A 115,343-nucleotide genomic window follows, 5' to 3' on the forward strand; every position below is an offset into this window, starting at 1 on the left:
CTACTGGTGCTCCAAATCCTGCCGCTCCTTCTAAAAATGCTCCAAATGAAAATCCAATTAAAATAACGAGTAGACGATGATCATTCGTAATCGATAATACCGATGCACGAATCACATCGAATTGACCTGTTTTCACAGAAATTTTATATAAAAATACCGACATAATGATAATCCAAGCAATCGGCCATAACCCGTACAAAAAACCGTACCCGGTTGCTGCCATTGCCATCGTGAAAGGCATTTTATAAGCGAATAACGCTACTAAAACTGTAAGTACAACTGTAATAAATCCTGCCACATACCCCTTCATGCGAAAAATCGCTAAAGCTAAGAAAAAAAAGATAATCGGAATAAGTGCGACTGCTGCTGAAATCCAAATATTACCGAACGGATCATAAACTTGTGTCCATGTGTTCATTGTTCTCTCCCCCTAAAGAATCCCCTTTTAAATAGAATAACCTCATCAATAGACTATCAGGTCATCATACCTTTAAGCCTAAAATAAAAAAACGTTTAAGAAAACGTTTTCAACAACTTTCATTTATACTGTACCATAACAATTTCCATTAAAAAAGATTTTTTTGAAAATTTTATCATTTAACAAAAAAATCTTACAAAATCGTCATGTTCCTGTAATGTTCATCGATAGAAAGCTTGCAAAAATTATTGCATAATAATAGTATAACAACGGACATTATTTATGAGGTGATATATATGAATGGAAACAAAATATTAGCTGCTTTATCGTACTTTAGTGTACTATTTGCCCCTATCTTATTCCCAATTATCGTTTGGATTGTGGGGGACGCTGAAACAAAGCCACATGCAAAACGTGCTCTATGGACACACATCATTCCAAGTATCGCTACATTTATCGGCGTAGTCATTTTAGGAATTATGGGCATGGGATCTGACCAAGCAGATATAACACTTGGAATTGGATCAATGATTGTCTTAGCTATTTGCGGAATCATCAGCTTATACTACTTCATCTGGAACATTGTAAAAGGAATTAAAGTACTGAAAGCTTAATTTTAAACAAACGTTTGTTTAAAAAAGGACCCTTGCAAATTGCAAGGGTCCTTTTCCCGATTCGTTCACTTTATCTTCTGCGTTTCTTCTTTTTTCTCATCATTTTCTTTCGGCGCGTATTCACTTTATCCGCTATAATGTGAAGCGTACTTGCCACAACAATTCCCATTAAGAACGTTACAATTTCAACCTCATGTTTCTTCGCACTTTCTATTAAATTACCATCCAGTGCGATTACATTTAATAGGAATAAAAATGGAGAAAAGACGATTAACATGTACGCAATACGAATCACATCACCAAGTATAATCGTATGCGTAAAGAAAGATCGATGTGGCATTACTTTCTTATAAGGATACCAAAATATACGTAAGAAACCCCATTTGTTATAAGCATTACTGTACGTATCTAAATCTGGTGTTAAAAATGAAGTACCTACTAAAAAACCAATTGCAAAAGTTAATAAAAAATCAAAATTTGTTAATCCATACGAAAAGAGCAAAAACAAAACAACCGGAAGGGATATTAAGTTTATTTTCGTATGCGTTCTTCCTGATGGCATAATGCACTTCCTCGCTTACGTTCGTCCTGTCACCTTATGACAGGTTTCACCTATTGACCTAATTTCTGATCGATAAATGCTGTGTCTATATCCGAACCAAACCATTCTGCCAACTTCACTCGTGCCTTATCTTTCACATCTTCATTGACGTATAACGACACCTGTATTAGTGCGGCCGTTAACGCCCCTAAATCATCCGTATAGCCAATTCCAGCAATGAAATCTGGAATCGCATCAATCGGTGCAATAAAATAAGCAAGTGCTCCAATTACAATAATTTTCACTCGTTTTGGAACATCGGGTCTTTGCAAAACGTAAAACAGTAATAAACTTGTATAAATGACCGACTGCCCTGCTTGCTTTGCAACACGTTTTACTTTCTTCCAAAACGCTTCAACTGAAAATTTTTGTTTCATGAAAAAGCCTCCCTATTTTTAAAAAGAAATAAGCTACAATATGTTATCAGTAAAAGTTCATGGAAATTACACAAAACCTATCAATGAACTTTCATTGTAACAAACAAACCGAAAAAGAACAAGTGTTCGTTAATTTTTACACGATTTCCTTCATATAATAGATTTCTAGATAACCCTTACCCATCTTCGTTTCTTATTTCTCAACAAAGAAAATTTTCACTTCTACTTAACATTCTGCTCTATCTTTGTTATATTTTCTAGTTGACGGACATATAAACGAATGTTAAAGTTTTCTCTGGTAGTGACAAATCTTATACAAAAAATGTAAAATGTTATAGTGTTTCTCAGAAATGAATTTTGTTGTATAATACAGAAATGACGTTATGCTTATGAGCAACAAAAGAAACCAAAAGGGTATGCATAGTTATAGTCGTATATGGGTGAATATAGAACCTTTAATTATGGCCAAGAAAACTATGTATTTTTTATTTTAGCATTTTTCGCTCCAAAATCGACCAAGCCTGATAGAGAAAGGGTGGAAATGAATGAAAGAAACCTTGAAATCACAATTTCAAAATGTGCGTTTCACTGTATTCGTAGCTTTAGCCTTATGGCTGAAAACTTACATTATTACACGCACAAGCTTTGATTTAAAACTTGAATCTTTCATGCAAGAATTCATTTTATTCCTTAGCCCATTAGCAGCATCATTACTGCTTGTTGGTCTTGCATTATTTGCAAAAGGGAAAAAACGTAACTATATAGCACTAGGAATTAATTTTATCTTAACAATCGTTCTTGTTGGTAACGTAATGTTCTACGGATTCTACAATGACTTCGTTACTTTACCAGTACTCGGACAAACATCTAACTTCGGAAGTTTAGGTTCTAGTGTGAAAGAATTATTTAACTACAAAATTATTCTTGCATTTGCAGACATTATCATATTCTTCGTTCTGTTGAAGAAAATGAAAAACTTTGCACCTACAGAGCGTGTAGCACGCCCGATGCGTTCTCTATACTTCGTATCAACAGTTGCTATTTTCTTCGCAAACTTAGGGCTTGCAGAAGCTGAACGTCCAGAACTATTAACACGTTCATTCGACCGCGTTATGCTTGTTAAAAACTTAGGATTATATGTACACCAAGTATACGATCTTGGCTTACAAGCGAAATCAAGTTCACAAAAAGCATTCGCTGACGGTAGTAAATTACAAGAAACAGAAAACTACGTGAAAACAACACAAAGTAAACCAGATCCAAATATGTTCGGTACTGCAAAAGGGAAAAACGTAATTGTTGTCTCTCTTGAGTCATTACAAACATTCTTAATTGGCGCAACAGTTAACGGACAAGAAGTTACACCATTCTTAAACCAATTTACGAAAGAAAGTTATTACTTTGATAACTTCTTCCATCAAACTGGGCAAGGTAAAACATCTGATGCTGAATTCCTAGTAGATACTTCTTTATATCCACTAGACCGCGGTGCTGTATTCTTCACACACGGTAACAATGAATATACAGCAACTCCAGAAATTTTACGTCAGCAAGGGTATCACACGTCGGTATTCCACGCAAACAACGCAACATTCTGGAACCGTAACATTATGTATCCAGCACTTGGTTATGATCGTTACTACAACGAGCTTGATTACAAGATTACGCCGGAAACAAAATTAAACTGGGGATTAAAAGATATCGAATACTTCGATCAATCTATTGATATGTTGAAAGAAGTGAAGCAACCATTCTATACTCGCTTCCTTACTTTAACGAACCATTACCCATTCACTTACGATGACAGTACAAAATTAATCGACGAATATAATTCTGGTGATGGCGTATTTGACCGTTACATGGTAACTGCTCGTTACTTAGACGAAGCAATGAAACACTTTATTGAGCGTCTAAAAGCAGAAGGTATTTACGACAACTCCGTAATCGTATTCTACGGTGACCACTACGGTATTTCTGAAAACCATAACCGTGCAATGGCACAGTTCTTAGGAAAAGAAGAAATCACTGCATTTGACCATATGAACTTACAAAAAACACCGATGTTTATTCACGTTCCAGGTCAAAAAGAAGGTAAAACAATTTCGAAACCAACTGGTGAAATTGATATTAAACCAACTATTCTAAACTTACTTGGTGTAGATTCTACGAATGACGTTCGATTCGGTCATGATGTATTCTCACCTGATAATAAAGGATTTGTTGTTCTTCGTGACGGTAGCTTCGTTACAGATAAATACATGTACACAAACAGTACATTCTACGACCGTGCTACTGGCGAAGTAGTACAATTACCGAAAGAAGAATCTCAACCACTAATTGATCGTGCCCAAAATGAATTGAACATGTCTGATAAAATCATTGAAGGTGACTTACTTCGCTTCTCTGAAAGTAATAAGATTAAAACTGGTGAAGTAAAAACAGCTATTAAAGAAGAAAAGAAGAGCGCTGAGTAATCTCAGCCTCTTTTTTTATTTTCTTCCATACAACTACTTATATTCATTAACTTTAAAATTACATAACCTTTACCAAATATTCACATAGTGTTAATGAAGAATCTCTATAATAAAATATGTAAACAAGGTTCTACATATTTCTTATCTCTCATCTTTCGTAAGATCCCTTAAAGAAATGTGTAAATCTTTTGTTTCTACTTTCTTATAATTGTCTTTCAACATGTTTTGTTTCCATACACAAAGCATTCAACGAGACAATGTCCCTATGAAAGATAGCTACCCTCCTTGTGCAGCATTCCATAAGAATGTTGCTTTTTTTTATTTAAAAGCAGGATTCTCATTTCTTATTTTCGAATTTGTATATACAAAATGCTGTAAAGTGAAACTTTAATCAGCCCTCACCAATCAGGCATTTACGGGCATATGTAGAGAATTACTTACATAAAAATTACTATAGTGATTCTTATCTCGCATGAATGAAAGTTTCACGTTACTTACGTACTTACGAAAGGATGGGACGGAAATTGGCATACGAAAAATTTGTACTTTGGAATGATGAAGTTATTGATACAACAAAACAACAAACGTACATAGAACTTGAAGAGAGAGGTTCGCAGTTCGGAGATGGTGTCTACGAGGTTATTCGCCTATATAAAGGAAACTTTCACTTATTAGATCCGCACATAACGAGATTATATCGATCCATGGAAGAAATAGAATTATCGCTCCCTTTCTCAAAAGCTGAACTCATCACTTTACTTTACAAATTAATTGAAAGAAACCATTTCCACGAAGATGGCACAATTTATTTGCAAGTATCTCGCGGTGTACAAGCTCGCACACATATATTTTCATATGACAACCCTCCGACGATTTATGCCTATATTACAAAAAAAGAAAGACCAGCGTTATGGATCGAATATGGTATACGCGCTATATCAGAACCCGATACTCGATGGCTACGCTGTGACATTAAATCATTAAATTTATTACCAAACGTACTAGCTGCTACGAAAGCTGAACGGAAAGGCTGTAAAGAGGCACTTCTCGTAAGGAATGGTATTGTAACGGAAGGAAGCCATTCCAACTTCTTTTTAATTAAAAACGGAACTCTTTACACACATCCAGCCAATCACCTTATTTTAAATGGCATTATTCGTCAATATGTCCTTTCTTTAGCGAATACTCTTCACATACCTGTACAGGAAGAACTTTTCAGCGTTCGTGACGTTTATCAAGCAGATGAATGCTTTTTCACAGGCACAACGATTGAAATTTTACCAATGACCCACCTTGATGGAACCGCAATTCAAGATGGGCAAGTTGGACCTATCACCAAAAAACTGCAAAAATCTTTTAATAAAATCTTGTTACAATCCAATATGTCATCTTCTTAAACACGAATAATTTCTGTCCTTTCATATTCAATATATGCATTTAAATGGAAATCAAGGTGTAATTTTATGCCTTGATTTTTTTCTTGTAATCTTTTTGTCATATTCAGATTCCTATATAAGTCTTGACAGTAATCGACATGCTCTTTAGAATTTTTAACAGTTGGTAAATATTTCTTCACTACATTACAGACAGAAAGGAATCGACAAATTATGAAAAAGTATCTTGCCGGTCTTGCGGCAGTGTCTGTAGCAGGAGGAGCAGCACCTACACTTGATAGTGTTCAAGCTGCACCTGAACAAAATACACAAAAAGCTGCTACAACTGTCCAAGCTTCTGCATCAAACAACTCATCTTATACGGTAAACGCGAGCGTATTACATGTTCGTGCGGGATCAAGCACTTCTCACGACATCATCTCACGCGTTTATAACGGTCAATCACTAAACGTGATTGGCGAAGAAAATGGTTGGTTCAAAATTAACATTAACGGAAAAACAGGCTTTGTTAGTGGCGAATTTGTATCAAAAAGTGGAGCAACAAACAACAATGTAAGCACAGGTGGAAACAATAAAGTTACTGCTGATGTATTACGTGTACGTACAGCTCCTAACACTTCTAGTTCTGTTTCTGGACGTGTATATGCAGGACAAACTTTAAACGTAATTGGACAAGAAAATGGTTGGGTGAAAATTAACCATAATGGACAAGTAGGTTATGTAAGTGGCGAATTCGTATCTGGCGTTTCTTCTAATGCGGGTTCTTCAAACAACAACACGAATAATAACAACCAAGAAGTAAAACCAGCAAGCGGAAACTATACAGTAAATGTATCTTCCCTTCGTGTTCGTACAGGTCCTAGTACTTCTCACACAACTGTAGGTTCTGTTACAAAAGGACAAGTAGTACAAGTTGTTGGCGAAGTTCAAGATTGGTTCAAAATCAATTACGCAGGACAAACTGCTTATATAAGCAAAGACTACGTAACAAAAGGCGGCTCTAACGAAAACGTTACAGAAGGCAACAAACAAGAGCAAAACAATAATAATGGAACTATTCAAACTGGCGGTTCTTACGTAGTTAACGCTACATCTTTACGTGTTCGTACAGGCCCTGCCGCTTACCATAGTGTAATTGGTGGCGTTTTAAACGGTACAACATTAAACGTAGTTGGATCTGAAAACGGTTGGTTTAAAGTAAATTACCAAGGAAAAACAGGCTTTGTTAGTAGCGAATTTGTAAAATTCGTTAAAGGTGGCACTACTACTCCTGAGCAACCAAAACAACCTGAACAACCTAACCAAGGTGCAATTGGCGACTACTACATTAATGCTTCTGCACTAAATGTACGTAGCGGCGAAGGTACAAATTATAGAATCATAGGCGCACTTCCACAAGGTCAGAAGGTTCAAGTAATCTCTGAAAACTCTGGATGGAGCAAAATTAACTACAACGGTCAAGCTGGTTATATCGGAACACGTTACCTATCTAAAACACCAGTTGGAGGCGCAGTAGATAATAAGCCTAACAATAACCAAAATAACAATCAAAACAATAACAACAATAATAATACAGGCAATAATAGTGGCGACAGTTCTTCCGTACTTGCATATGCAAAATCAATGCAAGGTGTACCATACGTTTGGGGCGGAACTTCTGCTAACGGCGTAGACTGCAGTGGCTACATCTACCACGTATTTAAGAAATTTGGTCATAACATTAGCCGTCAAAGTGTTGCAGGATATTGGAGTAGCCTACCACAAACTTCAAATCCACAACCAGGTGACTTAATTTATTTCCAAAACACTTATAAATCAGGTCCTTCTCACATGGGTATTTACCTTGGGGGCGGATCATTTATCCAAGCTGGAGATAAAGGTGTAGCAATCGCTTCATTAAGTAACTCTTATTGGAAGAGCCACTTCTTAGGATACACGAAAGCACCTTAATTAATAGTTTCCAAGCCTTCTAGTTTACTAGAAGGCTTTTTGCTATGAGTTCAACATATTACTCCCTTTCTCCTACCTTCTCTCTATAAAAATAATGTATCCATTCTTCCATTTCATACACTTTATTCTGCAAAAATAATCCATAACGTTATCATAATGTATATATTCTCATAAAAAACATAACCTATTTCATGTCCATTCATTTCATATGTGTTTTTTTGAAGAATTTTCTTTTTATTTAAACTTTTCGTTAGACGTTTGACCTCCGATGTCCATTATGATAAGTTACTTAAGATGTATATTCGCAAAAGTATAGACAACTGGTTTATACACTTTTTTACTATGAGGAAGGAGCATACACTGCATGAATCTTTTATGGGGAATTGGCGGCGTGATTGGAGTATTAGCAATTGCTTTCTTACTATCTTCCAACCGCAAAGCTGTTAATTGGCGCACAATTTTAATTGCGCTAGCATTACAAATGTCATTTTCATTTATCGTGTTACGATGGGATGCTGGTAAAGCAGGTTTAAAACACGCTGCTGATGGTGTTCAAGGATTAATTAATTTTTCTTACGAGGGAATTAGGTTCGTTGCTGGGGATTTAGTCAACGCAAAAGGCCCTTGGGGATTTATCTTCGTTATTCAAGCACTACTTCCAATCGTATTTATTAGTTCATTAGTAGCAATCTTATATCATTTCGGTATTATGCAGAAATTTGTTAGCGTCGTTGGTGGTGCATTAAGTAAACTTCTTGGCACTTCTAAAGCAGAAAGCTTAAACTCAGTAACGACTGTATTTTTAGGACAAACTGAAGCTCCAATTTTAATTAAACCTTACTTAGCACGCTTAACAAATAGTGAATTCTTCACTATTATGGTAAGCGGTATGACAGCTGTTGCTGGATCTGTTCTTGTCGGCTATGCAGCAATGGGTATTCCGTTAGAGCACTTATTAGCAGCTGCAATTATGGCAGCTCCATCAAGCTTATTAATTGCAAAATTAATCATGCCAGAGACAGAAAAAGTAGATAATAACGTTGAACTTTCTACAGAACGTGAAGATGCAAACGTTATCGATGCAGCTGCACGCGGTGCATCTGAAGGTATGCAACTTGTTATTAACGTAGCAGCAATGTTAATGGCTTTCATCGCATTAATCGCTTTATTAAATGGATTATTAGGATGGGTTGGTTCTTGGTTCGATATTAAACTTAGCCTTGATTTAATCTTCGGTTACTTATTATCACCATTTGCAATCTTAATCGGTGTTTCTCCAGGTGAAGCTGTACAAGCAGCAAGCTTTATCGGTCAAAAACTTGCAATTAACGAATTCGTTGCATACGCAAACTTAGGACCACACATGGCAGAGTTCTCTGCAAAAACAAATCTAATTTTAACATTCGCAATCTGTGGATTCGCAAACTTCTCTTCTATCGCAATTCAGTTAGGTGTAACAGGAACGCTAGCTCCTACTCGCCGTAAACAAATTGCACAATTAGGGATTAAAGCAGTTATCGCTGGTACACTAGCGAACTTCTTAAACGCAGCAGTTGCAGGTATGATGTTCCTATAAACTTATATAGAGTCTTCTCTTTCTCCAAGAGAAGACTTTTTTCATGCAATCCAAACGTCTTTTATGTATCTACTAATCACTTTATCCCAAATATAAGAACATTATGATACAATAATGTTTAGGTCTTTTTATTTTTCTGATGAAAATAGAAAGGCTACTTGTTGTTGCCCTTCAAAAGAATTTAACGAAATGGTCAATTTCTTAATAATTGTGCATACTACAAGTATCTATGGATGAAATAGCTTTAAGGAGGAAAGTTTTGTGAAAGATAAGTTCTATAAAATCCTCTCTATGTGGATTCTACAAATTGTATTTTATTTTACTACTGTACATATGACGAATTATGAGCATTCGCTCATTTTTACAATAATATACGTAATCGTAAATGTACTATTCTTATTTTTAGCTGACAAAACAGCATTTATTTTCTTCATACTAGGAACCATTATTTCCGTATTTTATTTGTTTTATGAAGCATGGCTTCATTTATGGAGTACATCAGATCAATGGCAATATATCATTACCCACTTCCTGATGGCAGCTAACTTCTTCATTGTATACATAACAACTCACCTATTGAAAAAAGTTATTCATGAAAATAAAACTTTAACTGAGCGTGTGAGAACGTTGGAACAATATATTGGAGAATCAAAATTACTAACAAGACAAGAATTCGAGAGACGCCAAGCTTTATTAACGACTGCAATGAATCGTCGTAATGAAACAGGCTTTATTGTTTACTTTGATTTCACTTCCTTTAGTAAATATACGAAGGAAAGTGTTATGGACCGTGTAGCTTCCTTATTAGTTGAAACGGTAAGGAATGATTTTGACCTTGCTGCTGAATATGATAATAATACACTAGTTATTTTATTACAAAACACAAATGAAGCTGGTGCTGACATTGTAATGAACCGCCTAAAGCCAAAAATGGAGCAATGGCTTGCAGCTGAAGCAATCCGAGATATAAAAATTTCACGCGAGCAAATTGGAAACAAAGGACAGACATTGTTATGATGACTCTCGTTATACTTCTTTTATTTCTTCTGTTTTGCGTACTCGTTTTTTGGATCAGTATCACATTTTCAATTAAATATGTACTTATTTTTACGGCCTTTCTATTCTCTGGCTTACTCGTTTACTACTCTTTCTTAACAATCGCGGGCTTAATCCATCGAAATAGTAAACGAAAAGATCGTACGCTAGAACATTATCCGAGCGTCGATATTTTCATACCTGCTCATAATGAAGGGGTCGTTATTAAAGATACTTTAGAGGCAATGGCGAAGATTGAATATCCAGGAAAGCTAACCATTTATTTATTAAATGATAACTCTCAAGATGAAACACCTGAAATCGGCGATGATTTCGAAAAAGCTTATGCCCACATTCGTCACATTCGTGTTCCGTCCGGTGAACCGAAGGGTAAATCACGCGTATTAAACTACGGCCTTAGTATTTCAGATGGTGAATACTTCTGTGTTTACGATGCAGATAACCAGCCTGAACCACACGCACTGCGAATGCTTGTAGAGCACGCTGAAACAACTGAAGATGCTGTTGGAGCTGTTGGACATGTTCGTACAGTAAACGAAAAAAGAAACTGGCTGACGCGAATGATTTCACTAGAATTTCAAATCTTCCAGCTCCTTATGCAATCTGGACGCTGGTTACTATTCCAAACGGGCTCACTGACAGGAACAAACATGCTTCTTCGTCGCTCCGCACTAGAAGAGCTTGGTGGCTATGACCCTTATGCAATTGCAGAAGATGCTGAATTAACATTACGAATTACACAAAAAGGTTATCTCTTACCAATCGTCCCAGAATCAGTTACTTGGGAACAAGAACCAGAGCATTTAAAAATCCTTATTAAACAACGTACACGTTGGCTCCAAGGGAATTTATACATTTTAGAAAAAATGTTCTCGTCATTAAGCTTCTTTAAAGGAAAACTGCTCGTTCATTCCTTACAACAAGTTCTAGTGTATGTTGTATTTTGGCTATTCCTAATCATTTCGAACGTTTGGTTTGTAATTGGGCTACTCGGGATATTCCAAATTCAATATAGCATTCCGCTACTATTTATGTGGTATGTCGCATATATTACATATGTTTCTCAATTATTTAGTGCCCAGAGTGTCGAACGAACCTTTACACCGACTAATATTTTTATTAGCGTTATTATGTACTTTACGTACGCACAGCTCTTTACGTACTTATTTATTCGTAGCTTAATCTTATACTTACGTGCAAAGAGTAAGAAACAAGTCATCGGCTGGGATAAGACAGTTCGATTCAAAAAAGATAAATAATAAAAATAAGCACAGAGCGCCGTATGCTCTGTGCTTATTTATTGCCGTATAAATTATATATCAGACAATACCCCTTAGCTGAAAGTAATTTCACGTCCATCCCCCAACGAACGATCGACCTTCATTTATATACGAAAAAGTGATTGCTATTTTTGTAGAACCAATTGCTTCTCTTGCTGTTCTTTGCGCGTTTCAGTCTTAGGTTCCGTGCTTTCTTGGACACTACGATGTGCCACACGTTTCAAACAAATATGCTTCCACTTTCTTTCGTAACGTTTCATTATTCTAGATGTCCCCCTTGAATGCGCTTTAAAACTATTTGAAATCGCTTACAGGAAATAATATAGCACATATACATAAAAGTGACAACACATTTCCGACATATTTTTGACAAAAATACGAATAGAATTCGTAAGGTATCGAATGTTGTCGAAACTTATCGTTTTTTCTTCATATAAAGGGCATACTACTTATATGATAAAGTATTTTATTTCCCTTACCCGTATTTCAAATTCCTTCTATATAAAGTGAAACTTTAATCAGCACTCACCAATCGGACTTTTACAGGCAGCCCAACAAATAGAGGGATTAAAAAAAGAGCTGATATAAAATCAGCTCTTTTCCTTCTATTATTAATGCCGCTTCATACGTCCTTCTTTTTGTAACTCTTTAAATAATGCTGCCATCATAAAGAAAATAACAAAGACGAATGGGAATGCTGCAATGATAGCTGCTGTTTGTAATGCTTCTAATCCGCCAATATATAATAAGGTTGAAGCTATCGCGGCTAGAACGATACCCCAAATCATTTTAATACGATTTGGTGGGTTTAAACTACCATGTGTCGTTAACATCCCTAAAACGAATGTTGCAGAGTCTGCAGATGTAATAAAGAATGTAGAAATAAGAAGAATCGCTAAAACAGATAAAGCTGATCCAAAGCTTCCCATTTGATCAAACATAGCGAATAATCCTACTTCTGTTCCCATCTCTTTAATTTTTTCAAAGACATGTGCATCACTAAACAGCTCCATGTGAATACCAGTCCCGCCGAAAACTGAGAACCAAAGTGCACCTATTACGGTCGGTACAAGTAACACACCGATAACAAACTCACGAATTGTACGACCTCGTGAAACACGAGCAATAAACGTACCTACGAACGGTGACCATGCAATCCACCATGCCCAATAGAAAATTGTCCATGACTGAATCCATTGATTTCCGCCTTCGTCTAAAGGACTTAATCGGAAACTCATGCTTGGCAATTCTTGAATATAAGAACCAATTGTTGAAGTGAAGTAATTCATAATAAAGTTTGTTGGACCTGCAAATAATACAATAATCATAAGTGCAAATGCCAAAATAATGTTCGCATTACTTAAATATTTAATTCCTTTATCAAGACCTGTTTGAGCAGATAACATGAAAAGAACTGTTACGATTGCAATAATAACCAACTGTGTCGTTAAGGAGTTCGGGATAGATGTTAAATAGCTAACACCACCTGCAATTTGTTTTGCGCCAAGACCTAATGATGTTGCAACACCAAACACAGTCGCGAAAACAGCTAACACATCAAACGAATGAGCAATACGTCCGTGTTCCCCGCCCTTAAATAACGAACCTACTGTTGCACTAATCGTACTCGCTTTTCCTTTTCTAAAGGTAAAATAAGCAATACATAACGCTACAAACGCATATAGTCCCCAAGGATGTAATCCCCAATGGAAAAATGAAAAACGCAGTGCAAGGCGTGCACTTTCCTCAGTTGCACCTTCTCCAAACGGAGGTGCGTATAAATGGTTTAATGGTTCGGCAACGCCCCAGAAAACTAAGCCGATACCCATACCAGCACTAAATAACATAGCAAACCATGTCATATAACTATAATCAGGTTCGTCATCATCTTTACCTAAGCGAATAGAACCGTATTTCGAAACAATTAAAAAGATAGATACACCTAAAATAATAGAAACGGAAATAATATAAAACCACCCAAACTTACTAACTAATGCAGTTTGAATTGCGGTTGTTACATTTCCTAAGCTACCTTTTCCAATAATAGATTCGGGAATAATCCCCCAAATTGTAAATGCAATACATAATGTTAATGAAACGATGAATGTTTTTGTCAGTTTCCTCATCAAATCCCCCTTCGTAGGTTTCGTTTTTGTAAATAACATAAATTCCGATATGTAAAATCGGATAGAAAACTATAATTTTGCGGTGATTTTCTTACTTTCACCTTCACCAATTAGAATTCTTATGGACAGCCTTACCTTTCGTATAACCTTTTCACTCTGCAAGAGCTACAAGATAGAAATACTGCTGTCAAATTGTGTGAGAAAAATGCGGATAGGAATGTATTTTCCTAAAAAAGGATGTGTTACATATGTAAAAAAGGGCAAATTTCTTCCTTGCAACCCTTTCGTTTTGTAACAATTATGCGGTTTTTTTGCTAGTATATAGCACGTGTTTATAGATTCACAAACAAAATGTTTATGTTTATATAACTATATTACCCATAAAACGGTAAAATACTCAAGGAATGTAATCGTTTAGTAAACATCATGTAACATTCCTGTAATATTTTTATTTACGGCGAAAAAAATATGTTGTATTAAATATTTTGAATATAACTAGAAACCTATGATTCATATAGAATGAAAAACGCTTTCCTATATTTTTTGTTATATTACAGGATGTTAACGACTTATTACGAATGGTTTGTAATTGTGTGTTTTCCCTAAATCCGAAAAAATCTGTTGCTATAATGAGGACACGAAAACAAACGCAATGGAGGCTATCATGAAAAAATTAATTGGAATAGCAACAGCAGCAGTTTTTGGTCTTGGGATTTTCACATCATCTGCTAATGCAGAAACTGTTGTAACAACAGACGTACTAAACGTACGCGAAAACCCTACTATGGAATCAAAAGTTGTCGGTAAATTACTAAACGGTAATAAAATAGATGTTCAAAATACAGAGAACGGATGGTCAAAAATTACTTTAGACGGTAAAGACGCATTCGTAAGTGCAGAGTTCACAAAAAGCATCTACTACGTAACAGCTAACGTATTAAACGTACGTGCTGAAGCGAACACAAACTCAGAAATTCTTGGAAAGTTGAAGAAAGACGATGTAATCGAAACAACGAACCAAGTACAAAATGAGTGGTTACAATTTGAATATAACGGGAAAACAGCTTACGTTCACGTTCCTTTCTTAACAGGTACAGCGCCTGTAATTGAGAAACAAGAAACGACTGTTCCTGCTAAAGCTGAAGCACCAGCTAAGGCTCAAGCACCTGCAGCACAAGCAAAACCAGCTGCTAAGCCTGCTGTGAAAGCTGCTGAAACTAGCGAACCATCTGGTGGTCGTGAGTTAACAGTTGTAGCTACAGCATATACAGCTCACCCGAGCGAAAACGGTGGCACATATGGCGGCCGTGTATTAACTGCAATGGGTCATGATTTAACTGCGAATCCAAACATGAAAATGATCGCTGTTGACCCGAAAGTAATCCCATTAGGATCTAAAGTATGGGTAGAAGGTTACGGAGAAGCTATCGCTGGAGATACTGGTGGTGCAATTAAAGGTAACCGTATCGATATCTTACTTGGATCAGATAGTGCTGCTCAAAAATGGGGACGCAAAACTGTTAAAGTGAAAATTTTAAAATAACCAATGACTGCTAAATTACAAGCCGGTTCTCTTTATTGAGAGCTGGCTTTTATTTATTTATAATACACATAAGGAGGCTATGCCCATGAATGTACAAGCAAAAGTAGACTGGATTGGTACGCCAAAGCCGTACATATATAAAGATGAAGTAACATATAACGCTACTTCTATTGATTTCTCACTCGCTGGCGATGATAACCGCTATAAGTTAATTGTGCTCAAGTCTAAAAACAATACACATTACAAAATTGTGCAATATGGAATAAAACCAGGTTCTCAAAAGCCATTTCCTATCGACATTCCATTTGAACAAAACATGTTACCAATTATAGAACAGATATTATATGATCCATATGTACAAGCGATATTAAAGAAAACGTACTCATAATTGTAAAAAAAAGATATCACCTCGCCGGATTTTTCGGCTAAGTGATATCCTTTTTATTTTCCCTTCGTGAACACAATTTAAGAAAAATATATCAACGATTTTCCGAATATATCTATCATAAATCGCAATATATCAACGATTTTTCAATTATATCTATCATAACTTACGATATATCAACGGTTTGACACGAAATATTGATTTAGCTACAAAATAAAGAGGCTGTTCAAATATTGAACAGCCTCTCTCATATTAACGAGTTGGACCAGATACATCTTCTGATTTCAACGTATTATTTGCACCAAGAGAATAATACAACATCTTTCCATTTCCATTCACAGTTACAATATGTTCGTTATTAAAACTTTTGAACTTCACAGATCCATCACCGTAACGAATATGATACTCTTCATATGTCGTTACTTTATATTTCGTATCACTTTGACGCTCTACATTACGAACTTCCATCGTTAATAAGTCTTCCGTAATTCCTTTTTTGTGTAAATACTGTATATAATCACGGTCTTCCTTATACGATTTCCCGCTCTTATCATAATTATTTTCAATTAAACTAAAATCATTTAATGAAATTGCACGTACGTTATCATAAATATGATTTCTTACAAATTCGCCCACTGCTGAATTTGATGTTTCTTTCGGGAATTTTAAGTAATACGTGCTTTGGTCTCCAATTTTAATACTTTCAGATTTCATCACACCAAAATCAGTAGTTTTCTCTAAATGTACTTCTACTGTTTCATCTGTGGATACAGGGCCAAGTTTATAACTTCCATAACTTAATTTTCCACGTTTTTTCCCGTTCACAAATACAGTTGCATCACTTTCATCAGAAGAAATGCTTACATACTTGCCTTCAAGCGATAAATCCACTTTCACTTTCTCGCTCTGCTCATCCGCTAAATCTACTTCTTTCTCTGTTTCTAATTCAGTAAGTTCTGTCTTCGCCGTTGCCTTTACAACATATGTACCTGGGAAGTATGGCCCCAACTCTTTCGAATTTTTATCACTAGAAAGTTCTGCTTCTTTTTTGTCATTCACATATATTTCTGCATTCTTTGCAGTTGTACTTACATTCACATAATAAGATTTCATGCTGAACTTATACTTTGGATATAAGAACCACTCTTTTCCCTCTTCTACTATTTCCCCGTCTTTAAATGCAGGTTTATCTTTTGTTAACTTTTGATCTACTGTCTCTTTCTGTAAATAAGACAACAATTGTTTGTTGTAAGAAGGATTCTCTTTTAAATAACGCATGTACGCTTTAATATCCTCTGTCTTAATCTTTAAACTTGAATCATTTGCTTTCACAAACTCATCAATTGCGTTAATATCTTTCTTTTGGAATGCTTCAATCATTACATTTACTTGCTTTTCTTTTGAAAACTTATATGCTCCAAATTTATATGCCCCAAATAATAAAATAACAATAATAGCAAAACCAATGATTAAAAATAAATTTTTCTTACTTTTCACTGGTTTTGTCTCGCTTTGTAATTCTGTATATGAAGCAGCAGTGTTATCAACGATTACTTCTACTTTACTCCCACACTCAGGACAAAAGTTCAAATGGTCTGCAACGTTCTTTTTACATGTTCCACAAAACTTCAACGTGCTCTCCTCCTATTTTTTAGCTAATTTCATTCCAGCAAATGCTGCTACATATGTCACAATCAAGCTAAACAAAGTTAAATATATAAATGAATTTTGCATAGATAATACCGTTCCACTTGTTCCAAATAAACCTGTTACAGTTCCTGAAACATTAATTTGGAACTTAGAAATCATATTCATTACAATCATCATAATTGTGTAAGAACCACTGCATACCGCTAATGTAATATATATATTGGCAGTCGGTAATTTAGCTAACTTTCTTCCCGCTCTAAACATAAAGAACAATGGAATAATAAGCAGTAATAAACCATAATGGAATACGTTATTCACTTTATCAAATTCTGCAAGGCTTTCCTCATTTGCTCCTTTTGAAATCAATATCTCTCTAAGCTCTACGCCATTTACAGAGACGCCTGATATAAATGAAAATGATAGTGTGCTCTCATATGCTTTTGATTTCTTACCAATTCCAGTAAATTCTTTACTAAGTGCTGGACTTGATACTTCTAACGGCGCAAAATGAGCCATACTCCATAATTGAGGTGTTAACTCTAATGCTAATAATGTACTTTCTGATTTTAAAGTTGTTATTTCTTTTAATGGTTCAATACCATCTTCCTTACTTACTAACGCCATAATACAAACCGCTACTGCTGTTACTAAAAGTCCTTTTATCATAGCTGAAACACCGTAATAAACAGACGCTCCATATGGCATTAACTCTTGAAATGCTGCTGCCATATTGTTTTTGCTTGTATGAGCAATAAATCCTAATAAAGTAAATAATGTCCCACATACAAAACCACTCAATAAACTCTTAATCGCTGAATAGCCAACCGTAATCTTACCTGCTTCTGAGAATGGAATTGCAAAAGATTGTGATGCTATAAAACTTATAATGAATAAAAAGACGCCATAAATAATACCAACTGTTGATGCCATAAAAATTTGATCTTTAATCGTTTTCGCAACATGCTGTTTCCCTAACCAAATTCCTGTACCAACGAAAATAATAAATGGAATGATTAGTAGTAATGTAAATGGAGTATGCCAAGATAAAGAAAATATCAATCCACTATCGTCGTTAGCTGTAAAACCAAGTAAATGATAACTTAACATCGTAGAAGTTGCACTCGAATAAAAATTCGGCAACATATCTAATTCTTTCGCAAATTTGCTAAACATCTCACTTATTATAGAAGCAAATAATAAACTACCAATCCAACCAGCAATTAACATGAGAATACTTGCAACAGCCCCACCAATAAAACCTTTTTGTAAAACGGCTTTATCTGCTTTAAATTCAACTTTAGGAGCACCATCCATTGTAGGCAATTTTACAGATTGTTCTTTTTTCTTCGCAACAAATAAAGAATACCCACACTTTTGACAATATAAATTTTTTTGAGCATTTTCATTGCCACAACCTTTGCAGTATTTTGCAGTATCTTTTTCTAATGTTATTGCATCTATAGCTCCTGCAATCTCCATACTACCTTCATTTGGACAATAATTTACTTCTTCACCATGTTGTTTTCCACATGTGCGACAATACATTTAATTCACTCCCCACTTTGCTTAATTCCACAAACTGGACAGTAAGTAGAGTTTTTATCGATATGCTCATTACATGAAATACAATTTACCGTTTCACCTTCATTTTCTACTGCTAACATTGGGTTAGGCTTTCCACACGAACCACAAAACTTATCATTTATTGATAAAGGTCCACCACATTCACATGTAGCTTTTTCACCTTGTTGTTTTTGCAATTCAACAATGCGTTTTCTTGCTTGATAAATAGCTACATCAAATTCTTGAACTGGAGCAATCATTTCTTTTAAGCTCGCTTCATTTACTCCATTTCCTCTTAATTGAACGTACACTTGCTGTCCAACCTCTAATAGAACCTCTGCTTTTTTCTGCATTTGCACTTGCATTCCCTTTTTCAATTGAGCAATTTCTTGTGCAACTTGCAACTTCATTTTCCCTTGTTCTATTCCTTCTTGTAACTTATTCATTCCACTACCTAACTTCGTCTGTAAATCTGACAAATCATTTCTCCTCCTATACGTATATATTCATATATGAAATTAACATTTTATATATTACCATGATTTTCAAGTTATGTAATCCAAATTTCATTTTTTCTGTTTTGAGCATTTTTTGTTTATAATGGTAAAGGAAAGAAATATGTGTACGGAGGAATATTATGCTGCAACACTCAATTACGAAAGATGAAATTATGATGATTGCGAATGAGTTCGTTCAAGGACTAGATCCACAGCAAACAGCTGATCAGGAACATGTCGCTACAGCTCGGCACCTATATCGTAGTGGTGTTGTCTACAACGTTGACTTTGATGGTTATACACTATCAGGAACTGTAGATGCGGAAGGCAACGTATATAGCGTTCATATTCCGATTCGTAACGTCGCTGAAAGTTATTGTGATTGCTTCGCACCAACACAATGTGAGCATATGCTTGCTGTATTACTATCTGCAGCGTCTAGTTTCGGGCAAGTAGGAGATGTATTAACTTTATTTAAAAATAATACGAAACCTTCCCTTCCTCCTATTCGAACTGCAAGACAAGTATTGCAATCATCAGCTTTTGAAGAAACGGATTATAAAAGTTGGCAATCGTATTTTGAAAAAGAATATGAATCATTTAAAAAAGAACAAGCTCGGCTTACTTATAAACAAATGTATTTTCTTATGAGTATCTTTACAGATTTCTATACGAAACTTGAGCGGAAAGCTCCGCGTGTCATTGCGATACATGAATTATTCAGGTTACACGCAGCACTTTACTGCTTTCAAAAGTTATTAGAAGAAATTCAGGCATTCGACGCAAACAAAACGTATTCTTATCACCAACCTGTTAATGTCATTCGCCTATTTGTAGACAAAGTGGAATCCATCGTTCGGGACTTACAATCAGAAGCGATTCCTTCAGAGTCTGAAATAATTTTACAAGAAACAGCTCGTCTCGTTCATGAAGTATTCTTCTCTACCGACGCTTATACGCAAGAGCGATTTTTCATTTATCGTCACATATGGAGTGAACTTTTAAACAATAAAGAGAAAATACAAGAAGAAGAAAAACGAATCGATACGAAAATCAATCCACTATCCAAAGCGTTAGCGTCTTCCCATCTTCTCTTTTTGAATGACGAAGATCTACTAGCGATGGACTTACTAAAAAAACAGCCTGCTTCTGTTGTGAGTCTATACTTCTATTGGTTAGAAGAACTATTAAGTGCCATGCAGTGGGATCGTGCAAAAAATTGGCTTTCCTTTACGTATAAACAAGTAAAGAAAACGATCCAAGATCACGAAAATACGATTTTCATAAAAGATGTCGTTCGGCTATTTGTAATCATGTATGAAACATATGCAACACATACAAATGAACAAGCTGGTTTCGAAATGATCTTACAAGAACTATTACCGTATAGTTTCACAAACTATGAACAGTACGTACTCGCGAAAAAACAGTATCGCACATGGGCAGAACTTCATCTCCTATATGGATTTGAAGCAATTGAACTGTTGAAAGAGCCACTGAAAGATATTGAAAAAGAAGCGCCAGAAGCGGCACTCCCTCTTTACCATCTTGCTGCTGTAGAGGCGATTGAAGAACGAAATCGTAAATCATATAAACGCGCAGTTCGTTACTTAAAGAAATTACGTACATTATATAAACGATTAAAACGCACCGATGAATGGGATGCTTTCATTATTCACATTGCCAATCTCCATTCACGTCTGCGTGCACTACAAGAGGAATTACGGAAAGGAAAATTAATCGATGATCAATCAAACTGAAGTAACAATTAGGCTCCAGCATGTTAGTCAAGGTTGGTTCCTTTGGGGAGAAGATGACAGCGGTACTCCATTATCCGTAACAAGTTGGAAACGAAATGCATTCACATGGCACTCCACTTCTTTCTACGGTACGTTTCTAAAAGAAGCAACCTTCGAAGGAAAACAAGGTGTGCTGCTTACAAATGCACAAGCCTTTGAATACATTGCAAACAAACCGATGAATTCATTTGCACATATGCAAATAAACGGACCTATTACAGCACTTACGAAAGATGCAAATGAATTATGGGATGCCTTTACGAGTGGTAGCTTCGTACCAAATATGAATCATTGGTCCAAACAACCATCTTGGAAAGTTCAAAATACACCAATTGAAGATGACACATTAGCATCTCTTTTCTCAGCAGCAGTTAATGAAAGCATATTACAAGATAATCGCTCAAATGACGGCTGGGAAGATGCTAAAAGACTATATGAACATTACGACTTTACGAAAAGACAATTAGAAACAGCACTACATGAAGAAGATTGGCTTCGAAAAATTGGTTATATTGAAGATGATCTTCCGTTTACAATCGGATTAAGACTACAAGAACCACAAGAAGAATTTGAAATGTGGAAGCTTGAAACAATTGTGACACCAAAGCGCGGGGCGCATCGCATATATGTATATGAAAACATCGATTCCTTACCGAAAAGATGGCACGATTACGAGGAACGGATTACAGAAACACAAGAAGGTTTTAGTAAGCTCATACCGTGGTTAAAAGAAGGAGATACGTTCCGAAATGAGCTCTTTGAAACCGAAGCGTGGAACTTCTTAACAGAAGCAAGCAATGAATTACTTGCAGCCGGCATTACAATTTTACTACCATCATGGTGGCAAAATTTAAAAGCAACAAAACCGAAATTACGTGTCCAGTTGAAGCAAAATACAGCACAAACACAATCGTTCTTCGGTATGAATACGCTCGTTAATTTTGACTGGCGCATTTCGACGAACGGCATTGATTTATCGGAAAGCGAATTTTTCGAACTCGTTGAACAAAACAAACGCCTATTTAATATAAACGGTCAATGGATGCGACTAGATCCAGCCTTTATCGAAGAAGTAAGGAAACTCATGAACCGTGCCGATAAATATGGACTAGAGATGAAAGATGTCCTGCAGCAACATTTATCAAATACGGCTGAAACAGAAATTGTAGAAGATAATAGCCCGTTTACTGATATTGAAATCGAACTAGATGGATATTATGAAGAACTCTTCCAGAAGCTGCTTCATATTGGAGATATTCCAAAAGTAGATGTCCCTACTTCACTAAACGCAACACTTCGTCCGTATCAACAACACGGTATTGAATGGTTATTATATTTACGAAAGCTTGGATTTGGAGCATTGCTAGCTGACGATATGGGACTCGGGAAAAGTATTCAAACAATCTCTTACTTACTATATATAAAAGAAAACAATCTCAAAACAGGCCCTGCATTAATCGTAGCACCGACATCTGTTCTTGGAAATTGGCAAAAAGAATTTGAGCGTTTCGCACCGAATTTACGTGTTCAATTACATTACGGAAGTAATAGAGATAAGGGCAATTTATTTGAAGATTTCCTTCAATCGGCAGATGTTGTATTAACATCTTATGCATTGGCTCAGCTCGATGAGGAAGAACTGACTTCATTATGCTGGGATGCTGTTATTTTGGATGAAGCACAAAATATTAAGAACCCGCATACGAAACAGTCGAAAGCAGTACGAAACTTGCAAGCAAATCACAAAATCGCTTTAACTGGTACACCGATGGAAAATCGCCTCGCTGAACTTTGGTCCATTTTCGACTTTATTAATCATGGATATCTCGGAAGCTTAGGGCAATTCCAGCGCCGCTTCGTCACACCGATTGAAAAAGATCGTGATGAAGGAAAAATCCAGCAAGTTCAACGGTTTATCTCACCATTTTTACTGCGCCGAACGAAGAAAGATCAAACAGTCGCATTAAATTTACCAGATAAACAAGAACAAAAAGCTTACTGTCCTCTTACTGGTGAACAAGCTTCCTTATATGAACAACTTGTTCAAGATACACTGCAAAATGTCGAAGGATTAAGCGGAATTGAAAGACGCGGTTTTATATTACTTATGCTGAACAAGCTAAAACAAATTTGTAATCATCCTGCTCTTTATTTAAAAGAAGAAGAGCCACAAAATGTCGTTGAACGCTCCATGAAAACAAAAATATTAATGGAGCTCATCGAAAATATAAAAGATCAAAATGAAAGTTGCCTCATCTTCACTCAATACATCGGCATGGGGAACATGCTAAAACGTGTGCTAGAAGAAAAATTCGGCCAGCGTGTCCTCTTCTTAAACGGTAGTGTACCGAAAAAAGATCGTGACAAGATGATTGAGGAGTTCCAAAACGGAACGTATGACATTTTCATCTTATCCTTAAAAGCTGGCGGAACAGGATTAAACTTAACCGCTGCCAACCATGTCATTCACTACGATCGTTGGTGGAATCCAGCTGTGGAAAATCAAGCAACAGACCGCGCATATCGTATCGGTCAAAAACGATTTGTGCATGTTCACAAACTCATCACAACAGGAACGTTAGAAGAAAAAATTGATGAAATGCTAGAAAGAAAACAATCTCTAAACAATGCGGTCATCACAAGCGATAGTTGGATGACTGAACTATCAACAGACGAACTAAAAGAATTACTTGGTGTATAAAGTGAAACTTTAATCAGTGGGGGTTTTGTTCATCCCCACTGATTATTAGTTGAACCAATCGGGCTTTTACGGGCAGTTGATCACCTCCCTAACTTCTTTGCTTTCGCTGAATTTTGAGGTGGGGGTCTTACTGCCCGTTAATGCGGGATAGAGTGAAACTTTAATCAGGCCAGTTACGGGAAATTTTACTACCCGCAAAAAAAGAGCTAATCTGAAGTGACCCCTAAAAGTTAGACACGGTTATTTCATTAGGCAGCTTGATAAAAGTGAGTCCGGTATTGTACCGGGCTCATTTTTAATTTTGCCTTAATCCGTTTCGTATTATAATAATCTATATATTTTTCTAATTCTATTTTAAAGTGCTCTACATTTTCAAATTCTTTTATGTAGAGGAACTCCGACTTCATAATCCCAAAGAAATTTTCTATTACTGCGTTGTCGTAACAGTTTCCTTTTCGAGACATACTCTGGACGATAGCTCTTGATTCAAGTGTCCGGACGTACTGTCTCATTTGATAATGCCATCCTTGATCCGAATGCATCAGTAGCTGGTGGGTTTCGGGTAAACGTTCCAATGCTTTCTCTAACATGTCTGAAACAAGCGAATACGTCGGTCTAGAACCAATTGTATAGGTAATAATTTCACCATTATACAAATCTAATACAGGTGATACATACAGTTTTTCTCCAAACAATTTAAACTCTGTGATGTCTGTTACCCACTTTTGATTCGGTGCATCTGTATGAAAATTACGCTCTAAAATATTAGGTGCAATTCTACCGACTTTTCCTTTATAGGATTTATATTTCTTCATACGCACAACACACTTTAACCCAAGCTCTTTCATAATGCGCTGAACCTTCTTGTGGTTCACTTTCTGGCCACGATTCGTTAATTCATCACGAATGCGACGGTAACCATAACGACCTTCATTTTCCTCATAAATCGCTTTAATCTCAGCTTTCAAATCGGCATCTACATCTGGACGATTCATTTTCTTTACTAAATCATAATACGTGCTTCGAGGAATAGTAGCTAGCTCCACGAGTGCTTTGACCGAATATTTATGCCTTAATTCATAGACTACTTGCGCTTTGTCTTGTTTTGTGATTTTTCCTTGTTTTGAACTAAGGCATTTAACTTTTTTAAGTACTCATTTTCCATCTCAAGCTGTTTAATGCGTGCTTCAAGTGCTTCGACTGACCCTTCAGCTAAAGGTTGTTTTAATTGTTTATTTGAATCTTTTTTCATGGATGGACGCCCCTTTTTCTTAGATTGAAGGGCATCAATTCCTTGTGTTTCGAGCTGTTTTTTCCAAACAGAAATCGTTGAAGGGGCAGGAATATTAAAGATAGCTGCCGTCTCAAATAAGGACATACCGTTTTCAATCATAAAGTTTAGTACGTCTAGTTTAAATTGTTGTGTGTAATTTGTACATCGTTTTAGAAAAGCTTCCAGACCATTCTGTTTATATTGGTTTACCCAATTCAAAATGATTGTGTCACTTATACCGAGCGATCTACCCAGTTCTCGATAACTTTCATTTCCGTTCAAATAACGTAGAACGATTTGTATTTTTTCATCAGCTGTAAATTTAGCCATAGAAAAACTGCACCTCCAATTGTTAGACTGTGTCTAACAATTGGGGTGCAGTTCAATCTCGAAATGAGATTAGCTCTTTTTTCTATTCCAAAACCAATTACTTATTATAATCCCGGTTAATCCGCCGCACGTATCAAGCAATGAATCTTGCCACATTGGTGTACGGTCCCCCGTATACCATTGATGGATTTCATCAAATGTTGCATAACCTGCAACGAAAAGAAGGGCATATATAAAACATCTTTTCCTCGAATGACCTGATCGATGAAAAGCGTAATAAATCAATGAACCTAGCATAAAGAACACCATAAAATGAGCACCTTTACGAAGGAAAAACTCAATAAATCCGCCTACACCTTTATTCGCAATACTAACAGGGGTTCCTCCACCATAATCGATAGATACCCATGAAAAATGCTCTTTCACAAATTCAACATTTACATATTGTTCAATATCTGAACGCATATCCTGCTTTTTATATGGTTGTGCCGAAGAATAGAAAATCAGCCCCATCCATAGTAATACAGGAATCCAAAATAACCATTTACGATTCATTATCCAGAATTCTCCTCTCTTAATCTTTTAAGGGTACCAAAAAAAAGAAAAAATTTCACGCCAAAACATGACATTTGTACCCTATTTATAAAGTGAAAGGAGGTGATACACATGGCAATTGAAACAATCGTAATGGATTTAACTTTACGTCTTGTCTTAAACAACGGATTAGATAAGAACGGCAAAACAGTTTTCAAGAGCAAACAATTTAAACGTGTTAAAACAAATGCGAGCTTAGATCAAGTACACAACGTAGCTCATGCTCTCGCTTCCTTACAAGCATCACCACTTCACGCTGTACAACTTGTTAGCACATCAGATCTTTCTAAACTATAAAGTAAAACTCGGATCAGTGGGGATTTTATTCATCCCCGCTGATTATTAGCCGCAATTTAACCAGCAGACCCGAGTCCCGTAAATAGCGGGATAAATACAAAGGAGGGAATAACACATGCAAGTACTAGAGTTAATTTTCGCGAAAGAAGATGGAAAAACAGTCGTTTTTTCTATCGATACGCCCATCACACCAATCGATGCACAAGTCGTAAATCAAGTAATGGATACAATCCTTGCCTCATCTGTATTTTCATCCATTGATGAAAATACAAGAAAAAAGGGAGCTCGCCTTGTAGAAAAAAATGTATCTGAAGTTCCAATTACTCTATAAAATGAAAAAGACGAATCTGCATCATTTTGCAGATTCGTCTTTTTTCTTCGGCATTTCAATCGGAATAAAAATCTTTGAAAAACCGACGCATACGTACTTATAATGTTCTTCACCTATATCAAACTCAGTCGTATATGTTGAGAAGAATATATAATCATTTCGCTTCGTATAATGATCAATTAATAACCCAACTTGTGGCTCAACATACTTTTTCGCTAACTTTTTACCGGCCGATGCCAAGTCGCCAAGGAGACCCTCTTCATTCTCTTTTTGAACTTCATCTAGCTTCTTACTCACATCATTACGCTTCATAAACTGCTTCGCTGCCCATTCTGTATATTCTCCTTTACTCGGATTGCTGTTTGCTAAATATACTAGGAGAATGACAACTAAAGCCATAATAATATACTTTTTCTTCATACTATATCACCGCCTACTCTTTTCTATTTTCATATATATGTACAAGCGATGCAAATTAGAAAGACTATCACCTATTGATTGTAAACGAATAGCCAAAATTTACAATACAAAACAAAATATTAACACTTAATTTACTTATTCCGTATATAATTATATTCGAAATATTAATTTCATAAGGGAGGACTTAAAATCATGAATGATGAAAATAACATTATTATTTCTAGTTCTACTATGATGCTTGTTCCATACAATCACCCTTATTATCGTACAAAACTTATCGACAGTAGCGGAGATGATCTTCGTTCCTGCCAAACCGCATTACAACTCATCAAACAATCTTGCTTAACCCATATTCACTCTACTTATCAAGGCAGGCGTAATGCAGTCCAAACAAATTTTAGATTTAAACAAAACGTTCCAATTCCAATTAATCATCGGGAATACATTTGTACTTTTCCAACAGAATCTCCTTCATCTCCAAACTGTATATGGCTATTTTATAACCACATACACGATATAGAATTTTGCCAAAAGATTAAAAAGACTAAAATACACTTTTCAAATGGCACCACTACAACAATATCTATCAGTCCACATAAATTGCAGCAACAATTATTAAAAGCTGGATACATACTATCTCGTATGAACATGCAAGATTCACTACAATTTAAAAACCCCTTGTTACATTTACTATATTAAACTAACAAGTAGAATGGAAAGCAACATCTCTTGCCTTCCATTCTTATATTAATATTTATCCTTTTACACTATCTCGCATTTTCTCGAGTGCTTGCCGATACATCCATCTTACTTGATAATATGTCATTTCCATCTCTAACGCGATTTCTCCCATCGTCTTCCCTACAAAAAAACGTTCAAAAACAATATACTTCTCCTTCTCATCTAATACACTCATAAATTCCTTCACTCTCATTTCAACGTCTTCATAATGAAAGATATCCTCATACTCTCCTACACATACACATCTCTCCTGCACTGTGAACTCTTTCTTCAATCTCTCTAATATATAACCTCGCACCGTTACAACTGCATATGCAGGGAAACACCCCTTCTCCGCATCAAATCTTTCATATGCATGCCAAAGACCGATTAAACCACATTGATAATACTCTTCATAATCTTTACGAATACCTAATTTCTTTATTTGATTTACAATCATCCCTTCATACAAAACAACTGCCTCTTTAAAAGTCGCTGGCTTCACACAGTACCCGTTTCTAAAAGGTATACCTTTCTAGTATTCCGCGGTACCTTCACAATATAAAAATAAAGAAAAGATTTCACTGTGAGTAATTTCAAATACTACCGATGGAATTTGAAATTACACTATGTAGTATTTGAAATTTTGTTGGTGGTATTTGAAATAGGGATAAAAATAAAAAAGGTGACTCCCTTGAAGAGTCACCTTTTTCTAAAAGAATAAATTATGCACCAAATTTTGGAGCTAGACCACTTAAACTACTAAATCCAACTGAAAGAATAAAGAAAATAACAATTAAAATCGTTGCTTGTTTTTTACTTAATCCAGCCGTAATATGTAATCCTAATCCCATTACAACTAATGCCCAAATATTGAAAACTTCGAATGATGAAGCAGCACCATGAGCAACTGTACCTGGCTCAAATAAAGTTGCTAAACTTGTATAAGAAGTTTCAATATCTCCACCAATAATCATTCTAATAATAAAGTTCACAATTGCACCTAAAATTGAAATCGTATATGTGTAGACATAAATAGATAATAATTTCATGTATGAAGTATCATTACTCATAAACATCATAATCACTTTATAAATAGCTGCCGCAATGAAGAACCAAATCGCAGTACCAAATAGCCCACCAACAATACCTGCTCCTATTCCGAAGTAACCAACAACTTTAGCCGCTTCGGCATCAGGCACCTCACCCATTACATCAGGATGATTTACTACTTGATACATGCCAATCCCTGCAATTACAGCTGTTAATATAATGAAAAGGAAAAATGCCCCCCATACTGGACTTTTCGTCTTCATTCTCTCAAATTGCTCACCTGGAGAAGTAATCATTCCTAATAATGATGGCTTCTTCGCACCTACATCTTGCGTATTAATATTCGCTTCCATTATAACGCCTCCTTCTATTTATATAACCCGTTCTAACGGGCGGTTCACTTCCTCATGTAAGAGGCTACGAACCGCCCACTAGAACGGTAATGTGTAGTTCTACTACACTATTAATTATTCATAACGCAATGCTTCAATTGGATCTAATTTCGCAGCTTTGTTCGCTGGAATTAATCCGAAAATAATACCAAGTGTCATCGAGAACAGTACGCCTCCAACGACAACTTCCCATGAAACGAGTGGTGGCCATTTTGCGAATGTAGAAACGATATATGCTCCGCCATACCCGAGACCAATTCCGATTAAACCACCTAGAAGTGTTAACATAACTGCTTCAATTAAAAACTGTAATAAAATTTTACTACGCGTTGCTCCAAGTGCTTTACGTACACCAATTTCACGCGTACGCTCCGTTACAGATACAAGCATGATGTTCATAACACCAATTCCACCAACGACTAATGAAATACCAGCGATACCACCGATAATCATTGTCATAATACCGGTCATCTTCGAAATACCTTCTTGAATTTCTTTTAAATTCATAACTTCATATTTACCAGTTGCATCAGTCGGTTTACGACTATTTAAAACATCTGCAGCTTTTTTACCTGCTTTTTCTAGATTATCTACATTTTTTGCTTGAACAGAAATATTTTGAATTTCATCTTTCCCATACAGTGTCGGCCATAATGAAATTGGAACTAGTGCTTCTGATGGTCCCATTCCCATAAACTCATTATCTGATTTGTAGACACCGATAATTTGCATCGGTTGACCTTTCATTTCAATAATTTTACCGACTGGATTGGTATCCTTAAACACCTTTTCTTCCATTTGTTTACTAATCATAACAACGTTATTACCTTGATCCACATCTGATTCTTGTAAAGAACGTCCCTTTAACAACTTTACTTTATTTACTGCAAAGTACTCACTATCTAATCCAGTAATACTCACCATTTCTTTTTTATCTTCAATATCAAGTGGTTCCATGGTTGAATTTGTTGTTACCACATGTGCGATTTCTGGAATTTTTTTAATTTCAAAAATGTCTTCTTCAGTTATCTTCGGTGCTTCTACCATTCCCATACCGAAAGGATCGTTTATATCTGCACTATAATGAATCGGAACCGTTTGATTACCTGCCCCAACAAACTGCGATTTCAATGCAGCTTCCCCGCCTTGCCCAATTGCAACGACAGTAATAATCGAACCTACCCCGATAATAATACCGAGCATCGTAAGAGCTGAACGTAGTTTATGAGCTAAAATAGAAGATAGGGCAATTTTTATACTATCTAGTAAACTCATACCGCACACCTTCTATCTTCTGTAACTTTCCCGTCTCGCAGTACAATGCGGCGGGAAGAATACGCTGCTACTTCCTCTTCATGCGTAACCATAACAATCGTCGTGCCTTCTGCATTAAGCTTCGTGAAAATATCCATAACTTGCTCACCAGACTTCGTATCAAGTGCACCAGTCGGTTCATCGGCCATAATGAACGTTGGGTTATTCGCAATCGCTCTTGCAATCGCTACACGCTGCTTCTGTCCACCTGATAACTCATTTGGTAAATGATGCACGCGATCCGCCAATCCAACTTTACCTAGCGCCTCCAAAGCACGCTTGCGACGCTCCGCTTTCTTCACGCCACCATATACGAGCGGAAGCTCAACATTTTCCACTGCGGAAAGACGAGGTAGTAAATTAAAATGTTGGAATACAAAGCCAATATATTCATTACGAATTAAAGCAAGCTTTGACTCGTCTGCTGTTAAGATATTCACGTCATTCAGCATATATTCGCCTTCTGTTGGACGATCTAAGCAACCAATAATATTCATAAGCGTCGACTTACCAGAACCAGACGGTCCCATAATCGAAACGAACTCACCACTCTGAATCGTTAAACTAATACCATGCAAAATCGGCACCGCCAATTTTCCTTGATAATACGTTTTAGCAATATTATTTAACGTAATCATTTCTCTTTCACTTCCATTCCGTCATACACATCGTCGGAAGGATTTTTAACCACCTTTTGCCCCACTGTTACGCCTTCTACAACCTCTGTCCAGTCTCCATCAGTAGAACCTTTTTTCACATTTTGTTTACGAAGCTTCCCTTTATCCTCAACATAAACAAATGCATCATCGCCTTTTTCTACAATGCTCTTACTTGGAACAGCAATCATCGTCTTATTCTCTAAGTTTACTTGCAGAGAAACGTGATAACCTGGAGATAAACCATCTTGACTATCAAGGCTAGCTTTATATGTATATTGGGACATATTTTGAGTTGCTTCACCCATGCCGCCAGCTTGCGCCATCTCTGCACTCGTAGGGAACTCACTTACCTCTGTAATCTTACCTGTCCACTTCTTCTTATTATTTGCTTTCGCCGTTACAGTGAATGTTTGATCCTTTTGAATTTGTGACTTCTGAAGCTCAGTTAACGTACCTTGAACTTGGAATGGATCTTTAGAAGCTACTTGTAAAAACGATTTTCCTTGACCACCTAACGCTTGAGATGAACTTTGTGCCGCATCTTTATCTAACTTTTGAACAACACCAGCGAAATTACTATAGATCGTAAGCTCTTTCTGCTTCTTACTTAACTCTTCTTTCTGCAACTTTCCTTTTTCTTTCTCAAGGTCAGTTGTCTTTTGAGCTATCTCTAATTCGTTTACTTGCTCGTCCATCGGATCTGTTACTTCTTTCCCAGCTCCGCTATCTTTTGCCTTCTTAATTTCTTTCTTGAGCGAATCAATCTTCTTCTTTCCTTGATCATAACGCATATCCGCCATCTTCTGATCAAGCTCAGCTTGCTTCATTTGAAGGTTAATCTCTTCATTGTCATAAGAGAATAACTTCGTACCTTTTTCTACCTCTTGCCCTTCTTTTACCTCAATATCTTTCACTTTTCCTTTGGTCGGATCTGCATAGAAGCTTTCAATATTACCAGGCTTCACCTGACCAGAAATTAATTTTGTATTATTCAGCTTACGCTCTGTCACTTTCTCAAAACTTACAGCATCAGACGTTGTTGATGCACCCTTCTTCTTACCTTGCATAACAAAAATATTAATTGCCGCTACAATAACAATTAGTGCAATAACCCCAATAATAATCCATTTCTTCTTCTTGTTTGGAGTACGAACCGTATTTGGTAACATATTCTCTCTCCCTTTATAAATTAATAGTTTAATAAATACCATAATTGTATAAAACTTTCTGAAAATAAATTGTATATTATTACAATCTTTTTACAAAGTTTTACACATCCATTTATATTGTAACAAAAATTCCAATGATTAGAAATATGACATTATATCTTTTAAGATAGATTTAAGGAAAGATTATATTATATAGAAAAAGCCATCCAAAATAATAATTGGATAGCTTTTCAAACAAAATATTACGCTACTTTAGGATCTTTTCTCTCATGTCCACGTTGAACAATAAATAAGAAGATTGTTGATAAAACCGCACCTGTTAATAGTAAGATGAAACAACCATCCCAGCCAGAACGATCAACAATAACACCAATTGCTGCGTTAGCTACAAGACTTCCGCCTACATAACCGAATAGACCACACATACCAACTGTCGTACCTACTGCAAATTTCGGTACTAATTCCATCGCACTTAAACCGATTAAGAACTGTGGTACATAAATTAAACAACCGATAATAGAAACTGCAATACTTACAACAAGTACGCTAGTTGCTTGCCAATATATAAACGTACCAATAACAACTCCAACCATACTAATAATACATAATGGCATACGTTTTCCTTTAAATAATTTATCACTTAAAAAACCAACGATTAATGAACTTGGAATTGCCATACCTTCAAAGATTGCATATGCCGCATGTGCTTCTGCTTTTGAAAATCCTTTAACTGTCGTTAAATAAAGTGGAACCCAGTTAATAACGCCGAAACGAATTAAATAAACAAAAGCATTCGCAATACATAAGAACCATACAAATTTATTTTTCACTACATACTTCATTAAAATTTCTTTTGGTGACATCTTGTTAGCATTATCTGCTTTTTCAAGATTTTCATAGTCATTACGATACTCATCAATTGGAGGAAGACCTTCAGATTCTGGTGTATCCTTCGCATTAATCCAAACAAGAACTGAAATTACCATTGCGATAATTGCAGGGAAAATAAACACGCCGCCTTGCCAATGGTTTTCACCAAAAATACCTACACCAATTCCGACAAGTGGTGGCACAAGCATTCCACCAACGTTATGTGAAATATTCCAAAGACCTGTTTTCGTACCGCGTTCTTTCTTCGAGAACCATTTCGTCATAACAATACTACAAGGCGGTGCTCCCATACCTTGTACAATACCGTTAACAACAAGTAATGTAACAATCATCCCAAATGATGATGCAAAGCCGAAACAAATATTTACAAGCCCTGATAAGAATAAACCGACTGCGATAAAGCGCTGGGCGAAAGCTTTATCTGATAAATTACCCATAAAGAACTTACTAAATCCATAAACAATTGCCATTACTGAACCTAGTAGACCAATTTCAGCTGTACTAAAACCATATTCTTGTACTAAATACGTACTTGATAACGTAAAGTTACTACGAACTAAATAATAAGCAGCATATCCAACTGAAATCCCGATTAACACACGAATACGTAGTAATCGATATACACGGTCGATCATATCCGCTGGCAATCTTTCAATTGCAGGTGCTGGCTTGAGCCATTTAAACATATATTTTCGTCTCCTTTTCTCACTTCAGAGAGAGACGCTGTCTATTCCATATCTCGATTATTCCGCTATTTGATATATTTTGGTTCGTCCTTCTAACCGGCTGTCCTTCTATTTCTTTCTCATTCTTCGCAAACATCGTTGGTACGCCAAACGACACTTTTTCTAAAATGTGACCCGCTTCTTCTGATAAACAATAATCAATAAATAAATCCGCAATAATACCACTCGGTGCACGTTTTAGTTTCGAAATCGCATTAACGGATAACCCTGTTTGCTCAGGTTCGTTACTTAAAATCGGAAAGCCTTGTTTTTGAAGCATTCTCTGATCTCCCATAAAGTTGATGCCTATCATATATTCACCACTCGCAACAAGTTCTGCTGGGATGTAACCATTCACTGTTACTTCTCCAACTTGTTCTGCCAGATTCTTCACATATTCCTTCGCTTCCTCTTCACCTAACGTATCAATAAGTGATTGGAAAAACGTATATGCTGTACCTGAAACATTTGGATCGGGCATGACAATCTTTCCTTTATATACTGGATTCAATAAATCTTTCCATCTTAACGGATACGAGAGACCGAGCGGCGCTATTTCCTCATTCCACCGCTCTTTATTAATCGCAATTGCCAGCTTCTCCACTTCATAACCGTACCAATAACCATCTTTATCTTTAACAGTTTTTGAAATACGATTTGCATGTTGGCTTATCACAGGAATAGAAAGATTTTTTTGCTTCATCATTTGATGCGCATCTACTGTACCGCCAATAATAATATCCGCCTTCGGATTTCCAGCTTCTTCTTCCACTCTACGAAGAAGTTCTTCTGTTGAAAGACGAATAAATTCATACGTACATCCGCGCGGTTTACAAAATGATGAAAGTAACGCTTCACCAACTTCCTCACGAGCCGCTACATACGCAACAATATGACGATCATCCAAAATAGGGAGACCATTTTTACTATATTTAATAGAGGTTGTATCTCGAGAGCAACTAGACATCGCTCCTCCAATTACTAGCAAAAAGAAGAAAAAGGCTATCTTTCTCATGACGCATTCTCCTTTACGAATAACTCTGCTAGAGAGCCTTTCATATACATGACATTACCGTTATTATCACCGAGATATTGCACCACAAAGTACGATGGATACAAAGAAATCGTAAGAATATCTTCACGATCATTCTTTACACGCTTACCTGTTTTATAAGCTGTAATATAAGCAATCGGTTCATTCTGCGATTGTAATAACTTCTGAATTTCTCCGTAATCTGTAATTTGCTTTGCGTATCGAATAGAATCAAGTATGTGCGTAAGATTGATAGTACGTACCACATCACCTTGACGTACTACGACATCCTTTGCTGAAGCAAAGAAATCACTAATACGCTCTGGTGTGTAATACAGGCTTAATAAATACGTTTGAAGTGCTGAAATCATCGGATCCATGCCATTCTTTCCGTATACATTTTCCCCATACTGGAACAAGTCACCTACTGCAAAAGTACGCTTATGTCCATTCAAGTACGTTACTTCTCCAGTAAATACTTGTTCTTTGCTCTTAACGTCACCTGGCTCTATTCGAATTCGGTCAAAGAATGAAACAATCGTATGCAAACGAACTTCATCCGTTACAACAATTTCTCCCCACTTTTCATGTCTTACTTTCACTTCAATTGGAAGAGATTCATTCACCCTTTGTAAAACGGCTTGTTTATCATTTACAATGTTGATTCGATTATATATTTGCTTCTCCATAACATAAAACAAAACAAGAGAAACAATCATACAAATGACAAACATAAGAATTTGAAATGATAGCCTTTTCATTTCTGCCTACCTCCAAGATAAAAAAACGTTGTTTCGAAAATACCGCATAATTGTTTCATAAATGTATCATTTAACCGCTTTCAAGTTTTTTATGTCTTCCATCCTTCTCGGAAGCAAAAATGTAATGAATATTGTAGTACCTATTTCTTCACTACTCTCAATCCGCATGCTTCCGCCCTGCTTATTCATAATCTCCTGACAAATATACAAACCATAACCATTCCCGTAACTAGACGGAAGTGCCTTTCCTTTCGGAGACTCATTCCACTCTGCAAGCACCACTTCATCTATACCGATCCCATCATCATGAACAAAAACCTTCGCCTCATACTCATTCACAATTACATTCATACGAATGTGCGAGGCATCACTATACTTAATTGCATTATCAAGCACATTTAAGAAAATTTGCTTCGTCTTATCAAAATCCGCAACAACATGTACATCCGTTAACTCATTTATCACTTCAATTTCAAACTGATTTAGGCGAGGTTTCACAATTGAAACTGCTTCTTCTGCCAATTCCTTTATGTTCACAACTGTAGGAGACACTTCAAACGTACTCTTCCCATATTTCGAAGACTTGAGTAGTTCCTCTACAAGTGATAATAAACGCTCACTTTCCACAGATACATAACGAAGACTTTCCTGTACATCTTCTTTCGATTGTAACTTCGGAATTAAATCAACATAACCGATAATTGCCGTTAGCGGTGTTTTTAGCTCATGCGTAATGCGGTCTAGGAAATCTTTCTGCTTCTCTTTCTCCTCCTGCAATTGCTTAATATGCAGCTCAATTCCATCGGCCATCGCGTTAAAAGATGCTGAAAGCTGAGCGATTTCCACGTACTCATTTAACTCAATCTTACTCTTATAATCACCATTCGCAAGCCGCTGTGCCATTTGTCTCAACTGATCAATTGGTTTATGAAGAGACTTCGCCAAACGAATCGCAAAGAAAATACCCGCAGCTACTAAACAAAGGGACGCCATTAAGAATGTCCAGCTCACATTTGTTAAAACTTCCTTCTCACCCGTTAACTCATTTATAAAACGAATACTTCCAATGACATCGTTTCCATAATATACTGGGCTTGAAAACAAAAGAATGGGAGCGGGATCCGCCTCCTCAAAAACATAAGACTTCTTCCCCTTCAAAGAACTCTCAATGTCGATGTTACGGTGAAGCAATGCTCCTTTTTGTGTATCTGCAACAACATCGCCATTCTTCCCGATCATCTGTACACGGACATCCATACGCTTCGCTAAATACGACGCAATTAAAAGTGAATTCGGACCAAGCGTATCCACTTCTGCTTCCTTCTCTAAATAATTCATCGTATAAATTTGTGCTTCTACACTTAATTTTTCTAAAGAATCTGCTGCGTTATGATACATATTCTTTTCTAACGTAATATAAACAACTGCATATAAAAGAACAAAAATCGGAATTAACAGCCCAACTATTCCAAACACCATATTTCGCTTTAAAGACATACCATCACCACTTAACAATCCAGTTTATAGCCAACGCCATAAATTGTCTTAATATATTCTCCGCTCGTCCCAAGCTTCTTTCGAAGTCTCTGCACCATAATATCAACTGCTCTTGTATTTCCGATATACTCAAATCCCCATACTTTCTCAAGCAACTCATCCCTCATAAACACACGCTGCGGATTTGAAACAAACAACTGACATAAATTAAACTCTCGGTACGTTAACTGAATCTCTTGTCCACTCACATGTACCTTTCTTTCCTTAGGACAAATCACTATCTCTCCAGCCTCAATTACTTCATGACTTACAGCGGTCTCCATCTTCTTTACACGCCGCGCCATATTCTTAACCCGAAGAATAAGCTCCGCATAATTAAACGGCTTCGTCACATAATCATCAGCACCAAGCTGCAATCCAAGCAACTTATCATTCATCTGACTCTTTGCCGTTAACATAAGCACCGGAATATCCCTATCCCTCTCACGAAACAAACGAAGCAACTCATACCCATCCGTATCCGGAAGCATAACATCCAAAATCAATACATCCGGTCCTTCATTCCATCGCTCTAAAGCTTCTCTCCCATCAGCCGCTGCTAATACTTCATAACCTTCCATCTCCAACTGCATCCGAATCAAATTACGAATACTCGATTCATCATCAACCACAAGTATTTTCATCATTCTCCTCCTTCCACCATGTATTATAGTACAGTTTAGTATAGCAAAAATCGTACAAAAAAAGAGAGGGTATTGTCGAACATATTTTGTCGACGATACCCTCTCTTTCACTTATTATATTTATTTAGCATATCCATTCGGTTGCTTTTGATGCCAATTCCAAGCATGTTCAATGATTGTCTTAACATTTACATACTTAGGATCCCATCCTAGCTTCTCTTTCGCTTTCTTAGAAGAAGCAACTAAACGTGCTGGATCGCCCGCACGGCGCGGTGCTACCTCAGCAGGAATTTCATGATTTGTAACTTCTCGAACTGCATCAACGATTTCTTTTACACTGAAACCATTACCATTTCCTAAGTTATAGAAATCACTCTCTCCGCCGTTCTGCAAGTCTTTAAGCCCTAAGAAATGAGCCGCTACTAAATCTTCAACATGAATATAATCACGGATACAAGTACCGTCTGGTGTATTATAATCATCACCAAACATCATAATCTTCTCACGTTGACCTAAAGCCACTTGCAGCACAAGAGGAATTAAATGTGTTTCTGGACGGTGATCTTCCCCAATAATACCATTTGGAGTTGCACCAGCCACGTTAAAGTATCTGAAAATCTTATAACGTAAATTAGAAGCTTGGCTATACCAATGAAGCATCTTCTCGATTGCTAACTTCGTCTCTCCGTACGTATTCGTAGGATTTGTCATCGTTTCCTCAGTAATAAGATCCACATCTACCTCACCATACGTTGCCGCAGTAGAAGAGAAAATGAACTTATCTACCTTAAACTCATCCATTACCTCTAATAAACAAAGTGCACCATACACATTGTTATTATAATATTGAAGGGGCTTTTCCATACTAACTCCAACTAAAGAATCAGCTGCAAAGTGCATAACCGCCTCAATATTTTCTTGTTTAAAAACATCCCTTAAAAATGATTTATCACGAAGGTCGCCATTATAAAACTTCGCGCCTTCCGTAATTGCATCTTCATGACCAGTTTGTAAGTTATCTACTACTACTACAGATAAACCTTCGTCTACTAATTTTTTCACAGCGTGAGAACCGATGTACCCGGCTCCGCCGCAGATTAGGATTGAGTTCATTGTTTTCCTCCTACTATTTTCAAATCTCTTAATTATAAAAGGACAAGGTATACGAGAACTCGTACACCTTTTATCTCTCCTTCATTACTTAGCTACAAAATAATCAGTTACATATTTCGCCCAAACGTCATGTCCTTTTGCACTTGGGAAACCAAATTCTTCTTGTAAGTATGGTAGGATAGCCTTTGTTGTCGCATCAGGCCATGCTCCCCAATGATCAATATATGTATAATTATTTTGCGTTGCAAATTGTTTTAATGCTTCAATCGATTTCGGATAATTTTTCGCACCATACACTGGATTTGATGGTTGAATCATAATCGTAGCGCCTTTTGCACTAGTAGAAAGTGCTTGAACAAACTTCTGTGTATTCACAACAGAGTTCCCATTACCAGTTTTACCGTTATCAGTAATGAATGGTGGTTCAAATAAAATCACATCTGGATTGTCTTTCGCAATCTCTTTATCACGCTTATTCGCGATTAACTCTTCTGTGCTTTCACCCTTATATTCCTTTACCGTCACATTCCATAAACCTTTACCGTAAGCTGTTTCTAAATTAGTTGTTAACTTAGCTGCCCAAGCATCTTTTGCAGATGAAGAAGCTTCATCACCAACAATAACAAGGTTTACTGGCTTTTTATCCTCAGCAGCTTTCTTTAACTTCTCTTTCACTGCATCTGGCAAGTTCTTCACGTATGCCTCATTAAAAGATGACTTAGCATCTTGTTTTTTCTCTTCTTTTTTCTCTTCTTTTTTCTCTTCTTTTTTCTCTTCTTTTTTCGCTCCGCTATCTTTCACTTCAGCCTTTGTTTTCGTTACTTCACTCGTCTGTCCCGTTGCATTCGCAATCTTCTTATTCCAGTACAATTTACCGCTCACAATCGAAGCAATAAACAATACAAAAACAACAAGAACAAGTAATGCTTTCTTATTCATCGATTCACCTCATCTATTAATCTCACAATATATAATACTAATATAAATCTATGCAAAAATAAACCCAACTCCTTCCAAAGGAGTTGGGTTATTACATATTACTTAGTCAATTCAAGATGCGCTCTTAACTTATTCGTTAAATCTTGTTTCGCTGCATCTGGAACATAGTAGTACCAAATACCATCAGCGGCTTTGTGGCCATCACCTGAAATTTGGATTTCTTCACTATTCTGCATGCAGTCTTTATAATTCTTTTGAATATCAAACATTTGATCTTGCGTTAAACTTGTTTTAACGTTTTTCTCAATTGCTTTTAATACATCACCGTAATTTGCTAGAGAAGACACACTTGCACCTTTTTTAATTACAGCTTGAATAACTTGACGTTGGCGCATTTGACGGCCAAAGTCACCACGTGGGTCAAGCTTTCTCATCCTAGAATAATGTAATGCCTTACTACCATCTAGATGAATATTTCCTTTTTCAAAATGAATTCCTTCATATGTAAAATCTAAATCATTATTTACATCCACGCCACCAACAGCATCTACAATATCTTTAAATCCATCCATATTTACTTCAATATAATGATCAACTGGTACATTCAGAAAATTCTCTACTGTTTTTACAGACATATCAATTCCGCCAAAAGCATAAGCATGATTAATTTTATCCTTTGTACCTTTTCCAACTATTTCTGTATAAGAATCACGTGGGATACTAACAATTTTCATAGATTTCGTCGTAGGATTTAATGTAAATAGCATTAATGAATCTGACCTTCCTTGGTCTTCACCACGTTGGTCTACTCCCATCATTAAAATAGATATTGGTTTTTGATCTGAAATATCTACCTTCTTTTCTCGTTTTTCAGATTTCTCACGATCTAATGGTTTATGGACAGCATCTAAGGTATTAGAAACATTAGAATAAACAGTATAAGCATATACTCCACCACCGACAATAAGAACTCCAATAATACCCAGAACCCAGAATAAAATTTTCTTTTTCATTTTTTAACCTTCTTTCGAAAATCGAAATCTTTTCTCAAAAAACATAGTTACAATTATAACCTAAATAAATTCAAAATATCTATAGTCATCATAAATAATCAAATTCTTTTATGCAATCAATTGCAAGAATTCAAATTTTTATATACACTTCGTACAAAATATCTAATTTAATTTTTCATTTAATAAAACATATTTTTAACCAACCATTTGCAATTAGTTCATTATACTCTTATGCTTGCTAAACTTCTTAGTTCATATAGATTATTAAAATTGTAATAAGAAATTTGTTTACTGCTTATATTCATACAATTACGTGTATCAAATATAATAGCCTTTCTTGCGTTATCAATAATGACTTGTTCATCTACTTGTTTAAACTCATTATGGTCTGTTAGTACTAAAATACATTCTGCATTTTTCACAGCATTCTCTAGACTATATAAGTTAAAATGGACCTGATCTTCATGAACATGAGGATCATGTACAGCAACTTCATAACCCTGTTCTTTAAGTAAATCTACAATTGTCATAGCTGGACTTTCTCTGACATCATCGATATTACCTTTATATGTAATTCCTAAAACTGCAACTTTTGCATTTTTATCTGGAATAATTTTTGCTAATTGCTCTACAACAAATACAGGCATAGAATTATTTATAAAGCGCGCATTAGAAATTAATTGAGACTCTTCGGGTGCCTTTTCAATAATAAAATACGGATCCACTGCTAAACAATGTCCTCCAACCCCTGGTCCTGGAAGATGTAAATTTACTCGAGGATGATGGTTAGCTAATTTAATAACTTCTAAAGCATTTACGCCAAGTTTTTCAGAGATTTTTGCTAATTCATTTGCTAATGCAATATTTACATCACGGAATGTGTTTTCCATAAGCTTAGACATTTCTGCTGTTACAGCAGTAGTTTCAAGGATTTCCCCTTTTACAAAACAACCGTACACTTCGGCTGCTTTTTGCGTAGATTTTTTATTAATCCCACCAACTATTCTTGTATTCTCTACTAATTCAATTAAAATACGTCCAGGTAACACACGTTCCGGACAATGTGCAAGGTAAATTTCTTCTCCTACTTTCCATCCCTGTTCCTCAATAATTGGAGCCACTGTATCATCAATAGTTCTTGGCGGAATCGTAGATTCTACAATTACAATACTTTCCTTCTGTAAGAATGGTAAAATAGACTTAGTAGCTTCTACGACATAGTCTAAATTTGCAGTATGATCAGCATTGTGTGGTGTAGGAACAGCAATAATAAAAACATCAGCTTTGGTTGGTTCTACACTAGCTCTCAATTTCCCCTTTTCTACTACCTCTTTAACTAATTCTCCTAATCCAACCTCTTCAATATGAACTTTACCTTGATTAATCATTTCAATTGCAACAGGGTTTACATCTACCCCTATAACATCATATCCCGCTTTTGCAAAAATAGCTGAAGTTGGTAAACCAATATAACCTAAACCTACCACACAAACTTTCTTATTCATTTTCACCAATCCTTATCTTTTTATTATTTAGCTCATATATCAAAATTATAATAAATATAAATTCATACAAACTTATACTTACTAGAATATTTCATATAAAAATACTATACTTTATTATTCTTTCAGTTAATCAAATCCTATTATTACGTATTAATGATGATTAATTCTTTAATAATAAAGACTCATTGCACTACCTATAATTTTTTCATTGGGAATATAACTCTTCTATTGAAGATAGCATTTTTTCAATTGTAAAGGTTTCTTCAAATGTCCTATGACTATTTTTAGATAGCTTGTCATATAATATAGGATCCTTTATAATTTCTAATATTTTTTGTGTTCCCTCTTCAGCATTATCTTTATCAAAAAGATAACCATTATAATCATCAAGCACTATTTCATTATTACCTACAACATCCGTCGCGATAATAGGTTTTTTATATGATAACGCCTCTATTAATGAGTAAGGCATACCTTCATATAAGGAGGTAGATAGGAATATATCAAAGCGATTTAATTCTATATCTGGATTCGAATGAAATCCTTTTAATTTAATAAATTTATCTAAATTATTTTTTTGAACATAATCGAAAACTGCTTTAAAATACTCTCCGTCCCCAATGTACACAAACTCAACGTTTTGATTTTCCCTAATCACCTGTTCAGCTATACGAATAAATAACCATGGGTTTTTTTGATAATCCATTCTCGCAATCGTTCCTATTATCAATTTCTCTTCACAATCTTTTAAAGGAAATTTACTATCTATAGCGGGAAATGAAATACCATTATATACTACCATTGACTTATTTAATGAAATGACTTTATGCTCCAAGGCAAATGTTTCTTCACCTTTTGAAACATGAAGAACTTTTGTTGTTAAGAAGCCTAATAATTTTTCGATATTTTTATATACAAATTTTTTCTTTGGGGATAAATTTGGGTTTTGAAATACATATGCATGTGGTGTATAGTATACCCTTTTTATCCCACATATTTTTGCCGCTATCCTGCCTATTGCACCTGCTTTAGAGCTATGACAATGAACAATTTGTGGCCTAATTTCTCTTAGTATTTTTATAATTGATTTTGTAGCTCTTATGTCATTCTTAATTGATAATTCCCTTACCATTTCTGTGACTTCATAAAAATAAAGCCCTTTTTTCATAAGCTTATTTTTTGCCGATAGAAATACATCATCTACCCGCTTAGTACCATGTACAACATGTACCTCATATTCATCTAAATCTAGATTGGAGAGTACGTCCACTAAATGTCTCCTAACTCCTCCACCTAACGCCTCACATATAAAAACAACCTTTTTCATTGCTCATGACCCCTTTTATCATTAGTTAGAAGATCTACTTAGTAAAGACTTAATACCAATAATTAGTTTATTAGGAGCTATTAGCAAGATAAAAGATTTTACTAATCCCATATAACTTTCTAAAACTAGGGGGTTAAAATATTTTTTTTGAATTTTAATTCTGCTATATAACTGTCTCTTTCGCCTACTTAATGAGATACTATTAGGATTAATTTCTTTACAAATGAGAACTTCATCTAAATTTGAAACCTCATACTTATTCATTATCCTAAAGAAAAATTCGTAATCTTCTGCTGCCGGAAAATCCGTATGATATACACCAATATCCTCAATAATCACTGTTCTAAACATAACAGATGGGTGTGGGAAACAACTATTAATATGCATCTTCTTTTTTATTTCTTCTGTTGAAAGCGGCACACGCTCTATAAACACTTCTTTACCATCCATATCTGTATGCCTTACGTTCGATCCTATCAACATATAATTTGGATTATCTAACATATATTGTTTCTGTTTATAAAATCGATTAGGTTCAATTGTATCTCCTGCATCTATCCGGGCAACAAATGTATAGCCATTATCACAAATATACTTTAATCCTAAATTTAAGACATGCTCAATTCCTTTATTGACTTCGGATTTTATAAAAATAATATGGTGAATTCCCATAGTCTCAGGAACATTGATTGGTTCCTTACTACCGTCATCAACAACTACTACATCTACCTTCTCTTTTGTTTCCTTTAATAAAGATTCTAAGGTTTCATTTAAACCAACTTGATCGTTATATACAGGAATTAATAATGCTATTTCTGGCATACACTCGCTCCAATCCACATACTAAAAACATAAAAAAGGATTTAAGAATTTAATTGGTACAGATTCTTAAATCCTTCTTAATATAAAGGTATTCTTATATCCTTAATTTAGTAAACTCCTGAGTTCATTAATCTACTCAATATTAGTATTTAGCTTATTATTTTTTAATATACCTATATTACTCGCTGCTACGATTCCCCCCATAAATATAAGCCAATAACTTAATGTAAAATCATAGGGTCTTTGGTAAATTGATAATAAATAAATTATAGTGAAAATCCATACATTACTATTTTTTAAATTAAACGCATAACCAATAAAATATAAAGTATGGAGAATAAATAATAATAAACCATTTATCACCACGAAAGTTTTCCAAGATAACGCTTCTGAACCATATGCATTTGCTTTATAAAGATATTCTTTCTCTTTAATTCCTAATAACAAGTTTCCATCTTGCTTAAATTCTTTATATATTTGCTCAAAACCAGCATTCCCTCTATTGTTTCCCTCTATTTCCTTATTACCCAAATCTAGCCTATACAAAATTTTAGTATATACATAACTATCTTTAGGAACCGTATTCATTAATATTATTAAAATACCCAATATTACCCATATATATTTATACTTTTTTATTGATACATACACTAGTAATATTATATAAAAAGCAAAAGAAAACGATAGTATACCAGCAATAAAAATTATCTTTTCATAACTTCTCCGCAAAGAAAATCCCTTTGAGGCTAGAATTAAACCACTAACCGTTCCAACAACACCTGGTTCATCAAACATCCCACAAATCCTATCAATACTCCCCCCCCATGGAAAGAAGTATCTTTGATCTGCACCATTAAAGAAATGGTAGATAGAAAGATTATAATAGTTTCTATAAAATGGTTTTGTCCATGATGTACTAGATAATTGTGACCACTGTATATCAAACCCTATAAATAAGAAAATAGCTATAACTATAGCCGGAATAAGTGATATAGCAACAATTTTAATAAATTTATCATAAATCTTTAAACGATCTTCTTGTTTTATTAATACTAAAGGAATTAAGGAAGCTGAATATAAGCATAAATTACGTACTATATTCTCATCCTTAAAACTAAACAAAGTAATTAATATTAAGGCAAAAAAAGCACTTAATATACCTGTCTTATTAATTTTAAAATCTGATATAAATGCCCAAAATAAAAACATTGAAATATGGATTCCCGCAAAAAGAGGAATCATGGCATTATTCCAAGTAAAAAAAGGATGCAACCACAAAAATCCAAAAATCGCTGCAATATATATATATATTTTATAAAAGAGTAAATCTATTCTTCCTCTTTGCATTTACTTATATCATCCTATCCTAAATTCTGTTAAATATCTTAATCACTAAAATACACATCAATATATCACAATTAAACAGAACTGGTAATATTATTTACAAAATCCTATTTTAATAAATTTAAATATTTTGTAGAATTTAAATTATAACTATAAAATTTCTTTAATTGATCATAATTAAATTCTAACGGATTTAAACTAATTTCTACTAATCTATCAGCAATTTCTTCCTTCTCATTATCTACATTATCAAATAATTCATTTAGGTTGTTCCCAATATTTAAAATCCGTTTGTTAGCATAGAGGTAATCAATAATTTTACTTGGAATTTGACTTGTACTTTTATTATTTAAATTAATTAACAAATCCATTCCCCTCATAATATTAAGAATCTCACTTCTACTTTTAAAATCATTAATTTTAATAGGAAGTTTTTCTTTATCCAATCCTTCCATATTTAAAAATTCTTCTAAAGCTGTCACATTCCCAAAATAGTGAAATTCTATTTGTCTATTCCTCTTACTAGCTAAAGATAACGCATGAATAAACTCCACCGGACTGCGTATACCTCTATAAAAAGATCCTGCATACATTATATTGAATTTATCTTTATCTACCTCATAATTACTTTCCCCTTGCTCCTCCTCAAATAGTTGGGGAATAACATGAATTTGCGATTTATTTACTCCTAAACTAGTATAGCAATCTATCGCACTTTCCGTTGGAATAACGATAGAATCTACATTATTAAGTATCCTTGATTCCAGAAATCTATCATATTTTCTTATTTCCCGATCCGGATTATAAGAGAATGGATCACCATAATCAGCTATCCATTTTAAATGGGGAGCATCTTTTTTTAATAAATGTCCTGTAATGTGGGTAGACACCGGCAATCCCACAGTTACCATGGCCATACTATTACTATGTAACTTATTTTTTTTCACATAACGGTAAGCATTAATTGCCCATTCAATTGTTCTATCTGGCCAAATAAGTACATCATATAATTTTTTTAATCCTTTAGTAAGAAGGTTACTATGAGAATTGTTTAATATATTTCTGTTAACATCCCATCTATTTTTTTCTTTGTGAAGTAAAATACCTGGTTTAACTTGATGCAAGGTAATATTATTTAAGTTTTTATTACCTATTTCTTGGTACATAGCGTTTTTGGGGAGCACTAAATCCACATGATACCCATCCTTTATCAAGGAGGAAACTATCCCTTTCACATGAAAGGCCCGAGCTACATTTTCCGGATAATACCAGTAACTGATTACTACTACCCTTTTCATTTTCTATCCAGCCACCTTCTAAGTTTATATAATTACATCTCTTTCGTATGCACTACTCACTAAAAACTTATAGATTTTTCTCATCAAATAGAATACACCTTACTTTCCATTTATAATATTCTTGTATAAATTTAATTCTTTTTCACCATTTTTATCCCAGTCAAAATTATTTAGCCAATCATTAGGGAGGTTTATACTGTATTTATTTTTAAAAATAGATAAAATTTTTTCAGCCAATTTTTCTTCGAAATATTGATCATCTTTTATAATACAAGTTTTATCAATAATTACTTCCGGAATTCCACCATTACTACTTCCAATTACAGGTATACCGCACGCTTGTGCTTCTAATAAAACTGACCCCAATCCTTCCTGACGACTAGGTAAAATTAATACATCCATTACACTAAGATAGTCAACTACCTCTTGAGGTGCTACCTTTCCAGCAAACAAAAATTTAGCATCAATTTCATTAAATTTTCTTTCCATCTCTTGCTTTAAATCTCCGTCGCCTATAATGAGAAAAGTAAATTCATCTTCAGTAATTTTATTGAGTTCTTTATATATTTGAGGAATTTTATCGACCCTTTTCACTTCAACTAAATTACCAATATAACCCACTGAATACCCTTCAAGGCCATACTTAGCTCTTAATTCACTCTTCTTTTTTGAACACACTGGATAAAATTTTTCTCTATCGATACCATTATATACAATTGAAAAATTATTCCCACAATAGCCAAGATCTCTAGCTTCTTTTTGTAAATACTCACTCACAAAAATATTTTCATCCGCATATTCTAGGTTTCGAACAATTACTTTTTTTAAATTCGCACTTTGTTTAGGCATAGTATGAATATCACTACCATGCAATGTCAATGCATATGGAATCCCCAAAAAGCGCTTAATATAGTAAGCTAAACTTCCTTGAGTATGCCCCCAATGAGCACTTACCATATCAAACTCTTGTATTTTTACCTTATTTCTTAAAATCACCTCTAAATAAACTAAAAAGTCTATTCCTAACTTTTCTAAAACCTTTTTCGTAATCGTATTCTTCAAAAAGAGTTTTCTATATTTTATATCTTCATATATAAAATACTCACCCTCTTTTTGATAAATTTTTTTCTTCAATAATTTTTTCAATAATTTCAATACTATTCCATCATAAAAATTTATACAATATTTTTCACTATCAACCTTATTATCGTTCAACTTAATTCTCTTATGAGTTGCATTGAATAATCCGGTTTTATTTTGAGGATCCATATTAACTAAATATAAAATCTTCATAGGTTTCTCCCTTTTAATTTTAATTCTATATACATAATATACCGACAAAAAAAGAATGAGGAATCTTCTCCTCATTCTTTTTTTATACTTTTTTAAAATAAATTCTATTGATGAAAATGGTTATAAAATATGTAGCTGTTGTCGCTATAGCTGCGCCTAACGCTCCAAATTTATAAATTAATATGAAATTAAGGATTATATTAAAGCCAAAAGAAATGCAACTCACTTTAAAGTTCAAATCAACTCGCCCTATACTAAGTAATGTGATTCCTTTAGGTGAATAAATACTCCAAAAGAACAATCCTATTACAAGTACTTGAAAATAAGGTACTGAATTCACATACTCTTTTCCAAATATCATTGGCATTATTAACGGTATTATGAAGAATGTTGATGTACATAATAACGCCGTTATCATCAACATTCTACTCTCAAATTTTTTCAACATCTTTTTTATTTGAACCCTATTATCTGTCTGCTCAGATATATACGGTATCATTAGTTGATTTAGCGTATTAGGAATAATCATCATAGAAGTGATTATAAGCTGCGCTATACCATAATAACCTACTTCTTTTGGATCCACATTCATGTAATTTAAAATAAGGACATTAAATGTGAGTATTAATTGACCTAATAAATTTGTAATAAACGAATAGCTACCTAATTTTAATGGCTTCGCGATTAATCCTTTGTCTATTCGCTTATATTTTATGGATTGCAACTCAGATTTAATGAAAGGTACAAATAATAATGTGGTTAATGATAATGCAATTACTAAAGTAATTATGTAGCCTGTCATTCCATAAATGTATGCTCCTAAAATACTTATTATTACTACAACAATTTTAGAGATACTTTGTACATTAGACATTAAATGAATTTTTTTCTGAGATTGTAAGTAAGCGACAAAATACGCACTTATAGAAAGGAACGGTATTTGAAAAGCATAAATTTTCATTAGATTATTTATTTTGATATCCGATGAAAAACCTCCGAATCCAGCTATAATGAAGGTTAATACAGTAATAAGTACCGAGAAAATTGCCGTTACCTTGAAACCATCTTCAAATAATCTCTGCTTTTGCTGTATACTAATTTTTTCAGAACACATTTTTAATATGGCAACATTCAATCCTAATCCAGCTATAATTGTTAAATTACTTAAAAAAGATTGCAATACCTTTAATCTTCCAATGTCTTCAACAGATAAAATTCTTGTTAAAAATATCTGCCCTCCGAATCCCGCTATTTGTAGCAAAAAATTCGCACTAAGAAGATGTACGAAGCCTTTCTCCATAGCTTTATTAGTTACTAATTTAATTTTTCCAAATAGGTTTTTGCTCCGCAATGCGATCGATTTCATTCTTCATTTCACCATCATTTACTTTCCAAGCTAAATTTAATAATTTGATTTTTTCAAAAGTTAACAAAATCTTGTTCAACCTTAGATTGTATAAAAGATTATTAATAAGCACCTTTACGTAATACGACCAATAAAACTGTTTTAAATAAGATAATAATATCTAATTTTAAAGATTGATTGTATACATAATATAATTCTATATCCACCCTTTCTGGGTATCCTACATCACTTCTACCACTCACTTGCCAATAACCTGTTAAACCAGGACTTACAGATAAAAACTCTGAAGTTTTAGAGCCGTATTCTTTTAATTCCTCCTGAATTACTGGTCTTGGACCAACTAAACTCATATCACCTTTAAGGACATTAATAAACTGTGGTAGTTCATCTAAACTTGTTCTTCGTAAAAAACGCCCTATATTTGTAATACGTGGATCTTCCTCTGGCTCAAGCTTATAGTTATTATCTACATATTTCTTATATAGAACTTCATTTTTTTCTAATTTCTCTTCTGCATTAACTACCATAGAACGGAATTTATAGATACCAAATACTTTACCATCTTTACCAATTCTGGATTGTCTAAAGAAAACTGGTCCTTTTGCATCCCCACGCATGTAAAGGATAGGAATTATAATAAAAAATGGAGAAAATACTATCAAACCAACAATAGCACCTATAATATCCAGTGTCCTTTTAAAAAATGCATGGAAAATTGATGTTTTTTTCACTACACTTATTTCTTTCTCCACAGATTTATGTATTAATCCTCTTTCTTCCAACCTTTTCACCTCACCTTTACACATGTATATTTTCTATTTTTATAAGTTCAGTCATATACTCCAATAATTCATCTTTTAATTCTTTATGTTGTAACGCCATCTCAATTGTCGTTTTAATAAACCCAAACTTCTCACCAACATCATAACGAGTTCCCTCAAAATCATAAGCAAATACACGCTGAATTTCATTTAAACGTTGAATCGCATCTGTTAATTGGATTTCTCCACCCGCACCTGTTTGTTGATTTTCAAGGAACATAAAGATTTCTGGCGTTAATACGTAACGTCCCATAATTGCTAAATTTGATGGTGCAGTTCCTTGAGCTGGCTTCTCCACAAATTGACGTACTTGATAACGGCGATCACTTTGTTCAATCGGATCGATAATACCGTAACGATGTGTTTCGTTTTCAGGCACTGTTTGTACACCAATAACTGACGACTGTGTACCTTCATATTGATCCATTAATTGACGTAAACATGGCGTTTCTGCTTGAACAATATCATCACCAAGTAATACTGCAAACGGCTCATTTCCAATAAACTTACGCGCACACCATACTGCGTGTCCTAGCCCTTTTGGTTCTTTCTGTCTTATGTAATGAATATTTATTTTTGAGGAAGCTTGTACTTTTTCAAGCATTTCATACTTCCCTTTTTCTAAAAGGCTTTGTTCTAATTCAAAAGAGTGATCGAAATGATCTTCAATGGCACGTTTTCCTTTTCCAGTAACAATAATAATGTCTTCAATTCCTGATTCAATTGCTTCTTCTATTATGTATTGAATTGTTGGTTTATCAACGATAGGTAACATTTCTTTCGGCATCGCCTTCGTTGCTGGTAAAAATCTTGTCCCAAGACCAGCAGCTGGGATAATTGCTTTTCTTACTTTTTTCAATTATACTCCCCCTATAAATCTATTTATTTGTATGTAACAATAACAAAAACCCTACCTATAGAGTCATTTTTATAACTCCATAGGTAGAGTTTCTATTAGAAATAAATTATGGGCATCTAACCCATCCTCACGCCATACTCCCGACGACAAGCGTCTAAGGTAGGCATGAAATAAAATTTCTACCCACAGCACGACCGAGTGCCCCCGTTGATAACGGTTAGGAGACATCACCAATTCTTTATTTAAAAAATACCGAACAATTTTTTACGACGAATTTGTTCTGGATCTTCTTTGTAAATTGCCTTCCCGCTAATTAATAAGTACGGATTTTCTTTCAAATCACTCATAACATTCATTCCGAATTCTTTCTCAATTAGTTCATAGCTTTCCACTAAATGAAATCCTCTCGATGTCGTGTTATGTGCATCTGAAGCAACCATATGTGTTAAATTATGTTCCACAAGCTGTAGTGAGAATTTTTTAATCTTTTTACCAAATTTCCCAAGCAAACTACCTGCTGTCACTTGTGTTAATGCACCTTTATTTACAAGGTTATATAACTTATCTGGCCGCTCGATTAACTCGGCATTACGTTCTGGATGAACAATAATTGGAATCATTCCCTTTACACGTAATTCGTATAATAATTGTTCGGCATAACGAGGTACGTGATTCGATGGAAATTCAATGAATATATATTTATTTGTTTCATTTAAAGTAACGATTTTATCAGCTTCATAGTCTTCTAATAAATCACCATATAACCTGACCTCTTGCCCAGGTAAAATGGTAAGTGGAATATTATGTTGTTGTAGTTCATCATTTAGTTGTTTTACGTGATGAATAATCGAGGTACGTTCATTTATGTATTTACCATTTTGATGGTGCGGCGTTGCGACAATTGTATGTATTCCTTCTGATACGGCTTGTTGTGCCATTGCTAAACTATCTTTTACTGTTTGTGCACCGTCATCAATGCCATGTAAAATGTGACAATGTAAATCAATCATTCTTTCAGCCTCCCTCTCTCCTATTAGTCTTTTTTCCCTTGAATATGAGACATCTCATATTCAAGGGAAAAAAGGAGATATGGTTGAAACATATCTCACTCTTTTAATTAGTTTGCGCCATAATAATAATATAAGCCTTGTTCACGTTCACGGTCATTTAAAACAACACCTAACAATTTACCTTTTGCAGACTCCAATAACCCTTTTGCTTTTACTGCTGTTTCTTTCTCTGTTGATTCACTACGAACAACAAGAATGGAAGCATCACATACATTTGCCATAATTTGTGCATCCGTTACAGCTAAAATAGGCGGCATATCAAAAATCACTAAGTCGTACATGCTGTATGCTTGTCCAAGAAGTTCTTTCATTGATTTTGAACCTAATAATTCTGCTGGATTTGGTGGGATTGGACCACATGCCAAAAAGTGTAGATTATCAACTAAAGTTGTTTGCACACATTTTTCTAAACGTTCACTATGTGTTAATACATTCGTTAACCCGAAAATATTATCTACCTGGAACATTTGATGCATCGCTGGTTTACGCATATCTGCATCAATTAATAATACTTTTTTTCCTTGTTGAGCAAAAACAACTGCCATATTCGCTGTTGTCGTTGTTTTTCCTTCGCTAGGGTTTGCAGAAGTGACCATTAATGAATGTAAATTCGTATCAATAGCTGCAAATTCAATATTCGTTCGAATATTACGATATTGTTCTGAAATCGGTGATTTCGGTTGTTGATGAGCAATTAATTGACGACGTTGACGATGATTCTTTTTCTTTTTAAATAAATTAAGAGCCAATTGTTTGTCCCCTCACTTTTCTTGATGATGGAGCGTGTGATTTCACGTTCATTGTTTCTTCATCCATACGAGCAACAATACCTAACACTGGTAATCCAAGTAAGCTCTCTACATCCTCTTCTTTTTTCACTGTGTTATCTAAGTATTCTAGTAAGAACGCAAGACCAACTGAAGCTATTAAACCAACAACGAAAGCAATTGCCACATTTAACATTGGACGCGGTTTAATTGGAGATAGATTTTCTGCAACTTCTGCTTTTGATAATACTGTTACGTTATCAACGCTCATAATTTTAGCAACTTCACCTTTAAACACTTCTGCAGTTGTATTAGCAATATCACGAGCTAGCTTGGGATCTTTATCTTGCGCCGTTACCGCCACTACTTGTGAGTCTTTCTCGTTAGCTACTTCAATTTTCTTATTTAGCTCTTGTACTGTAATATTTAGACCTAACTTTTCTTTCACTTGATCCAAAATAACAGGACTTTTAATAATAACCTTATATGTATTTGTTAATTGAATATTTGTTTGTACCTCATTGTACTGAATTGCTGCCCCTTCTTGCTTCTTCTGGTTAACAAGAATTTGCGTCGAAGATTGATAGATTGGTGTCATAAAGAAGAAGCTAATGATAGCACTTACTATAGCTACACCAAACGCAATTACGAGGATCATTGCTAAACGTTTTTTTAAGATATGAAATAATTCTTTTAGATTAATTGTTTCTTCCATAAGTTCCTCCAACTTTCTAAAATTTACACATAGGAAAAATTATAACATATAAATCTTACATTTTTTATTTTTAATAATTCAGTTCTATATTTGTTCACAAGAAACAAGTATAATCTTACAAAATAATCTTAAATATGACAACACATTCCAATGATTTTCCAAATTTTTTATTTTATCATGTTTTTTATGCTATGTAACTTGAGAAATAAATTTCAAAATGAGAAAAAAGCCAACAAGTATCTTATTGGCTTTTTTATTTCAGTAATAACCATACTGCTCTTTTTCTTCTCTTTTATCGTTTAAAACGACTCCAAGTATTTTGCCTGATGCTTTATCTAGTATTTGTTTCGCTTTTACGATTTTATCTTTTTCTGTCTTTTCACTTCGCACAACGAGTACGATTCCATCACATTTATTCGCAAGTATTTGTGCATCCGTAACCGCAAGGACAGGTGGTGTGTCGATTAATATAATATCAAACATGTTATATGCTTCTAGCAATGCCTCATCCATCGCCCGGCTCCCTAATAGTTCTGCTGGGTTTGGCGGGATTGGACCTGCTGCCATTAAGTATACGTTCTCTATATCTGTTTTTTGAATGCATTGCATAAGTTTTGCTTGTCCTGATAATAGGTTTGTTAACCCATTTGAACTATGAACGGCAAATAAGTTTTGTATCGTCGGCTTACGCAAGTCAGCTCCAATTAATAAAACTTTCTTTCCTTGTTGTCCGAAAACAACTGCTAAGTTTGCGATTGTTGTTGTTTTCCCATCACCTGGATCTGCTGAAGTAACAATAATAGAACGAACATGATTATCTACAGATGTGAACTCAATGTTTGTACGAATGTTACGGTATTGTTCTGTAATACGCGATTTAGGCTCTTTATGTGTAATTAATTGTCGTAATGGTTTTCTTTTCTTTCTCCCGAACATATTCATAATCTCCTTTTGTGAAATGCGACATTTCCCTTTTCTCTCTCTTATGCTCGATTTCATACGTCTAATTAATATTCTTGCTGATTTCCCCACATTTCATCATAATCAATAACATTCTACTTTGTCTTATTTAAGTACCTTAACAATATGACAATGCCCTTATTTCTTTATTCCCTTTATCACTTATCCTATTTTCTAGATAAATAATAAAGTAAGTATATGGTAATTACCATCTATTTACAAGTTATTTTCTGATTAGTTTGCAAATTATCGTTTCATCGTTATATAGCAGAAATTAAAAAATCCCTTGTCTTTTCACAAGGAGATTTTTTAATACTATCTATTCTTTTTTATCACCAATCGCAAATGTAATTTCTGCCTCACATGCAACTTCACCATCTACTGTTGCGATTGCTTTTCCTTTTCCAATCGGGCCGCGTACGCGTGTCATTTCTACTTCTAGGCGAAGCTGATCACCTGGGCGTACTTGTTTTTTGAAACGGCAATTGTCGATACCTGCAAAGAAAGCAAGTCTTCCGCGGTTTTCTTCTTTCTTTAATACTGCAACTGCTCCGACTTGTGCTAATGCTTCTACAATAAGTACACCAGGCATAACTGCATAGTCAGGGAAGTGTCCGTTAAAGAATTCTTCGTTTGCGGATACATTTTTAATCCCAACCGCTCTTTTTCCTTCATCTACTTCTAATATTTTATCAACAAGTAAAAATGGATAGCGGTGAGGAATGATTTCTTTAATTTGTTCTATATTTAGCATGTAACAATCGCCCCTTTTGTAATATTGGTCTTACCACTCGGACATATTGCTATTATCCCATTTTGTTTATTGTTTGTCATTACAAAGTAACATTTTATATTTAGCACAACTTCCTAAAAAAAAATGCACACACTCTATTCCATTAAAATAGTTGCACATTTTTGCAACTGACACGGAGGTGGAAAAGAGTGTATGCCCAAATTAGGGAAAGGCAATATGTATTGAAACATTATTTGCCTTAATGTCGTATTCGACTCATTATATTATAAACGTTTTCAATTAAGGAAATATTAAATTTAACCATATATATGAATATTTTACCTGTTTCCTTCATATTTCTCTATTTTCCTTCCATTTTCGCAAAAAAACAAAATAAAAAAATATAAAAACGAAAAAAAGAACTAAGGCATTAGCCTTAGTTCTTTCAAATTATCTCAAAGCACGCTTTGGTAATCTGTCGATATTCTCTAACATAATACCTGTACCAACCGCAACGCAGTGCATTGGGTTTTCAGCAATTAATACTGGTACTTTTAGCTCTTCTGCTAGAAGCATGTCGATACCGTGTAGTAAAGCTCCACCGCCTGTTAGAATAACACCGCGGTCGATGATATCTGCAGATAATTCTGGTGGTGTGCGCTCTAATACGCCTTTTGCAGCTTGTACAATAACAGCTGCATTTTCTTTTAATGCTTCTGTAATTTCTTCAGAGCATACTGTAATTGTACGTGGTAAGCCTGTTACCATGTCACGTCCGCGAATTTCAAGCTCTTCGCTACGTGCACCTGGGAATACTGTACCAACTTTAATTTTAATATCTTCTGAAGTACGTTCTCCGATTAATAGCTTATACTTACGTTTAATATAGTTTAAGATCTCCATATCAAACTTATCGCCAGCCATTTTGATAGAGGAAGAGGTAACAATATCACCCATAGATAGTACAGCGATATCTGTTGTACCTCCACCAATATCAACAACCATGTTACCGCTTGGTTGGAAGATTTCCATACCAGCACCAACTGCGGCTACTTTTGGTTCTTCTTCTAAAAATACTGTTTTACCACCTGAACGTTCAGCAGCTTCACGAATTGCTTTTTGTTCTACCGATGTAATATTTGTTGGACAACAAATTAAAATACGAGGTTTTGAAAAGAAGCTCTTTACGTCCAATTTGTTAATGAAATACTTTAACATTGCTTCTGTAATTTCGAAATCTGCGATTACACCATCTTTAAGTGGACGAATTGCTACAATATTACCCGGCGTACGTCCCACCATACTTCTCGCTTCTTCACCTACTGCTAATACTTTACCACTATTACGATCAATGGCCACAACAGATGGCTCATTTAATACAATACCCTTACCTTTAACATGAATTAATACGTTAGCCGTACCTAGGTCAATTCCGATATCTCGCGCAAACATTCCCGTTTTTTCCTCCTCGATATTCAAAATCAGGTTACACCCGAATTCTTTTCACCTAATTTCTGATTTTATCATAAATTTAACAGAAACGTAATATTCGCAAAAAGAATTCTTCTGAAAAATATTACCGAATGTGAACGGAATGTTTGCTACTGTAACATTATTGACGTACAGGCTTCTCTACATCTTCTTTTCTATACTTTTGTTTTGTTGCTTCTCCACCTCTTAAATGACGAATAGACTTATGATAATCAAGAATTTCTTTTACTTCATTTGCGAGCTCTGGATTAATCTCTGGTAGACGTTCTGTTAAATCTTTATGGACTGTACTCTTTGATACCCCAAATTCCTTTGCAATGACACGCACTGTCTTTCTTGTCTCCACGATATACTTACCAATCTTGATAGTTCTCTCTTTGATGTAATCGTGCACACCACTCGCCTCCCTAATTTGGATGTGAGAAGGGTGAAATGAGCCTCGCTGCATACGACTAAGAAGTAAGTGTGAGTGCTGTTTGTAAGCGTTAAACATTCTTGGATTTATAATGAAATGATTCACGATTTCTCACCTCAAACACTCTCTTTGCTTTGGTTTATACCATTGTATTGCCCGCACTACTGATATATGCTACATGTTCACTATTTTTGCGGACTAAGTTAAGAAAAATTACGTTTTTTTGTGAGAAATACGTTAAAACTGACTATTATGGCCAAAAAAAAATGACACCTTGTATAAAAGGCATCATTCTTCTCGTTCCAATTCCTCTTCTAACAACTGATGGTGGGGAACCTCTTTCTTACCGGCAATATAATAATATAAAGTGAATAAAACAAACAATAAAATAATAGCAGTCGACAGAACAAACAAAAATGACACAGTATCCCCTCCCTTTTGTAATATATATTCGAGAATCTCGTCATTTTTCCTTGTTATTGCAACTTTTTTCTCGAAATTGAGTATTTTTATATAAAGTGAAACTTTAATCAGTGGGTGCCATTTCCCACTGATTATTAGCTTTCACCAATCGGGCTTTTACGGGCAGTTGCCCCCCGACCTAACTTTTTAGCTTTCACTAAATTTTGAATTGGGGGTCTTACTGCCCGTTAATGCGGGATAAAAATAAAAAAATCAGCTCCCCTAGTGGGAACTGATTTTTTCACTTTATTATTCTTGTGAAGAAGAATCGTTAGATGATTCTGTAGAACCATTTGTTGATTTTTCTTCTTTCTTCGGTTCTTCTTTTTTGTCACTAGTTGAACCGCTTGTTGATTTCTCTTCTTTTTGAGACTTGTCTTCTGTTTTATTTTCTGGTTTCGTGCTCGTTGACTTCTCTTCTTTTTGAGATTTGTCATCAGCTTTTTTACCAGAAGCATTCGTAGCCTTTGCAGCACCTGCATCAGCTTTAATTTCTGTTACTGATTTATTTAAGTAACGTTCAGGGTTCACAGCCACATTGTCTTTACGTACTTCAAAGTGAACGTGAGAGCCTGCCTCTTTATTCATTGCACTTAGACCGGATGTTCCTAATACTTCACCTTGTGCAACTCTTGCACCTTTTTCTACTTTCACACTGCCTAAGCTTTGATAAGATACCGCTACACCATTTCCACTATCAACTGTTACAACATAACCAAGAAGTGAATCTTTTTCAGCTTTCGTTACTGTACCACTTAAAGCAGCGGCAACATTGAATTCTTTTCCATTCTTCGCAGCAATGTCAATTCCTTTGTTTGGGGAATATGTGTTGTTATAAAAGACAAGTGCTTTTTCTTGTTCCGCCTCAGTTGCTGCATCTTCATAGAATTTCTTTTGTACGACTACTTCCGCATTCGCGGCAGCTGGCATTTTCACTACTTCTGAAGATTTCGTTACTGGTACTGCTGGATCTTCCGATTGTGTATACGGTGTTGCTTGATCGTGGTTTGGAGTCTTCTTCGGATTAGCTCCTTGGAACCATAGCGCAACCATTAAGATTACCGCTGCACAAGCAATGTATAGTGCCGGAAACACCCATCTTTTTTGAAATAAATGTACTACCTTTTGCGACTTTTTATTATTTCTTCCTCGCATTCCATCATCACCTCAGCAATCATTTTGAACAATATTCACGTATCCTATACAACGCATAACTAATTACTTTTCGACAAAATTTGTAAAAATATGTATAAGAACTGTGAAATTTCCGAGGAAATGATAGAAAAAAGAAAAAACTGAGCGTTTCGGCTCAGTTTTTAGTCTAATTGTTTCTTTTTGTATACGATTAAACATACAACGAGCGATATAATAAGCCAAACTACAACATTTAATACATGCCCACTAATACTACTAAATCCCGCCCCACCTACTAAGCTGTTAAGTGCTTTTACAATATGAGATGTTGGAAGATACTCAATTAGTGTCTTAATTACTTTATTTTCAACCATCGGCTCAAATTGTACAGCTAAATACATCGTCATTAAAATAGGCATACCAATTAATGATGTTTGTGGTACAGAAGATGCAAGTAATCCAATCATTGTTCCAAGCACGATAAACAAAATAGTTCCACATAAGAATATCAATCCTACCAATGGAAGATTAATATTTAACTGATCTAAAATGAATAAATTTGCAATACAAATGACCATTGTCAGACCCGATGTTAATAAACTCTTTCCAAGAAGAACTTCAACAGAAGATGCTGGGGATAACATTAACACACGCAGTGTATGTTTTTCTTTTTCTTCTGCAATTACCATAGATTGAACAAATCCTGCGACAAATAGGAAGGCCATTATAGTAGTAGTGCCTAACATTTCCTTTCCCACTCCAAATCTGCTAAACAAAAATGAAAGTATAATTGGTAAAAATGCCATTAATAATACTTGTGAATTTGTCTTAAAATCTTGGACTTCTTTCCGAAAAATAGCTGAAAATCTTCTCATTGAAAATGTCATTATAATCCCCTCCCAGTAACTTCAATAAAGATATCGCCTAGCGTTGGTTCGTGTGAATGAATAGATAACAGTTCGCCCTTTTTCATCCATTCTGAAATACGTTTTGCGCCCAATTCATCTTTTTGCACTACTTCTTTTTGTTTATCTTTTAATACGACCTCTATTTGATCCTTAGCGTATTGCAAGCGCAGATTCTCTGGCGTATCAAGTGCTACAATTTCTCCGCCACAAAGGAAGGCAATACGGTTACAAAGCGTTTCTGCTTCATCCATGTTGTGAGTCGTTAAGAAAATCGTCGTTCCTTCTTCATTTAAGTCTTTTAAGATTTTATGAATGTTTTGTACGTTTACTGGATCGAGTGCAGATGTTGGTTCGTCTAAGAAGAGGATATCTGGTTTATGAAGGATTGCTCTTGCTAGTGTGACGCGTTGCTTCATTCCCTTTGATAGTTTCTTTACTGGTGTTTTTTTATCATCTAATAAATTTACTTGTGCTAGTACTTCATTGATTCGTTCTTTTTTACAATCGTATAAGTCACAAAATAATAGTAAGTTATCATAAATACTAAGTCTTTCATATAAGCCGCTGTTATCTGTTAAAATACCAATTCGTTTGTAATCGATGCTACTTGGTCCTGTAATATCTTTCCCTAATACTCTTACCGTTCCAACACTATGGAGCAATTGAGAAGTTAAAATTTTTACCGTTGTCGTCTTACCAGATCCACTCGGTCCGAGGAATCCGAAAATCTCTCCTTGCTTCACCTCAATATTTACATTTCGAAGTGCTGTTTTTCCGTTGAAACTTTTCATTACATCTTTCATTTCAATTGCCAATGTCATTTCTTCATCCCCTTTGTTTTTCTTCTTTATAGATGAAAGTCGCTTTAGCGCTTTTCGTTTGTTTGTTTCGCTTTTCTTGACTCAATCATATGAAAAACAAAGGGATTACGCAGTAAAATACCGGTAAAAGGAGTATTTTTACCGGTGAATGAATCGCATGTTGAGCTTATTGGAGCACTTTTTATAGCCCAATCACGCCTTTTAATTCATCCATTCGTCCTTTTGAAAGTGGAATTGAACTTTTTCTTTCGTCGTCTAAAATTAAGCTAAAACTGTTACGAGTCCAAGTAATCACTTCTCGTACTCTTTGTAAATTTACAAGGTACGAGCGATGACATCTAAAGAAACCAAAACCTGTTAATCTTGCTTCTAGTTCACTTAATGTTAATGCGCATACGAAATCCCCTTCACGAACGTGAATATGTGTTACTCCGTTTTGCGTTTCAATGAAATGGATTTCCATCGGATCAAGTAAAATGATTTTATCATTCACTTTCGCTGGTATTCTTTCTAACTTCATTTGCGGAATCATTTGAATGACTTTTTCTTCATCGACTTCTTCCACTTCCTCTTGCTCAATTTCTATCTTTTTCACACCATCGTTGTTTAATATGTATACATCCTCTGTTAACGAAAGGGCATCTGATAGAAATGATGACGTAATAAAGATTGCCTTTCCTTGTTCTTTCATTTTCATGATTGCTTTTCGAATAATAACCGTACTCTCTGTATCTACATTTTGCTCTGGCTCTTCCAAAATGACTAAATCCGGATTATGAATCATAATTCGTCCAATATGAAGACGACGCTTCTCTGAAAATGATAGTTTTTCTATCTTAACGTTTAGCTTATCTAGGAGACCAACAGACTGCACAACTTCTTCTATACTTATCTTTGATTCATAAAGCCCTAATAAAAATTTGAAGTATTCTTTCACCTTCAAACGATCATATGCCTCATCTCTCAAAAAACAAAAGCCGATGCGAGAATAATTTTTCTTTCCAATCGCTTTACCTTCAAATAGCACATTGCCAGTTGAAGCTTCTTCCTCACCAATCATAATACGGTGCAACACTTTAGCTGTATGGTTATTACATTGCAAAACAATACATTGTCCTTTTTCAACCTTTAGCTCAATTGCCGGTAACTGGTTCGTCTTCCCTAATTGTTTCAACTCCAGTAGCGCCATTCCGTCTCCCCCAAATACTTTTTATCCTATTATACCAAACAATTAATGGAAAATTATGATATTTCAAGCAAAAAAATAGATGCCAGGGAGTCCTGACATCTATTTCTTCACCATCAATTTTCCTTCATAATCATTCATCGTCTTTATTTCAACGCCTTTATAGTAATGGGCGACGATATCTGTATATTTCTTGCCTTCTGCTGCCATGCCGTTCGCCCCGTATTGACTCATACCAACGCCGTGACCGAAGCCTTTCGTTGTAATGATGATTTTATCTCCTTGTTGTTTCCACGTGAAATCAGAAGAACGTAAATCTAACTTTTCACGAACTTCTTTTCCTGTTAATGTTTTTCCTTGAAAAGCTACATCCTTTACGCGCTTTCCTTCCGTAAGGTCTTTAATGTTTCCAACCTTCCCGTCTGCTAGCACTTTCACACCGAGACGTTTTTGAAAATCAGCTACTGTAAATGTTTGCTCGCTCGTAAACTTTGGAGAAGCTTGATCCCACGGACTATCTACACTTTTCAAGTACGGATAATCATTTCCCCAATAGTCAGCTGCATTTTCTGTTCGGCCATTACTCGTTGAAAAAAAGGATGCTGAGATTGGTTTTCCATCATACGTTAAAACTTGTCCTGCGGTTTTCGAAACGGCTTCTTCGATTTTCTTTAAATTATTTTCGTAGTTATTACCCCATTGTTTCTTCAATTCTTCTTTACTTTTGTACACTTGATCTTTCACCGTATCTGTCACGTCCGCATTGTTTTTCTTTCCTCCGCTCAGCATACGTTGCACCACGAATGTTCTCGCTGCTAATGCCTGCGCCTTTAGCGCCTCTATTTCAAAACTGGCATTCATCTCAGAAGCTACTACACCGGTCACATACTCCTCCATAGGTAATGATTCTACCTTCTTTTGTTTCTCACGATATACAGCAACTTGAACAGCTGTATCTACTTTTCCTGGAGCTGGTATACTTTCTATCGCTGGAGGAGTTTTAGAGGCCGTTTCTTCCCCTACTTTTGCTTTCGCAAATGGGATAACAAGGGCTGCAGGTACAATGATAACGAGCGCTATTAAGAGCGCTACTGTAATAAAAAGTGGCTTTGAAAATTTCATCCTATTTTCCCCCAATATAAAAGCTTTACTCCATTCATTCTTATGGAACAACTCTTTCTTTTAGAACATACTTAAGGGGAAGAGCATAAAACGGAAATTTTCTAAATATTTTTACTGGTACGTGCATAAGTATAGAATTTATTGACTATAACAGTAATAACCCAAAAAAAGAGCCCCTATGTCAAAAGACATAGAGACTATTTCAATTAAGCGTGAAGATCAGAAACTTCTTGTTCTTTCACTTCTTCTACTTTTTCGTTTACACGTTCAATAGTTGCACCTAATGCAGCTAATTTCTTATGGAAATCTACATAACCACGGTCAAGATGTTTTAACTCAGTTACACGAGTATAACCTTCTGATACTAAACCAGCTAAGATTAATGCAGCTGCAGCACGTAAATCAGTTGCGCCTACTTCAGCACCTTGTAAGCTGTTTGGACCGTTCATAATAACAGAACGACCTTCAATTTTAATATCAGCATTCATACGACGGAATTCTTCAACGTGCATAAAGCGGTTTTCGAATACCGTTTCTGTAATCATGCTTGTTCCATCAGCTTGTAGTAATAATGCCATCATTTGTGATTGCATGTCTGTTGGGAAACCTGGGTGAGGCATAGTTTTAATATCAACCGCTTTTAACTTATCTGGGCCGATAACACGTACACCTTCGTTTTCCTCAATGATTTTAACACCCATTTCTTCCATTTTCGCTGTAATTGAGCGTAAATGTTCAGGTACAGCATTTTCAATTAAGATGTCTCCACCAGTAATTGCTGCTGCAACCATGAATGTTCCCGCTTCAATACGGTCAGGAATAATAGAGTGGTTTGCACCATATAATTTATCAACGCCTTCGATACGAATCGTTCCAGTTCCAGCTCCGCGTACTTTCGCTCCCATCGCATTTAAGAAGTTAGCTAAGTCAACGATTTCTGGTTCTTTCGCTGCGTTTTCAAGAATTGTTGTCCCTTTTGCTAATGTAGCTGCAGACATAATGTTTTCTGTCGCGCCTACGCTTGGGAAGTCTAAGTAGATTTTAGCTCCTTTTAGTTCTCCCTCAACATATGCCTCAACAAAACCGTTACCAACCTGTACTTTTGCTCCCATTGCTTCGAAGCCTTTTAAATGTTGGTCAATTGGACGTGAACCGATTGCACATCCACCAGGAAGTGCAATACGAGCACGACCGTTACGTGCTAATAATGGTCCCATTACTTGAACAGATGCACGCATTTTACGTACATATTCAAATGGTGCTTCAATGTTTAGTTCTTTAGAAGAATCGATTGTTACTTGATTATTTTCAAATACGACTTCAGCATTTAAATGACGTAATACCTCATTAATTGTGTATACATCAGACAAAACTGGTACTTCAGATAGTACATTCTTTCCATCACTCGCTAATAGGGCTGCAGCGATTATAGGTAATACAGCATTTTTTGCGCCCTCAACACGCACTGTGCCGTTTAACCGCTTTCCGCCACGGACGATGATCTTTTCCAAATTATTCCCCTCCGTGTCCTTTTTTCAGTATCTATTCACTCAATACTCAGAAGTTATGATCGGTGTGCCAACCACAATTGTATCTTTGTTGTCTGTAGAACGTATTGCTATTTGCACATTTATTTTCTCTCTATTTGTTGAAAGAGCGTCATCCCACTTTTTATTGTATGCGGAGACTGACACAAATGCTCTTTCTTCTACTTGTTCGATCGCTCTTGCTGAAAGATCTTTCAAAACCTGATTGGTTTTATTTTGCAAAACACCTTCAATCTTATCATTCAGTACACCTTGAACACAAGTGTAAATTATAGGTTTTTCACTAAAAATTTTATTCACTTTTTGAACATACTTCGGGTCCCATTTCGCCCCACTTACTTCAAAGATAATGAAAGTGTTTTCTTTAGTATTTTCTTTACTCCAAGTTACTACTACTCGTTCTTCATGAGAAGCAAACTTTTTATAGGATGTAGCTTTATATCCATCTGGAGATTGCTCTACTTCCCACTTTTGAATATTTGCCTTGTCCTTCACATCGTTTAACAACTTTTGAAACGTATGTATATTAGAAATTGTTTTTGTTTCTCTAGCTAACCATGACCATTTTTCTACTTTAGCATCATTTTTCTCTAAAGCCTTGATCATGCTCTCCATTTTCTGTTCATCGCTTATCGGTTTCATCTCTCTATATCCAACCAAAAATAAAACAACACTAAGTGCAACAATAAGAATGGCTTTAAGCTTCAATTTCATCCCCTCCTATCCCCATTGTTAACGGAGATTTGAGGTTCTATACACTTACTTTACTAAATACGTTAAACTCTTCGAATAGCCTAAATAATCAAGGAAAAAGTTACTTACAGATGTCCCAATTGCAATTGTAATTAAGATGAGTAATACTCGCGTCTGCAACACTTTTCCGGACTTCATTAAACGCTCAATGTGAATGCCTTGCAAAGCCCACCACGTAATGGTAATAAACAATAAATGCGAAACAATGGCAATCAGTGCTTGTTGCCCTAAAAGTTGTGCCAAAAAATCGACCCCTTTTTACTCAGCTACTACTTATGAAAGAATATAAAAACGATACCATAATAAGTAGGAGCCACACTTTTTCAAATGCACATAGACATCTTACATTTTACATCGTGATTTTCTTTCAAAAAACGTATATCTACATTACAAGTTAACACAAAATAAAAAGCGCAGAGTACTGACTCCACACCTTTTATTTTCACTATTGTACCACGTTCCCTAAGAAGAAGAAATCTTTCATTAATGGAAAATATTCATAAAAGAAATTGTACCCAATCATCGGCATAATTCCTAGTATTACAATCGAAATTGCACAAAGACTCATAACAACCTTTATATTTAACGGTAACCGTATCCTCTCTTCTGTCTCTCCGGTGCGGAAAAACATTTGTTGTAAAATACGGAAATAATATACGAATGAAACAACTGTCGTACCCATCATAATCGAAGCTAGTACGTAATGTGCTGGCTCTACATGAAGCGCGCCTAAAAAGATGTTAATCTTTCCAATGAAGCCAGCCGTCCCTGGTATCCCAGCCAGCGATAAAATAAAGATTGTCATCATGATCGCTGCAAATGGTGATCTCTTATATAATCCGGTGAAAATCGTTATGTTTTCCTTATCGTTTTGTAAGATTAAGCCGTGGATAATGGCAAACGCACCTATATTCATAAGCATGTATGCCAGCATATAAAACCACATGCTATCCAGCGTAAATGGTGATAATGCCACAAGTGGAACGAGCAAATACCCAGCATGCGCAATACCTGAATAAGCAAATAAACGTTTTATGTTGTATTGTTTTAACGCGACTACATTCCCAACAATCATCGTAATACTTGCTAGCACCGCAATATATATACTCATATGCCCATATAAAGATTGCATATCTCCTTGTATTAATACACTTGCAAAAACCATAAGGAACAAACGAATAATGAGTAGGAACCCCGCAATTTTAGAAATCGTTCCAAGAAAGGCAGTAACAGGTGTAGTCGCTCCTTCATACACATCAGGTGCCCACATATGAAACGGCACTGTGGCAATTTTAAATGAGAGACCGACTAGCAATAAAAGAAATGCGAGAGCTAGCAATAACTGAATACCACTAGCGAGCTCCCCAGTGAGTACCTTTTGCATATCTACAATGTTAGTTGAACCTGTAATACCGTATAAATAACTCATTCCGAAGAGCGTGATCGCCGTTCCAATTCCTCCGCTAATGACATATTTCATTGCCGCTTCATTTGATGCACGGCTCTTTTTTCGTATTCCTACTAAAATATAAGAAGAAAGTGAAAGTAACTCTAAACCAACGAAAAGGGTGATAAAGTCAACACTAGAAGCCATGAACATCGCACCAAGAAGTGCCATTAAAAATAAGTAATAATATTCGCCCTTATCTTCAATCGGATTCTTCTTATCATCGCTCATTGCGATGCATAAAATGAGAGCTGAGGCGCCTAATAACAACGTTTTAAACCCTTTTGAAAATCCATCTAACACAAACGATCCGTTTAAAATATCTCCAGCTGGTTCGCTATATAGCGTAATTAATGACACAAGTGCTAATACGATGGCAGCGATCGCACCAAGAGCTACATATCTATGATTCAGCTTAAAAAACAAATCACATATGGAAAGAAGGATGGCGGCGCCGAGAATAATAAATTCTGGCACCATTAGATGCCACGATAAGCTAAGTAACATATTCATATCCATCCTACTTCACCCCCAATGTTTTCAATGTATTTTGAAGCGGATCCCCTAGTATCTCTGGCATAACTCCAATTGCAATAATACAAAAGATAAGTAGTAAGACAGGGACATACTCCCATCCATGTATATCAGATTTTGCTTCCCACTCTTTCTTTCCAAATGTCACTTGAAGTGTCGCTCTTAATACGTATACAGCGGTTAAAATGATGCCAATCACACCGATGGCAGCAATGACGGGCTCCCCTTGAAATAAACCGAGTAAGGCAAGAAATTCGCTAACAAACCCAGACATCCCTGGTAATCCAAGCGATGCCATTCCTCCTGCTAAGAAGAAGCCGCTAAGTACTGGGACACTTTTTGCGAGTCCACCAAGCGCTGTAATGTCTGATGTTCCGAAACGTTGTTCTATAACACCGAGTAAGAAAAACAGCAAGGCTGCAATTAAACCGTGCGATACAACCTGGAATAACGCCCCTTGTGTACCCGGTGCATTAAGTGCCGCGAGCCCCATTAAAACAATTCCCATATGCGAAATACTAGAGTAAGCCAGTACTTTCCTAAAGTCCGTTTGGATGAGTGCTAAAAAGGCACCATATAATAAATTAATTACACCTAATATCGCAATTAACGTTGCAACATCGTGAAAATATTCTGGGAATAGCCCTTTTCCGAAGCGAATAATACCGTACGCTCCAATCTTTAGCAAAACACCCGCATGAAGCATAACTACAGCTGGATGCGCTTCTATGTGTACATTGACCATCCAGCGGTGCAACGGAAAAACAGGTAGTTTAATTGCAAAGGCAATCATTATGGAAATAAATACACCAAGTTGCAAGCTACTTGGGATGACGAGTTCTCCTTCTGCACTTACGCTTCTTAATATCTCTTTCAGCTCCACAATATTTGTTGTACCTGTTTTCGCGAACAAAATTGAGAAAACAATGAGCAAAATAGCTGAGCCAATACCGTTATATATTAAATAACTATACGCAGCCTTTTCGCTCGACAATTTTCCCCACTTCCCAATCAATAAGAACATTGGTGGCAACGTAATTTCAAAGAAGATAAAAAACAACATTAGATTTTGAGCAGCAAAGACGCCGAGCATCCCTATTTCTAACATGAGTAACAGCATATAAAATGCTTTTAAATTTCTTTTAATAGAAAAGGCTGCAATTGCTGCGAGCATCGCTAGAAGAGCCGTCAGCACCATCATAACAAGCGACAAACCATCAATACCGAGCTCGTAATAAATAGAAAACCACCTTTTATCCACCGCTGTAAAATCTCCGAACTTAATCCATTTCACCTTTTCATCAAATAGTGACAAACTCTTTCCAGAAGCATATGTACAAGCGAGGACGATAGCGATTCCAAATGGAAGTGCCGTCCCAAATAAGCCAAGCGCCCGCACTGTACGCAATTCCTTTTTCGGTGTTAGTACAAGCAATAAAATTCCTAAAAGCGGGGAAAAAATGAAGAACGTTAACAACAAATCATTCATCGTAAATCCCCTCCTGTATAGAGCAAAATAATAACGAGTACAGCGAGCGAAACCGCCGTTACGGTACCGTACACTTGTACATTCCCGTTTTGAAGTTTCGATCCAAGATTACTTGTGCCTTTAACTACGCTTCCAATTAAAACTGCAATTCCCTCGACTACATACACTTCAAATAAGCGAAGCACATGAGCGATTCCTTTCGTAATAGGGATCACCGTCATATTGTATAGTTCATCCACATAATATTTTTTTTTCAAAAGATTATAAAGCGATGTTTCCGTACCTCCAGCCCAATCTCTAGAAATTGATTTCTTGCCATATATGAAATATGCAAGAGCGATTCCCGCAAATGAAACGAGCGTCGCAACAATCATAATCCAAACTGGCCCATGCGCTTCTTCAACCTTAAACCCTACATCTTTCGTCAACCAATCTCCGAGAAACGTCCCAAACCATGGTGTATTTATATATCCTGCCACTACTGCGAGAACGCCGAGAACAATCATTGGATACGTCATAACGCGGGGCGACTCATGCACATCTTCCTTCGTCTTCGCTTCCCCAGTAAAGACAAGGAAGTATAGACGAAACATGTAAAATGCCGTTAAGAATGCCGCAATTACTGCTAATACGAATAAAAAATAATTACCATTCATCCAAGTCGCAGCCAAAATTTCATCTTTACTAAAGAACCCAGAAAGGAGTGGAACCCCACTAATTGCAAGTGTACCTATCAAAAATAGCGTACCAGTTACTTTCATCTTCTTCTGTAAACCGCCCATTTTATTAATGTTTTGCGTATGCACGGCATGAATTACACTTCCTGCTGCCAAAAATAGTAGTGCTTTAAAAAAAGCATGTGTCGTTAAATGGAAGACACCAGCTACATAACCTGCAGAACCTAACGCAAGCATCATATATCCAAGCTGGCTAACTGTAGAATAAGCAAGTACTCTCTTTATATCTGTTTGCACGAGACCGATAGAGGCCGCAAAGATTGCAGTGAAAGCTCCAACGATTGCCACTGTCTGCATCGCTACCGCACTTGCCGAAAATAGCGGGAACATCGTCGCTACTAAATATACGCCCGCTGCAACCATCGTCGCCGCGTGAATAAGTGCCGAAACAGGCGTTGGCCCCTCCATTGCATCTGGCAACCACGTATGAAGCGGGAACTGACCTGATTTCCCCATCGCCCCGATAAAAATTAATATCGCCGTTATCGTAATCATGTAAGGAGGTAAATCCCCTGTATAAATCGCCCTAAATATTGCGTCATATTCAAAACTACCTGCGTACCAAAAAATTAAAATCATCCCGATAAATAAACCAACATCCCCAATACGGGTCATAATAAAAGCCTTTTTTGCAGCAGCCTTCGCTTCTTCTTTAAAGAAATAAAAACCGATAAGTAAAAATGAGCCAAGGCCAACTAATTCCCAAAATATATAAAGCTGTAATAAATTCGTTGATATAACAAGCCCTAACATCGCAAATGTAAAGAGTCCTAAATATGCGTAAAAGGTTGGTAATCGTTCATCACCTTTCATATAACCTTTCGAATACACATGTACAAGTAGACTCACAAGCGTAACGATAAATAACATTAAAGCTCCTAATGCAGTCACTTCAAAGCCGAATGATATATCCACATCTCCAGCTCTAAGCCACACCCACTTATGCTTCACGCTTGCTTCTGAAAACCTTTCTATTAACACAAGTACCGCAAGTATAAAGGAGAGAAAGACGAAAAAAATACTAAGTACGCTGCTTCCTTCTCTAATTTTCTTCCCGAATATAATAAGTAACAAAAACGAAACGAGTGGGAAAAGCGGTATGAGCCATGCATAATCGATCATTGTTTCCTTCCCCCTTTTTCGGTCACAATGCTATCCTTTGAGCGTATCCATTTCATCCACCTGAACTGTCGTACGATTACGATATAAAGCAATTAAAATAGCGAGTCCTACCGCCGCTTCCGCTGCCGCTACAGCCATCGTAAACAGTGAGAAAATTTGACCTGTTAAATTCGGAAATAGGCCTAATTTACTAAACGCCACTAAGTTTAAATTGGCAGCATTCAGCATTAATTCGATACAAACTAATACGATTACTGTATTCCGCTTTGTTAAAGCTCCAAATAGACCGATGCAAAACAAAATAATCGCAAGTGTTAAATATGCAGAAGCCGGAACGCTACTCATTGGAATCCTCCTCTTTCTCGTCCTTTTTCGCAAGTATAATCGCGCCAACGAGTGCTACAAGTAAAATAACTGACGTTAGTTCAAATGGAATAATATATTTTGAATAGAGAAGCGTACCGATTTGAAGTGTGTTGTTTTCATGGAGAGGTAAACTTCCTTGTGTGCTTTCATTTGCAAAATCAACATTATTAACAGCGAAATACATAACCGCTCCAAATGCTACAACCGCAAAGAAGATAATCCATTTTCGAAGAGTAAGACGCGATTCATTTTCCGCGTTATGTTTCGTTAACATAATGCCGAAAATCATAATAATTGTGATTGCACCAGAGTAAAGTAAAATTTGTGCAACGCCTATAAATTCGGCTGATAAAAGAAAATACAAACCTGCAATGCTGAGAAATGTCAGAACGAGAGCTAGCATCATGTGCATAACTTTCGTTAAGTTCAACATAAGAACACCGCCGATAATTGCAGACAAGGATAGTATAAAGAATGCTACAAACTCGCCATTCATGCCTTATTCTCCTTCCTGACGTTTTCGTCGTTTTCGTCAAGCCACTGCAAATTTTTAAATAAGTCATCACGTGAATATTCCGCGAGTTCAAAGTTATTTGTCATGACAATTGCCTCTGTCGGGCAAACTTCTGTACATAAATCACAAAGAATACAAATTTCAAAATTAATATCATACGTGTCGATAATTTTTCCTTTTTTCGTAGGATCCGGATGTTTCTTCCCTGTTAACTGAATACAGTCTGTCGGACAAATGTTAGAGCATTGATTACAAACAATACATTTCTCCGGATAAAATTTTTGAATCCCCCGAAAACGGTCTGGCAACGGCAACGGTTGATTTGGATAATCATACGTTACCTTCTTCTTGCTCAAATTACTTAATGTATATTTTAATCCTTTAAATAGTCCTTTCATCTCTTACTGGCACCCCCCTCATAGATTAGAAGAATAACTCCTTAATCAATGCCGTTAAGAAAATATTTGCAAGTGCAATCGGCAATAATACTTTCCATCCAAACTCCATTAACTGGTCACCTCTTATACGCGGGAACGTAACGCGGAACCAAATTAATAGAAAGACTACACTACTAAATTTCAAAGCAAACCATACGGCACCTGGGATAAATCCAAGAAACATGACTGGATTCCATCCGCCTAAAAAGAGCACTGTAATTAACGATGCCATCCCGAAGAAATATACGTACTCTGAAAGCATGAAAAACGCCCAGCGAAAACCTGAGTATTCCGTATGATATCCAGAAACAAGTTCTGACTCCGCTTCTGGCAAATCGAATGGCGTCCTATTTAACTCTGCAACTGCTGCAATTAAGAAAACGACGAAGCCAATTGGCTGTACGAAAATGTACCAAACCTTCTCCTGCGCCGCTACAATCTCATTTAAATTCAGGCTACCAGCTAGCAAAACGATACCAATTACACTCATTACGAGCGGAATCTCATAAGAAATCATTTGCGCCGCCGCACGCATCCCTCCTAAAAGGGAGTACTTATTATTCGATGCCCATCCCCCAGTTACGACACCTATCGTCGTAATACCGGAAACAGCAATATAATAAAGTAGCCCGACTCCAATATCTGCAAATTGAAATTTATCAGTGAACGGGATAACTGCAAGCACCATAAATGCTGGTGCAAATGCAATGACAGGCGCTAATATAAACAGCGGTTTATCTGCTGCTTTCGGAATACTATCTTCTTTCAATAATAGTTTTAAAACATCAGCTACCGTTTGCAGTAAACCGAATCGGCCTCCAACCTGATTTGGTCCAATCCGCCCTTGCATAAACCCCATCACTTTCCGTTCTGCCAAAATTCCATATGTAACGAAGCCAAGGACTGCAAATAGTAGAAGTACCGCTAATCCGAAAAAAATGAAGAAATTCGTCCAGCTTGAAGGTGATTGTAAGAGCGTCTCAATCATTAGCCATCAACCTCCCCAAGTACAATATCAACTCCACCTAAAATCGTAATTAAATTAGCGATGTTTTCACCTTTCAATAATTTCGGTAAAATTTGCAAGTTATAAAAAGATGGCCTACGAAACTTCAAACGATACGGCTCTTTCTTTCCGTCACTAGCGATATAACAACCAATCTCTCCTCGCGGCGATTCTATACGTACGAACGCTTCTCCCTTAGGTGCCTTAATAATTTTCGGTACTTTTGCCAGCACAGCTCCCTCTTTCGGGAACTGCTGAACCGCTTGCTCAACAATCTTTAAAGACTCCTCGATTTCTTGCATTCGGCAAACGTAGCGATCCCAAGCATCTCCCACGTTTCCAACAGGAATATCAAAATCAAAACGATCATAAATCGAATACGGCTCATCTTTGCGAAGATCCCAGTTTACCCCGGTGCACCGCAAATTTGCTCCGCTTAAAGAATACGAAATCGCTTCTTCCGGGCTATATATACCAACGCCTTTCACACGATTTAAGAAAATCTCATTACCGCTAACAAGATCATGATAACCTGCCAATTGCTCTCTCATATACGGAACAAACTCTTCCACCTTTTCAATCCAACCATCTGGTGCATCCCACTTCACACCGCCAACTCTCATATAGTTAAAAGTAAGCCGTGCCCCGCATAATTCATTTAATAAATTTATAATCATCTCTCGTTCACGAAACGCGTACAAAAACGGGCTTACCGCTCCTATATCAAGAAGATTCGTCCCCCACCAAACGAGATGGCTCGCAATTCTTCCTAGCTCCATCGCAAGTACTCGCAAGTATTCGGCACGCTCCGGAATTTCAAGCCCCATCATCGTCTCTACAGCATGGCAAATGACGTAATTATTCGTCATGGCTGATAAATAGTCCATTCGATCTGTATAAGGGATAATTTGCGTATACTGTAAGCTCTCAGCAATCTTTTCCGTCCCGCGATGCAAATACCCAATAACCGGTGTAGCTTCTTTAATAATTTCCCCGTCAATCTTAATTACGAGCCTGAACACACCATGTGTACTCGGATGCTGAGGTCCTACATTCAAAAGCATCTCTTCCGTGCGGATCATAGCTACACCTCCACATCATACGGTTCATAGTCTTTTCTAAGTGGATATCCTACCCAATCATCTGGCATTAAAATACGCGTTAAATTCGGATGCCCTTTAAATACAATACCGAGCAAATCGTACGCTTCTCGCTCCGGCCAGTCAGCCCCTTTCCAAAGCGCTGTCACAGATTCGACTTGCGGCGCTTCCCGGTCTAGCTTTACCTTCACCGCTACCGATTGTTTCTTACCATATGAAAACAAATGAACATACACTTCCATATGTGTCACAAAATCCGTCGCATGTAGCTCTGACATATAATCAAAAGCAAGTCCCTCATGGAATCGCAGTGACTCCATCACTTCATAATATTTTGCAGGATCCACCACAAGAGTTGGCACATCCTTTGACAGTTTATTAATGTAGGAATCTACTAATGCCCCTTCTCCTACCTTCTCCCTAATAGCCTCAACATACTGATTTAAATACGGCTGATTTACTGACGGTTCTTCCTGCTTCGACTCATCCTCTTCCTTACCTTCAGCTCCCTTTGTCTTCGCTCTTGCAGCAGCTGCTGCTTTCGCTTTTGCCGCTGCAATTGCCTTTGCCTTTTCATCTCCCGAATCCCCATCACCTTGCGAGGCTTTCTGCTTCGCTAATGCTGCCGCTTTTGCCTTTGCTGCTGCCACCGCCTTCGCTTTTTCCGTTACTTCTTCTGTTCCTTCTCTTTTTTGCTTCGCTAACGCCGCCGCTTTTGCCTTTGCTGCCGCTGCTGCCTTCGCCTTCGCTTTCGCTTTTTCTTCTTCCGTTACTTCTTCTGTTCCTTCTCTTTTCTGCTTTGCTAACGCCGCCGCTTTTGCCTTTGCTGCCGCTGCTGCCTTCGCCTTCGCTTTCGCTTTTTCTTCTTCCGTTACTTCTTCTGTTCCTTCTCTTTTCTGCTTTGCTAACGCCGCCGCTTTTGCCTTTGCTGCCGCTGCTGCCTTCGCCTTCGCTTTCGCTTTTTCTTCTTCCGTTACTTCTTCTGTTCCTTCTCTTTTCTGCTTCGCTAACGCTGCTGCACGTCGTTTTGCTTCTTCTATAGTAGTATCATTATTTTTTGGTAGCGCTTTCTCTTTTTCTTGATCTTCTGCCTCAAGCTCACTTATTTCCGCCTCGTGTTTCGCTAAAAGGCGTTTTCTCGCTTCTTCTTTTGCACGCCTAGCTGCTTCTTTTTTCAGATCCTCTAAATCTTTGTTTGGATTACTCATTTATTCGTCACCTGCTTCCCGGTCTTTGCTTCGTAACGAATTTTTTCTTTTAATTTATTAATTCCATAAATTAAAGCAGCCGGATTTGGGGGACAACCAGGAATATACACATCAACTGGTACGATTTGGTCTACACCTTTCACAACAGCGTATGAATTTACATACGGACCACCTGCTGTCGCACAAGATCCCATCGCAATAACCCATTTCGGTTCGGGCATTTGATCATATAAACGCCGAACAATAGGAGCCATCTTCTTCGTTACTGTTCCCGATACAATCATGACGTCCGATTGCCTTGGTGAAGTCCGAAAAAATGACCCAAATCGATCTAAATCATAATGTGATGAGCCTACTCCCATCATTTCAATTGCACAGCACGCCAGTCCGAATGTCATCGGCCATAAAGAATTGCTCCTCGCCCATCCTTTCAACTGTTCCAATGTAGAAAAAAAGATGTTTCGTTCTAATTCTGCTCGCTCATTTGGATGTAATTCCTCAAAATTTATAACCATTGTAACACCTTCTTTTTCCAAGCATACGCTAATCCAACTAGCAACATTACAACAAAGATGAGCATTTCAATTAATGCAAATAAACCTAGCTTGTCATACGCAACAGCCCAAGGATATAAAAATAAAGTTTCTACATCAAAGATCACAAACAATAAAGCGAAAATATAATAACGAGCATGAAACCGAATATTTGCATCATGAAAAGGCTCAATTCCACTCTCATACGTCGTCGCCTTTGCTGCACTTGGTTTATTTGGGCGCAGCATCCTTCCTAATGTAAGAGCCACTACCGGCAGCAATATACCTAATAGCAAGAAAATCAAAACGATCATATAACTATTTTCATATACACTTGCCATTGTGAAACCCTCCCCCCTAAATTAAGAACAAGTTCACATAGTAAACAATATGTCCTAGTTGCAGTAATTATTATTTTTAAATTTTTCTAAATAATACAACTATTCTAATCATTATAGCAAACTTCAAATTCCTATGTCGATATGTTGGGAGACAGAAACAAGAATTATTAAAATCTATTTTTACAACTCGCTATAACTGTGCAAAATAAATATAAAACTTATATATGCTTTTCAAGAAACCGTAGGTGATATAAATGAAAAAACAAACACATGTAAGTATTCTTATAAGCATTGTATTGCTGTCTATAACGATTCACTACGTAGCGATGCCTTTTCTATATGAATACTCATTTCCTTTTCAGCTATTAATCGGAATGAGTACCCTATTAATTGATATTATCGCTTGTAGTTATATACTTTACTTTTCAAACATGAAAGAAGGGCTACCTCGTTTATTTTGGATTATATTATCTGTTGGAGCTCTCTCTTATTTTATCGGTGATATAGTCGTTGCCTATCAGCGTTTAATTGTAAAGGACTTCTATACGTTCGTTGATCCGTCTGATTTTTTTTACTTACTTTTTTTAGTTAGTTTTGCATTTGCCTTTCTATACGAAATCATTTATAACCGAGATTTATTAGAAAAACTTTTTATGCTATGTGATATTTGTATTATCGTTACAGCCCAATTTACTTTAAGTTACTACTTACTTATTGAACGAACCATTCACATCTTTACAACATCCTATATCGACATATTTGTTCAACTTACCTATCCAATGGCTGATTTACTCTTTCTCTTAATAGGAATCAACCTTTTATTCAAACCACTATCCTTATTACCTAAAAAGGTCGGTGCACTTCTTGGCAGTGCTTTAATTTTATATGCTACTACAGATGCAATTTATGCTTATATAAAATACTTCACACCAGAGTATTCTATGTTTACAGTTACCCCTTTCTATCAAGTAACCTTAGTGCTAGTAGCAATCGCCTGTATTCTCCATACAAAAGAGCCTGAAAAACAAGAACAAGTACTACTAACGCCTAAAATTGGTGAATCAATCCGATTATCATTACCGTATATTTCGGTAGTAATGCTTATTGTTTTTATATTAGTTGAATACGTTTTTGCACCTATTATAGTAATCGGACTTATAATAACTTTCTCTTTCGTTCTCATACGTCATAGTTTAGTTCGAAAACAAAATAAAATATTATTGCTAGCTCAAATGCAATTCAACTCAGAACTCGAGAAACAAATTAAACTACGTACAGAAGATTTAGTAGAACAGAAAAATGAACTCTATCATAATCAACAAATGTTTAAATCTTTATACGAGCATCATCCAGATCCAATCTTTACATTAGATTTGTACGGTAATTTTCTCAAAGTAAATAACGCTGGTACTACTTTACTTGGTTATCAAACGAATGAATTATTAAACCAGCCTTACTATTCACTCATATACGAAGAAGATTTAGAAGAAATGATTAACGCCTTTCATCGTGTAAAAAAGGGATATTCTATCTCTTTAGAAATAAGGGCGTACCATAAAAACAGAGATATTTACTACTTGCACGTTACCGCCGTACCGATCTTTTTAAAGGAGAAAATTTCTGGGGTTTATTTAATGATTAAAGATATTACGGAAAGCAAACAACAACAAGAACAAATTAATTTCCTAGCATACCATGATACTTTAACAGAGCTTGCAAATCGTCGTGCATTTCATCAACATTTAGAACAGGCAATTGCACGAGCAAAAATATCGAAAAAGCCTTTCGCTGTTATGTTTCTCGACCTAGACCGTTTTAAAGTTATTAATGATACCCTCGGTCATCGAGTAGGAGACCTATTGCTTATCGCAGTAGCAAAAAGGCTCGAAAGAATATCAACATCAAATATGAAACTCGCGCGGCTAGCTGGAGATGAGTTCACAATCCTTATCGAGAATTACAAAAAAAAGCCAGATGTCCAAAAAATAGCTGATATGATTGTAGCGGCCATGAATGAGCCATTTGAAATCGAAAATCAACATTTACAAATCTCACCGAGTATCGGAATTGCAATATATCCTGAAGCAGGTGAAGATCCACTATCCATTTTGCAGCATGCTGATATGGCCATGTACGAAGCAAAGAATAAAGGGAAAAACGGTAGCTCTCTTTACACGAAAGAACTATATAAAAAAATAGAACGAAAAGCTCGAATTGAAAAAGATTTACCAATCGCTTTAGTAAACAAAGAATTTTATCTCGTCTATCAACCACAAATTGATACGACAACAAATAAAATTATCGGTGCTGAAGCTTTAATACGTTGGAAACACCCGCTATTAGGTGACATTTCACCATGTGAGTTTATTCCAATTGTAGAAGAGACGCCACAAGTAGTCCCACTTGGACATTGGGTATTACAAGAAGCTTGTCTCCAATTAAAAATATGGCATACTTTTGGATACCAAAATTTAAAAATAAGTGTTAATTTATCCGCAAAAGAGTTCCGGCAAGATCAATTAATCGAAAACATTTCACAAATATTAAACGACGTGCAAGTCGATCCAAAATATGTAACCCTTGAATTAACAGAAAGAATTGCAATGATTGACGAGAAAGAAACGTTATTAAGACTGAAGCAATTAAAAGAATACGGTATCCAAACTTCCATTGACGACTTCGGTACTGGGTATTCTTCTCTTGCTTATTTATCAATTTTTCCAATCGACACATTAAAAGTACCGAGAGAATTCACACAATTAGCCGATCATCGTCCTGAAGAACGAGCCATCGTTTCTACAATCCTTTCCCTCGCAAATACTTTAAATCTTTCAGTCGTTGCCGAAGGGATTGAAACCGAAAAACAACTTAAGTTTCTGCAAAAACATAACTGTAAATATATGCAAGGTTACTATTTCAGTAAACCACTTACTAGCAATCAATTTATAAAGTTTCTACAAAAAAACCCCAGTATGAACAAATAATTCATACTGGGGGTTTTATAGCGCTAAATATTTTTCTCATAATATTCTTCTGCGATCTCTTCGTAAAAAGCTGCAGATGTCGTATAGAAATATGGAATTAACCATAAGAATCCAATCCCTAACGTAATACAACTTAATATAAACCAACCGATAAAACTTAAACATAAAATGAAATACTCCATCTTATGTCCATCCATCATACGACGACTTTCTGTAATAGCTTGGTTCAGTGAATACTCAGGATGATCGTTTATAATAAAGTATGTCATCGCATAAGAAAATGATTTAATAATACCTGGAATAATGAACAATAACGTCCATAAGAAAAGATAAAGATTTACTAATAAATATAATAAAAATGATTTTAGAAATCTCTTTCCCTCTGAAAACCAAATGAATACATTACCGATACTAGCTTGATTTTCACGAAGGATATTTAAACCAAGGTAATATCCACCTAAAGTTAACGGTCCAGTAACAAAAAATGTAAGAATATTCATTGAAATTGAACCATTTGTTTTTTGCCAACCAAAAATTAAAGAAAATCCCCAATCAACACTAAAATCAAAAGCTGTGATAAGAATTGAAATGAGCAGTGTAGCTCCAACAGCTAATCCCCATTTCCCTTCTAATGAATCTAGTGCTTCTCCTTTTAAATCACTAATCATGCGTAGCCTCGCCTCCTATACACAATAATTCTATTAGTATAGCATGTTCCTATTGAAATTCACCTTTTGAAATGTAGCGATAAAAGTGTGCGGTCGTTGTACTCATATACGGACTAAGCCAAAGAAATCCTATTCCAAAAGTAAGAAGCGCTAAAACAGCCCATCCTATGAAGCTCAGCCATAAAAGAAACAAATCTAACTTATGACCCTTCATAAGATTCTTACTTTCCTTCATCGCCTGCGAAACACTATATTCTGGATTTTCAATCATCACATAGTACGTCAGTGCATAAGAAAAATACATCACAATCATACCAACAATTGAAATTGCTAATAGTACGAAGAAAGCAATTGTAAACGACAAATTTCCTTCTTCACCTAAGAATATGAATAAACCTGTTAACAACATCGGAATCCATGTACCTGTATATAATAAAATCGCAAGCATTGCCCACATTGTTTTCATCATTCTTTTAAAACCACGGAACCCTTCAAACAAGTAATCTACTTTAGCATCTTCTCGTTTACTAATTTGTAGAAACACATTCGTGTAACCGTATGAGGTAATACCATAAGATGCATTACTCAAAATAATCATTATGCAATAGAAAATCCCAAATGTAATAGCTGCTCCAATTGACATCGTTTCCGCCTCAACTGACCCAGCTAAGCTAACAACTAAGAAAAATATAATAATTCCTGGAATTAAAAGTATAAGCATTGCAGCCATCGAAACGACATAGCTTAAAATAAAATATAAAATCGTTGATCCAACACCTAGTCCCCATTTTCCCTTTAAAGAGTACAATGCTTCTCGTTTCATTTCACCGATCATTGATTCATCCCCTTCATAAAATATAAATTGTTGTACACTTCTACTTATACAAGCATCAATATAATTATACCAGTTTTGTAAAATTATCCATAAAATACACAAAAAAAATCCGTAAAGGCAAGGCCCTTACGGATTTTTTTACTTCATATCAGAAACATTTAAACGGTTCACAGCACGTTGTAATGCCATTTCTGCACGTTTAAAGTCAACATGTGCTTGTTTATCTTGCATACGTTGCTCAGCGCGACGCTTCGCTTCATTTGCACGATGGATATCGATATGGTTTGCTTCTTCAGCAGATGATGATAATACAGTTACTTTATCTGGACGAACTTCGATAAAGCCACCACTTACTGCTACATAATCAGTGTGTCCACCATTTTTCAGACGAACTGCACTAATTTTTAATGGTGCAACAGTTGGAATGTGACCTGGTAAGATCCCCATTTCCCCACTCTCTGCTTTTACACTTACCATTTCTACTTCTTTTTCGTAAACCGGTCCATCAGGAGTTACAATACTGACTGGAAATGTCTTCATACTTCGTCCCTCCTAAGGCCTTACGCCATCATTTTCTTCGCGTTTTCAATAACTTCTTCAATGCTACCAACAAGGCGGAATGCATCTTCTGGAAGGTCATCATATTTTCCTTCTAGAATTTCTTTGAAACCACTAACTGTATTTTTTACAGGTACGTAAGAACCTTTTTGACCTGTAAACTGCTCAGCTACGTGGAAGTTTTGAGATAAGAAGAATTGAATACGACGAGCACGATGTACAACTAACTTATCTTCTTCAGATAACTCATCCATACCTAAGATAGCGATGATATCTTGAAGCTCTTTATAACGTTGTAAAGTTTGCTGTACTTGACGAGCTACTTCATAATGTTCTTCTCCTACGATTTCTGGAGAAAGTGCACGAGATGTAGATGCTAATGGATCTACGGCTGGGTAAATACCCATTTGCGTTAAACGACGCTCTAAGTTTGTTGTTGCATCTAAGTGAGCGAACGTTGTAGCTGGTGCTGGGTCAGTATAGTCATCGGCTGGTACATATACCGCTTGGATAGACGTGATAGACCCTTTATTTGTAGATGTAATACGCTCTTGTAATTGACCCATTTCTGTTGCAAGTGTTGGTTGGTAACCTACCGCAGATGGCATACGACCAAGAAGGGCAGATACTTCAGAACCCGCTTGCGTGAAACGGAAGATGTTATCGATGAACAGAAGTACGTCTTGTCCTTGCTCATCACGGAAATGCTCAGCCATTGTTAAACCTGTTAATGCAACACGTTGACGTGCTCCAGGTGGCTCATTCATTTGTCCGAATACCATCGCAGTTTTCTTGATTACGCCCGAATCGCTCATTTCGTGGTATAAGTCATTACCCTCACGAGTACGCTCACCTACACCAGCGAATACTGAGATACCACCGTGCTCTTGTGCGATGTTGTTAATTAATTCCTGAATTAATACTGTTTTACCTACGCCGGCACCACCGAATAGACCGATTTTACCACCCTTAATGTAAGGAGCAAGTAAGTCTACTACTTTAATACCAGTTTCAAGAATTTCTACTTTAGTAGATAATTCTTCGAATGCAGGTGCTTGACGGTGAATTGGATCACGGTGTACATCCGCAGGAAGTTCACCATCTAAGTCAATTGCATCACCTAATACGTTGAATACACGACCAAGTGTTGCATCACCAACTGGTACAGAGATTGCTTTACCAGTATCTTCTACTTCTGTGCCACGAACAAGTCCATCTGTGGAAGACATCGCAACTGTACGAACTGTATCATCACCTAAATGAAGTGCAACTTCAAATGTTAAGTTAATGCTTGCTCCGTTTTCGTTGCTTTGTTTTACCGTAAGGGCGTTGTAGATTTCTGGTAGCTTTCCGCCATCAAACTTAACGTCTACAACCGGACCCATGATTTGCGTAACGCGCCCTTTATTCATCGGGTTCCCTCCTAGCTTTCTTTTAATTAGCCAGCTTTCTAAGAGAAGTCGGCTTTTAATTTTTTATTAGTTTAGCTTACGCGACTCTTTTGAAAGAGCCGCTTCCACTTTTTATTGAATCTAGTTCCAGCGGCTAGAATGTTCGGTGGCTTCGCTTTTTCCTATGAGGCACAAATCGCCTCTACGTCAAAAGCTCCATCCCCCTCTCATTCTGAACGAACCGCTTACGCTTTTTAATACTATTCTAACGCTGCTGCTCCACCAACGATTTCCGTAATTTCTTGCGTAATCGCTGCCTGACGCGCACGGTTGAATGAAAGTGTAAGTGAATCGATAACTTCCATTGCGTTGTCTGTAGCACTCTTCATTGCTGTCATACGCGCTGCGTGCTCACTTGCTTTACCATCTAGTAATGCACCGTACACTAAGCTTTCTGCGTATTGTGGCAATAATACTTTTAAAATTTCTTCTTCAGAAGGTTCGAATTCATAAGCTGTCGTCGGTTTGTCAGACGCCACATCAGTAAGCGGTAAAATTTTATTTTCCGTTACTTCTTGTGAAATTTTACTTACGTAATGGTTGTAGTAAATATACAGCTCATCATAAGCACCATCTGCGAACATCGCAATTGCTCGAGAAGCAAGATCTTTAATGTCAGTAAATGATGGGTGGTCAGATAATCCAACTACTTCATCAATGATGTTAAAGCCGCGACGTTTTAAATAATCACGTCCTAGTCGTCCAAGTACAATAATTGAATATTGATTTGAATCCATATTATGACGTTCACGAATTACGTTACTTACTGTACGTAATACGTTACTGTTATAACCACCTGCTAGTCCGCGATCAGATGTAATAACGATGTATCCTGTACGCTTTACAGGACGCGCATTTAGCATTGGATGATTAATTCCTTTACTTCCTTGCGCAATGCTCGCTACTACTTCTTGAATCTTTTCCATATACGGAACGAAAGATTTAGCATTTTGCTCTGCACGGTTTAACTTAGATGCAGATACCATCTCCATCGCCTTCGTAATTTGACTCGTTTTCTTTGTCGAGGTAATCTTCGCTTTTATATCGCGTAAAGATGCCACAGGTTTTCACCACCTTTTTTCCGGAAGTTGGCACGATTAGTAAGAATCCTCTTCCTAATCTACGTTGCAAGATATTCTTGCTCATGATTGAAGGAAAAGAATAGGTGCACCTACTCTTTTCCTTTACATAACCGTCAGCAATCTCAGAGTCTGAGATGCCTTATATATTATCTAGCGTCGGCGGCTTGTACGAGCCGCTTCCGCTTTTATTAATCTAGTTCTGCCTCTTAGCCGATGAGGCTAAACAGTCGGCTTCACTTTTATTATTATTATTCAGAAGCTACGAATACTTTTTTAAATCCGTTAATTGCTGCTGCAAATTTGTCGTCATCCGCAAGTTTCTTAGTTGTGCGGATTTCTTCTAATAAGTCAGTCGCATTAGAATCTAACCAAGCATGGAATTCTTCTTCAAAACGAGTGATATCTACTACTGGGATATCATCTAGGAATCCACGTGTTAAAGCGTAAAGAATGATAACTTGTTTCTCTACACGTAACGGTTTGTGTAATCCTTGTTTTAATACCTCAACAGTACGAGCACCACGGTTTAATTTCGCTTGAGTTGCTTTATCAAGGTCAGAACCGAACTGCGCGAACGCTTCTAACTCACGGTAAGATGCAAGGTCAAGACGAAGTGTACCTGATACTTTACTCATTGCTTTAATCTGAGCAGATCCACCTACACGAGATACAGAAGTACCCGCATCGATCGCTGGACGTACGCCAGAGAAGAATAGGTCAGATTGTAAGAAGATTTGTCCATCCGTAATAGAAATTACGTTTGTTGGGATGTATGCTGATACGTCCCCTGCTTGTGTTTCGATGAAAGGTAGTGCAGTTAAAGAACCGCCGCCTCTTGCATCACTTAATTTTGCTGCACGCTCTAATAAGCGAGAATGTAAGTAGAATACATCCCCTGGATAAGCTTCACGACCTGGAGGACGACGTAATAGTAATGACAGCTCACGGTAAGCCGCTGCTTGTTTTGATAAGTCATCATATACTACTAATACGTGTTTACCATTGTACATGAACTCTTCACCCATTGTTACACCAGCATAAGGAGCTAAGTATAATAATGGAGCTGGTTGAGAAGCAGATGCAGTTACAACGATTGTGTACTCTAATGCACCGTGCTTACGTAGTGTTTCTACTACGTTACGTACAGTTGATTCTTTTTGTCCGATAGCTACATAGATACAAATCATATCTTCATCTTTTTGGTTAATGATTGTATCAAGTGCAACTGCTGTTTTACCAGTTTGACGGTCACCGATGATTAACTCACGTTGACCACGGCCAATTGGTACAAGAGCGTCGATCGCTTTAATACCTGTTTGAAGTGGCTCATGAACAGATTTACGATCCATTACACCTGGTGCTGGACTTTCGATTGGACGAGTGTTTGTTGTATTGATTGGGCCTAAACCATCAACTGGTTGACCTAATGGGTTTACAACACGACCAATTAGTTCTTTTCCTACTGGTACTTGCATGATGCGACCAGTACGACGAACTTCGTCACCTTCACGGATTTCTGTGTAAGGTCCTAAAATGATAATACCTACGTTGTTTTCCTCTAAGTTTTGTGCTAGTCCCATAACGCCGTTAGAGAACTCTACAAGCTCACCAGCCATAACGTTATCAAGACCATGAGCACGCGCAATACCGTCACCAACTTGGATAACTGTACCAACATCACTAACTTCGATTTCAGACTGATAGTTCTCGATTTGTTGCTTTATCAGTGCGCTAATTTCTTCAGCTCTGATGCTCATGTGCTTCACCCCTATCTATTCTTCATTAATTCACGCTGAATACGTGCTAATTTCCCTTGTAAACTTCCATCATAAATGCGATTTCCAATGCGTACTTTAATTCCGCCTAGTAAATCTTCATCTACAACATTTTTCACGCGAATTGCATCTTTTCCCGTTCTCTTTGCAAATGCTTCTGCAATGTTAAGCTTCTCTTCTTCAGATAGAAGACGAATAGAATATACAGTTGCATCCGCTACGTTACGTTCTTCATTAGCAAGAACAACATATTCATCTGCAATTTCAGGTAAGATATCAATACGCTTGTTATCAATTAAAATATATAACGTATTTAAAATTGATTCAGAAACAGATCCGAATACGTTTGCAAGAAACGTTTTCTTCTGCTCTTTTGAAATGTTTGGTTGCGTTAAAAAGCTATGTAGTTCTCCGTTCTTTACATAAACGTTTTGTACAAGGCGTAATTCTTCTTCAAACATTTCTAATACGTGTTTTTCTTTTGCAATTTTAAAAAGAGCGACAGCATAACGTTTTGCTACAATCCCATTGCTCATCGCGCTTCTCCTACTTCTTTAATATAATCGCGAATTAACTTAACTTGATCTTCTTCTTTTAATTCTTTTTCAATTACTTTAGAAGCAATTTGAACAGATAAAGAAGCGACTTGTTCTTGTAAAGCAGCAATCGCTTGCTCTTTTTCGCGTTGAATTTCTTGTACAGCAGATGCTTTAATTGATTCCGCTTCTTCTTTCGCAGCAGCAACAATAACATCCTTTTGATCTACAGCTTGTTTTTTCGCTCTTTCGATTAACTCTTGTGCTTCAACACGTGATTGTTTTAACATTTCACGTTGTTCTTCTACTAACTTCTTCGCTTCAGCGTTACTTCTTTCTGCAGCGTCGATTTCATTAGTAACATGCTCTTCACGTTCTTTCATAATTCCCATTAAAGGACCCCACGCAAATTTGCGTAGCATTACTAATAGAATTAAGAAAATGAACAATGTATAAGCAATCGTTCCAAATGGAATGGCAGCTCCTAATAATAAAGTTGGCACAAGGATTCACTCCCTTCAAAATATCTAAATTGATCATATGAAAAAAAAGACATACGTTTCGTTCATAAAGCAATGGCGAAGAAAGTTCGGAAAAACACTCTTCGCCATCTATGTAAGGGGAGTCTCCCTTATTTGTTCATTACGATGAATGCAATAACTACACCGATGATTGGAAGTGCCTCAACTAAAGCAACCCCGATGAACATAATTGTTTGAAGTGCGCCTTTTAATTCTGGTTGACGAGCAACACCTTCGATTGTACGTGATACGATAAGACCGTTACCAATACCTGCACCTAATGCTGATAAACCAATTGCAATTGCAGCTGCGATTACACCTAAACTCATTTAATTTGTCCTCCTTTGTATTATAAAAAAATAAATTTTTTCTTACTTAAATTATATTAATGGTCATGACTTACTTTATGAGCCATATAAACCATCGTTAACATAACGAAAATAAATGCTTGGATTGATCCAACGAATACACTGAATCCCATCCATGCTAACATTGGTACAAGCGCACCTAATGCTCCAAGGAATGATGCCCCGCCTAACTTAGCAAGTAATCCTAATAAGATCTCACCTGCATAAATGTTACCGAATAAACGAAGACCTAACGTTAATGTGTTAGCAAACTCCTCAATAACCTTTAATGGGAATAAGAATTTCATAGGTTGGAAATAACCTTTAACATACTCTTTCGTACCCTTCATCTTAATTCCATAATAATGGGTGAGGGTAACTACCATCACGGCTAATGTTAATGTAACTGCTGGATCAGACGTTGGTGACCTCCACCATGCAATATGTTCGCCAGCTTCAGTTGCTGAATACATGAATGGTAAACCAAGGAAGTTCGATACGATGATAAACATGATAAGCGTAACGCCAAGCGTTAAGAAACGTCCACCTGTTTTCCAGTCCATCGTACTATTGATAATCCCTTTCACGAAGTCAAACACCCATTCCATGAAGTTTTGCATCCCGGTTGGGCGAAGAGCTAAGCTGCGAGTTCCGATAACAGCGATTAAGAAAACAATAACTGCTGCTACAGTAACCATCATAACTGATGACAAATCGAACGTTAAACCTAGAAATTCAACTAATTTACCGTGTTCCACTAGTAATTCACCTCTCTTCCCTGCTCTTATACTCTAAATAAAGAAAATCTATGATCATGACAAGGTATCCTGTCAGCAATCCTACACCTAAGCCCCACATCGCAATTAACTCTTGATATTTGGCTGCAAATAAAATTAATAACCCAATCGTGGCGAATCTTGAATATGTACTTACAGCTGTCGCCTTAAACTTCACGTTTTCTCCATTTGTTACGCGATCTAACAGCTTGTCTGTTCTACGTGCAATGATGCGCAAACTAAGAAAACTGAAAATCGTTCCGATAATCAGCCCAAGAAATACATCCTTGTAAGAGGTAAATCCCCATCCTAGCACTAGAAGCGCAAGCAAGTAGTACATATATTTCTTTTGTCTTTGGACAAGTCCATGTACGTCTATCATCATTGCTCTCCCGAATAGTAATGTCGAATGAGTCGAATCATTGCGTATACCCCTGTTCCTAACCCGAGTAATAACCCTATAATAAGAAACAATGGAAACGTTCCAACCTTATTATCAATCCACTGCCCACCAAAGATTCCAACAAGTATAGAACCGACTAACTGAGCAAGAATTCCTGACATTAAAGCATATGCTTTTATATGGCTGCGATCGTTTTTTTGCAAGGATTCATCCCTCCAATATGTAACCCTCATTCACGATGTGTTAATAATAACTCATTTTTTTGCATAAATCCTATACAAAACAAAAAGTTTACATTTTCGTCACGGAATAGATGTAATTTTGTCACTGAAAGCCCTACCATCTATCCCCGTTGTTAGCATACAATAGGGTATTAACAGTGTCAACGAGAAATCGTAAAAAATCTAAAAATTTGAGTATTAGGCATTTCCTCCCAAAAATGAAAACGTTCCCCTTCTAAATACTGGTTACATATATGCAATTTCTAACAGTTTTCTCTTTATAATAGAAGGAAATGTTCACAAGTTTGTCACTATTATATTTTCGAGATATAACGCTTTTCTTCCATAATATAGTGTTCCTCAGACGTAAGACTTCTATATTATATGTGATGTGTATGCAACTTATGTTGTATATACGATGTATATTTATCCTCCCCCCTCCACTACTTGCTTACAGTCAAAAAAAACGAGCAGAGGAATCCCCCCTGCTCGTCAGTTGTCTTACTTCGTTCCGAATAAACGGTCACCAGCATCACCAAGACCTGGTACTACATATCCGTGGTCATTTAATTTTTCATCTAATGCTGCTACATAAATATCAACATCAGGATGTTCTTCTTGTACTACTTTTACCCCTTCTGGAGCTGCAACGATACACATTAATTTAATTTGTTTCGCACCGCGCTTTTTCAGAGAGTTAATTGCTTCAGCCGCAGAACCACCTGTTGCTAACATCGGATCTAGTACGATAAAGTCACGCTCTTCTACATCCGTTGGAAGTTTCACATAGTATTCTACCGGTTGCAATGTTTTAGGGTCACGGTATAAACCAACGTGTCCTACTTTTGCTGCTGGAATTAATTTCAGAATTCCATCAACCATTCCTAAACCTGCACGTAAAATCGGAATTAAACCAAGTTTTTTACCAGCGATCACTTTTGTTGTCGCTTTGCTTACAGGCGTTTCAATTTCAATGTCCTTAAGCGGAAGGTCGCGAGTAATTTCGAAAGCCATTAAGCTTGCTACTTCGTCCACTAATTCACGAAAATCTTTCGTACCTGTATTCTTATCGCGAATATATGTAATCTTATGTTGAATTAACGGGTGATCAAATACATACAGTTTTCCCATGTGAATCTCTCCTTTAGATGATATTCATGCGTTTGCACGCTTTTTTACACTATTTACGATTGTAAAGAAAACGCTACTAATATTCAAGGGCAAATTTGGCAAAACCATGATTTTACGATGAATCTATCTAGTATCTTTACCAATTATGGGAGCTGTATCCTTCATTATATCGCCAAAATTTATTCATCATTTGTATACATACTTTAAAAATAATATATGTCCACAAAAAAAAGACCGCCAAAACAATTAAGTCTCAGCAGTCTTCTTCAATTTATTATAGATTTGGATACATTGGGAATTTGCTAGTTAACGCTTCTACACGCTTACGTACTTCTTCTAATGCAGCTTCATTTTCATAATTTTTTAATGTATAAGCAATAAGTGACGCAATTTCATCCATTTCTTCTAAACCGAAACCACGAGATGTAACAGCTGCTGTACCGATACGTACACCACTTGTTACAAATGGGCTTGCTGTTTCAAATGGAATTGTATTTTTGTTCACTGTAATACCAACTTCATCTAATACGTGCTCTGCTACTTTACCTGTGATTTCTAAGTTACGAACATCAATCAGGATTAAATGATTGTCTGTTCCACCAGAAACAAGTGTAAGTCCTTCTTTTTGAAGACCTTCAGCTAAGCGGTTCGCATTATTAATGATATTTTGTGCATATGTTTTAAAATCATCTTGTAGTGTCTCACCAAATGCAACAGCTTTTGCAGCGATTACATGCATAAGTGGACCACCTTGAATACCAGGGAAGATTGATTTATCAATTTGTTTTGCAAATTGCTCTTCACATAAAATCATACCACCACGTGGACCACGTAATGTTTTATGTGTTGTCGTTGTAACGAAATGTGCATGTGGTACTGGGTTTGGATGTAAACCAGCAGCTACTAAACCAGCGATATGTGCCATATCAACCATAAAGTATGCACCCACTTCATCTGCAATCTCACGGAATCGTTTGAAATCGATAACACGAGGATATGCACTTGCACCTGCAACGATTAATTTTGGTTTATGTTCTTTCGCTTTTGCTAATACATCATCGTAATTAATACGGTGAGAGTCAGCATCCACGCCATATTCTACGAAATTATATTGTACTCCACTGAAGTTAACAGGGCTTCCGTGTGTTAAGTGACCACCATGAGATAAATTCATACCAAGTACTGTATCGCCTTGCTCTAAAATCGTGAAGTATACTGCCATGTTCGCTTGTGCACCAGAATGCGGTTGAACATTTACATGCTCTGCACCAAAAATTTCTTTCGCGCGATCACGTGCGCTATCTTCTACCACGTCTACGTGTTCACAGCCACCATAGTAACGTTTTCCAGGATATCCTTCAGCATACTTATTCGTTAAAACAGAACCTTGCGCCTCCATTACTGCTTCACTTACGAAGTTTTCCGAAGCAATTAACTCAATCTTTGAACGCTGTCTTCCTAGTTCTGCCTCAATTGCAGCAAATACCTTCTCATCTTGACGTTTTAAATGATCCACCAAAATCCCCCTTTTCTGAACGAATTACATCAATTCCCAACAGTTTTTTCTTATTTATTCAGAAAAAACGAAAATTCAGGTTGTAATTCTTTCGAACCTTCATGTTTTCAACTACATTCTAACATGACTTTCTATATCATAAAAGAAAAAAAAGACCGAAAATCGGTCTTTTCTTTCTTATACTATAAAGTCAGACAACATACCTTTTATCTTATGATAAACAGCTACTATATGACTTCCTAATTTCTCATATTTAACGGCAAGTGGTAGTCTCTTCCGCCACCGCGTAAACAGCACGTGCTCCACCAATGAGTTTTCCACGTGTTTTGGCCATTGTTACATGTGCACTTCCAATTGCCTTCACACTTGTACGAACCGGAACAGCTACATGTTTTAAATGCATACCAATAAATGTATCACCAATATCCATTCCTGCATCTGCTTTAATAAACTCAACTACTACCGGATCTTTCAAATTGTGATACGCATATGTCCCTAATGCACCACCTGCTGATCTAACAGGCGTAACTGTTACAATTTCAAATTGATATTTTATCGCTACTTCTCTCTCAACCACTAAAGCACGGTTTAAATGCTCACAACATTGAAACGCTAATTCAATACCTGTTTGCTCTTGAAATTGTTTTAACTCAGAAAAAATCGCCTCTGCTACTTCCATCGTTCCTGATGTTCCAATTCTTTCGCCTAGCACTTCGCTCGTGCTACAACCCACTACAAAAATTTGACCGCTTTGTAATAAAGCTTGTTCTTGGAAATCAGAAAGCGACATTTGTAGCTGTTCTCTTACCTTTACGATTTCTGTCATTACGCCTCTTCCTTTCACAGGTTGGTTCACCAAATTATATTTCACACTACTGATAGTTAGAATCTATTACTTTGTTTCGTATGTTTTAATTTTTCCTACACGGTTTTCGTGACGACCACCTTCATAGTCAGTTGTTAACCAGATTTTCGCGATATCACGTGCTAGGCCAGCACCAATTACACGCTCGCCCATTGCTAGCATGTTAGTGTCATTATGCTCTCTCGTTGCTTTCGCGCTGAAAGTATCATGAACTAACGCACAACGGATACCATTTACTTTGTTTGCTGCGATTGACATACCAATGCCTGTCCCACAAACTAAAATACCACGATCTACTTCACCATTCGCTACCATTTCAGCTGCCGGAAACGCAAAGTCAGGGTAATCAACAGAACCAGCTTCACATTCACAACCTAAATCAATATATTCAATATTTAACTCTTCTAATAAACTTACAAGTTCTTTGCGGATATTCATACCGCCGTGATCAGATGCTATTACTACTTTCATTTTTACCCCTCCAAAGTTTCAATCAATTATCTTCATTTCACACTCGCTACCTCAATAGTACGAAGTGATCTCCAATATCGTATTATACACGAAACATCAACCTACTGAATGTTTTTTCAGTAAAGTTTGTACAAGTTTTTCCATCTCATCTAACGTTTCTTTATAAATAGAAAGCGAGCCTCCAAATGGATCTGAAATGTCCTTGTCTATACCTTCAGTTAATCCATATAATGTATTCAATTTCTTTTCAACACTCGGATAATGCCCAAATACAATTTGTTTATGATTTTCTGTCATCGTTACGACAATATCAGCCCAATCAAGCAAAGTTTCGTTTACTTGCTGCGCGGCATGATCAATTGAAATTCCTTTTTCAGCTAAAGCTTCCTTCGCATGTACCGATGCATCGCTCCCAGGATAGGCAAAAACACCAGCAGATTGCACTTCAAACCTATCTCCTCCGTGATGACGAAGCAACGCCTCAGCCATTGGACTACGACATGTATTGCCAGTACAAACAAATAACACTCGTTTCATCCAAACCCACCCCTATATTCGATTTCTTACCACTCATCATAACTTACATTAGAATAGAACAAAAGAAATGTGAATATACAAAAGGCGCATTTCTCTTATATTTTTTCTAAGAAAAATGCGCCTTATCCACATATATGTGAAACCCTATTTCCAAGTGCCTAGAGTATTTTAACATACCTACTGAATATGCAACAAAAATAAGGAATCCATTTCATACGAAACGGATTCCTCTTATACGACAATTATTTCATTGTAACTTTCATTACTTCTGTTGAACCTTTTGTAGCTGCTACGCCTACAGTTGTCTTAATAGACTCAGCTGCATCTGTGTTTGTAATAACGATTGGAGTAATTGTGCTTTTCGCTTTTTCACGGATTAATTCTAAGTCGAATGAGATTAATTTATCTCCCGCTTTTACAGCTTGGCCTTCAGAAACGTGAGCTTCGAAACCTTCGCCTTCCATTTTTACAGTTTCTAATCCAACGTGGATTAAAATTTCTGTTCCGTTTTTCGCTTTAATTCCGATAGCATGTTTTGTGTGGAATAATTGTACGATTTCACCATCAACTGGAGATACAACTACACCTTCAGTAGGATCGATTGCAACACCGTCACCCATCATACGACCAGCGAATACTGGATCTGGTACTTCTTCAATATTTTTCACTGCTCCAGTTAATGGAGCTACGATTGTTTCTTCATTTGTTTTTGAACCAAGACCGAATAATTTTTTAAACATAGGATAGTCCTCCTTATAATTTACCTAAAAGTTTATAGGGCAATCCCTAGTAAAGCTCGGGATACATGTAAGACTTCATACTTCGAATATTATACTGTAAAAACGCTTTCGAAATAAATTACGTCATTACTAATAGACTCTTATTGTAGCGCTTCACAAAATTCCAGTCAATTCTGATTGTCTGAATAACAATAAGAAGTTAACTTCTATTTATATTTTCTCTTTTTTTGCCCAACTTGTCTAGAGGTCTTTACCACATTTTATTTTTTGTTGTTAATTTGTAAAATTTAATTCAAACTTTTTTCAAAATCCACTTGACTAAAGTAAGTAACTATTTTATCATTACTTACATAAGGTAAGTTAATAACTTTTAGGAGGTTTTTAAAAATGATGGATTTCGGTCTACTTATTATTCGTCTTATTATAGGAATTACATTCATGGGTCATGGTGCTCAAAAATTATTTGGTTGGTTCGGCGGTTACGGTTTAAAAGGAACAGGTGGCTGGATGGAGTCAATCGGTTTACGCCCTGGTGTATTTATGGCATTTATGGCTGGCGCAACTGAATTACTAGGTGGCTTCTTATTCGCATCAGGTATTTTCATTGTAGTTGGTTCATTATTTATCGTTGGAACAATGTTAATGGCTATCTTCACTGTTCACGGAAAAAATGGTTACTGGGTAACACAAAATGGATATGAATATAACTTAATGTTAATCGCTGTTGCTGTTGGTGTAGCTTTAATCGGACCTGGCGCATACGTTTTACTTTAATTTTTATGTCATGTTACTCTTCATCCCCCAAGAAATCAGCTTGGGGGATTTCAGCATTCCTTTAATCTATAATTTTTTTCACTAGGAAAATCCAATACTTTTCATTGAAGAAATTTTTAAATTCCAACTCATAGGACAACCCCCAATCACACTTAAAAGCCAAACATATGCTACTAGTATTAAATATAATAAGGGGGAAAAATCTTATGAAAAACCACGATAAAAAACTTCTAGAAGAAGAAATGGATCCAACTAACGAAAATGATAATGAAAGCAAAGTAAAAGCGAAGGCTAAAAACAAAAATAAGAATAAAAACAATAATAATCTTGCTAATCAAGGTGGACAAGCTGGACTCGAATTAACAGCGACTGGTGGTGGCCAAATTAGTGGAAAAGGTGGAACAAACGTAAGTCAAGGTGGACAAATTGCTAAAAAAGGCGGACAGAATGCGAATCAGATGGGACAAGTTGCTAGAGAGGATAGTGAAAACATAATCAAAAGAAGCGAATTCGAGGCTGGTGTTGCCGACGGCGAAGAAAGCGCTGATGAAAACATTTCAGCACCGGCGGAAGATGGGCTTTAAGCTGAGCAGAAAAAAAGATAGGAGCGAACATTCTTATGGCGAACCGTCGTTCTCAAAAATATAAAAACACTAACACAGAACAAACAGAAGCAACTTCCTCCTTCAAACTCAGCAAAGATGATCTTCCAATTGAAATTCACATCCACGTCAACATTTACAACTACAATGACAACAACAATAACCTTGCAAATCAAGGCGGGAAGGCTGGATTTACAATAACAGCTGATAGAAATGGACAGATTAGCGGAAACGCAGGGACAAATGCTAGTCAAGGCGGACAAATTGCCAAAAAGGGTGGACAAAATACGAGACAAACAGGACAAGCTGCTAAAGAAAATGATGAAAATAAAATTCAGGAATCACGTCCTACACTTTTTTTACCGCCGTTCTCTTAATTAGCACTTCCATTTCTAAAACTTTCGCTTTATCTTAGTTCCATCATTGTTTGTCATTTATAAATTAAATCCTTATTTGGCATATAAATGACAAACACACTTTGTTGCATCAAAACAGCAATACTTATTCTTATCGACATATACATTTTTTGTCTCGTTTACAAAAAAGCCAAAAAAATATTTTTCCAGCAGGAGTTTTCCACTAACATCTTGTAAACAAACAATAAGTCGTCATATTTAGAAAGGGGATTTTAAGCATGTTATCCATTAATCCAAATGAACAATCGGAAAAAGAGAATTACAAATTATTAACGGGAAGCATCATTCCACGCCCAGTCGCATTCGTTACTTCTGTAACAAAAGACGGTGTATTAAACGGCGCACCATATAGTTATTTCAATATTGTCGCTGCTAATCCACCACTTATCTCCGTTTCTGTACAACGAAAAGCCGGAGAAAGAAAGGACACTTCCCGAAACGCAATTGAAAAAGGTGAATTTGTCGTACATATTTCTGACGAATCATATGTAGCAGCAATTAACGAAACAGCAGCCAATCTCCCGCCAAATGAAAGTGAAATTGAACTAGCAAAACTAACACCAATTGAAAGTGAAGCCATCTCCGTTCCAGGTGTAAAAGAAGCAAATATTCGAATGGAATGCGTATTAGAACGTGCAATTCCACTTGGTGGAACAGAAGACTCACCAGCTTGTGATCTACTAATTGGACGCGTCGTTCGTTTCCACGTTGCCGAACATCTATATGAAAAAGGGCGCATTCACGCAGAAGGACTCAAGCCAATAAGTCGCCTAGCAGGACACAACTATGCAAAATTAGGAGAACAATTTGAATTAGTTAGGCCAGTTTAAAAGTGGAAGTGGCCCGTTTAGCTCTGACCAGCTAAGGTTCTCTCGCACAAAAGGTGCTTTTTACCTTTCGTGCGGGAGGTTCTTAGATGCGAAGAGCTGGCCACTGGAACTGGATAATATCTAAAAGCAGAAGCGGCCCGTTCAGAATGGGAGGGGGATGGAGCTTCTGACTTAGAGGCGCTTTTTGCCTCGCAGGAAGACGCGAAACCACCACCATTCTAGCCGCTGGAACTGGATATATTTAAAAGCAAGGTAGCTCAATTCCTGCCATCACTCAAACATAAAAATCCCCTGCTTTTTAGCAGGGGATTTTATCATTGTAATTCTTCCTTCTTTTCCTCTAAAGTAGGCAGTTTTTCTTTTTTCGGTTTCCCTAGCTTAATTACGAAGAAGTATAAGGAAAGCAGTGTAATAAGAAAAACAATTAAAAACGGGTACGGAGAGTAAAAGGCACGCGCCGCCTCAGTCTTTCCCGCAACAAATTTCAATGACTCAATATCTAAAAACTCAGCAAACATTTGTACACCGAGCATACTAAACCAAAAAACAAAAAAACTAATAATAATACCAAAAACTTGCTTCAATCTCGTCATTCATCTCATCCTTTCTATATCTGTAATTTTTAGTGCAATAAATATAGTACAAACAAAATATTCACAGAAAGGAACTATCTCACCATTCACGAATTAACTTAATCCAACCTAACATCGAAATTTGCAAAATAATACCCCAAATTATAAGTCTTCTTAGCCATCGAGGAAAGAAGGTTAAAAACTTAACATACCATTCCAATAGCTTGTTCATAATTCCCTCCTACATAAAATTATATAGGAAAAAGGATATATAATCCAAATCCAACCAGAATGATACCACCTACTATCTCACCATATGTACCGAGCATATCTTTCGCATGTCTACCAATTAATAAACCAATCCACGCTAATAACATGCTAACAAATCCAAAAAGTAATATCGTAATAATTGTTTGTGCCCCATAAATACCAAGACTAAGCCCTACTGAGAAACTATCTATACTAACGCCAAATGCAAATACGAATAAACTAATTCCAATAGGGGCAGTTCTAGTCTCTTCATTTTGTAAAATGGTCGAATATACGATATAAAACCCTAGTCCGATTAATAAAATAGCACCCGCAAAATGTGCAATATCTCCATACTTCTCTGATAAAAAACGACCTAGTACCATTCCTATAAACGGCATAATAATATGAAATATCCCTATCGTCATACCAATATACAGGATTTGTCTTAACTTTAGGGGCATCATCCCCATACCAAGACTCACCGAGAACGCATCCATCCCTAAGGCGAATGCCATAATTATTAAAGGTATTAGCTCTTCAAACGTCATTCATGCCCCTCCTTGGACGTGCTACTTCACAATATGCTTATCCAAGGAGAAATATTCTGTTTGCTAATCGTACCTTATCATTCAATAATAATATGATGTCCTGCCGCTTTTGTTAAACGATTCATAATAGCATTCCCTATTCCTTCATTAGGGAACGACTCACTAAAAATAACATCCACTTCACTTGCATCAAATGTTCTAAGTACATCATATAATTTAGTCGCAACGCTAGCTAAGTCACTTCGAACACCACAAGATAATATAACATCCGCGCTATATACATGCTGATACTCTTCCGTCGTTAATACGCCTACTTTAAATCCTTCTTCCTTTTTCTCATCTACAAGATGCTGAATAAACTCACGTGAGCCCTCAACAATACTAAGTGGTGCTTTCGGCGCATAATGTGTGTATTTCATTCCAGGTGATTTCGGTTTTTCCTTCTCATCCTTTAAAGCTGGATCTAAAGAAACGGTACCTATCACTGCTTCTAATTGTTCTTTCGTAATCCCACCTGGACGCAATATTGTTGGAACCGTGCTTGTACAATCAATTACAGTTGATTCAACGCCTACTCCAGTTGCACCACCATCAACAATACCTGCGATCTTTCCATTCAAATCTTCATATACGTGAGAAGCTAGTGTTGGACTTGGACGCCCTGAACGATTCGCACTTGGTGCCGCAACAGGTACATTCGCCTCTTCAATAAGAGCAAGTGCAACTGGATGATCAGGCATTCTTACCCCGACCGTATTAAGTCCCGCCGTCACCCTCTCTGAAATCCCTTCTTTTCTCGGCAAAATAATTGTTAATGGTCCTGGCCAAAAATGCGCCATTAACTTCTCTGCAACTGGTGGAATTTCTTTCACAATCCCATCTAACTGAGATTTTGTACCTATGTGGACAATGAGTGGATTATCACTCGGTCTTCCTTTCGCTTCGAAAATTTTGGCGATTGCTTCATCATCCATCGCGTTTGCACCTAACCCATATACTGTTTCCGTAGGGAAAGCAACCGCCTCATTTTCTCTTAATAATTTTGCTGCTTCTTGTAACTGTGGATAATATTTTTTTCTTTCCACAACATTATCCACAACCCACATATTTGTATGCATTTTTTTCCACGTCCTTTTCTACCCTTAAATACTTGTCTATTTTTAGTTTACTATGAGATTTATCCAAAAGACAAACAAGGTTTATCCACAAAATGTGGATAAACCTAATTAATCCGTGGATAACTTTGTGAATAGCTGACAATTTAGTATTATTGCATTCTGCTCTTTTATATTTTTACAAAAATGTTCTAACTGTTGAATTCCCTCTGGAACCTCATCCTTTTCTATAGTAAAAAAGTCAAAAAACTGAAAGATCGGCACAGATTGTGGATGGTTTGTTAGTAAGTACAATTGTTGAACATTTTTTTCTTTCATATACTGCAAAAACATTTCAAAAAAATATAAGAAAGTCTGTTTATCCACATGAGGTGTGAATAAACAAGAACGAATAAGTACATCTTCCCCACTTTGTTCATAACCAATTACAGCTCGTATTTCTTCCGCCTCTTCCAAAATCATAAATTGTGCGTACAACTCATTTATTTTATCATCTTTTTTATTAGCTTGTCCGAAAAAAGAATGTAATCTTTCCACATCTGCTTTCGTAGCAAAATACACTTTCTTCATAATAAATCCCTCCTCATTTTTATATATGAGGAGGGATTTATTAATAGTACTATTTAGAGAATAAAGATGTAAAAGCTTCTACAATAAACAATTTAACTTCTGGCTTTTCTTCTTCCTCTTCTACTTTTACATACTCATTTTGCTTTTCTTGTTTTTTCTCCACAGGTTTCTCCACTTTTTCCACAGTTTTTGTTTCTTCTTTACTTACAGGCTGCTCTTCAACTTTTGTTTCATTTTTTACTACTTTCTTTTCAGAAGCTGTTACTTTTTTTACTACTTCCTGTTTTACAACTTTCGTTTCTTTTACCTTATCCACTTTCTTCTCTTCTGTATTTACTACTTCCTCATCTAGTTGTTTCACCTGCTCCTCTTCAGGAGATTCCGCCTTCACAACATGCTCTTCTTTTCTTACAGCTGTCCCACTCGAAAAATCTAAGAAACACATTGGTGGAAATAATACACACCACCAGTTCGCCCCTTCACCTTCTCCAATTGTGATCAATACTGCTTCATATTCTCCTGCTGGATAAATAAAATTCCCATATACCTTTGTAGGAAACTTTACATTCTTACTAAATTTCACTTGAAATGATTCTTTACTTCCTTCTCTTTTTAACGTATTTTCCACCGTTTTCTCGATTTCTGGAATATGACCTTGAATTACTTTGCGTGCCTCTTCAAATGAAGTTAAATCCGCTACCCATCCATCAATTTGTGCTTTTACTTCATCACGCACTTTACGCTTTAATGCCTGGTCTTTATCTGAATCACTATTTGCTAAAATTCGCAATCGAACGGCCTCTTTCGGAATAACTGAAGGCCCTTTTGCATCAGCTTTCATATATCCAAACTGCACAAGTAACTGTGCACCAATTAATAATATAAGAAGATAAGCAATAACTTGTTTTTTCATTTCCTCCACCGTCCCTTCTACAAACAGTGTGGACAGACTTTCATATTTCTAAACTATTAAATTCAAAATCTATATGAATTTTCCTACAAAAAAAAATAGAGTAAGGTGTGAACCTTACTCCATCTCTGCAAATACCATACGGTCTTTTCCGTTAATATCAAAAACAACCTCAACATGGGCATGTGGAAAAGCTTGTTGTAACAATCTTTTTACATCCTCACCTTGTCCTACTCCAATTTCAAACGCTACAATTGCTTTCTCCTGCAACACATTCGGCAATTCTTCCATAAAACGGCGATAAAAATCTAATCCGTCTTCTCCACCAACAAGCGCTCTCTTCGGCTCATGCTCTTTCACAACAGGAGAAAGACCACGCCAATCCTCTTCCGGTATATATGGAGGATTTGAAACAACAACATCTAGCTTTTGACCCGTTTTATCAAATGGTGACAATAAATCACCGTGATAGAACGTTACTTCTGCACCTAAAGCTTTTGCATTTTCTTTTGCAACTTCAATCGACTCTTGTGCAATATCTACTGTATACACGTGGAGATTTTTATTTTCTAAAGCAAGCGTAATAGAAATCGCTCCACTACCTGTTCCTATATCTGCTACATGTAGTTCCTTGTCGCCAAAATGGCGCTCAATTCTTTCTAATACTCCTACTATAAGCTCTTCTGTTTCCGGTCTTGGTATTAATACTTCTTCATTCACAAAGAACGACCGGCCATAAAACATTTCATAACCAATCATATATTGAATAGGAATACCTTCTACATGCTTGTGGATAAACTCCGTAAAGCTTGCCTCTTGTTCCTCATTTATTTCTTCACGCATATTCATAAGTAATCCTGTTCTGTTCATCTTTAATACATGACAAAGGACAATTTCTCCCGCATTTTCATCTCGTCCATTTTCCTGTAAAAAAGAAGAAGCCCATTTCAGGGCTTCATAGACACGCATTACTCAGCTGCCTCCATCCTTTGAGCCTGATCTTCCATCACTAAGGCATTGATGAAATCATCTAACTTACCTTGTAAGATTTGATCTAGCTTTTGAATCGTTAAACCGATTCGATGGTCTGTAACACGGTTTTGCGGGAAGTTATACGTACGAATACGCTCTGAACGATCACCCGTACCAACAGCTTGTTTACGGTTTTGATCATATTCAGCTTGTGCTTCTTGTCTAAACTTATCATAAACACGTGCGCGTAATACTTTCATCGCTTTTTCTTTATTCTTAATTTGTGATTTCTCATCCTGACAAGATACAACTACACCAGTCGGTAAATGCGTTAAACGTACCGCTGACATCGTTGTATTAACACTTTGTCCACCAGGACCACTAGAAGCAAATGTATCAACACGAACATCTTTCTCGTGAATGTCGATTTCTACTTCTTCTGCCTCTGGTAATACAGCTACAGTTGCTGTAGATGTATGAATACGTCCACCAGATTCCGTTTCAGGAACACGTTGTACACGGTGAGCACCATTCTCGAATTTCAGCTTCGCGAAAGCACCTTTACCGTTAATCATAAAGATAATCTCTTTATATCCACCTAACTCTGTATAACTAGCCTCAATAATCTCCGTTTTCCAGCCCTGCACCTCAGCGTAACGGCTATACATGCGGTATAAGTCACCAGCAAATAAAGCGGCCTCGTCGCCACCAGCAGCCCCACGAACCTCAACGATAACGTTCTTATCATCATTAGGGTCCTTTGGAACTAGTAAAATTTTCAGACGTTCTGATAACGTTTTTTCTTGTGATTCTAACTCAGAAACCTCTTCTTTTACCATGTCACGCATTTCTGCGTCTAACTTCTCTTCTAACATTGCTTTCGCATCTTTTAATTGCTCACGAACATCCTTATACTCACGATACACCTCTACCGTTTCCTGTATATCAGACTGTTCCTTTGAATATTCACGAAGTTTATTTGTATCGCTAATAACCTCTGGGTCACTTAACAATTCATTTAACTTCTCATAACGATTTTCTACAGCTTGCAAACGATCTAACACATCATTCACCTCTACATCCTAGTATCTAATACAAATAGTATATGGTACTTACTCAAAAAAACGCAAATTATATTTAAAAGCGTAAGCGGCTTGCTCAGAATCGCAGGCCATTGGAGCTCTCGACCTTGAAGCGCTTTTTGCTTCAAGCGAGAGAGTGAAATGGCCGGAGATTCTAGCCGCTGAAGCTAGATAATATATTTTAAAGTGCAGGTGGCTCTTTCAGCTCTGACCAGCTAAGGTTCTTTCGACCTAAAGGTGCTTTTTACCTTTCGGGCGGAAGGTTCTTAGCTGCGAAGAGCTAGCCACCAGAACTAGATATATTTAAAAGCGTAAGCGGCTCACACCAACCACACTCTCTATTCTGAAAAAAACTCGCCTTGCGCAGCGAGTTTTACTTATCTTTGTTTGTAGGAACTGCATGACAATGACGACAGCGCGGTTCATACGATTCTGAAGCCCCAACTAAAATAATCGGATCATCAAATGCCGCTGGTTCTCCATCAATTAATCGTTGTGTACGACTTGCCGGAGATCCACATGCAGAACATACTGCTTGTAGCTTTGTTACATGTTCAGCAATCGCCATCAGCTGAGGAACTTGTCCAAATGGTAGACCACGGAAATCTTGGTCTAAACCAGCTACAATGACACGATAGCCACGATTTGCCAATACTTGCACCACTTCCACAATGTCCCCATCAAAGAATTGCACCTCATCGATTGCAATTACATCCATATCTTCAGTGATATGTTCAAATATATCTTTTGAAGCTGAAACAGGAACTGCTTTCACCTTTAATCCGTTATGTGATACAACGTCTTCTTCACTATAGCGATTATCAATACATGGTTTAAATACAATTGCATGTTGTTTCGCAAATTGCGTACGGCGCACACGGCGGATTAATTCTTCTGATTTACCAGAAAACATACTACCGCAAATCACTTCAATCCAGCCATTTTGATTTATTAAGTACATGAAGCTCTCCTTTCATCTACTTTTTAGTTAAAAGTAGGGTAAAGGTATAATATTTTCGCAAAAAAAACAGACAAGCGAATACATACACTTGCCTGTTTTATGTTTTTATTACTTGATACCGTATTTCTTATTGAAGCGATCAACGCGTCCGTCTGCAGTAGCAAACTTCTGACGTCCAGTGTAGAATGGGTGAGAATCAGAACTGATCTCAACTTTTAGTAATGGATAAGTGTTACCATCTTCCCACTCAACAGTTTCGCTAGAGCCTTTAGTAGACCCGCTTAAGAATTTGAAGCCTGTGTTTGTGTCCATGAATACAACTTTCTTGTAATCTGGGTGAATTCCTGCTTTCATTCTTTTCATCTCCTTCCGCCCTGAATCATTTTCGAAACAGAGTTTTTCATCTTCAGCTGCATACACAACTATATTGATGAAACACATATGATGAAATTATAACAAGGCTAACTTCATTTTGCAACTACCTGTTTTTGTCTTTTGAAATTTAAAGTGGCGGGGGCTCGTTTAGCTCTGACTGGCTAAGGTTCTCCCACTTATTTCTCTCTTTAATATCACCTAAAAGGCATAAAAAACTCGCTTACTATAAAATAAGCGAGTCCCCATCTTTTCCCTTTACTTAGTTGTTACATATCTTTTCGAGTCTGCAACAATGTTTTGTAAAAATTCTTCGTTTGTCTTCGTTTGGCGAAGCTTACGTAAGAAACTTTCAACAAAGTCTGGTGTATCACGCATTGTTTTACGAATACCCCATAACTTGTCTAAATGCTCTTTTGGAATTAATAGATCTTCTTTACGTGTACCAGAACGACGAATATCAATCGCTGGGAAGATACGACGTTCAGCTAACGAACGATCTAAGTGAAGTTCCATATTTCCAGTTCCTTTAAATTCCTCGTAAATAACATCGTCCATACGAGATCCTGTATCAACAAGGGCTGTTGCTAAAATCGTTAAGCTACCGCCCTCTTCAATATTACGTGCAGCTCCAAAGAAACGCTTCGGTCTATGGAAAGCCGCTGGGTCGATACCACCCGATAATGTTCTACCACTTGGCGGAATAACAAGGTTGTAAGCTCGCGCTAAACGGGTAATACTATCCATTAAAATGATAACGTCTTTTTTGTGCTCTACAAGACGCATTGCACGTTCTAACACAAGTTCAGCTACTTTAATATGATTTTCTGGTACTTCATCAAAAGTAGAACTTACAACGTCGCCCTTAACAGAACGTTCAATGTCTGTTACTTCCTCTGGACGCTCATCAATTAAAAGCACAATTAATTCTGCTTCTGGATGATTTGTTGTAACACTGTGTGCAATTTCTTTTAATAGACTTGTTTTACCAGCCTTTGGAGGCGCAACAATTAAACCACGTTGTCCAAATCCAACTGGTGCGATTAAATCCATGATACGTGTCGGTAACTTTTTCGGTTCCGTTTCCAATTTCATTTGGCGATCTGGGTATAATGGTGTTAATGCAGGGAAATGCACACGCTCTTTTGCTGAATCTGGATCATCTCCGTTTACAGCTTCAACTTGTAATAACCCAAAATAGCGTTCATTTTCTTTCGGAGGTCGTACTTTACCAGAAACTTTGTCTCCATTACGTAAATCGAAACGACGAATTTGCGAAGCTGAGATATAAATATCTTCTGAGCTTGGAGAATAGTTGATAGGACGTAGGAATCCAAATCCTTCTGATTGAATAATTTCTAATACGCCTTCCATGAAAAAGAAACCTTCTTTTTCTGCTCGAGCTTTTAAAATAGAAAAGATTAACTCTTTTTTCGTTAACTTGCTATAATACGAAATCTTAAATTCTTTCGCAAGCTCGTATAACTCTTTTAATTTCATGTTTTCTAATGCTGCAATTGACAAATTCATTCAGACACCACACTTTAACGTTATTCTCTTTTTTCATGGGTAAAGGGAAAAATACGGAAGGCAAATAATTAATAATGAAAGGCAATAAGTTCAAGTAGGGTAATATTCACTATTGTAACCCTTTTATCTAGTTTTAATCAATACGTTGGAACACAAATACAAGAAGCGAAGACAAGAAAATTTGTCTTCGCTTCTTATTTAGTTTAGTTCCAGCTCCGATAGTTAAAAAGGTCGACCATTTTAACCTTTCTGAACGAGCCGCTTACACTTTTTACTTAATCCAGCTTCAGCAGCTAGAATGGTCGGTGGCTTCACTTCTTCCTGCGAGGCAAAAAGCGCCTCTTCGTCAGAAGCTCCATCCCCCTCCCATTCTGAACAAGCTGCTTACGCTTTTTATTTAATCCAGCTCCGGTGGCTAGAAGGGTCAGTCATTTCACCCCTTCCTGCGAGGCACAAAACGCCTCTTCGTCAGGAGTTCCAATGCCTTCCCCTTCTGAGCAAGCCACCTTCGCTTTTTACTTAATAACCAAGTTCGGTTTTTTATTTAAGCTATGACGACCATCTACAAAGCGAACTGTACCTGATTTTGCACGCATAACAAGAGATTGCGTTGTTCCTACGCTACCTTTAAATTGAACACCGCGTAATAGTTCTCCATCTGTTACGCCTGTTGCTGCAAAGATTGCATCGTCGCCTTTTACTAAGTCCTCCATACGAAGGATACGATTAATGTCTTCTATGCCCATTTTTTTACAACGTGCTAATTCAGTGTCGTTTTGTGGCAATAGTTTTCCGTGAATTTCTCCACCTAAACATTTTAAAGCAACTGCTGCCAATACACCTTCAGGTGCTCCACCAGATCCAAATAAAATATCTACACCTGTTCGATCAAATGCTGTATTAATTGCTCCAGCTACATCTCCATCATTAATTAATTTAATGCGAGCACCAGCTTTACGAATTTCTTCGATAATTTCTTGATGACGTGGGCGATTTAAAACTGTCGCTACAACATCTTCAATATCTTTATTTTTCGCTTTCGCAACTGCACGTAAGTTATCAATAATAGGCGCATCAATGTCGACCGCCCCAACTGCTTCTGGGCCAACTGCGATTTTATCCATGTACATGTCAGGAGCATGTAACAAATTACCGTGGTCTGCAATTGCAATAACAGCAAGAGCATTCCAGCCACCAGCTGCTACGATGTTTGTCCCTTCTAAAGGATCAACCGCAACGTCTACACGTGGTCCATATCCTGTACCTAATTTCTCTCCGATATATAGCATTGGTGCTTCATCCATCTCACCTTCACCAATTACAACTGTACCTTTCATCGGAATTGTATCAAATACATCACGCATAGCTGATGTTGCTGCACCGTCTGCTTCATCCTTTTTCCCGCGCCCCATCCAACGCGCTGATGATAATGCTGCAGCCTCTGTTACACGTACTAACTCCATAGATAAACTTCTTTCCACGATAATCCCTCTCCTTTAAGTCTTTATATTTCTGCCGTATTTTGTGAACCGTGTTTTTCTATAAAGTGTACTTCCGCAAGTAGTGATGCTTCGCTTCCCCCTTGCGGAAGTATCACTTATGCGTTCTTCATCTCTTCAATTTCTTGTTTTGTCATTTGTTCTCGCCAAATGTTTGCTCCAAGCCCTTTAAGCTTGTCCACTATATTCTCATAACCTCGATCAATATGCTCAAGTCCTGTTACTTCTGTAATTCCATCTGCCATTAACCCTGCAATAACAAGTGCTGCTCCCGCTCGTAAATCACTCGCCTTCACTTTTGCACCTTGCAACAATACAGGACCAGTTACAATTGCCGAACGACCTTCTACTTTAATTTGAGCATTCATACGGCGTAATTCATCAATGTGTTTGAAACGGGCACCGTAAATTGTATCTGTTACAACTCCCGTCCCGTGCGCCTTTGTTAAAAGCGTCGTAAACGGCTGTTGTAAATCTGTTGGAAAACCTGGATATACAAGCGTTTTGATATCAACTACTTTTAACTTTCTATTACCGTTCACTGTAATTTGATCATCATTCGTTTCAACTTGAACACCAGCTTCTCTTAGCTTTGCAGTAACTGATTCTAAATGCTGAGGAATAACGTTATCAACCGTTACTTCTCCTCCTGATGCAGCTCCTAGAATCATATACGTACCAGCTTCAATACGATCTGGGATAATAGTATGGTGACAACCATGTAAAGAGTCCACACCATCTATTCGGATTACATCTGTACCAGCACCCTTAATACGTGCTCCCATGCTTGTTAACAATGTAGCTACATCAATAATCTCGGGCTCTTTCGCTGCATTTTCAATAACAGTTCTACCTTTCGCTCGTACAGCTGCTAGCATAATATTAATCGTAGCTCCTACACTAACAACATCTAAATAAATACGTGCTCCATGTAGTTCATCTGCTCTTAAATAGATGGCACCTTGTTCATTTGTAACATGTGCACCTAGCGCTTCAAACCCTTTAATATGCTGATCAATCGGCCTCGGTCCTAAATGACATCCACCCGGAAGCCCAATAACAGCTTTTTTAAAACGGCCAAGCATCGCACCCATTAAATAATAAGAAGCGCGCAATTTTTTCACTTTTCCATTTGGCAAAGGCATTGCAACCATGTTAGAAGGATCGACTACCATCTCTTCCTCCTGTCCATAAGTTACTTTCCCTCCAATTTCCTCTAGTAAGTCTCCTAACATTTTCACGTCCGAAATATTAGGGACACCACCAATAGTTACTGGAGTATCTGCTAAAATTGTCGCTGGAATTAATGCAACGGCACTGTTCTTAGCACCGCTTACTCGAATTGTTCCATTTAAAGCTCTTCCGCCTTCAATTAGCAATTTTTCCATATTGAGCTCCCTTCTTGTGAATGTATTTACTTTCTATCTTTTTATAGAAAGCTCCCCTTAAGAATCTCAATCACTCTTTCCATCCCAAAACTCAATAAAGTGAAACTTTAATTAGTGGGGGGGTGTTTATCCCCACTAATTATTAGTTGAACCAATCGGGCTTTTACGGGCAGTTGATCCCCACCTAACTTCTTTGCTTCCACTAAATTTTGAGGTGGGGGTCTTACTGCCCTTTAATGCGGGATAAATAGGAAATCATTATATTCATTTCTCCTGTAGCACGAATATATAAAGATCAACTATTCATCGAATTTACTTTATCAATTTAGATACGTTATCACATTTATTAATAGGACTATGCACATTATTTTCTATTTAAAAACCAAAAATGATAAAATCTTTAGACTTGTTCACGCTTTCATTATACAACGAAAGGAAACCGTCTAAAAGACTAGACGGTTTCCAAAACGGAATTTTATTCTTACGCTTTACCGTTAGAACCGAACTCACGCATTTTACCAGCAACAGTTGCTTTAATAGCGTCACGGCCAGGTCCAATAAATTTACGAGGATCGTAAACTTCTTGGTCTTTGTTTAATACTTCACGAACAGCTTTTGTAAACTCGATTTGGTTCTCAGTGTTTACGTTGATTTTTGAAGTACCTAAAGAGATAGCTTTTACGATATCAGCAGTTGGGATACCAGTACCACCGTGTAATACTAAAGGTACGCCAGTGAAGTCACGAACTTGTTCCATTTCAGCGAATCCTAAGTTAGGCTCACCTTTGTAAGGACCGTGTACAGAACCTAAAGCTGGAGCTAGGCAATCGATACCTGTTGCTTCAACAAGGTGTTTACACTCTGCAGGATCAGCGTAAATTACGCCTTCAGCGATAATGTCGTCTTCTTGTCCGCCAACTGTTCCAAGCTCAGCTTCAACAGATACGTTACGAGCGTGTGCGTATTCTACTACTTTTTTAGTAGTTTCAACGTTTTCTTCGAATGGGTGGTGAGAAGCGTCGATCATTACAGATGTGAAACCTGCATCGATTGCTTCTTTACATTTTTCAAAGCTTGAACCATGGTCAAGGTGAATCGCTACAGGAACAGTGATGTTCATTTCTTCGATTAAAGCTTTAACCATAGCTACAACTGTTTTGAAACCAGTCATATGACGAGCTGCACCCTCAGATACACCTAGGATTACAGGAGATTTTTCTTCTTCCGCAGCAGCTAAGATAGCTTGAGTCCACTCTAAGTTGTTCATGTTGAATTGACCAACTGCGTATTTTCCTTCTAGTGCTGTGTTTAGCATTTCTTTCATAGAAACTAAAGGCATGGTGAATCCTCCTAAAAAACGTTTTTTGTATCCGATAAATTCTTATCGCTGGTAGTATGACCAGGATAAGGTAAATTATGTATATTTACCTACCGGACTTTTTTCTACACTCAATAGGATAACAACTTGTACTCAAAAACTCAACTGTATTCACCTGCTCAATAGTCCATGTAAACGCTTTTTTCCATATTTTTTATAAAAAATTCATTTTTTACGCCTCTACAGCAAGTTGCTCTCTCACAGCTTGACGAATTTCATCAATATCAAATGGTTTAGCAAAATGCATTAAAGCACCTAAATCTTTTGCTTCTTGGATCATATCAAGCTCTCCATAAGCAGTCATTAAAATTACTTTAATACTCTCATCAATTTCTTTTACATGCTTTAAAATCTCTATACCATCCATGCCTGGAATTTTCATATCTAACACTACTAAATCTGGATTATCTTTTTTCACGATATCTAAAGCTTGAAATCCATTCGCTGCTTGGAATGTCTGATAACCTTCTTTTTGGAACACTTCATGTAATAAAACACGAATCCCATATTGATCATCAACGATTAAAATTTTACCTTCCATAATTCCCAACCTTTCTGTGTAAGTACAAGATTTAAAGCTTCTTATATCTTAACGATTTATTTTCGCTATTCTTTGGCAAATTCCTTCCTATTCTTTCTTATTTTACCGTTTCCTATTTTGTTATGCTACCCTACGATTTCACCTTTCGAAAAAAATAAATTATAATGAAAGCCGGCAAACACGTACGAAGGGAGTAACATTATGTTAAAAATTTTTTCAACTCAATTAAGTGGTTATTTCTCCAGAGTTTCCCAAAAAGAGGAAATGAATATAGAAGATAGTGCTCGTTTACTTGCTCAAGCACTAGTTGGCGATGGTTTCATTTATTTATATGGTACAAATGAAATGGAGGGCGTTGTTGCCGAAGCACTATTCGGTGCTGAACCAATGAAGCAAGCAAAACGCTTATTTGAAAATGGTAAAGAAGCAGAAGTAACCTCTGCAGATCGTGTACTTCTTATTAGCCGTTTTTCAACAGATGAAGCGGTTGTAGAAATTGCAAAAAAACTACAAGAAGAGGGACACTCTATTGTCGGCATTTCTGCTCTTCAAAAAGGTACGGAATCACTAGAACAATATACAGACGTACATATTGATACAAAACTGTTAAAAGGTCTTATTCCAGACGATGAAGGTAATCGCTACGGGTTCCCAAGCTTAATAGTAGCTTTATTTGCTTATCACGGAATCAAATTTACAATCGATGAAATGTTAAATGAATATTAAAAAAAGCGCCTTATTTCAGGCGCTTTTTTTATTACTTGCTCTCTTTATTCGTAATAGAAGCTCTTACGAAGTCATGGAACAATGGTTGTGGACGGTTTGGACGAGAAACAAGTTCTGGATGGAACTGTGCTGCCACGAACCAAGGATGGTCTTTTAATTCAATGATTTCAACTAGACGGCCGTCTGGGCTTGTACCAGAGAATACAAATCCTTCTTTTTCCATATCCGGACGGAACTGATTGTTGAACTCATAACGATGACGATGACGCTCATATACAACCGGCTCATTATAAGCATTGTAAGCATTTGTTTCTTCAGCAAGCTTACATGGGTATAGACCAAGACGAAGTGTACCACCTAGGTCCTCTACATCTTTTTGCTCTGGTAATAAGTCAATGATTGCATATGGTGTATCAGGGTTGATTTCAGAAGAGTTAGCACCTTCTAAACCTAATACATTACGTGCGAATTCGATTGATGCAAGTTGCATACCTAAGCAAATTCCTAAGAATGGAACTTTGTTTTCACGAGCATATTGAATCGCAACGATTTTACCTTCTACACCACGATCACCGAAGCCACCTGGTACAAGGATACCATCTGTGTCTCCTACTAATTCTTGTACATTTTCTGCTGTTACGTGCTCAGCATTTACCCATTTTACTTCTACATCTGTGTCGAATGAGTAACCAGCATGACGAAGTGCTTCTACAACAGAAATATATGCATCTTGAAGTTCTACATATTTACCAACAAGAGCGATTTTTGTTTTCTTAGAAAGATTACGTACTTTGTTAACTAGCGCAGTCCACTCTGTCATATCTGCAGCTGGATTGTCTAATTTTAAGTGGTCACAAACGATTTGGTCCATGTTTTGTTCTTGAAGAGATAATGGAACCGCATATAAAGTATCTGCATCGCGTGCTTCGATAACTGCTTTTGTATCGATGTCACAGAATAATGCAAGCTTGTCTTTCATATCTTGAGAAACAGGAAGTTCTGTACGAACAACGATAATGTTTGGTTGAATGCCTAAGCTACGAAGCTCTTTAACGCTATGTTGCGTCGGTTTTGTTTTCATTTCACCCGCTGCTTTTAAGTACGGGATTAACGTACAGTGAATGTACATTACATTGTCACGACCAATGTCGCTCTTAATTTGACGGATTGCTTCTAAGAATGGTAGAGACTCGATATCACCAACAGTTCCACCGATTTCTGTAATAACAACATCCGCATTTGTTTCACGGCCAGAACGATATACGCGCTCTTTAATTTCGTTAGTAATATGAGGAATAACTTGAACTGTTCCTCCTAGATATTCACCGCGACGCTCTTTTTGAAGAACTGAAGAGTAAATTTTACCTGTTGTTACGTTGCTGTATTTGTTTAAGTTAATGTCGATAAAACGCTCATAGTGACCAAGGTCTAAGTCAGTTTCTGCGCCATCATCTGTTACGAATACCTCACCGTGTTGGTATGGGCTCATAGTCCCTGGGTCTACGTTAATGTATGGATCAAACTTTTGAATCGTTACATTTAAACCACGATTTTTTAAAAGTCTTCCAAGAGATGCTGCTGTAATACCTTTTCCTAAAGACGATACTACACCGCCTGTTACAAAAATATACTTAGTCATGAAAAAGCTCCCTTCTATTTTGCTGTTATATAATCACCGTTGCAAAGCGCAACGTATGTAGATAACACTGTATCCATCTTATTGTTAGACTCTTTTTATTTTCTAAACAAAAAACAAAAAAGAAAATTGCTCCCCTCATCACATAAAGTAATAAGTAGGGAGCAATTTTCTTTTATATTTACACTTTAAAAGTATTATCGTCCTTTTTTAAAGAGCCCAAAAATGATTCTACATGGACGATAATGAAAAGTCAAGAACTACAGTTCTTCCTCTTCTTCTTCTTCAGTTTCATCATACTCAAGTTCTTCTTCAGCGAAGTCGTCTTCTTCATCTTCATCTAAATCATCAAGATCATCGTCGTCTCCGTCTTCATCTTCAAGAACCTTGTCCAAATCTTCTACATCATCTTCTTCGTCTGCATTTCCGTCTGCATCGTCAAAGTCATCTTCATCTTCTTCAATGTAGTCGTCAAAACCGTCTTCTTCAACTTTACGTTTTTTCTTCGGTTTTGGCTGCGGTAAAATTTCTTCATCAATTTGCTCATATGGGTACCAGCTGCGTAGTCCCCAACGATTTTCTCCTAAATTAATGAAACGTCCATCGATGTTTAAGTCTGTATAAAATTGTGCGAGTTTCGCATTAACTTGCTCTTGAGATAGTCCCAGCACTTGAGCGATTTCTTGAACCAACTCGTTGAATGTCGTTGCTTGTCTTTTATCCCCTAAAACGCTATGTACAACTTCAATCATTGAACATTCTTTTAGCTCTTCTGGTGAATATTGCTTAAAATTCACTTATGCGGCACTTCCTTTCATCAAATATAACCTTATATATAACGGTCTGCCTAAAAAAATCCATACTATTCATTATAAACAAAAGTCGCACAAATATGCTACAAAAAAAACGGGAAACTTTTATATGGCAATAAAATTAATAATTTGTCTGTTCCTTATTTCGGAAGCATATGGGCACCTTGTAACACATACCTAATTTGCATTTCTGTATATTCTTCGAGCGTATACAGTTTTTGCAGCGCCCAGCGTCTAAACCCCCACATTTGTCCTTGTATAAAAATATTATGTGCAAGAAGCTGTATTTCTTTTTTATTTAATATAAATGTTCCGTTTTCCGTACACTGTTCTAAAATATCCTCAAACATTCCTACCATTTGAAACTCTTTTTCTAATACATATGGGAGAGATTCTTTCGGTAAAAAACGTACTTCTTGATACATAATTAATACTTCTTCTTGTAATTCGTCCATCACTTTAAAGTAATTCGTTATCGCTACCTTTAAACTTTCTATACTCCCTTTTTCTGTACAGACTACTTCCTCTAATCGTTCTTTTACATGTTCATATATACTATCACAAACTAAATACAAAACATCATCTTTTGTACGAATGTACTCATAAAGTGTCCCTATACTAAACCCAGCCGCTTTTGCAATCTCTCTCGTTGTGGTACGCGGAAATCCTTTTTGTTTAAACAGTTGCACCGCACCTTTAATCATTTGTTCACGTCTTAACGCAACTAATTTTTCATCTTTCACCGATGCATGTACATTATGTTTAACCATTCCCTTCACCTCTCTCTATTATTTTTTGGAAGGAAAAAGCGTAGGAAAATACCTACGCTTTCGTTCCTACTTCGTTAACATACGAGAAATTACAAGCCTCTGAATCTCTTGTGTTCCTTCATATATTTGTGTAATCTTTGCATCTCGCATATAACGTTCTACTGGATAATCTTTCGTATAACCGTAACCACCAAATACTTGCACCGCTTCAGTCGTCACCTTCATCGCTGTATCCCCTGCAAATACTTTTGACATCGCCGATTCTTTTCCATACGGAAGCCCTTCTGATTCAAGCCAAGCCGCTTGATATGTTAAAAGGCGTGCCGCTTCTACATCTGTTGCCATATCCGCAAGTTTAAAGCCAATCCCTTGCTGCGCCGCAATTGGCTTTCCAAATTGATGGCGCTCCCTTGCATATTCTACAGAAGCATCTAAAGCCCCTTGTGCAATACCAACAGCTTGCGCCGCAATACCGTTACGACCTCCATCTAATGTTTGCATCGCAACTTTAAATCCTTGCCCCTCTTCTCCAAGTAGATTCTCTACGGGAATACGGCAATCTTCAAACATAATTTCAGTCGTTGGTGAAGAGCGAATCCCTAGCTTGCTCTCCTTCTTCCCAACTGAAAATCCTGGTGTATCGCTTTCTACAATAAATGCACTCGTACCGCGCTGCTTCGATTCAGGATCAGTTAGCGCAAAAACAACATAAATATCAGCAATACCGCCATTTGTAATGAAAATTTTTGATCCATTTAAAATATAATGGTCGCCATCTTTCTTTGCGATTGTCTTCATTCCACCAGCATCCGATCCAGATCCTGGCTCCGTTAAACCGTATGCACCAATTTTCTTCCCTTCAGCCATCGGTCGTAAAAACTTTTGCTTTTGTTCTTCCGTCCCAAA

119 protein-coding genes (2 of these 119 only partly in view) are annotated in these 115,343 nt (G+C 36.6%); 20 read left to right on the plus strand and 99 right to left on the minus strand.

The window, feature by feature from the left end; genetic code table 11:
- Nucleotides 1–418, minus strand: partial view of an L-lactate permease gene (gene lldP, locus AC241_RS25930; protein WP_016079708.1) — the 5' portion only. The gene continues 1,244 nt to the left of window position 1, outside the view; 418 of the gene's 1,662 nt are visible here — the first part of the coding sequence; its start codon is at nucleotides 416–418; the stop codon falls past the left edge of the window.
- A 296-nt stretch (nucleotides 419–714) separates the two neighbouring features.
- Between lldP and AC241_RS25935 the strand changes: the two genes are divergently transcribed.
- The gene (locus AC241_RS25935) at nucleotides 715–1,032 is read left to right on the plus strand and encodes a magnetosome magnetite crystal formation protein family (protein ID WP_016079707.1); all 318 of its coding nucleotides are present in this window, start codon (nucleotides 715–717) and stop codon (nucleotides 1,030–1,032) included.
- Nucleotides 1,033–1,102: 70 nt separating this feature from the next.
- On the opposite strand, the gene AC241_RS25940 is transcribed toward AC241_RS25935, so the two are convergent.
- Complete coding sequence (locus AC241_RS25940; protein ID WP_050844727.1) at nucleotides 1,103–1,594, minus strand: metal-binding protein; 492 nt, start codon at nucleotides 1,592–1,594, stop codon at nucleotides 1,103–1,105.
- A 50-nt stretch (nucleotides 1,595–1,644) separates the two neighbouring features.
- Complete coding sequence (locus tag AC241_RS25945) at nucleotides 1,645–2,010, minus strand: YkvA family protein (protein WP_050844728.1); 366 nt, start codon at nucleotides 2,008–2,010, stop codon at nucleotides 1,645–1,647.
- 545 nt (nucleotides 2,011–2,555) lie between these two features.
- Here AC241_RS25945 and AC241_RS25950 point away from each other — a divergent pair.
- The 6 genes from AC241_RS25950 (at nucleotide 2,556) to AC241_RS25975 (ending at nucleotide 11,719) form a co-directional block, all read left to right on the plus strand.
- Nucleotides 2,556–4,484, plus strand: coding sequence for an LTA synthase family protein (locus tag AC241_RS25950; RefSeq protein WP_000665343.1), 1,929 nt, complete (start codon nucleotides 2,556–2,558; stop codon nucleotides 4,482–4,484).
- Nucleotides 4,485–4,996: 512 nt separating this feature from the next.
- A complete protein-coding gene (locus AC241_RS25955) occupies nucleotides 4,997–5,881 on the plus strand; it encodes a D-amino-acid transaminase (RefSeq protein WP_080117270.1) in 885 nt (294 codons plus the stop codon).
- Between the two features lie 210 nt (nucleotides 5,882–6,091).
- Nucleotides 6,092–7,828: a C40 family peptidase gene (locus tag AC241_RS25960; RefSeq protein ID WP_043935836.1), complete on the plus strand. Its 1,737-nt coding sequence runs from the start codon at nucleotides 6,092–6,094 to the stop codon at nucleotides 7,826–7,828.
- A gap of 364 nt (nucleotides 7,829–8,192) precedes the next feature.
- Entirely contained in the window at nucleotides 8,193–9,404 is a 1,212-nt protein-coding gene (locus tag AC241_RS25965; RefSeq protein ID WP_016079702.1) for a NupC/NupG family nucleoside CNT transporter, read from the plus strand.
- 261 nt (nucleotides 9,405–9,665) lie between these two features.
- Nucleotides 9,666–10,421 carry a nucleotidyl cyclase domain-containing protein gene (locus AC241_RS25970; RefSeq protein ID WP_050844729.1) on the plus strand — a complete coding sequence of 252 codons (756 nt, stop codon included), beginning with the start codon at nucleotides 9,666–9,668 and terminating at the stop codon, nucleotides 10,419–10,421.
- Nucleotides 10,418–11,719, plus strand: coding sequence for a glycosyltransferase family 2 protein (locus AC241_RS25975; protein ID WP_016079700.1), 1,302 nt, complete (start codon nucleotides 10,418–10,420; stop codon nucleotides 11,717–11,719). Before AC241_RS25970 ends, AC241_RS25975 begins: the two co-directional genes overlap by 4 nt.
- Before the next feature lie 146 nt (nucleotides 11,720–11,865).
- Here the strand turns inward: AC241_RS25975 and AC241_RS35735 are convergent, their stop codons facing one another.
- Together AC241_RS35735 and opuD are read right to left on the minus strand one after the other, a co-directional pair.
- The gene (locus tag AC241_RS35735) at nucleotides 11,866–12,000 is read right to left on the minus strand and encodes a hypothetical protein (RefSeq protein ID WP_000833067.1); all 135 of its coding nucleotides are present in this window, start codon (nucleotides 11,998–12,000) and stop codon (nucleotides 11,866–11,868) included.
- A 351-nt stretch (nucleotides 12,001–12,351) separates the two neighbouring features.
- On the minus strand, nucleotides 12,352–13,866 hold the full coding sequence (gene opuD, locus AC241_RS25985) for a glycine betaine transporter OpuD (RefSeq protein ID WP_050844730.1): 1,515 nt from the start codon (nucleotides 13,864–13,866) through the stop codon (nucleotides 12,352–12,354).
- A 664-nt stretch (nucleotides 13,867–14,530) separates the two neighbouring features.
- On the opposite strand from opuD, the gene AC241_RS25990 reads away from it, so the two are divergent.
- Both AC241_RS25990 and AC241_RS25995 read left to right on the plus strand, forming a co-directional pair.
- The gene (locus AC241_RS25990; RefSeq protein ID WP_016079698.1) at nucleotides 14,531–15,409 is read left to right on the plus strand and encodes a cell wall-binding protein EntA; all 879 of its coding nucleotides are present in this window, start codon (nucleotides 14,531–14,533) and stop codon (nucleotides 15,407–15,409) included.
- A gap of 85 nt (nucleotides 15,410–15,494) precedes the next feature.
- The gene (locus tag AC241_RS25995) at nucleotides 15,495–15,797 is read left to right on the plus strand and encodes a DUF3910 family protein (protein WP_050844731.1); all 303 of its coding nucleotides are present in this window, start codon (nucleotides 15,495–15,497) and stop codon (nucleotides 15,795–15,797) included.
- Nucleotides 15,798–16,046: 249 nt separating this feature from the next.
- Here AC241_RS25995 and AC241_RS26000 read toward each other — a convergent pair whose 3' ends face one another.
- From AC241_RS26000 to AC241_RS26010, 3 genes are read right to left on the minus strand one after another with little or no spacing between them, the layout of a single operon-like run.
- On the minus strand, nucleotides 16,047–17,426 hold the full coding sequence (locus AC241_RS26000; protein WP_043935838.1) for a zinc ribbon domain-containing protein: 1,380 nt from the start codon (nucleotides 17,424–17,426) through the stop codon (nucleotides 16,047–16,049).
- Nucleotides 17,427–17,438: 12 nt separating this feature from the next.
- Nucleotides 17,439–18,989, minus strand: a complete 1,551-nt coding sequence (locus tag AC241_RS26005; protein WP_050844732.1) for a zinc ribbon domain-containing protein — start codon at nucleotides 18,987–18,989, stop codon at nucleotides 17,439–17,441.
- A 5-nt stretch (nucleotides 18,990–18,994) separates the two neighbouring features.
- Nucleotides 18,995–19,486 (minus strand): zinc ribbon domain-containing protein, encoded by a 492-nt coding sequence (locus AC241_RS26010; RefSeq protein ID WP_001281749.1) that lies wholly within the window; start codon nucleotides 19,484–19,486, stop codon nucleotides 18,995–18,997.
- 158 nt (nucleotides 19,487–19,644) lie between these two features.
- On the opposite strand from AC241_RS26010, the gene AC241_RS26015 reads away from it, so the two are divergent.
- Nucleotides 19,645–21,264 (plus strand): SWIM zinc finger family protein, encoded by a 1,620-nt coding sequence (locus AC241_RS26015; RefSeq protein WP_043935840.1) that lies wholly within the window; start codon nucleotides 19,645–19,647, stop codon nucleotides 21,262–21,264.
- The gene (locus AC241_RS26020) at nucleotides 21,248–24,004 is read left to right on the plus strand and encodes a DEAD/DEAH box helicase (RefSeq protein ID WP_048564250.1); all 2,757 of its coding nucleotides are present in this window, start codon (nucleotides 21,248–21,250) and stop codon (nucleotides 24,002–24,004) included. The genes AC241_RS26015 and AC241_RS26020 overlap by 17 nt, the downstream gene beginning before the upstream one ends.
- Nucleotides 24,005–24,252: 248 nt before the next feature.
- Here the strand turns inward: AC241_RS26020 and AC241_RS33445 are convergent.
- Together AC241_RS33445 and AC241_RS26035 are read right to left on the minus strand one after the other, a co-directional pair.
- Nucleotides 24,253–25,607 (minus strand): IS3 family transposase gene (locus tag AC241_RS33445; protein ID WP_098630116.1). Its coding sequence is split into 2 segments (ribosomal slippage): nucleotides 24,253–25,154 and nucleotides 25,154–25,607, totalling 1,356 coding nucleotides; the frame shifts between segments, so codons are not numbered across the junction.
- A 69-nt stretch (nucleotides 25,608–25,676) separates the two neighbouring features.
- A complete protein-coding gene (locus tag AC241_RS26035) occupies nucleotides 25,677–26,162 on the minus strand; it encodes a VanZ family protein (RefSeq protein ID WP_023523524.1) in 486 nt (161 codons plus the stop codon).
- A gap of 111 nt (nucleotides 26,163–26,273) precedes the next feature.
- Here AC241_RS26035 and AC241_RS26040 point away from each other — a divergent pair, with 111 nt between their 5' ends.
- A complete protein-coding gene (locus tag AC241_RS26040; protein WP_000963861.1) occupies nucleotides 26,274–26,498 on the plus strand; it encodes a DUF1659 domain-containing protein in 225 nt (74 codons plus the stop codon).
- Nucleotides 26,499–26,613: 115 nt separating this feature from the next.
- On the plus strand, nucleotides 26,614–26,829 hold the full coding sequence (locus AC241_RS26045) for a DUF2922 domain-containing protein (RefSeq protein ID WP_001197593.1): 216 nt from the start codon (nucleotides 26,614–26,616) through the stop codon (nucleotides 26,827–26,829).
- A gap of 21 nt (nucleotides 26,830–26,850) precedes the next feature.
- Here the strand turns inward: AC241_RS26045 and AC241_RS26050 are convergent, their stop codons facing one another.
- Nucleotides 26,851–27,249, minus strand: coding sequence for a DUF4359 domain-containing protein (locus AC241_RS26050; RefSeq protein ID WP_000731400.1), 399 nt, complete (start codon nucleotides 27,247–27,249; stop codon nucleotides 26,851–26,853).
- A 192-nt stretch (nucleotides 27,250–27,441) separates the two neighbouring features.
- On the opposite strand from AC241_RS26050, the gene AC241_RS26055 reads away from it, so the two are divergent.
- Nucleotides 27,442–27,948: a competence protein ComK gene (locus AC241_RS26055; RefSeq protein ID WP_050844733.1), complete on the plus strand. Its 507-nt coding sequence runs from the start codon at nucleotides 27,442–27,444 to the stop codon at nucleotides 27,946–27,948.
- A gap of 55 nt (nucleotides 27,949–28,003) precedes the next feature.
- On the opposite strand, the gene AC241_RS26060 is transcribed toward AC241_RS26055, so the two are convergent.
- The 50 genes from AC241_RS26060 to nuoA form a co-directional block, all read right to left on the minus strand.
- Nucleotides 28,004–28,474: a sigma-70 family RNA polymerase sigma factor gene (locus tag AC241_RS26060; protein ID WP_050844734.1), complete on the minus strand. Its 471-nt coding sequence runs from the start codon at nucleotides 28,472–28,474 to the stop codon at nucleotides 28,004–28,006.
- 220 nt (nucleotides 28,475–28,694) lie between these two features.
- The gene (gene yknW / locus AC241_RS26065) at nucleotides 28,695–29,375 is read right to left on the minus strand and encodes a YknW family membrane protein (RefSeq protein ID WP_000387917.1); all 681 of its coding nucleotides are present in this window, start codon (nucleotides 29,373–29,375) and stop codon (nucleotides 28,695–28,697) included.
- Between the two features lie 114 nt (nucleotides 29,376–29,489).
- Nucleotides 29,490–30,689 (minus strand): ABC transporter permease, encoded by a 1,200-nt coding sequence (locus AC241_RS26070; RefSeq protein ID WP_006922891.1) that lies wholly within the window; start codon nucleotides 30,687–30,689, stop codon nucleotides 29,490–29,492.
- Nucleotides 30,686–31,366 (minus strand): ABC transporter ATP-binding protein, encoded by a 681-nt coding sequence (locus AC241_RS26075; RefSeq protein WP_000631624.1) that lies wholly within the window; start codon nucleotides 31,364–31,366, stop codon nucleotides 30,686–30,688. Before AC241_RS26075 ends, AC241_RS26070 begins: the two co-directional genes overlap by 4 nt.
- Nucleotides 31,363–32,556 carry an efflux RND transporter periplasmic adaptor subunit gene (locus AC241_RS26080; RefSeq protein WP_000937333.1) on the minus strand — a complete coding sequence of 398 codons (1,194 nt, stop codon included), beginning with the start codon at nucleotides 32,554–32,556 and terminating at the stop codon, nucleotides 31,363–31,365. Before AC241_RS26080 ends, AC241_RS26075 begins: the two co-directional genes overlap by 4 nt.
- A 242-nt stretch (nucleotides 32,557–32,798) precedes the next feature.
- Complete coding sequence (pgtP, locus tag AC241_RS26085) at nucleotides 32,799–34,133, minus strand: MFS transporter (protein WP_000477603.1); 1,335 nt, start codon at nucleotides 34,131–34,133, stop codon at nucleotides 32,799–32,801.
- A gap of 19 nt (nucleotides 34,134–34,152) precedes the next feature.
- On the minus strand, nucleotides 34,153–35,187 hold the full coding sequence (locus tag AC241_RS26090) for an ABC transporter substrate-binding protein (RefSeq protein WP_001225641.1): 1,035 nt from the start codon (nucleotides 35,185–35,187) through the stop codon (nucleotides 34,153–34,155).
- Nucleotides 35,184–35,966 carry a DUF3919 family protein gene (locus AC241_RS26095; protein WP_050844735.1) on the minus strand — a complete coding sequence of 261 codons (783 nt, stop codon included), beginning with the start codon at nucleotides 35,964–35,966 and terminating at the stop codon, nucleotides 35,184–35,186. Before AC241_RS26095 ends, AC241_RS26090 begins: the two co-directional genes overlap by 4 nt.
- Before the next feature lie 66 nt (nucleotides 35,967–36,032).
- Nucleotides 36,033–37,463, minus strand: a complete 1,431-nt coding sequence (locus AC241_RS26100; RefSeq protein ID WP_046393092.1) for a HAMP domain-containing sensor histidine kinase — start codon at nucleotides 37,461–37,463, stop codon at nucleotides 36,033–36,035.
- Between the two features lie 11 nt (nucleotides 37,464–37,474).
- Nucleotides 37,475–38,146 (minus strand): response regulator transcription factor, encoded by a 672-nt coding sequence (locus AC241_RS26105; RefSeq protein WP_050844736.1) that lies wholly within the window; start codon nucleotides 38,144–38,146, stop codon nucleotides 37,475–37,477.
- Between the two features lie 120 nt (nucleotides 38,147–38,266).
- The gene (gene galE / locus AC241_RS26110) at nucleotides 38,267–39,259 is read right to left on the minus strand and encodes a UDP-glucose 4-epimerase GalE (protein WP_001084657.1); all 993 of its coding nucleotides are present in this window, start codon (nucleotides 39,257–39,259) and stop codon (nucleotides 38,267–38,269) included.
- An 84-nt stretch (nucleotides 39,260–39,343) separates the two neighbouring features.
- Complete coding sequence (locus tag AC241_RS26115) at nucleotides 39,344–40,198, minus strand: SGNH/GDSL hydrolase family protein (protein WP_050844737.1); 855 nt, start codon at nucleotides 40,196–40,198, stop codon at nucleotides 39,344–39,346.
- A gap of 98 nt (nucleotides 40,199–40,296) precedes the next feature.
- Nucleotides 40,297–41,211, minus strand: coding sequence for a polyisoprenyl-teichoic acid--peptidoglycan teichoic acid transferase TagU (gene tagU / locus AC241_RS26120; protein ID WP_050844738.1), 915 nt, complete (start codon nucleotides 41,209–41,211; stop codon nucleotides 40,297–40,299).
- 221 nt (nucleotides 41,212–41,432) lie between these two features.
- Nucleotides 41,433–42,716 carry a nucleotide sugar dehydrogenase gene (locus tag AC241_RS26125; RefSeq protein ID WP_050844739.1) on the minus strand — a complete coding sequence of 428 codons (1,284 nt, stop codon included), beginning with the start codon at nucleotides 42,714–42,716 and terminating at the stop codon, nucleotides 41,433–41,435.
- Nucleotides 42,717–42,921: 205 nt separating this feature from the next.
- Nucleotides 42,922–44,043 carry a glycosyltransferase family 4 protein gene (locus tag AC241_RS26130; protein ID WP_050844740.1) on the minus strand — a complete coding sequence of 374 codons (1,122 nt, stop codon included), beginning with the start codon at nucleotides 44,041–44,043 and terminating at the stop codon, nucleotides 42,922–42,924.
- 21 nt (nucleotides 44,044–44,064) lie between these two features.
- Complete coding sequence (locus AC241_RS26135; RefSeq protein ID WP_050844741.1) at nucleotides 44,065–44,865, minus strand: glycosyltransferase; 801 nt, start codon at nucleotides 44,863–44,865, stop codon at nucleotides 44,065–44,067.
- 132 nt (nucleotides 44,866–44,997) lie between these two features.
- A complete protein-coding gene (locus tag AC241_RS26140) occupies nucleotides 44,998–46,212 on the minus strand; it encodes a hypothetical protein (RefSeq protein ID WP_050844742.1) in 1,215 nt (404 codons plus the stop codon).
- Nucleotides 46,213–46,316: 104 nt separating this feature from the next.
- Nucleotides 46,317–47,507 carry a glycosyltransferase family protein gene (locus tag AC241_RS26145; protein ID WP_029443648.1) on the minus strand — a complete coding sequence of 397 codons (1,191 nt, stop codon included), beginning with the start codon at nucleotides 47,505–47,507 and terminating at the stop codon, nucleotides 46,317–46,319.
- 99 nt (nucleotides 47,508–47,606) lie between these two features.
- On the minus strand, nucleotides 47,607–48,800 hold the full coding sequence (locus AC241_RS26150) for a glycosyltransferase (protein WP_050844743.1): 1,194 nt from the start codon (nucleotides 48,798–48,800) through the stop codon (nucleotides 47,607–47,609).
- 82 nt (nucleotides 48,801–48,882) lie between these two features.
- Entirely contained in the window at nucleotides 48,883–50,166 is a 1,284-nt protein-coding gene (locus AC241_RS26155; RefSeq protein WP_029443650.1) for a flippase, read from the minus strand.
- Nucleotides 50,120–50,245, minus strand: coding sequence for a hypothetical protein (locus AC241_RS35740; RefSeq protein WP_257146794.1), 126 nt, complete (start codon nucleotides 50,243–50,245; stop codon nucleotides 50,120–50,122). Before AC241_RS35740 ends, AC241_RS26155 begins: the two co-directional genes overlap by 47 nt.
- Before the next feature lie 22 nt (nucleotides 50,246–50,267).
- Nucleotides 50,268–50,948 (minus strand): sugar transferase, encoded by a 681-nt coding sequence (locus AC241_RS26160; RefSeq protein ID WP_029443651.1) that lies wholly within the window; start codon nucleotides 50,946–50,948, stop codon nucleotides 50,268–50,270.
- Between the two features lie 16 nt (nucleotides 50,949–50,964).
- Nucleotides 50,965–51,846 carry a UTP--glucose-1-phosphate uridylyltransferase BpsC gene (gene bpsC / locus AC241_RS26165; protein ID WP_029443652.1) on the minus strand — a complete coding sequence of 294 codons (882 nt, stop codon included), beginning with the start codon at nucleotides 51,844–51,846 and terminating at the stop codon, nucleotides 50,965–50,967.
- A 242-nt stretch (nucleotides 51,847–52,088) separates the two neighbouring features.
- Nucleotides 52,089–52,856, minus strand: a complete 768-nt coding sequence (locus AC241_RS26170; protein ID WP_029443653.1) for a tyrosine-protein phosphatase — start codon at nucleotides 52,854–52,856, stop codon at nucleotides 52,089–52,091.
- A 107-nt stretch (nucleotides 52,857–52,963) separates the two neighbouring features.
- A complete protein-coding gene (locus tag AC241_RS26175) occupies nucleotides 52,964–53,665 on the minus strand; it encodes a CpsD/CapB family tyrosine-protein kinase (protein ID WP_016099316.1) in 702 nt (233 codons plus the stop codon).
- Entirely contained in the window at nucleotides 53,655–54,398 is a 744-nt protein-coding gene (locus AC241_RS26180; protein WP_029443655.1) for a YveK family protein, read from the minus strand. The genes AC241_RS26175 and AC241_RS26180 overlap by 11 nt, the downstream gene beginning before the upstream one ends.
- 258 nt (nucleotides 54,399–54,656) lie before the next feature.
- Nucleotides 54,657–55,334, minus strand: coding sequence for a CpsD/CapB family tyrosine-protein kinase (locus AC241_RS26185; protein ID WP_050844744.1), 678 nt, complete (start codon nucleotides 55,332–55,334; stop codon nucleotides 54,657–54,659).
- Between the two features lie 343 nt (nucleotides 55,335–55,677).
- Nucleotides 55,678–56,112 (minus strand): 3-hydroxyacyl-ACP dehydratase FabZ, encoded by a 435-nt coding sequence (fabZ, locus tag AC241_RS26190; RefSeq protein WP_000931959.1) that lies wholly within the window; start codon nucleotides 56,110–56,112, stop codon nucleotides 55,678–55,680.
- A 429-nt stretch (nucleotides 56,113–56,541) separates the two neighbouring features.
- The gene (gene mreB, locus AC241_RS26195) at nucleotides 56,542–57,543 is read right to left on the minus strand and encodes a rod shape-determining protein (protein WP_000457978.1); all 1,002 of its coding nucleotides are present in this window, start codon (nucleotides 57,541–57,543) and stop codon (nucleotides 56,542–56,544) included.
- Nucleotides 57,544–57,703: 160 nt separating this feature from the next.
- Nucleotides 57,704–57,976, minus strand: a complete 273-nt coding sequence (spoIIID, locus tag AC241_RS26200) for a sporulation transcriptional regulator SpoIIID (RefSeq protein ID WP_000544012.1) — start codon at nucleotides 57,974–57,976, stop codon at nucleotides 57,704–57,706.
- Nucleotides 57,977–58,285: 309 nt separating this feature from the next.
- Nucleotides 58,286–58,420 carry a hypothetical protein gene (locus AC241_RS26205; RefSeq protein ID WP_000008903.1) on the minus strand — a complete coding sequence of 45 codons (135 nt, stop codon included), beginning with the start codon at nucleotides 58,418–58,420 and terminating at the stop codon, nucleotides 58,286–58,288.
- A gap of 288 nt (nucleotides 58,421–58,708) precedes the next feature.
- On the minus strand, nucleotides 58,709–59,614 hold the full coding sequence (locus tag AC241_RS26210) for a stage II sporulation protein SpoIIQ (protein ID WP_001214922.1): 906 nt from the start codon (nucleotides 59,612–59,614) through the stop codon (nucleotides 58,709–58,711).
- Between the two features lie 161 nt (nucleotides 59,615–59,775).
- Nucleotides 59,776–60,480, minus strand: coding sequence for an ABC transporter permease (locus AC241_RS26215; protein WP_043935873.1), 705 nt, complete (start codon nucleotides 60,478–60,480; stop codon nucleotides 59,776–59,778).
- Nucleotides 60,480–61,322 carry an ABC transporter ATP-binding protein gene (locus tag AC241_RS26220; RefSeq protein ID WP_043935874.1) on the minus strand — a complete coding sequence of 281 codons (843 nt, stop codon included), beginning with the start codon at nucleotides 61,320–61,322 and terminating at the stop codon, nucleotides 60,480–60,482. Before AC241_RS26220 ends, AC241_RS26215 begins: the two co-directional genes overlap by 1 nt.
- A gap of 181 nt (nucleotides 61,323–61,503) precedes the next feature.
- Nucleotides 61,504–62,511, minus strand: coding sequence for a LytTR family transcriptional regulator DNA-binding domain-containing protein (locus AC241_RS26225; protein ID WP_050844745.1), 1,008 nt, complete (start codon nucleotides 62,509–62,511; stop codon nucleotides 61,504–61,506).
- A 99-nt stretch (nucleotides 62,512–62,610) separates the two neighbouring features.
- Nucleotides 62,611–63,630 carry a stage II sporulation protein D gene (gene spoIID / locus AC241_RS26230; RefSeq protein ID WP_016079662.1) on the minus strand — a complete coding sequence of 340 codons (1,020 nt, stop codon included), beginning with the start codon at nucleotides 63,628–63,630 and terminating at the stop codon, nucleotides 62,611–62,613.
- A gap of 206 nt (nucleotides 63,631–63,836) precedes the next feature.
- Nucleotides 63,837–65,141 carry a UDP-N-acetylglucosamine 1-carboxyvinyltransferase gene (gene murA, locus AC241_RS26235; protein WP_000411275.1) on the minus strand — a complete coding sequence of 435 codons (1,305 nt, stop codon included), beginning with the start codon at nucleotides 65,139–65,141 and terminating at the stop codon, nucleotides 63,837–63,839.
- 39 nt (nucleotides 65,142–65,180) lie between these two features.
- A complete protein-coding gene (locus AC241_RS26240; RefSeq protein ID WP_000767913.1) occupies nucleotides 65,181–65,885 on the minus strand; it encodes a YwmB family TATA-box binding protein in 705 nt (234 codons plus the stop codon).
- A 51-nt stretch (nucleotides 65,886–65,936) separates the two neighbouring features.
- Complete coding sequence (locus tag AC241_RS26245) at nucleotides 65,937–66,173, minus strand: DUF1146 family protein (RefSeq protein WP_000057889.1); 237 nt, start codon at nucleotides 66,171–66,173, stop codon at nucleotides 65,937–65,939.
- A 202-nt stretch (nucleotides 66,174–66,375) separates the two neighbouring features.
- Nucleotides 66,376–67,890 (minus strand): NADH-quinone oxidoreductase subunit NuoN, encoded by a 1,515-nt coding sequence (gene nuoN, locus AC241_RS26250; RefSeq protein ID WP_050844881.1) that lies wholly within the window; start codon nucleotides 67,888–67,890, stop codon nucleotides 66,376–66,378.
- A gap of 7 nt (nucleotides 67,891–67,897) precedes the next feature.
- Nucleotides 67,898–69,400 carry an NADH-quinone oxidoreductase subunit M gene (locus tag AC241_RS26255; protein WP_050844746.1) on the minus strand — a complete coding sequence of 501 codons (1,503 nt, stop codon included), beginning with the start codon at nucleotides 69,398–69,400 and terminating at the stop codon, nucleotides 67,898–67,900.
- Entirely contained in the window at nucleotides 69,397–71,259 is a 1,863-nt protein-coding gene (nuoL, locus tag AC241_RS26260) for an NADH-quinone oxidoreductase subunit L (RefSeq protein WP_050844747.1), read from the minus strand. Before nuoL ends, AC241_RS26255 begins: the two co-directional genes overlap by 4 nt.
- A 30-nt stretch (nucleotides 71,260–71,289) precedes the next feature.
- Entirely contained in the window at nucleotides 71,290–71,604 is a 315-nt protein-coding gene (nuoK, locus tag AC241_RS26265; RefSeq protein WP_000100079.1) for an NADH-quinone oxidoreductase subunit NuoK, read from the minus strand.
- Nucleotides 71,597–72,121, minus strand: a complete 525-nt coding sequence (locus AC241_RS26270) for an NADH-quinone oxidoreductase subunit J (protein WP_001012812.1) — start codon at nucleotides 72,119–72,121, stop codon at nucleotides 71,597–71,599. The genes nuoK and AC241_RS26270 overlap by 8 nt, the downstream gene beginning before the upstream one ends.
- The gene (gene nuoI, locus AC241_RS26275; protein ID WP_000677191.1) at nucleotides 72,118–72,537 is read right to left on the minus strand and encodes an NADH-quinone oxidoreductase subunit NuoI; all 420 of its coding nucleotides are present in this window, start codon (nucleotides 72,535–72,537) and stop codon (nucleotides 72,118–72,120) included. The genes AC241_RS26270 and nuoI overlap by 4 nt, the downstream gene beginning before the upstream one ends.
- Before the next feature lie 25 nt (nucleotides 72,538–72,562).
- The gene (gene nuoH, locus AC241_RS26280; protein WP_000573426.1) at nucleotides 72,563–73,564 is read right to left on the minus strand and encodes an NADH-quinone oxidoreductase subunit NuoH; all 1,002 of its coding nucleotides are present in this window, start codon (nucleotides 73,562–73,564) and stop codon (nucleotides 72,563–72,565) included.
- Nucleotides 73,564–74,664 (minus strand): NADH-quinone oxidoreductase subunit NuoD, encoded by a 1,101-nt coding sequence (gene nuoD, locus AC241_RS26285; protein ID WP_029443660.1) that lies wholly within the window; start codon nucleotides 74,662–74,664, stop codon nucleotides 73,564–73,566. The genes nuoH and nuoD overlap by 1 nt, the downstream gene beginning before the upstream one ends.
- Before the next feature lie 2 nt (nucleotides 74,665–74,666).
- Nucleotides 74,667–75,890: an NADH-quinone oxidoreductase subunit C gene (locus AC241_RS26290; RefSeq protein ID WP_050844748.1), complete on the minus strand. Its 1,224-nt coding sequence runs from the start codon at nucleotides 75,888–75,890 to the stop codon at nucleotides 74,667–74,669.
- The gene (gene nuoB / locus AC241_RS26295) at nucleotides 75,887–76,405 is read right to left on the minus strand and encodes an NADH-quinone oxidoreductase subunit NuoB (RefSeq protein ID WP_000236331.1); all 519 of its coding nucleotides are present in this window, start codon (nucleotides 76,403–76,405) and stop codon (nucleotides 75,887–75,889) included. The genes AC241_RS26290 and nuoB overlap by 4 nt, the downstream gene beginning before the upstream one ends.
- Complete coding sequence (nuoA, locus tag AC241_RS26300) at nucleotides 76,396–76,764, minus strand: NADH-quinone oxidoreductase subunit NuoA (RefSeq protein WP_000179273.1); 369 nt, start codon at nucleotides 76,762–76,764, stop codon at nucleotides 76,396–76,398. Before nuoA ends, nuoB begins: the two co-directional genes overlap by 10 nt.
- A 254-nt stretch (nucleotides 76,765–77,018) precedes the next feature.
- Between nuoA and AC241_RS26305 the strand changes: the two genes are divergently transcribed.
- Entirely contained in the window at nucleotides 77,019–79,748 is a 2,730-nt protein-coding gene (locus AC241_RS26305; RefSeq protein WP_050844749.1) for a putative bifunctional diguanylate cyclase/phosphodiesterase, read from the plus strand.
- A gap of 23 nt (nucleotides 79,749–79,771) precedes the next feature.
- On the opposite strand, the gene AC241_RS26310 is transcribed toward AC241_RS26305, so the two are convergent.
- The 19 genes from AC241_RS26310 to AC241_RS26400 all read right to left on the minus strand — a co-directional run bounded on the left by AC241_RS26310 (nucleotide 79,772) and on the right by AC241_RS26400 (nucleotide 94,181).
- Complete coding sequence (locus AC241_RS26310) at nucleotides 79,772–80,416, minus strand: DUF975 family protein (RefSeq protein ID WP_016079654.1); 645 nt, start codon at nucleotides 80,414–80,416, stop codon at nucleotides 79,772–79,774.
- 49 nt (nucleotides 80,417–80,465) lie between these two features.
- Nucleotides 80,466–81,353 carry a DUF975 family protein gene (locus AC241_RS26315; protein ID WP_105434383.1) on the minus strand — a complete coding sequence of 296 codons (888 nt, stop codon included), beginning with the start codon at nucleotides 81,351–81,353 and terminating at the stop codon, nucleotides 80,466–80,468.
- Nucleotides 81,354–81,389: 36 nt separating this feature from the next.
- Entirely contained in the window at nucleotides 81,390–81,791 is a 402-nt protein-coding gene (gene atpC, locus AC241_RS26320) for a F0F1 ATP synthase subunit epsilon (RefSeq protein WP_000847214.1), read from the minus strand.
- 20 nt (nucleotides 81,792–81,811) lie between these two features.
- Nucleotides 81,812–83,221 (minus strand): F0F1 ATP synthase subunit beta, encoded by a 1,410-nt coding sequence (gene atpD / locus AC241_RS26325; protein WP_002123794.1) that lies wholly within the window; start codon nucleotides 83,219–83,221, stop codon nucleotides 81,812–81,814.
- 239 nt (nucleotides 83,222–83,460) lie between these two features.
- Nucleotides 83,461–84,321: a F0F1 ATP synthase subunit gamma gene (gene atpG / locus AC241_RS26330; RefSeq protein ID WP_000157703.1), complete on the minus strand. Its 861-nt coding sequence runs from the start codon at nucleotides 84,319–84,321 to the stop codon at nucleotides 83,461–83,463.
- Between the two features lie 269 nt (nucleotides 84,322–84,590).
- Nucleotides 84,591–86,099, minus strand: coding sequence for a F0F1 ATP synthase subunit alpha (atpA, locus tag AC241_RS26335; RefSeq protein ID WP_000027521.1), 1,509 nt, complete (start codon nucleotides 86,097–86,099; stop codon nucleotides 84,591–84,593).
- A gap of 11 nt (nucleotides 86,100–86,110) precedes the next feature.
- Nucleotides 86,111–86,653 carry a F0F1 ATP synthase subunit delta gene (gene atpH / locus AC241_RS26340; protein ID WP_000064682.1) on the minus strand — a complete coding sequence of 181 codons (543 nt, stop codon included), beginning with the start codon at nucleotides 86,651–86,653 and terminating at the stop codon, nucleotides 86,111–86,113.
- Nucleotides 86,650–87,156, minus strand: a complete 507-nt coding sequence (atpF, locus tag AC241_RS26345) for a F0F1 ATP synthase subunit B (protein ID WP_001142615.1) — start codon at nucleotides 87,154–87,156, stop codon at nucleotides 86,650–86,652. The genes atpH and atpF overlap by 4 nt, the downstream gene beginning before the upstream one ends.
- Before the next feature lie 128 nt (nucleotides 87,157–87,284).
- Entirely contained in the window at nucleotides 87,285–87,503 is a 219-nt protein-coding gene (gene atpE / locus AC241_RS26350) for a F0F1 ATP synthase subunit C (protein ID WP_000052064.1), read from the minus strand.
- A gap of 56 nt (nucleotides 87,504–87,559) precedes the next feature.
- A complete protein-coding gene (atpB, locus tag AC241_RS26355; protein WP_000399870.1) occupies nucleotides 87,560–88,279 on the minus strand; it encodes a F0F1 ATP synthase subunit A in 720 nt (239 codons plus the stop codon).
- A 7-nt stretch (nucleotides 88,280–88,286) separates the two neighbouring features.
- The gene (locus tag AC241_RS26360) at nucleotides 88,287–88,679 is read right to left on the minus strand and encodes an ATP synthase subunit I (protein ID WP_000567600.1); all 393 of its coding nucleotides are present in this window, start codon (nucleotides 88,677–88,679) and stop codon (nucleotides 88,287–88,289) included.
- Nucleotides 88,679–88,903 carry an AtpZ/AtpI family protein gene (locus AC241_RS26365; protein ID WP_001171223.1) on the minus strand — a complete coding sequence of 75 codons (225 nt, stop codon included), beginning with the start codon at nucleotides 88,901–88,903 and terminating at the stop codon, nucleotides 88,679–88,681. Before AC241_RS26365 ends, AC241_RS26360 begins: the two co-directional genes overlap by 1 nt.
- 26 nt (nucleotides 88,904–88,929) lie before the next feature.
- Nucleotides 88,930–89,043, minus strand: coding sequence for a DUF4024 domain-containing protein (locus tag AC241_RS26370; RefSeq protein WP_000232962.1), 114 nt, complete (start codon nucleotides 89,041–89,043; stop codon nucleotides 88,930–88,932).
- A 379-nt stretch (nucleotides 89,044–89,422) separates the two neighbouring features.
- The gene (gene upp / locus AC241_RS26375; RefSeq protein ID WP_000517539.1) at nucleotides 89,423–90,052 is read right to left on the minus strand and encodes a uracil phosphoribosyltransferase; all 630 of its coding nucleotides are present in this window, start codon (nucleotides 90,050–90,052) and stop codon (nucleotides 89,423–89,425) included.
- Between the two features lie 274 nt (nucleotides 90,053–90,326).
- Nucleotides 90,327–91,568 carry a serine hydroxymethyltransferase gene (glyA, locus tag AC241_RS26380; RefSeq protein WP_050844750.1) on the minus strand — a complete coding sequence of 414 codons (1,242 nt, stop codon included), beginning with the start codon at nucleotides 91,566–91,568 and terminating at the stop codon, nucleotides 90,327–90,329.
- 253 nt (nucleotides 91,569–91,821) lie between these two features.
- Nucleotides 91,822–92,394: a TIGR01440 family protein gene (locus tag AC241_RS26385; protein ID WP_016079651.1), complete on the minus strand. Its 573-nt coding sequence runs from the start codon at nucleotides 92,392–92,394 to the stop codon at nucleotides 91,822–91,824.
- A 66-nt stretch (nucleotides 92,395–92,460) separates the two neighbouring features.
- A complete protein-coding gene (rpiB, locus tag AC241_RS26390) occupies nucleotides 92,461–92,904 on the minus strand; it encodes a ribose 5-phosphate isomerase B (protein WP_000869542.1) in 444 nt (147 codons plus the stop codon).
- Nucleotides 92,905–93,000: 96 nt separating this feature from the next.
- A complete protein-coding gene (locus AC241_RS26395; RefSeq protein ID WP_016079650.1) occupies nucleotides 93,001–93,441 on the minus strand; it encodes a low molecular weight protein arginine phosphatase in 441 nt (146 codons plus the stop codon).
- A 242-nt stretch (nucleotides 93,442–93,683) separates the two neighbouring features.
- Entirely contained in the window at nucleotides 93,684–94,181 is a 498-nt protein-coding gene (locus AC241_RS26400) for a PTS sugar transporter subunit IIA (protein ID WP_000473665.1), read from the minus strand.
- A 387-nt stretch (nucleotides 94,182–94,568) separates the two neighbouring features.
- Here AC241_RS26400 and AC241_RS26405 point away from each other — a divergent pair, with 387 nt between their 5' ends.
- The 4 genes from AC241_RS26405 to AC241_RS26420 all read left to right on the plus strand — a co-directional run bounded on the left by AC241_RS26405 (nucleotide 94,569) and on the right by AC241_RS26420 (nucleotide 96,803).
- Entirely contained in the window at nucleotides 94,569–94,955 is a 387-nt protein-coding gene (locus AC241_RS26405) for a DoxX family protein (RefSeq protein WP_000968616.1), read from the plus strand.
- A 206-nt stretch (nucleotides 94,956–95,161) separates the two neighbouring features.
- The gene (locus AC241_RS26410; RefSeq protein WP_016079649.1) at nucleotides 95,162–95,539 is read left to right on the plus strand and encodes a hypothetical protein; all 378 of its coding nucleotides are present in this window, start codon (nucleotides 95,162–95,164) and stop codon (nucleotides 95,537–95,539) included.
- Nucleotides 95,540–95,574: 35 nt separating this feature from the next.
- Nucleotides 95,575–95,934 carry a hypothetical protein gene (locus AC241_RS26415; protein ID WP_016079648.1) on the plus strand — a complete coding sequence of 120 codons (360 nt, stop codon included), beginning with the start codon at nucleotides 95,575–95,577 and terminating at the stop codon, nucleotides 95,932–95,934.
- Nucleotides 95,935–96,191: 257 nt separating this feature from the next.
- Nucleotides 96,192–96,803, plus strand: a complete 612-nt coding sequence (locus AC241_RS26420) for a flavin reductase family protein (protein ID WP_016079647.1) — start codon at nucleotides 96,192–96,194, stop codon at nucleotides 96,801–96,803.
- 314 nt (nucleotides 96,804–97,117) lie between these two features.
- On the opposite strand, the gene AC241_RS26430 is transcribed toward AC241_RS26420, so the two are convergent.
- The 15 genes from AC241_RS26430 to spo0F form a co-directional block, all read right to left on the minus strand.
- Nucleotides 97,118–97,396, minus strand: coding sequence for a DUF3935 domain-containing protein (locus AC241_RS26430; protein WP_000197471.1), 279 nt, complete (start codon nucleotides 97,394–97,396; stop codon nucleotides 97,118–97,120).
- A 79-nt stretch (nucleotides 97,397–97,475) separates the two neighbouring features.
- The gene (locus AC241_RS35745; RefSeq protein ID WP_001037634.1) at nucleotides 97,476–97,607 is read right to left on the minus strand and encodes a hypothetical protein; all 132 of its coding nucleotides are present in this window, start codon (nucleotides 97,605–97,607) and stop codon (nucleotides 97,476–97,478) included.
- Between the two features lie 19 nt (nucleotides 97,608–97,626).
- Nucleotides 97,627–98,175: a manganese efflux pump MntP gene (locus AC241_RS26435; protein WP_016079646.1), complete on the minus strand. Its 549-nt coding sequence runs from the start codon at nucleotides 98,173–98,175 to the stop codon at nucleotides 97,627–97,629.
- A 77-nt stretch (nucleotides 98,176–98,252) separates the two neighbouring features.
- The gene (locus AC241_RS26440; RefSeq protein ID WP_050844751.1) at nucleotides 98,253–99,293 is read right to left on the minus strand and encodes an L-threonylcarbamoyladenylate synthase; all 1,041 of its coding nucleotides are present in this window, start codon (nucleotides 99,291–99,293) and stop codon (nucleotides 98,253–98,255) included.
- A gap of 108 nt (nucleotides 99,294–99,401) precedes the next feature.
- Nucleotides 99,402–99,860, minus strand: a complete 459-nt coding sequence (locus AC241_RS26445; RefSeq protein ID WP_016079644.1) for a GNAT family N-acetyltransferase — start codon at nucleotides 99,858–99,860, stop codon at nucleotides 99,402–99,404.
- Nucleotides 99,861–99,909: 49 nt separating this feature from the next.
- A complete protein-coding gene (gene spoIIR / locus AC241_RS26450) occupies nucleotides 99,910–100,773 on the minus strand; it encodes a stage II sporulation protein R (RefSeq protein WP_048564340.1) in 864 nt (287 codons plus the stop codon).
- Nucleotides 100,774–100,887: 114 nt separating this feature from the next.
- Complete coding sequence (prmC, locus tag AC241_RS26455) at nucleotides 100,888–101,739, minus strand: peptide chain release factor N(5)-glutamine methyltransferase (protein WP_001267022.1); 852 nt, start codon at nucleotides 101,737–101,739, stop codon at nucleotides 100,888–100,890.
- On the minus strand, nucleotides 101,739–102,806 hold the full coding sequence (gene prfA / locus AC241_RS26460) for a peptide chain release factor 1 (RefSeq protein ID WP_000887066.1): 1,068 nt from the start codon (nucleotides 102,804–102,806) through the stop codon (nucleotides 101,739–101,741). The genes prmC and prfA overlap by 1 nt, the downstream gene beginning before the upstream one ends.
- A 391-nt stretch (nucleotides 102,807–103,197) precedes the next feature.
- Complete coding sequence (locus tag AC241_RS26465; RefSeq protein ID WP_000280851.1) at nucleotides 103,198–103,785, minus strand: thymidine kinase; 588 nt, start codon at nucleotides 103,783–103,785, stop codon at nucleotides 103,198–103,200.
- A 108-nt stretch (nucleotides 103,786–103,893) separates the two neighbouring features.
- Entirely contained in the window at nucleotides 103,894–104,139 is a 246-nt protein-coding gene (locus AC241_RS26470; protein ID WP_000643435.1) for a type B 50S ribosomal protein L31, read from the minus strand.
- Between the two features lie 276 nt (nucleotides 104,140–104,415).
- The gene (rho, locus tag AC241_RS26475) at nucleotides 104,416–105,687 is read right to left on the minus strand and encodes a transcription termination factor Rho (RefSeq protein ID WP_001053903.1); all 1,272 of its coding nucleotides are present in this window, start codon (nucleotides 105,685–105,687) and stop codon (nucleotides 104,416–104,418) included.
- 515 nt (nucleotides 105,688–106,202) lie between these two features.
- A complete protein-coding gene (gene glpX, locus AC241_RS26480; protein WP_016079642.1) occupies nucleotides 106,203–107,168 on the minus strand; it encodes a class II fructose-bisphosphatase in 966 nt (321 codons plus the stop codon).
- A 116-nt stretch (nucleotides 107,169–107,284) separates the two neighbouring features.
- Nucleotides 107,285–108,574 (minus strand): UDP-N-acetylglucosamine 1-carboxyvinyltransferase, encoded by a 1,290-nt coding sequence (murA, locus tag AC241_RS26485; protein WP_000413248.1) that lies wholly within the window; start codon nucleotides 108,572–108,574, stop codon nucleotides 107,285–107,287.
- Nucleotides 108,575–109,055: 481 nt separating this feature from the next.
- Nucleotides 109,056–109,913, minus strand: a complete 858-nt coding sequence (locus AC241_RS26490; protein ID WP_001131859.1) for a class II fructose-bisphosphate aldolase — start codon at nucleotides 109,911–109,913, stop codon at nucleotides 109,056–109,058.
- A gap of 211 nt (nucleotides 109,914–110,124) precedes the next feature.
- The gene (gene spo0F, locus AC241_RS26495; protein WP_000398593.1) at nucleotides 110,125–110,493 is read right to left on the minus strand and encodes a sporulation initiation phosphotransferase Spo0F; all 369 of its coding nucleotides are present in this window, start codon (nucleotides 110,491–110,493) and stop codon (nucleotides 110,125–110,127) included.
- A 201-nt stretch (nucleotides 110,494–110,694) separates the two neighbouring features.
- On the opposite strand from spo0F, the gene AC241_RS26500 reads away from it, so the two are divergent.
- Nucleotides 110,695–111,219 (plus strand): DUF2529 domain-containing protein, encoded by a 525-nt coding sequence (locus tag AC241_RS26500; protein WP_016079640.1) that lies wholly within the window; start codon nucleotides 110,695–110,697, stop codon nucleotides 111,217–111,219.
- A 31-nt stretch (nucleotides 111,220–111,250) separates the two neighbouring features.
- Here the strand turns inward: AC241_RS26500 and pyrG are convergent, their stop codons facing one another.
- From pyrG to acdA, 4 genes are all read right to left on the minus strand, one after another.
- Nucleotides 111,251–112,858: a CTP synthase gene (pyrG, locus tag AC241_RS26505; protein WP_016079639.1), complete on the minus strand. Its 1,608-nt coding sequence runs from the start codon at nucleotides 112,856–112,858 to the stop codon at nucleotides 111,251–111,253.
- 257 nt (nucleotides 112,859–113,115) lie between these two features.
- Nucleotides 113,116–113,652: a DNA-directed RNA polymerase subunit delta gene (rpoE, locus tag AC241_RS26510; protein WP_016079638.1), complete on the minus strand. Its 537-nt coding sequence runs from the start codon at nucleotides 113,650–113,652 to the stop codon at nucleotides 113,116–113,118.
- A 155-nt stretch (nucleotides 113,653–113,807) separates the two neighbouring features.
- The gene (locus AC241_RS26515; protein ID WP_000238601.1) at nucleotides 113,808–114,437 is read right to left on the minus strand and encodes a TetR/AcrR family transcriptional regulator; all 630 of its coding nucleotides are present in this window, start codon (nucleotides 114,435–114,437) and stop codon (nucleotides 113,808–113,810) included.
- Between the two features lie 66 nt (nucleotides 114,438–114,503).
- Nucleotides 114,504–115,343: the 3' portion of an acyl-CoA dehydrogenase AcdA gene (acdA, locus tag AC241_RS26520; RefSeq protein WP_050844752.1), read on the minus strand. It continues 300 nt past the right edge of the window; the window shows 840 of its 1,140 coding nt (coding positions 301–1,140); its start codon lies beyond the right edge, outside the window; its stop codon occupies nucleotides 114,504–114,506.

This window comes from Bacillus thuringiensis, assembly GCF_001182785.1.
Lineage (GTDB): Bacteria > Bacillota > Bacilli > Bacillales > Bacillaceae_G > Bacillus_A > Bacillus_A thuringiensis_S.

What these genes read in the sequence shown, in the direction of transcription:
- AC241_RS25935 (WP_016079707.1), top strand. Translation starts at nt 715, where the DNA reads ATGAATGGAAACAAAATATTAGCTGCTTTATCGTACTTTAGTGTACTA.
- AC241_RS25940 (WP_050844727.1), bottom strand. Translation starts at nt 1,594, where the DNA reads ATGCCATCAGGAAGAACGCATACGAAAATAAACTTAATATCCCTTCCG.
- AC241_RS25945 (WP_050844728.1), bottom strand. Translation starts at nt 2,010, where the DNA reads ATGAAACAAAAATTTTCAGTTGAAGCGTTTTGGAAGAAAGTAAAACGT.
- AC241_RS25950 (WP_000665343.1), top strand. Translation starts at nt 2,556, where the DNA reads ATGAAAGAAACCTTGAAATCACAATTTCAAAATGTGCGTTTCACTGTA.
- AC241_RS25955 (WP_080117270.1), top strand. Translation starts at nt 4,997, where the DNA reads ATGGGACGGAAATTGGCATACGAAAAATTTGTACTTTGGAATGATGAA.
- AC241_RS25960 (WP_043935836.1), top strand. Translation starts at nt 6,092, where the DNA reads ATGAAAAAGTATCTTGCCGGTCTTGCGGCAGTGTCTGTAGCAGGAGGA.
- AC241_RS25965 (WP_016079702.1), top strand. Translation starts at nt 8,193, where the DNA reads ATGAATCTTTTATGGGGAATTGGCGGCGTGATTGGAGTATTAGCAATT.
- AC241_RS25975 (WP_016079700.1), top strand. Translation starts at nt 10,418, where the DNA reads ATGATGACTCTCGTTATACTTCTTTTATTTCTTCTGTTTTGCGTACTC.
- AC241_RS35735 (WP_000833067.1), bottom strand. Translation starts at nt 12,000, where the DNA reads ATGAAACGTTACGAAAGAAAGTGGAAGCATATTTGTTTGAAACGTGTG.
- opuD (WP_050844730.1), bottom strand. Translation starts at nt 13,866, where the DNA reads ATGAGGAAACTGACAAAAACATTCATCGTTTCATTAACATTATGTATT.
- AC241_RS25990 (WP_016079698.1), top strand. Translation starts at nt 14,531, where the DNA reads ATGAAAAAATTAATTGGAATAGCAACAGCAGCAGTTTTTGGTCTTGGG.
- AC241_RS25995 (WP_050844731.1), top strand. Translation starts at nt 15,495, where the DNA reads ATGAATGTACAAGCAAAAGTAGACTGGATTGGTACGCCAAAGCCGTAC.
- AC241_RS26005 (WP_050844732.1), bottom strand. Translation starts at nt 18,989, where the DNA reads ATGTATTGTCGCACATGTGGAAAACAACATGGTGAAGAAGTAAATTAT.
- AC241_RS26015 (WP_043935840.1), top strand. Translation starts at nt 19,645, where the DNA reads ATGCTGCAACACTCAATTACGAAAGATGAAATTATGATGATTGCGAAT.
- AC241_RS26020 (WP_048564250.1), top strand. Translation starts at nt 21,248, where the DNA reads ATGATCAATCAAACTGAAGTAACAATTAGGCTCCAGCATGTTAGTCAA.
- AC241_RS26035 (WP_023523524.1), bottom strand. Translation starts at nt 26,162, where the DNA reads ATGAATCGTAAATGGTTATTTTGGATTCCTGTATTACTATGGATGGGG.
- AC241_RS26040 (WP_000963861.1), top strand. Translation starts at nt 26,274, where the DNA reads ATGGCAATTGAAACAATCGTAATGGATTTAACTTTACGTCTTGTCTTA.
- AC241_RS26045 (WP_001197593.1), top strand. Translation starts at nt 26,614, where the DNA reads ATGCAAGTACTAGAGTTAATTTTCGCGAAAGAAGATGGAAAAACAGTC.
- AC241_RS26050 (WP_000731400.1), bottom strand. Translation starts at nt 27,249, where the DNA reads ATGAAGAAAAAGTATATTATTATGGCTTTAGTTGTCATTCTCCTAGTA.
- AC241_RS26055 (WP_050844733.1), top strand. Translation starts at nt 27,442, where the DNA reads ATGAATGATGAAAATAACATTATTATTTCTAGTTCTACTATGATGCTT.
- yknW (WP_000387917.1), bottom strand. Translation starts at nt 29,375, where the DNA reads ATGGAAGCGAATATTAATACGCAAGATGTAGGTGCGAAGAAGCCATCA.
- AC241_RS26070 (WP_006922891.1), bottom strand. Translation starts at nt 30,689, where the DNA reads ATGAGTTTACTAGATAGTATAAAAATTGCCCTATCTTCTATTTTAGCT.
- AC241_RS26075 (WP_000631624.1), bottom strand. Translation starts at nt 31,366, where the DNA reads ATGATTACGTTAAATAATATTGCTAAAACGTATTATCAAGGAAAATTG.
- AC241_RS26080 (WP_000937333.1), bottom strand. Translation starts at nt 32,556, where the DNA reads ATGTTACCAAATACGGTTCGTACTCCAAACAAGAAGAAGAAATGGATT.
- pgtP (WP_000477603.1), bottom strand. Translation starts at nt 34,133, where the DNA reads ATGTTTAAATGGCTCAAGCCAGCACCTGCAATTGAAAGATTGCCAGCG.
- AC241_RS26090 (WP_001225641.1), bottom strand. Translation starts at nt 35,187, where the DNA reads ATGAGAAAGATAGCCTTTTTCTTCTTTTTGCTAGTAATTGGAGGAGCG.
- AC241_RS26095 (WP_050844735.1), bottom strand. Translation starts at nt 35,966, where the DNA reads ATGAAAAGGCTATCATTTCAAATTCTTATGTTTGTCATTTGTATGATT.
- AC241_RS26100 (WP_046393092.1), bottom strand. Translation starts at nt 37,463, where the DNA reads ATGTCTTTAAAGCGAAATATGGTGTTTGGAATAGTTGGGCTGTTAATT.
- AC241_RS26105 (WP_050844736.1), bottom strand. Translation starts at nt 38,146, where the DNA reads ATGAAAATACTTGTGGTTGATGATGAATCGAGTATTCGTAATTTGATT.
- galE (WP_001084657.1), bottom strand. Translation starts at nt 39,259, where the DNA reads ATGAACTCAATCCTAATCTGCGGCGGAGCCGGGTACATCGGTTCTCAC.
- AC241_RS26115 (WP_050844737.1), bottom strand. Translation starts at nt 40,198, where the DNA reads ATGAATAAGAAAGCATTACTTGTTCTTGTTGTTTTTGTATTGTTTATT.
- tagU (WP_050844738.1), bottom strand. Translation starts at nt 41,211, where the DNA reads ATGAAAAAGAAAATTTTATTCTGGGTTCTGGGTATTATTGGAGTTCTT.
- AC241_RS26125 (WP_050844739.1), bottom strand. Translation starts at nt 42,716, where the DNA reads ATGAATAAGAAAGTTTGTGTGGTAGGTTTAGGTTATATTGGTTTACCA.
- AC241_RS26130 (WP_050844740.1), bottom strand. Translation starts at nt 44,043, where the DNA reads ATGAAAAAGGTTGTTTTTATATGTGAGGCGTTAGGTGGAGGAGTTAGG.
- AC241_RS26135 (WP_050844741.1), bottom strand. Translation starts at nt 44,865, where the DNA reads ATGCCAGAAATAGCATTATTAATTCCTGTATATAACGATCAAGTTGGT.
- AC241_RS26140 (WP_050844742.1), bottom strand. Translation starts at nt 46,212, where the DNA reads ATGCAAAGAGGAAGAATAGATTTACTCTTTTATAAAATATATATATAT.
- AC241_RS26145 (WP_029443648.1), bottom strand. Translation starts at nt 47,507, where the DNA reads ATGAAAAGGGTAGTAGTAATCAGTTACTGGTATTATCCGGAAAATGTA.
- AC241_RS26150 (WP_050844743.1), bottom strand. Translation starts at nt 48,800, where the DNA reads ATGAAGATTTTATATTTAGTTAATATGGATCCTCAAAATAAAACCGGA.
- AC241_RS26155 (WP_029443650.1), bottom strand. Translation starts at nt 50,166, where the DNA reads ATGAAATCGATCGCATTGCGGAGCAAAAACCTATTTGGAAAAATTAAA.
- AC241_RS26170 (WP_029443653.1), bottom strand. Translation starts at nt 52,856, where the DNA reads ATGATTGATTTACATTGTCACATTTTACATGGCATTGATGACGGTGCA.
- AC241_RS26180 (WP_029443655.1), bottom strand. Translation starts at nt 54,398, where the DNA reads ATGGAAGAAACAATTAATCTAAAAGAATTATTTCATATCTTAAAAAAA.
- AC241_RS26185 (WP_050844744.1), bottom strand. Translation starts at nt 55,334, where the DNA reads ATGTTCGGGAGAAAGAAAAGAAAACCATTACGACAATTAATTACACAT.
- fabZ (WP_000931959.1), bottom strand. Translation starts at nt 56,112, where the DNA reads ATGCTAAATATAGAACAAATTAAAGAAATCATTCCTCACCGCTATCCA.
- mreB (WP_000457978.1), bottom strand. Translation starts at nt 57,543, where the DNA reads ATGTTTGCGCGAGATATCGGAATTGACCTAGGTACGGCTAACGTATTA.
- AC241_RS26210 (WP_001214922.1), bottom strand. Translation starts at nt 59,614, where the DNA reads ATGCGAGGAAGAAATAATAAAAAGTCGCAAAAGGTAGTACATTTATTT.
- AC241_RS26215 (WP_043935873.1), bottom strand. Translation starts at nt 60,480, where the DNA reads ATGACATTTTCAATGAGAAGATTTTCAGCTATTTTTCGGAAAGAAGTC.
- AC241_RS26220 (WP_043935874.1), bottom strand. Translation starts at nt 61,322, where the DNA reads ATGACATTGGCAATTGAAATGAAAGATGTAATGAAAAGTTTCAACGGA.
- AC241_RS26225 (WP_050844745.1), bottom strand. Translation starts at nt 62,511, where the DNA reads ATGGCGCTACTGGAGTTGAAACAATTAGGGAAGACGAACCAGTTACCG.
- spoIID (WP_016079662.1), bottom strand. Translation starts at nt 63,630, where the DNA reads ATGAAATTTTCAAAGCCACTTTTTATTACAGTAGCGCTCTTAATAGCG.
- nuoN (WP_050844881.1), bottom strand. Translation starts at nt 67,890, where the DNA reads ATGAATATGTTACTTAGCTTATCGTGGCATCTAATGGTGCCAGAATTT.
- AC241_RS26255 (WP_050844746.1), bottom strand. Translation starts at nt 69,400, where the DNA reads ATGAATGATTTGTTGTTAACGTTCTTCATTTTTTCCCCGCTTTTAGGA.
- nuoL (WP_050844747.1), bottom strand. Translation starts at nt 71,259, where the DNA reads ATGATCGATTATGCATGGCTCATACCGCTTTTCCCACTCGTTTCGTTT.
- nuoK (WP_000100079.1), bottom strand. Translation starts at nt 71,604, where the DNA reads ATGAGTAGCGTTCCGGCTTCTGCATATTTAACACTTGCGATTATTTTG.
- AC241_RS26270 (WP_001012812.1), bottom strand. Translation starts at nt 72,121, where the DNA reads ATGAATGGCGAGTTTGTAGCATTCTTTATACTATCCTTGTCTGCAATT.
- nuoI (WP_000677191.1), bottom strand. Translation starts at nt 72,537, where the DNA reads ATGAAAGGACTATTTAAAGGATTAAAATATACATTAAGTAATTTGAGC.
- nuoH (WP_000573426.1), bottom strand. Translation starts at nt 73,564, where the DNA reads ATGATTGAGACGCTCTTACAATCACCTTCAAGCTGGACGAATTTCTTC.
- nuoD (WP_029443660.1), bottom strand. Translation starts at nt 74,664, where the DNA reads ATGATCCGCACGGAAGAGATGCTTTTGAATGTAGGACCTCAGCATCCG.
- AC241_RS26290 (WP_050844748.1), bottom strand. Translation starts at nt 75,890, where the DNA reads ATGAGTAATCCAAACAAAGATTTAGAGGATCTGAAAAAAGAAGCAGCT.
- nuoB (WP_000236331.1), bottom strand. Translation starts at nt 76,405, where the DNA reads ATGGTTATAAATTTTGAGGAATTACATCCAAATGAGCGAGCAGAATTA.
- nuoA (WP_000179273.1), bottom strand. Translation starts at nt 76,764, where the DNA reads ATGGCAAGTGTATATGAAAATAGTTATATGATCGTTTTGATTTTCTTG.
- AC241_RS26305 (WP_050844749.1), top strand. Translation starts at nt 77,019, where the DNA reads ATGAAAAAACAAACACATGTAAGTATTCTTATAAGCATTGTATTGCTG.
- AC241_RS26310 (WP_016079654.1), bottom strand. Translation starts at nt 80,416, where the DNA reads ATGATTAGTGATTTAAAAGGAGAAGCACTAGATTCATTAGAAGGGAAA.
- atpC (WP_000847214.1), bottom strand. Translation starts at nt 81,791, where the DNA reads ATGAAGACATTTCCAGTCAGTATTGTAACTCCTGATGGACCGGTTTAC.
- atpD (WP_002123794.1), bottom strand. Translation starts at nt 83,221, where the DNA reads ATGAATAAAGGGCGCGTTACGCAAATCATGGGTCCGGTTGTAGACGTT.
- atpA (WP_000027521.1), bottom strand. Translation starts at nt 86,099, where the DNA reads ATGAGCATCAGAGCTGAAGAAATTAGCGCACTGATAAAGCAACAAATC.
- atpH (WP_000064682.1), bottom strand. Translation starts at nt 86,653, where the DNA reads ATGAGCAATGGGATTGTAGCAAAACGTTATGCTGTCGCTCTTTTTAAA.
- atpE (WP_000052064.1), bottom strand. Translation starts at nt 87,503, where the DNA reads ATGAGTTTAGGTGTAATCGCAGCTGCAATTGCAATTGGTTTATCAGCA.
- AC241_RS26360 (WP_000567600.1), bottom strand. Translation starts at nt 88,679, where the DNA reads ATGATAGACGTACATGGACTTGTCCAAAGACAAAAGAAATATATGTAC.
- AC241_RS26370 (WP_000232962.1), bottom strand. Translation starts at nt 89,043, where the DNA reads ATGGTAGGGCTTTCAGTGACAAAATTACATCTATTCCGTGACGAAAAT.
- upp (WP_000517539.1), bottom strand. Translation starts at nt 90,052, where the DNA reads ATGGGAAAACTGTATGTATTTGATCACCCGTTAATTCAACATAAGATT.
- AC241_RS26385 (WP_016079651.1), bottom strand. Translation starts at nt 92,394, where the DNA reads ATGACAGAAATCGTAAAGGTAAGAGAACAGCTACAAATGTCGCTTTCT.
- rpiB (WP_000869542.1), bottom strand. Translation starts at nt 92,904, where the DNA reads ATGAAAGTAGTAATAGCATCTGATCACGGCGGTATGAATATCCGCAAA.
- AC241_RS26395 (WP_016079650.1), bottom strand. Translation starts at nt 93,441, where the DNA reads ATGAAACGAGTGTTATTTGTTTGTACTGGCAATACATGTCGTAGTCCA.
- AC241_RS26400 (WP_000473665.1), bottom strand. Translation starts at nt 94,181, where the DNA reads ATGTTTAAAAAATTATTCGGTCTTGGTTCAAAAACAAATGAAGAAACA.
- AC241_RS26405 (WP_000968616.1), top strand. Translation starts at nt 94,569, where the DNA reads ATGATGGATTTCGGTCTACTTATTATTCGTCTTATTATAGGAATTACA.
- AC241_RS26410 (WP_016079649.1), top strand. Translation starts at nt 95,162, where the DNA reads ATGAAAAACCACGATAAAAAACTTCTAGAAGAAGAAATGGATCCAACT.
- AC241_RS26415 (WP_016079648.1), top strand. Translation starts at nt 95,575, where the DNA reads ATGGCGAACCGTCGTTCTCAAAAATATAAAAACACTAACACAGAACAA.
- AC241_RS26420 (WP_016079647.1), top strand. Translation starts at nt 96,192, where the DNA reads ATGTTATCCATTAATCCAAATGAACAATCGGAAAAAGAGAATTACAAA.
- AC241_RS26430 (WP_000197471.1), bottom strand. Translation starts at nt 97,396, where the DNA reads ATGACGAGATTGAAGCAAGTTTTTGGTATTATTATTAGTTTTTTTGTT.
- AC241_RS35745 (WP_001037634.1), bottom strand. Translation starts at nt 97,607, where the DNA reads ATGAACAAGCTATTGGAATGGTATGTTAAGTTTTTAACCTTCTTTCCT.
- AC241_RS26435 (WP_016079646.1), bottom strand. Translation starts at nt 98,175, where the DNA reads ATGACGTTTGAAGAGCTAATACCTTTAATAATTATGGCATTCGCCTTA.
- AC241_RS26440 (WP_050844751.1), bottom strand. Translation starts at nt 99,293, where the DNA reads ATGCATACAAATATGTGGGTTGTGGATAATGTTGTGGAAAGAAAAAAA.
- AC241_RS26445 (WP_016079644.1), bottom strand. Translation starts at nt 99,860, where the DNA reads ATGAAGAAAGTGTATTTTGCTACGAAAGCAGATGTGGAAAGATTACAT.
- spoIIR (WP_048564340.1), bottom strand. Translation starts at nt 100,773, where the DNA reads ATGAAAAAACAAGTTATTGCTTATCTTCTTATATTATTAATTGGTGCA.
- prmC (WP_001267022.1), bottom strand. Translation starts at nt 101,739, where the DNA reads ATGCGTGTCTATGAAGCCCTGAAATGGGCTTCTTCTTTTTTACAGGAA.
- AC241_RS26465 (WP_000280851.1), bottom strand. Translation starts at nt 103,785, where the DNA reads ATGTACTTAATAAATCAAAATGGCTGGATTGAAGTGATTTGCGGTAGT.
- AC241_RS26470 (WP_000643435.1), bottom strand. Translation starts at nt 104,139, where the DNA reads ATGAAAGCAGGAATTCACCCAGATTACAAGAAAGTTGTATTCATGGAC.
- rho (WP_001053903.1), bottom strand. Translation starts at nt 105,687, where the DNA reads ATGAATTTGTCAATTGCAGCATTAGAAAACATGAAATTAAAAGAGTTA.
- murA (WP_000413248.1), bottom strand. Translation starts at nt 108,574, where the DNA reads ATGGAAAAATTGCTAATTGAAGGCGGAAGAGCTTTAAATGGAACAATT.
- AC241_RS26490 (WP_001131859.1), bottom strand. Translation starts at nt 109,913, where the DNA reads ATGCCTTTAGTTTCTATGAAAGAAATGCTAAACACAGCACTAGAAGGA.
- spo0F (WP_000398593.1), bottom strand. Translation starts at nt 110,493, where the DNA reads ATGGAAGGTAAAATTTTAATCGTTGATGATCAATATGGGATTCGTGTT.
- AC241_RS26500 (WP_016079640.1), top strand. Translation starts at nt 110,695, where the DNA reads ATGTTAAAAATTTTTTCAACTCAATTAAGTGGTTATTTCTCCAGAGTT.
- pyrG (WP_016079639.1), bottom strand. Translation starts at nt 112,858, where the DNA reads ATGACTAAGTATATTTTTGTAACAGGCGGTGTAGTATCGTCTTTAGGA.
- AC241_RS26515 (WP_000238601.1), bottom strand. Translation starts at nt 114,437, where the DNA reads ATGGTTAAACATAATGTACATGCATCGGTGAAAGATGAAAAATTAGTT.